104 protein-coding genes and 1 pseudogene (2 of these 105 running past the window's edge) are annotated in these 114,134 nt (G+C 66.5%); 71 read left to right on the plus strand and 34 right to left on the minus strand.

All coding sequences use genetic code 11. The features are described from left to right. Window positions 1-2,208, minus strand: partial view of a phosphoenolpyruvate synthase gene (gene ppsA, locus QXZ94_RS32080; RefSeq protein WP_315725194.1) — the 5' portion only. 228 nt of this gene lie to the left of the window's left edge; the window shows 2,208 of its 2,436 coding nt (coding positions 1-2,208); it begins with the start codon at window positions 2,206-2,208; its stop codon lies beyond the left edge, outside the window. Window positions 2,209-2,308: 100 nt separating this feature from the next. Between ppsA and QXZ94_RS32085 the strand changes: the two genes are divergently transcribed. Continuing rightward, entirely contained in the window at window positions 2,309-3,499 is a 1,191-nt protein-coding gene (locus QXZ94_RS32085) for an SbmA/BacA-like family transporter (RefSeq protein WP_315725196.1), read from the plus strand. Here QXZ94_RS32085 and QXZ94_RS32090 read toward each other — a convergent pair. Genes QXZ94_RS32090 through QXZ94_RS32100 form a run of 3 tightly spaced genes read right to left on the minus strand, consistent with a single transcriptional unit; the run spans window position 3,459 to window position 6,744 of the window. Next, complete coding sequence (locus tag QXZ94_RS32090; protein WP_315725198.1) at window positions 3,459-4,397, minus strand: 1-phosphofructokinase family hexose kinase; 939 nt, start codon at window positions 4,395-4,397, stop codon at window positions 3,459-3,461. The two genes, QXZ94_RS32085 and QXZ94_RS32090, sit on opposite strands and share 41 nt — an antisense overlap. 6 nt (window positions 4,398-4,403) lie before the next feature. Continuing rightward, on the minus strand, window positions 4,404-5,384 hold the full coding sequence (gene glk / locus QXZ94_RS32095; RefSeq protein ID WP_315725200.1) for a glucokinase: 981 nt from the start codon (window positions 5,382-5,384) through the stop codon (window positions 4,404-4,406). A gap of 4 nt (window positions 5,385-5,388) precedes the next feature. Then, a complete protein-coding gene (locus QXZ94_RS32100; protein ID WP_315725203.1) occupies window positions 5,389-6,744 on the minus strand; it encodes a GH1 family beta-glucosidase in 1,356 nt (451 codons plus the stop codon). Window positions 6,745-6,949: 205 nt separating this feature from the next. On the opposite strand from QXZ94_RS32100, the gene QXZ94_RS32105 reads away from it, so the two are divergent. From QXZ94_RS32105 to QXZ94_RS32125, 5 genes are read left to right on the plus strand one after another with little or no spacing between them, the layout of a single operon-like run. Then, window positions 6,950-7,900: an ABC transporter permease gene (locus QXZ94_RS32105; protein WP_315725205.1), complete on the plus strand. Its 951-nt coding sequence runs from the start codon at window positions 6,950-6,952 to the stop codon at window positions 7,898-7,900. An 8-nt stretch (window positions 7,901-7,908) separates the two neighbouring features. Continuing rightward, window positions 7,909-8,775, plus strand: coding sequence for an ABC transporter permease (locus tag QXZ94_RS32110; RefSeq protein WP_409998779.1), 867 nt, complete (start codon window positions 7,909-7,911; stop codon window positions 8,773-8,775). Then, window positions 8,772-9,782: an ABC transporter ATP-binding protein gene (locus QXZ94_RS32115; protein WP_315725207.1), complete on the plus strand. Its 1,011-nt coding sequence runs from the start codon at window positions 8,772-8,774 to the stop codon at window positions 9,780-9,782. The genes QXZ94_RS32110 and QXZ94_RS32115 overlap by 4 nt, the downstream gene beginning before the upstream one ends. Window positions 9,783-9,796: 14 nt before the next feature. Continuing rightward, entirely contained in the window at window positions 9,797-10,831 is a 1,035-nt protein-coding gene (locus tag QXZ94_RS32120) for an oligopeptide/dipeptide ABC transporter ATP-binding protein (protein ID WP_315726662.1), read from the plus strand. A gap of 35 nt (window positions 10,832-10,866) precedes the next feature. Continuing rightward, a complete protein-coding gene (locus QXZ94_RS32125; RefSeq protein ID WP_315725209.1) occupies window positions 10,867-12,354 on the plus strand; it encodes an ABC transporter substrate-binding protein in 1,488 nt (495 codons plus the stop codon). Between the two features lie 284 nt (window positions 12,355-12,638). Here the strand turns inward: QXZ94_RS32125 and QXZ94_RS32130 are convergent, their stop codons facing one another. Further along, window positions 12,639-12,800, minus strand: coding sequence for a hypothetical protein (locus tag QXZ94_RS32130; protein WP_009025659.1), 162 nt, complete (start codon window positions 12,798-12,800; stop codon window positions 12,639-12,641). 252 nt (window positions 12,801-13,052) lie between these two features. Between QXZ94_RS32130 and QXZ94_RS32135 the strand changes: the two are divergent. Beyond that, window positions 13,053-13,965: pseudogene (locus QXZ94_RS32135) on the plus strand (NAD(P)/FAD-dependent oxidoreductase). A gap of 260 nt (window positions 13,966-14,225) precedes the next feature. On the opposite strand, the gene QXZ94_RS32140 reads toward QXZ94_RS32135, so the two are convergent. Genes QXZ94_RS32140 through QXZ94_RS32165 form a run of 6 tightly spaced genes read right to left on the minus strand, consistent with a single transcriptional unit; the run spans window position 14,226 to window position 20,486 of the window. Next, window positions 14,226-15,068, minus strand: a complete 843-nt coding sequence (locus tag QXZ94_RS32140; RefSeq protein ID WP_409998523.1) for an ABC transporter permease — start codon at window positions 15,066-15,068, stop codon at window positions 14,226-14,228. 11 nt (window positions 15,069-15,079) lie between these two features. Further along, window positions 15,080-16,009 carry an ABC transporter permease gene (locus tag QXZ94_RS32145; protein WP_315725214.1) on the minus strand — a complete coding sequence of 310 codons (930 nt, stop codon included), beginning with the start codon at window positions 16,007-16,009 and terminating at the stop codon, window positions 15,080-15,082. Beyond that, entirely contained in the window at window positions 16,009-17,001 is a 993-nt protein-coding gene (locus QXZ94_RS32150) for an oligopeptide/dipeptide ABC transporter ATP-binding protein (protein WP_315725217.1), read from the minus strand. The genes QXZ94_RS32145 and QXZ94_RS32150 overlap by 1 nt, the downstream gene beginning before the upstream one ends. Beyond that, window positions 16,998-17,972 (minus strand): ABC transporter ATP-binding protein, encoded by a 975-nt coding sequence (locus tag QXZ94_RS32155; RefSeq protein WP_315725219.1) that lies wholly within the window; start codon window positions 17,970-17,972, stop codon window positions 16,998-17,000. The genes QXZ94_RS32150 and QXZ94_RS32155 overlap by 4 nt, the downstream gene beginning before the upstream one ends. A gap of 4 nt (window positions 17,973-17,976) precedes the next feature. Next, window positions 17,977-19,614: an ABC transporter substrate-binding protein gene (locus tag QXZ94_RS32160; RefSeq protein ID WP_315725222.1), complete on the minus strand. Its 1,638-nt coding sequence runs from the start codon at window positions 19,612-19,614 to the stop codon at window positions 17,977-17,979. Window positions 19,615-19,664: 50 nt separating this feature from the next. Next, window positions 19,665-20,486 carry a sugar phosphate isomerase/epimerase family protein gene (locus tag QXZ94_RS32165; protein ID WP_315725224.1) on the minus strand — a complete coding sequence of 274 codons (822 nt, stop codon included), beginning with the start codon at window positions 20,484-20,486 and terminating at the stop codon, window positions 19,665-19,667. A gap of 209 nt (window positions 20,487-20,695) precedes the next feature. On the opposite strand from QXZ94_RS32165, the gene QXZ94_RS32170 reads away from it, so the two are divergent. Beyond that, window positions 20,696-21,874: a hypothetical protein gene (locus QXZ94_RS32170; RefSeq protein ID WP_315725226.1), complete on the plus strand. Its 1,179-nt coding sequence runs from the start codon at window positions 20,696-20,698 to the stop codon at window positions 21,872-21,874. Window positions 21,875-21,919: 45 nt separating this feature from the next. On the opposite strand, the gene QXZ94_RS32175 is transcribed toward QXZ94_RS32170, so the two are convergent. After that, window positions 21,920-22,564, minus strand: coding sequence for a PQQ-binding-like beta-propeller repeat protein (locus tag QXZ94_RS32175; RefSeq protein ID WP_315725228.1), 645 nt, complete (start codon window positions 22,562-22,564; stop codon window positions 21,920-21,922). A 33-nt stretch (window positions 22,565-22,597) separates the two neighbouring features. Beyond that, on the minus strand, window positions 22,598-23,818 hold the full coding sequence (locus QXZ94_RS32180; protein WP_315725230.1) for a helix-turn-helix domain-containing protein: 1,221 nt from the start codon (window positions 23,816-23,818) through the stop codon (window positions 22,598-22,600). Window positions 23,819-23,905: 87 nt separating this feature from the next. On the opposite strand from QXZ94_RS32180, the gene QXZ94_RS32185 reads away from it, so the two are divergent. Together QXZ94_RS32185 and QXZ94_RS32190 are read left to right on the plus strand one after the other, a co-directional pair. Next, window positions 23,906-24,667 (plus strand): DUF899 domain-containing protein, encoded by a 762-nt coding sequence (locus QXZ94_RS32185; RefSeq protein ID WP_315725232.1) that lies wholly within the window; start codon window positions 23,906-23,908, stop codon window positions 24,665-24,667. 17 nt (window positions 24,668-24,684) lie between these two features. Further along, entirely contained in the window at window positions 24,685-24,972 is a 288-nt protein-coding gene (locus tag QXZ94_RS32190) for a hypothetical protein (RefSeq protein WP_315725234.1), read from the plus strand. Between the two features lie 302 nt (window positions 24,973-25,274). Here QXZ94_RS32190 and QXZ94_RS32195 read toward each other — a convergent pair whose 3' ends face one another. From QXZ94_RS32195 to QXZ94_RS32215, 5 genes are all read right to left on the minus strand, one after another. Beyond that, window positions 25,275-26,060 carry an ABC transporter ATP-binding protein gene (locus tag QXZ94_RS32195; RefSeq protein ID WP_315725236.1) on the minus strand — a complete coding sequence of 262 codons (786 nt, stop codon included), beginning with the start codon at window positions 26,058-26,060 and terminating at the stop codon, window positions 25,275-25,277. Next, on the minus strand, window positions 26,057-26,830 hold the full coding sequence (locus tag QXZ94_RS32200) for an ABC transporter permease (protein ID WP_315726664.1): 774 nt from the start codon (window positions 26,828-26,830) through the stop codon (window positions 26,057-26,059). The genes QXZ94_RS32195 and QXZ94_RS32200 overlap by 4 nt, the downstream gene beginning before the upstream one ends. 235 nt (window positions 26,831-27,065) lie before the next feature. Then, window positions 27,066-28,010: an ABC transporter substrate-binding protein gene (locus tag QXZ94_RS32205; protein ID WP_172114248.1), complete on the minus strand. Its 945-nt coding sequence runs from the start codon at window positions 28,008-28,010 to the stop codon at window positions 27,066-27,068. Between the two features lie 130 nt (window positions 28,011-28,140). Continuing rightward, window positions 28,141-28,890, minus strand: a complete 750-nt coding sequence (hutC, locus tag QXZ94_RS32210; protein WP_315725239.1) for a histidine utilization repressor — start codon at window positions 28,888-28,890, stop codon at window positions 28,141-28,143. Beyond that, on the minus strand, window positions 28,887-30,245 hold the full coding sequence (locus QXZ94_RS32215; protein WP_315725241.1) for a formimidoylglutamate deiminase: 1,359 nt from the start codon (window positions 30,243-30,245) through the stop codon (window positions 28,887-28,889). Before QXZ94_RS32215 ends, hutC begins: the two co-directional genes overlap by 4 nt. Window positions 30,246-30,333: 88 nt before the next feature. Between QXZ94_RS32215 and hutI the strand changes: the two genes are divergently transcribed. From hutI to QXZ94_RS32265, 10 genes are all read left to right on the plus strand, one after another. Next, window positions 30,334-31,548 carry an imidazolonepropionase gene (gene hutI / locus QXZ94_RS32220; protein WP_315725243.1) on the plus strand — a complete coding sequence of 405 codons (1,215 nt, stop codon included), beginning with the start codon at window positions 30,334-30,336 and terminating at the stop codon, window positions 31,546-31,548. Further along, the gene (hutH, locus tag QXZ94_RS32225; RefSeq protein ID WP_315725245.1) at window positions 31,545-33,092 is read left to right on the plus strand and encodes a histidine ammonia-lyase; all 1,548 of its coding nucleotides are present in this window, start codon (window positions 31,545-31,547) and stop codon (window positions 33,090-33,092) included. Before hutI ends, hutH begins: the two co-directional genes overlap by 4 nt. Before the next feature lie 9 nt (window positions 33,093-33,101). After that, on the plus strand, window positions 33,102-34,772 hold the full coding sequence (gene hutU, locus QXZ94_RS32230; protein ID WP_315725247.1) for a urocanate hydratase: 1,671 nt from the start codon (window positions 33,102-33,104) through the stop codon (window positions 34,770-34,772). A gap of 82 nt (window positions 34,773-34,854) precedes the next feature. After that, window positions 34,855-35,901, plus strand: coding sequence for a magnesium chelatase ATPase subunit I (gene bchI, locus QXZ94_RS32235; RefSeq protein ID WP_315725250.1), 1,047 nt, complete (start codon window positions 34,855-34,857; stop codon window positions 35,899-35,901). Next, window positions 35,898-37,637, plus strand: a complete 1,740-nt coding sequence (locus QXZ94_RS32240; protein ID WP_315725252.1) for a magnesium chelatase subunit D — start codon at window positions 35,898-35,900, stop codon at window positions 37,635-37,637. The genes bchI and QXZ94_RS32240 overlap by 4 nt, the downstream gene beginning before the upstream one ends. Before the next feature lie 140 nt (window positions 37,638-37,777). Further along, window positions 37,778-38,743, plus strand: a complete 966-nt coding sequence (locus QXZ94_RS32245; protein WP_315725254.1) for an alpha/beta hydrolase — start codon at window positions 37,778-37,780, stop codon at window positions 38,741-38,743. A 48-nt stretch (window positions 38,744-38,791) separates the two neighbouring features. Continuing rightward, window positions 38,792-39,697 (plus strand): alpha/beta fold hydrolase BchO, encoded by a 906-nt coding sequence (bchO, locus tag QXZ94_RS32250; RefSeq protein WP_315726666.1) that lies wholly within the window; start codon window positions 38,792-38,794, stop codon window positions 39,695-39,697. A 51-nt stretch (window positions 39,698-39,748) separates the two neighbouring features. Beyond that, entirely contained in the window at window positions 39,749-41,287 is a 1,539-nt protein-coding gene (locus QXZ94_RS32255) for a phytoene desaturase (protein WP_315725257.1), read from the plus strand. Next, window positions 41,284-42,324 (plus strand): phytoene/squalene synthase family protein, encoded by a 1,041-nt coding sequence (locus QXZ94_RS32260; protein WP_315725259.1) that lies wholly within the window; start codon window positions 41,284-41,286, stop codon window positions 42,322-42,324. Before QXZ94_RS32255 ends, QXZ94_RS32260 begins: the two co-directional genes overlap by 4 nt. 51 nt (window positions 42,325-42,375) lie before the next feature. Beyond that, complete coding sequence (locus tag QXZ94_RS32265) at window positions 42,376-42,519, plus strand: hypothetical protein (RefSeq protein ID WP_315725261.1); 144 nt, start codon at window positions 42,376-42,378, stop codon at window positions 42,517-42,519. A gap of 421 nt (window positions 42,520-42,940) precedes the next feature. Here QXZ94_RS32265 and QXZ94_RS32270 read toward each other — a convergent pair whose 3' ends face one another. Both QXZ94_RS32270 and crtD read right to left on the minus strand, forming a co-directional pair. Beyond that, window positions 42,941-43,645 (minus strand): hydratase, encoded by a 705-nt coding sequence (locus tag QXZ94_RS32270; protein WP_315725264.1) that lies wholly within the window; start codon window positions 43,643-43,645, stop codon window positions 42,941-42,943. Window positions 43,646-43,800: 155 nt separating this feature from the next. Beyond that, entirely contained in the window at window positions 43,801-45,405 is a 1,605-nt protein-coding gene (gene crtD / locus QXZ94_RS32275) for a 1-hydroxycarotenoid 3,4-desaturase CrtD (RefSeq protein WP_315726667.1), read from the minus strand. Between the two features lie 43 nt (window positions 45,406-45,448). Here crtD and QXZ94_RS32280 point away from each other — a divergent pair, with 43 nt between their 5' ends. The 12 genes from QXZ94_RS32280 (at window position 45,449) to QXZ94_RS32335 (ending at window position 56,608) form a co-directional block, all read left to right on the plus strand. Further along, a complete protein-coding gene (locus QXZ94_RS32280; RefSeq protein ID WP_315725266.1) occupies window positions 45,449-46,318 on the plus strand; it encodes a polyprenyl synthetase family protein in 870 nt (289 codons plus the stop codon). Window positions 46,319-46,884: 566 nt separating this feature from the next. Further along, window positions 46,885-48,030, plus strand: a complete 1,146-nt coding sequence (locus QXZ94_RS32285) for a methyltransferase (RefSeq protein ID WP_315725268.1) — start codon at window positions 46,885-46,887, stop codon at window positions 48,028-48,030. Between the two features lie 90 nt (window positions 48,031-48,120). Further along, a complete protein-coding gene (bchC, locus tag QXZ94_RS32290) occupies window positions 48,121-49,062 on the plus strand; it encodes a chlorophyll synthesis pathway protein BchC (RefSeq protein ID WP_315725270.1) in 942 nt (313 codons plus the stop codon). Further along, window positions 49,059-50,069 carry a chlorophyllide a reductase iron protein subunit X gene (locus QXZ94_RS32295; RefSeq protein WP_315725272.1) on the plus strand — a complete coding sequence of 337 codons (1,011 nt, stop codon included), beginning with the start codon at window positions 49,059-49,061 and terminating at the stop codon, window positions 50,067-50,069. The genes bchC and QXZ94_RS32295 overlap by 4 nt, the downstream gene beginning before the upstream one ends. A 30-nt stretch (window positions 50,070-50,099) precedes the next feature. Beyond that, window positions 50,100-51,647 (plus strand): chlorophyllide a reductase subunit Y, encoded by a 1,548-nt coding sequence (gene bchY, locus QXZ94_RS32300; protein WP_315725274.1) that lies wholly within the window; start codon window positions 50,100-50,102, stop codon window positions 51,645-51,647. Next, window positions 51,647-53,098 (plus strand): chlorophyllide a reductase subunit Z, encoded by a 1,452-nt coding sequence (gene bchZ, locus QXZ94_RS32305; protein WP_315725275.1) that lies wholly within the window; start codon window positions 51,647-51,649, stop codon window positions 53,096-53,098. Before bchY ends, bchZ begins: the two co-directional genes overlap by 1 nt. Window positions 53,099-53,127: 29 nt before the next feature. Next, a complete protein-coding gene (locus tag QXZ94_RS32310) occupies window positions 53,128-53,355 on the plus strand; it encodes a hypothetical protein (protein ID WP_315725277.1) in 228 nt (75 codons plus the stop codon). A 152-nt stretch (window positions 53,356-53,507) separates the two neighbouring features. Then, window positions 53,508-53,738, plus strand: a complete 231-nt coding sequence (pufB, locus tag QXZ94_RS32315) for a light-harvesting antenna LH1, beta subunit (protein WP_315725279.1) — start codon at window positions 53,508-53,510, stop codon at window positions 53,736-53,738. A 16-nt stretch (window positions 53,739-53,754) separates the two neighbouring features. Further along, window positions 53,755-53,943: a light-harvesting antenna LH1, alpha subunit gene (gene pufA, locus QXZ94_RS32320; protein WP_315725281.1), complete on the plus strand. Its 189-nt coding sequence runs from the start codon at window positions 53,755-53,757 to the stop codon at window positions 53,941-53,943. A gap of 163 nt (window positions 53,944-54,106) precedes the next feature. Further along, on the plus strand, window positions 54,107-54,949 hold the full coding sequence (gene pufL / locus QXZ94_RS32325) for a photosynthetic reaction center subunit L (protein WP_172114269.1): 843 nt from the start codon (window positions 54,107-54,109) through the stop codon (window positions 54,947-54,949). An 18-nt stretch (window positions 54,950-54,967) separates the two neighbouring features. After that, entirely contained in the window at window positions 54,968-55,894 is a 927-nt protein-coding gene (gene pufM, locus QXZ94_RS32330) for a photosynthetic reaction center subunit M (protein ID WP_172114270.1), read from the plus strand. An 18-nt stretch (window positions 55,895-55,912) separates the two neighbouring features. Continuing rightward, on the plus strand, window positions 55,913-56,608 hold the full coding sequence (locus QXZ94_RS32335) for a biliverdin-producing heme oxygenase (RefSeq protein WP_315725284.1): 696 nt from the start codon (window positions 55,913-55,915) through the stop codon (window positions 56,606-56,608). 321 nt (window positions 56,609-56,929) lie between these two features. On the opposite strand, the gene QXZ94_RS32340 is transcribed toward QXZ94_RS32335, so the two are convergent. After that, window positions 56,930-59,104 (minus strand): GAF domain-containing protein, encoded by a 2,175-nt coding sequence (locus tag QXZ94_RS32340; protein ID WP_315725286.1) that lies wholly within the window; start codon window positions 59,102-59,104, stop codon window positions 56,930-56,932. After that, window positions 59,105-60,475 (minus strand): transcriptional regulator PpsR, encoded by a 1,371-nt coding sequence (ppsR, locus tag QXZ94_RS32345; protein WP_315725288.1) that lies wholly within the window; start codon window positions 60,473-60,475, stop codon window positions 59,105-59,107. It lies immediately after the preceding gene. A gap of 328 nt (window positions 60,476-60,803) precedes the next feature. Between ppsR (QXZ94_RS32345) and QXZ94_RS32350 the strand changes: the two genes are divergently transcribed. Next, a complete protein-coding gene (locus QXZ94_RS32350; RefSeq protein WP_315725290.1) occupies window positions 60,804-61,238 on the plus strand; it encodes a c-type cytochrome in 435 nt (144 codons plus the stop codon). Window positions 61,239-61,492: 254 nt separating this feature from the next. Here QXZ94_RS32350 and QXZ94_RS32355 read toward each other — a convergent pair whose 3' ends face one another. The 6 genes from QXZ94_RS32355 to QXZ94_RS32380 all read right to left on the minus strand — a co-directional run bounded on the left by QXZ94_RS32355 (window position 61,493) and on the right by QXZ94_RS32380 (window position 67,663). Continuing rightward, complete coding sequence (locus QXZ94_RS32355) at window positions 61,493-61,756, minus strand: hypothetical protein (RefSeq protein ID WP_315725292.1); 264 nt, start codon at window positions 61,754-61,756, stop codon at window positions 61,493-61,495. A gap of 11 nt (window positions 61,757-61,767) precedes the next feature. Next, window positions 61,768-62,979 (minus strand): geranylgeranyl diphosphate reductase, encoded by a 1,212-nt coding sequence (locus QXZ94_RS32360; RefSeq protein WP_315725294.1) that lies wholly within the window; start codon window positions 62,977-62,979, stop codon window positions 61,768-61,770. Between the two features lie 4 nt (window positions 62,980-62,983). Beyond that, window positions 62,984-64,318, minus strand: coding sequence for a BCD family MFS transporter (locus QXZ94_RS32365; protein WP_315725296.1), 1,335 nt, complete (start codon window positions 64,316-64,318; stop codon window positions 62,984-62,986). Then, window positions 64,315-65,241 carry a chlorophyll synthase ChlG gene (gene chlG / locus QXZ94_RS32370; RefSeq protein WP_315725297.1) on the minus strand — a complete coding sequence of 309 codons (927 nt, stop codon included), beginning with the start codon at window positions 65,239-65,241 and terminating at the stop codon, window positions 64,315-64,317. The genes QXZ94_RS32365 and chlG overlap by 4 nt, the downstream gene beginning before the upstream one ends. Window positions 65,242-65,257: 16 nt before the next feature. Next, window positions 65,258-66,628: a transcriptional regulator PpsR gene (gene ppsR, locus QXZ94_RS32375; RefSeq protein ID WP_315725299.1), complete on the minus strand. Its 1,371-nt coding sequence runs from the start codon at window positions 66,626-66,628 to the stop codon at window positions 65,258-65,260. A 138-nt stretch (window positions 66,629-66,766) separates the two neighbouring features. Beyond that, window positions 66,767-67,663, minus strand: a complete 897-nt coding sequence (locus QXZ94_RS32380) for a B12-binding domain-containing protein (protein WP_315725301.1) — start codon at window positions 67,661-67,663, stop codon at window positions 66,767-66,769. Window positions 67,664-67,892: 229 nt separating this feature from the next. Between QXZ94_RS32380 and bchF the strand changes: the two genes are divergently transcribed. From bchF to bchJ, 16 genes are all read left to right on the plus strand, one after another. Beyond that, entirely contained in the window at window positions 67,893-68,483 is a 591-nt protein-coding gene (gene bchF / locus QXZ94_RS32385; RefSeq protein ID WP_315725303.1) for a 2-vinyl bacteriochlorophyllide hydratase, read from the plus strand. Then, window positions 68,480-69,766: a ferredoxin:protochlorophyllide reductase (ATP-dependent) subunit N gene (locus QXZ94_RS32390; protein WP_315725305.1), complete on the plus strand. Its 1,287-nt coding sequence runs from the start codon at window positions 68,480-68,482 to the stop codon at window positions 69,764-69,766. Before bchF ends, QXZ94_RS32390 begins: the two co-directional genes overlap by 4 nt. A 1-nt stretch (window position 69,767) precedes the next feature. Beyond that, window positions 69,768-71,324, plus strand: a complete 1,557-nt coding sequence (bchB, locus tag QXZ94_RS32395; protein WP_315725307.1) for a ferredoxin:protochlorophyllide reductase (ATP-dependent) subunit B — start codon at window positions 69,768-69,770, stop codon at window positions 71,322-71,324. Beyond that, entirely contained in the window at window positions 71,299-74,889 is a 3,591-nt protein-coding gene (locus tag QXZ94_RS32400) for a magnesium chelatase subunit H (protein WP_315725309.1), read from the plus strand. Before bchB ends, QXZ94_RS32400 begins: the two co-directional genes overlap by 26 nt. Next, window positions 74,886-75,791 (plus strand): ferredoxin:protochlorophyllide reductase (ATP-dependent) iron-sulfur ATP-binding protein, encoded by a 906-nt coding sequence (bchL, locus tag QXZ94_RS32405; protein WP_315725311.1) that lies wholly within the window; start codon window positions 74,886-74,888, stop codon window positions 75,789-75,791. The genes QXZ94_RS32400 and bchL overlap by 4 nt, the downstream gene beginning before the upstream one ends. Window positions 75,792-75,804: 13 nt before the next feature. After that, complete coding sequence (gene bchM, locus QXZ94_RS32410) at window positions 75,805-76,506, plus strand: magnesium protoporphyrin IX methyltransferase (protein WP_315725313.1); 702 nt, start codon at window positions 75,805-75,807, stop codon at window positions 76,504-76,506. Further along, complete coding sequence (locus QXZ94_RS32415) at window positions 76,503-77,933, plus strand: BCD family MFS transporter (RefSeq protein WP_315725315.1); 1,431 nt, start codon at window positions 76,503-76,505, stop codon at window positions 77,931-77,933. The genes bchM and QXZ94_RS32415 overlap by 4 nt, the downstream gene beginning before the upstream one ends. Before the next feature lie 19 nt (window positions 77,934-77,952). Next, window positions 77,953-78,732 carry a photosynthetic reaction center subunit H gene (gene puhA / locus QXZ94_RS32420; RefSeq protein WP_315725317.1) on the plus strand — a complete coding sequence of 260 codons (780 nt, stop codon included), beginning with the start codon at window positions 77,953-77,955 and terminating at the stop codon, window positions 78,730-78,732. Beyond that, window positions 78,729-79,379 (plus strand): photosynthetic complex putative assembly protein PuhB, encoded by a 651-nt coding sequence (gene puhB, locus QXZ94_RS32425; RefSeq protein WP_315725319.1) that lies wholly within the window; start codon window positions 78,729-78,731, stop codon window positions 79,377-79,379. Before puhA ends, puhB begins: the two co-directional genes overlap by 4 nt. Before the next feature lie 16 nt (window positions 79,380-79,395). Beyond that, a complete protein-coding gene (puhC, locus tag QXZ94_RS32430) occupies window positions 79,396-79,887 on the plus strand; it encodes a photosynthetic complex assembly protein PuhC (protein ID WP_315725321.1) in 492 nt (163 codons plus the stop codon). Next, window positions 79,884-80,189, plus strand: a complete 306-nt coding sequence (locus QXZ94_RS32435) for a hypothetical protein (protein WP_315725323.1) — start codon at window positions 79,884-79,886, stop codon at window positions 80,187-80,189. Before puhC ends, QXZ94_RS32435 begins: the two co-directional genes overlap by 4 nt. Next, window positions 80,186-81,247 carry a magnesium-protoporphyrin IX monomethyl ester (oxidative) cyclase gene (acsF, locus tag QXZ94_RS32440; RefSeq protein ID WP_315725325.1) on the plus strand — a complete coding sequence of 354 codons (1,062 nt, stop codon included), beginning with the start codon at window positions 80,186-80,188 and terminating at the stop codon, window positions 81,245-81,247. Before QXZ94_RS32435 ends, acsF begins: the two co-directional genes overlap by 4 nt. Before the next feature lie 13 nt (window positions 81,248-81,260). Next, the gene (gene puhE, locus QXZ94_RS32445; protein ID WP_315725327.1) at window positions 81,261-82,316 is read left to right on the plus strand and encodes a putative photosynthetic complex assembly protein PuhE; all 1,056 of its coding nucleotides are present in this window, start codon (window positions 81,261-81,263) and stop codon (window positions 82,314-82,316) included. Further along, the gene (gene hemA, locus QXZ94_RS32450) at window positions 82,313-83,524 is read left to right on the plus strand and encodes a 5-aminolevulinate synthase (protein ID WP_315725329.1); all 1,212 of its coding nucleotides are present in this window, start codon (window positions 82,313-82,315) and stop codon (window positions 83,522-83,524) included. Before puhE ends, hemA begins: the two co-directional genes overlap by 4 nt. Window positions 83,525-83,621: 97 nt before the next feature. Then, window positions 83,622-85,226: a magnesium-protoporphyrin IX monomethyl ester anaerobic oxidative cyclase gene (bchE, locus tag QXZ94_RS32455; RefSeq protein WP_315725331.1), complete on the plus strand. Its 1,605-nt coding sequence runs from the start codon at window positions 83,622-83,624 to the stop codon at window positions 85,224-85,226. A 156-nt stretch (window positions 85,227-85,382) separates the two neighbouring features. Next, the gene (gene bchJ, locus QXZ94_RS32460) at window positions 85,383-86,075 is read left to right on the plus strand and encodes a bacteriochlorophyll 4-vinyl reductase (protein ID WP_409998780.1); all 693 of its coding nucleotides are present in this window, start codon (window positions 85,383-85,385) and stop codon (window positions 86,073-86,075) included. Window positions 86,076-86,123: 48 nt separating this feature from the next. Here bchJ and QXZ94_RS32465 read toward each other — a convergent pair whose 3' ends face one another. Beyond that, entirely contained in the window at window positions 86,124-87,044 is a 921-nt protein-coding gene (locus QXZ94_RS32465) for a LysR family transcriptional regulator (RefSeq protein WP_172131558.1), read from the minus strand. A gap of 146 nt (window positions 87,045-87,190) precedes the next feature. Between QXZ94_RS32465 and QXZ94_RS32470 the strand changes: the two genes are divergently transcribed. From QXZ94_RS32470 to QXZ94_RS32510, 9 genes are all read left to right on the plus strand, one after another. Then, on the plus strand, window positions 87,191-88,243 hold the full coding sequence (locus QXZ94_RS32470; protein ID WP_315725334.1) for a class 1 fructose-bisphosphatase: 1,053 nt from the start codon (window positions 87,191-87,193) through the stop codon (window positions 88,241-88,243). A 36-nt stretch (window positions 88,244-88,279) separates the two neighbouring features. Further along, a complete protein-coding gene (locus QXZ94_RS32475; RefSeq protein WP_172131560.1) occupies window positions 88,280-89,155 on the plus strand; it encodes a phosphoribulokinase in 876 nt (291 codons plus the stop codon). After that, window positions 89,152-91,191, plus strand: coding sequence for a transketolase (gene tkt / locus QXZ94_RS32480; protein ID WP_315725337.1), 2,040 nt, complete (start codon window positions 89,152-89,154; stop codon window positions 91,189-91,191). Before QXZ94_RS32475 ends, tkt begins: the two co-directional genes overlap by 4 nt. A gap of 47 nt (window positions 91,192-91,238) precedes the next feature. Next, window positions 91,239-92,321, plus strand: a complete 1,083-nt coding sequence (gene fba / locus QXZ94_RS32485; protein ID WP_315725339.1) for a class II fructose-bisphosphate aldolase — start codon at window positions 91,239-91,241, stop codon at window positions 92,319-92,321. Window positions 92,322-92,356: 35 nt separating this feature from the next. Continuing rightward, entirely contained in the window at window positions 92,357-93,817 is a 1,461-nt protein-coding gene (locus QXZ94_RS32490) for a form I ribulose bisphosphate carboxylase large subunit (protein ID WP_315725340.1), read from the plus strand. Window positions 93,818-93,891: 74 nt separating this feature from the next. Beyond that, window positions 93,892-94,311 carry a ribulose bisphosphate carboxylase small subunit gene (locus tag QXZ94_RS32495; RefSeq protein WP_172131562.1) on the plus strand — a complete coding sequence of 140 codons (420 nt, stop codon included), beginning with the start codon at window positions 93,892-93,894 and terminating at the stop codon, window positions 94,309-94,311. A gap of 158 nt (window positions 94,312-94,469) precedes the next feature. Beyond that, complete coding sequence (gene cbbX, locus QXZ94_RS32500) at window positions 94,470-95,405, plus strand: CbbX protein (protein ID WP_315726671.1); 936 nt, start codon at window positions 94,470-94,472, stop codon at window positions 95,403-95,405. Between the two features lie 5 nt (window positions 95,406-95,410). Then, entirely contained in the window at window positions 95,411-96,133 is a 723-nt protein-coding gene (locus tag QXZ94_RS32505) for an HAD-IA family hydrolase (RefSeq protein WP_315725342.1), read from the plus strand. 150 nt (window positions 96,134-96,283) lie between these two features. Next, entirely contained in the window at window positions 96,284-96,979 is a 696-nt protein-coding gene (locus QXZ94_RS32510) for a TetR/AcrR family transcriptional regulator (RefSeq protein ID WP_315725344.1), read from the plus strand. Window positions 96,980-97,022: 43 nt separating this feature from the next. Here the strand turns inward: QXZ94_RS32510 and QXZ94_RS32515 are convergent, their stop codons facing one another. Both QXZ94_RS32515 and QXZ94_RS32520 read right to left on the minus strand, forming a co-directional pair. Continuing rightward, on the minus strand, window positions 97,023-97,613 hold the full coding sequence (locus tag QXZ94_RS32515; RefSeq protein WP_315725346.1) for a PepSY domain-containing protein: 591 nt from the start codon (window positions 97,611-97,613) through the stop codon (window positions 97,023-97,025). A gap of 162 nt (window positions 97,614-97,775) precedes the next feature. Continuing rightward, window positions 97,776-97,985 (minus strand): hypothetical protein, encoded by a 210-nt coding sequence (locus QXZ94_RS32520; protein WP_315725348.1) that lies wholly within the window; start codon window positions 97,983-97,985, stop codon window positions 97,776-97,778. A gap of 253 nt (window positions 97,986-98,238) precedes the next feature. Here QXZ94_RS32520 and QXZ94_RS32525 point away from each other — a divergent pair, with 253 nt between their 5' ends. The 3 genes from QXZ94_RS32525 to QXZ94_RS32535 all read left to right on the plus strand — a co-directional run bounded on the left by QXZ94_RS32525 (window position 98,239) and on the right by QXZ94_RS32535 (window position 101,196). Continuing rightward, window positions 98,239-99,054, plus strand: a complete 816-nt coding sequence (locus tag QXZ94_RS32525) for a lytic transglycosylase domain-containing protein (protein WP_409998518.1) — start codon at window positions 98,239-98,241, stop codon at window positions 99,052-99,054. A 154-nt stretch (window positions 99,055-99,208) separates the two neighbouring features. Beyond that, entirely contained in the window at window positions 99,209-100,135 is a 927-nt protein-coding gene (locus tag QXZ94_RS32530) for an aminoglycoside phosphotransferase family protein (RefSeq protein WP_315725350.1), read from the plus strand. Between the two features lie 8 nt (window positions 100,136-100,143). Then, window positions 100,144-101,196 carry a GNAT family N-acetyltransferase gene (locus QXZ94_RS32535; protein ID WP_315725352.1) on the plus strand — a complete coding sequence of 351 codons (1,053 nt, stop codon included), beginning with the start codon at window positions 100,144-100,146 and terminating at the stop codon, window positions 101,194-101,196. On the opposite strand, the gene QXZ94_RS32540 is transcribed toward QXZ94_RS32535, so the two are convergent. Continuing rightward, the gene (locus QXZ94_RS32540; protein WP_315725354.1) at window positions 101,167-101,793 is read right to left on the minus strand and encodes an HAD-IA family hydrolase; all 627 of its coding nucleotides are present in this window, start codon (window positions 101,791-101,793) and stop codon (window positions 101,167-101,169) included. The two genes, QXZ94_RS32535 and QXZ94_RS32540, sit on opposite strands and share 30 nt — an antisense overlap. Window positions 101,794-101,978: 185 nt before the next feature. On the opposite strand from QXZ94_RS32540, the gene QXZ94_RS32545 reads away from it, so the two are divergent. Genes QXZ94_RS32545 through QXZ94_RS32555 form a run of 3 tightly spaced genes read left to right on the plus strand, consistent with a single transcriptional unit; the run spans window position 101,979 to window position 105,408 of the window. Then, entirely contained in the window at window positions 101,979-103,256 is a 1,278-nt protein-coding gene (locus QXZ94_RS32545; protein ID WP_315725356.1) for a radical SAM protein, read from the plus strand. Further along, entirely contained in the window at window positions 103,253-104,314 is a 1,062-nt protein-coding gene (locus QXZ94_RS32550) for an arginase family protein (RefSeq protein ID WP_315725358.1), read from the plus strand. Before QXZ94_RS32545 ends, QXZ94_RS32550 begins: the two co-directional genes overlap by 4 nt. 53 nt (window positions 104,315-104,367) lie before the next feature. Beyond that, entirely contained in the window at window positions 104,368-105,408 is a 1,041-nt protein-coding gene (locus QXZ94_RS32555) for a hypothetical protein (RefSeq protein ID WP_315725360.1), read from the plus strand. A 21-nt stretch (window positions 105,409-105,429) separates the two neighbouring features. Here the strand turns inward: QXZ94_RS32555 and QXZ94_RS32560 are convergent, their stop codons facing one another. Continuing rightward, on the minus strand, window positions 105,430-106,827 hold the full coding sequence (locus QXZ94_RS32560; protein ID WP_315725362.1) for a C2 family cysteine protease: 1,398 nt from the start codon (window positions 106,825-106,827) through the stop codon (window positions 105,430-105,432). A 299-nt stretch (window positions 106,828-107,126) separates the two neighbouring features. After that, a complete protein-coding gene (gene katG, locus QXZ94_RS32565) occupies window positions 107,127-109,307 on the minus strand; it encodes a catalase/peroxidase HPI (RefSeq protein WP_315725364.1) in 2,181 nt (726 codons plus the stop codon). 228 nt (window positions 109,308-109,535) lie between these two features. On the opposite strand from katG, the gene QXZ94_RS32570 reads away from it, so the two are divergent. The 7 genes from QXZ94_RS32570 to pstS all read left to right on the plus strand — a co-directional run. Continuing rightward, window positions 109,536-110,465: a hydrogen peroxide-inducible genes activator gene (locus tag QXZ94_RS32570; protein ID WP_315725366.1), complete on the plus strand. Its 930-nt coding sequence runs from the start codon at window positions 109,536-109,538 to the stop codon at window positions 110,463-110,465. Between the two features lie 189 nt (window positions 110,466-110,654). Then, window positions 110,655-111,104 carry a hypothetical protein gene (locus QXZ94_RS32575; RefSeq protein WP_315725368.1) on the plus strand — a complete coding sequence of 150 codons (450 nt, stop codon included), beginning with the start codon at window positions 110,655-110,657 and terminating at the stop codon, window positions 111,102-111,104. A 177-nt stretch (window positions 111,105-111,281) separates the two neighbouring features. Then, on the plus strand, window positions 111,282-111,881 hold the full coding sequence (locus QXZ94_RS32580; protein ID WP_315725370.1) for a hypothetical protein: 600 nt from the start codon (window positions 111,282-111,284) through the stop codon (window positions 111,879-111,881). Beyond that, window positions 111,878-112,111, plus strand: a complete 234-nt coding sequence (locus tag QXZ94_RS32585) for a type II toxin-antitoxin system HicB family antitoxin (RefSeq protein WP_315725372.1) — start codon at window positions 111,878-111,880, stop codon at window positions 112,109-112,111. The genes QXZ94_RS32580 and QXZ94_RS32585 overlap by 4 nt, the downstream gene beginning before the upstream one ends. A 43-nt stretch (window positions 112,112-112,154) precedes the next feature. Beyond that, on the plus strand, window positions 112,155-112,349 hold the full coding sequence (locus QXZ94_RS32590) for a hypothetical protein (protein WP_172114313.1): 195 nt from the start codon (window positions 112,155-112,157) through the stop codon (window positions 112,347-112,349). A gap of 174 nt (window positions 112,350-112,523) precedes the next feature. Next, on the plus strand, window positions 112,524-112,844 hold the full coding sequence (locus QXZ94_RS32595) for a hypothetical protein (protein WP_315725375.1): 321 nt from the start codon (window positions 112,524-112,526) through the stop codon (window positions 112,842-112,844). Window positions 112,845-113,780: 936 nt separating this feature from the next. Next, window positions 113,781-114,134: the 5' end (the start) of a phosphate ABC transporter substrate-binding protein PstS gene (pstS, locus tag QXZ94_RS32600; protein WP_315725377.1), read on the plus strand. It continues 657 nt past the right edge of the window; only the first 354 of its 1,011 coding nucleotides appear in the window; the start codon lies at window positions 113,781-113,783; the stop codon falls past the right edge of the window.

Here is a 114,134-nt window from a genome sequence, read left to right on the forward strand (position 1 = left end):
GCCGGGATCGCGCTCGTCGAAGTCGAACGCGACGATGTCGGAATCGCGATCGACGCCGAGCGTGAGCTGGGTGAGATCGTTGGAGCCGATCGAGAAGCCGTCGAAATGCCTTGCGAACTCGTCGATCAGGATCACGTTGTTCGGGATCTCGCACATCATGTAGATCTCCAGTCCGTTCTCGCCGCGGACCAGGCCGTGTCCGGCCATCGCCGCGATCACCTTGCGCGCCTCCTCGACGCGGCGGCAGAACGGGATCATGATCTTCAGGTTGGACAGGCCCATCCCGTCGCGCACGCGCTTCAAGGCCGCGCATTCCAGCGCGAAGCCGGCGGCATAGGCCGGATGTGCGTAGCGCGAGGCGCCGCGGAAGCCGAGCATGGGGTTCTCTTCCTTGGGCTCGAAGTCGCGGCCACCGATCAGGCTGGCATATTCGTTGGTCTTGAAATCGGACAGGCGCACGATCACCGCACGCGGGTAGAACGCGGCGGCGATGGTGCCGACGCCCTCCGACAGCCGTTCGACGAAGAAGTCGGCGGGCTTCCTGTAGCGCGCGGTCAGGCGCTTGATGGTCGCGCGGTCCTTTGCCGAATTCACCTTGTCAGGCGCGGCCAGCGCCATCGGATGAATGCCGATCGACTGGTTGATGATGAACTCCATGCGCGCCAGACCGACGCCGTCGTTCGGCAGCAGCGCGGTCTTGAAGGCAAGCTCGGGATTGCCGAGATTGACCATGATCTCGGTCCGCGGCTTGTCGAGCTCGTCGATCGCGAGGCGCTCGACCTCGAACGGCAGGGCGCCGTCATAGACGTGGCCGACATCGCCTTCGGCGCAACAGACCGTGACGGTCGTTCCGGTCTTTGCGCGCTTGCTGAAGTCTTCGGTTCCGACCACCGCGGGAACGCCGAGCTCGCGGGCGATGATCGCGGCATGACAGGTGCGTCCGCCATGATCGGTGACGATCGCGGCGGCCGTCTTCATGACAGGCTCCCAGTCCGGGCTGGTCGAGGCCGCCACCAGCACCTCGCCGGGCCGGAAGGCGCTCAGATCCTTGGCCGTGCGGATCAGGCGGATCTTGCCGGCGGCGATCTTTTCGCCGACGGCGCGGCCGGTCGCCAGCACCTTGCCGGTCTTCTTCAGCGCGAAGGTCTCGATCGCCTCCGGCCGCCGCTGCGACGCCACCGTCTCGGGGCGCGCCTGGATGATGTAGAGCGCGCCGTCGCGGCCGTCCTTGGCCCATTCGATATCCATCGGGGTCGGCCGGCCCGCCTTCTGCGAGTAGTGCTGCTCGACCGTGATGGTGGCCTGCGCCAGCTCCAGCACGTCGGAATCACCGATGCAGAATTTGGCCCGGTCGGCCGGCGGCGTCGCCTCCGTGCGCGTCGGCGCGCCGCGCGCGCGCGCCTTGGCGTAGACCATGCGCTTGTCCTTGGCGCCGAGCCGGCGCGACAGCACGCTGCGAAAGCCCGCGGCGAAGGTCGGCTTGTGGACGTAGAACTCGTCCGGGTCGACCGTGCCCTGCACGATGGTCTCGCCGAGACCATAGACGCCGGTGATGAAGGCGACGTCGCGAAAGCCGCTCTCGGTGTCGAGCGAGAACATCACGCCGCTGGCCGCGAGATCCGAACGCACCATCTTCATGACCGCGACCGACAGCGCGACCTTGTCGTGCGCAAAGCCGTTGTCGATGCGGTAGGAGATCGCGCGATCCGTGTAGAGCGAGGCGAAGCAGCGGCGACAGGTCTCGAACAGATCCTTCGGCCCGCGGATGTTAAGGAAGCTCTCGTGCTGACCCGCGAAGCTGGCATTCGGCAGGTCCTCGGCCGTGGCCGAGCTGCGCACCGCGACGGCGACGCCGCGGCCATATTCCTGCTCCAGCTGCTTGTAGGCCTTGGTGACCTCGCGCCGCAGGTCGTCGCGGTCGGTCGCCGCGAACACGATCGCGCGGGCCTTCGCCGCGCGCCTGGCGAGATCGGCGATGCGGCGCTTGTCGAGGCCGTCGAGCAGCTTGCGCAGCTCGTCGTCGGCGCCGGTTGCGCGCAGCGCGTCGCGATAGCTCGCGGCCGTCAGCGCGAAGCCGTTGGGCACCCGCACGCCCTGCGGTGCCAGCGCCGAATAGAGCTCGCCGAGCGAGGCGGTCTTGCCGCCGACCTCCGGCACGTCCTCGATGCGAAGGTCCTTGAACCAGCGGATGTAGCCGGATGCCGTCATGACGTGTCTCCCGCACTGCAAAGCTCAGTTTGTCCTGCCGCGCGGCGCCGGCCTTGCGCAAGATCAAGCGGGATGGGGCCGCGGCTCCTTAGATGATTCCATGACAGAAGTTCCCCAGCGGCAACCGTTCGCTGCCGATGAACCCGACGATCTCCGACCCGCTGACATGGCCGACGACGAGAACGAGGACGGCGATCGGCAGTGGTCGCGCTTCTGGCTGACCGCGCGGAACTTCTGGCGCGGATGGGCGGCCTGGCGCGTGTGGCTGCTGTGCGCGGTGCTGGTCGGCATCGTCGTGCTGCAGCTCTATGTCCAGTTTCGCTTCAACTATTGGAACAGGGATTTCTTCGACGCGCTGGAGAGCCGCGATCCGGCGCGGCTGCGTCACCAGGCGATTCTGCTCGTCCCGTTATGTGCCGCGAGCGTCGTGCTGGCGGTCGCCTCGGTGTGGGGCCGCATGGCAATGCAGCGCAACTGGCGGCAATGGATGGCGGCCAAGGTGATCGACTATTGGGTCGAGAACGACCGCTACGCGCGGCTCGCCACGGTGCAGGGGGGGCAGAAGATTCCCGAATACCGGATCGCCGAGGACGTCCGCATCGCCACCGACGCGCCGGTCGATTTCGCCGTCAACCTGATCTCGTCGGTGCTGACCGCGATCATCTTCGTGCAGGTGCTGTGGCAGGTCGGCGGCCCCATCGGCTTTGCGGTCGCGGGAATCCAGCTGTGGATTCCCGGCTATCTGGTGGTCAGCGTCGCCGTCTATTCCGGGCTCGTCACCGGCGCGATGCTGTGGGTCGGCCGGCCCCTGACGCACGTCATCCAGGTCAAGAATCAGGCCGAGTCGGAGCTGATCACGGCGGCGCATCTGCTGCGCGACATCGGCGAGGGCGTCACGTCGAAGCGGGAGGAGCGCAGCGTCATCGCCGGGCTGTGGCTGGCGCTCGATCGCGCCATCCGGCAGTGGAAGCGGCTGTGCTGGCAGCTCATGCGCACGACCCTGGTCTCGCACACCAACAGCCTGCTCGCGCCGATCATCGGTCTCGTGCTGTGCGCGCCGAAATTCCTCGGCGGCGAGATGACGCTCGGCGAGCTGACGCAGGCTGCGGCCGCGTTCACGCTGGTGCAGGGCTCGTTCAACTGGCTGGTCGACAATTACAGCCGGGTCGCCGACTGGATGTCGTCGCTGGAGCGCGTCGGCGGCCTGCTGCTGTCGCTCGACCGGCTCAACGGGGATGTGGAGACGGAGGTCACGCCGTCTCGAGCCGCACGTCAGCCAGCAGACGGCTGACATCGGCGGGGTCGCACAGCGCCGTCCCAGTGCGCAGCAGCGCGGCGGCCCCGGCGGCGACGGCGAAGCGAAACGCGTCCTCGAGCGGCTCGCTCGCGGCAAGCTTCGCCACCAGCGCGCCGAGAAAGCTGTCGCCGGCGCCGACGGCATTGACCGGCACCATCGTCAGCGGCTGGGCACGCAGCACGCGCTCGGGCGTGACGAGCAGCGCGCCGAGATGACCCATGGTCAGGGCGATCATTCCGACCTTGCCGTTCATGATCAGGACGCGGGCGGCCTGTTCCCATGCGGTCGCGTCCGACGGCTCGCCGCCGACGAGGTCGCGCATCTCGTGCAGCGACGGCTTGATCAGGTCGACCCCGCCGGCAACGGCCGCGGCCAGCGCCGGGCCCGACGTATCCAGGATGAATTGCGCGCCGCGCGTTCGTGCGACCGCGGCCAAGCGGGCGTAGTAGTCGGTCGGCACGCCGCGCGGCAGGCTGCCGCTGCCGACCACGAAGCGCGGAAACGGATCGAGTCCGCCGAGCAGCGCGAGACCCGCCTGCCACTCGGGCTCGGTCAGCGCAGGCCCGGGCAGGATGAAGCGATAGGGCTGGCCGGTCGCGCGCTCCTGGACGAAGAAGTCCTCGCGCGTGTCCTCGGCCGTGGTCCAGGTCAGGCTGCTGACGCCTTCCGTGTCGACGAGCTGCCTCAGCAGCACGCCGGTCGGTCCGCCCACCGGATAGAGCGCGGCGACATCGCCGCCGAGACGGGTGATGACGCGGGCGACGTTGATGCCGCCGCCGCCGGGATCACGCCGCTGCGTCGTGCCGCGCAGCTTGGCCACCGGCACGATTCGCTCGACGGTCGTCGAGACGTCGACGGCCGGGTTCGGCGTGATCGTGACGATGTCGCTCATGGGATGTCAGTGCGCGGACGCGCCGCCGCTCGCGGTGATGCCGGACTCATGGAACGATTTGAGGCCGAGGAAGCTGATGTCGGGCTTGGTGACGAGATGCACGGGGATCGGCCGCAGATAGCTGTCATAGCGCCCCTTGCTCTCGAACTGCCTGCGGAAATCGGATTTTGCAAAATAATCCGGAAAACGCGGCGGGATGCCGCCGGCGATGTAGACGCCGCCACGGGCGCAGAAGGTCAGCGCGAGATTGCCGGCGACGGCACCGAGCCAGGCGCAGAACATGTCGAGCGTGGCGCGGCAGGTGGCGCAGCTGCCGTCGAGCGCGGCGTGGGTGATCGCGGCAGCATCGCGCGATGGCACCGTGACGCCGTCGGCGGCGGCGACCGCCCGGTAGACGTTCTCGAGCCCCATGCCGGACAAGGCGCGCTCGATCGAGACATGGCCGAAGCGCTCGCGCATCTTCGCCAGCACCAGAGCCTCGCGTTCCGTCGTCGCCGGCAGGGTCGCGTGGCCTGCCTCGGTGACGGCCACCGTGGGGCGGCCGTCGCCGGGCAGATAGCAGGCCGCACCAAAACCGGTGCCCGGGCCGATCACCAGCATCGGCGCGCCGTCGACAGCCGCGCTGCCGCCGAGCGGAAACAGATCGTCCGGATGCAGCGCGGGCAGGGACCAGCCCACCGCCTCGAAATCGTTGAGGAGCTTTGCCGAGCGCAGATTGAACCGGGCGGCCAGCTCGGCGCCGTCGATGACCCAGGTCGAGTTGGTCAGCATGCCGCGATTGCGCTCGATCGGGCCGGCGATGTCGAGCACGGCCGTGGACGGCGCGCCGCCGGCCGCGTTGCGCGCCAGGAAATCGGCGATCGCGTCGGTGATGGTCGGGAAGTCCGCGACCTTCAGGTGCGCGACGTCTCCGATCGTGCTGCCGTCGAGCAGCGCGAAGCGCGCATTGGTGCCGCCGATGTCTCCCAGAAGAACGCGATCGCTCATTCCTTTAGCCGCTTTCCGTCCATTTGTGCGGCTCGGCAGCGTGCGCCAGGGCCCGCCGAGCCGCAATCATCTCCGCATACCATCGCGCCGATGCCTTGGGAATGCGGCGCTGCGTGGCGTGGTCGACATAGACAATGCCGAAACGCTGCGAATAGCCTGCCCCCCATTCAAAATTATCCAAGAGCGACCACACGAAATAGCCGCGCACGTCGGCGCCCGCTCGGATCGCCTGTTCCATGGCCGCCGTATAGGCCTTGAGGTAGCTGGTCCGGTCGTCGTCCTGGATGTGGCCGGAGGCATCGATCACGTCGTTCGCCGCGGTGCCGTTCTCCAGCACGTAGATCGGCAGGTGGAACCGCTGGTGGATGTCCAGCAGCGTGTCGCGGAACGCCTCGGGCACGACCGGCCAGCCGATCGTGCTGCGCGGCACGGTCTCCGGCGCCGGGCCGAAGCTGGCGCCGATCAGGTTGGTGCCGTCCCTGACGTAATGCGGCGAGTAGTGATTGAGCCCGAACCAGTCGACCGGCCGGGCGATCTGCGCCATGTCGCCGGGCGCGATATAAGGCGAAATCGCGTCGAGCAGCTCCGGCGGGTAGCTGGCAAAGGCTTGCGGGACTGGAAAGGCGTCGTTCCAATAGGCCGCGAGCCGCAGGGCCGCCGCAGCGTCGGTGGGACTGCTCGTGCAGGGATAGCAGGGCTGGCGGTTGTGAATCGCGCCGATGGAGGCGCCGGCCACGTCTCTGCGCAGCACGTCGACGGCGCGGCCATGGCTGAGATTGACGTGGTGGATAGCCTTGTGCAGCGCCGCCTTGTCGGCGATCCCCGGCGCATGCCATCCGAGGCCGTAGCCGAACAGCGTGAACACGCAGGGTTCGTTGAAGGTTGCAAAGCGCTTGACACGGTCGCCATAGCGCCGCGCCACCAGCGCGGCGTAGTCGGCGAACCAGCCGGCGATGTCGCGGTTCTGCCAGCCGCCGAGCGCCTCGAGCGCCTGCGGCAGGTCCCAATGATAGAGGCAGAGCCACGGCTCTATCTCCGCGGCCAGCAGCGTGTCGATCAGGCGGTCGTAGAAGGCAAGACCGGCTTCGTTGGCAGCGCCTCGTCCCTGCGGCAGCAGCCGCGGCCAGGCGGTCGAAAACCGGTACGCGTTCAGGCCGAGGTCGCGCATCAGCGCAACGTCCTCAGCGAAGCGGTGGTAGTGATCGCAGGCGGTCTCCGCGGTGTCGTTGGTCTTGATCCGGCCGGGGACGTGCAAATAGACATCCCAGATGCTGTCGGCGCGACCGTCGAGATGGGCGGCGCCCTCGATCTGAAAGGCCGAGGTCGACGCGCCCCAGAGGAAGCTCGGACGGTTGGTCATGACGTGAGGCGTCCTGCTCGGTTGCGCTGGATCGCATGATGCAGGTTGCAGGCCGCCGGCCGTTGACCGGGATCAAGCCGGCGCTGCCATGGGCCGTCAGGGCGGTGCCCTGCGCCGGCGAGGGACGATCATGCAGGCAACGGGCTTGCATCAGAACCGAAAGCTGTGGAACGTGCGGCCGCCGAAAACGGGAGTCCCGGCGCGAATGAGCGTGTTTCTGCTGCGGCGATGCCTGACCTTGCTCGCGACCCTGGTCGGCGCGTCGTTGATCATTTTCCTGGTGCTCGACGCCCTGCCGGGCAACGCCGCCCAGATGCTGATGGGCGCGGATGCCTCGCCCGACGCGGTCAGGGCGCTCACGGTCAAGCTCGGGCTCGATCAGCCGCTGGCGCTGCGCTATCTGCACTGGCTGGGCGGCCTGGTGAGCGGCAATCTCGGCAACAGCTATGCCTATGGCACGCCGGTGGCCGAGCTGATCGGTGAGCGGCTGACGATGACCATTCCGCTCGCGATCCTGGCGATGGGGCTGACCACCGTGCTGGCGCTGGCGGCCGGCATCTACACCGCCGCCAATCACAACCGGGTCGGCGATGTCGGCGTGATGTCGCTGACCCAGATCGGCATCGCCTTGCCGAACTTCTGGTTCGCGATCCTGCTGATCCTGCTGTTCGCGGTGAAGCTGCAATGGCTGTCGGCCGGCGGCTTCCCCGGCTGGGAGGACGGCATCTGGCCCGGCTTGCGCTCGCTGTTGCTGCCGGCGGTGGCGCTCGCGGTGGTGCAGGCCGCGATCCTGGCGCGGGTGACGCGCTCGGCCGTGCTCGACGTGCTGCGCGAGGATTTCGTCCGCACCGCGCGCGCCAAGGGCCTGACGAAACGCGAGGTGCTGTGGCAGCACGTGCTGCGCAACGCGATGATCCCGGTGCTCACCGTGATGGGCCTGCAATTCGCCAATCTGCTGGCCGGCACCATCGTGATCGAGAACGTGTTCTATCTGCCGGGACTTGGGCGTCTCATCTTCCAGTCGATCGCCAATCGCGATCTCATCGTCGTCCGCAACTGCGTGATGCTGCTGGCGGCGATGGTCATCGTCGTCAACTTCGTGGTCGACGTGCTCTATGCGGTGATCGATCCGCGCATCAAGGTGCACGAGCTGTGAGGTCGTCGGTGATCGTGCAAGCGGGCGCTGCGGCTGCGCCGAACGCGTTCTGGCGGCGCGCGCTGCGCCATCGCAGCTTCGCCATGGGCAGTCTGCTCTGCCTACTGGTGCTCGGCGCCGCGCTGTTGTCGCTGGTGTGGACGCCGTGGTCGGCCTATGAGATCGACGTCGCATCGAAGCTGCGGCCGCCGTCGGCGGCGCATTGGCTCGGCACCGACGTGCTCGGCCGCGACATCGTCTCGCTGCTGCTGGTCGGCGCGCGCGCGACCATTCTCGTCGGCATCATCGCGGTCGGCATCGGCCTGACCTGCGGCGTCTGCCTTGGCCTGATCGCCGCCGCGCAGCGCGGCTGGACCGAGGAGGTGATCATGCGCTTCAGCGACTTCACCTTCGCCTTTCCCGCGGTGCTGTCGGCGATCATGCTGGCGGCGGTGATCGGGCCGGGCATGGTGACCTCGATCACCGCCATCGGCATCTTCCAGATCCCGGTGTTCGTGCGCGTCACCCGCGGCTCGGCCGGCGCGATCTGGGCGCGCGAGTTCATCCTGGCGGCACGCGCCGCCGGCAAGGGCCGCGTCCGCATCACCATCGAGCACGTGCTGCCGAACATCCTGTCGATCCTGATCGTGCAGGCGACGATCCAGTTCGCGCTCGCGATCCTGGCGGAAGCCGCGCTGTCCTATCTTGGCCTGGGCACGCAGCCGCCGCAGCCGTCCTGGGGGCGCATGCTGAACGACGCGCAGACCCTGCTGTTCCAGTCGCCGAGCCTTGCGGTGTATCCGGGCGCCGCGATTGCGCTGGCCGTGCTCGGCCTCAATCTGCTCGGCGACGGTCTGCGCGACCTGCTCGATCCCCGGCTGGCGAGGCAGCGATGATGGCCGGCGATGCGCCTCTGCTCGATGTCGCCGATCTCGGCATTCAGCTCACCACCAGTCGCGGCCCGGCCAAGGCGGTGCGCGAGGTCTCCTTCACGCTCCGGCGCGGCGAGACGCTCGGCATCGTCGGCGAATCCGGCTGCGGCAAGTCGATCACGGCGCTGGCGCTGCTGGGTTTGCTGCCCGACAGCGCCGTCGTCGGCGGCAGCATCAGGCTCGATGGCCGCGAGCTGGTCGGTCTTGCTGATGCCGACTATTGCAAGCTGCGCGGCAACCGTATCAGCATGATCTTCCAGGAGCCGATGACAGCGCTCAACCCGATGCACACGATCGGCCACCAGGTGGCGGAGCCGCTTTTGCGGCACACCGGCTGCTCGGCGACGGAGGCAAAGCGGCAGGCGATCGCGCTGCTCGACCGCGTCGGACTGCCCGATGCGGCCCGGCGCTACGACGCCTATCCGCATCAGTTCTCCGGCGGCCAGCGCCAGCGCGTCACCATCGCGATGGCGCTCGCCTGCAGCCCCGACGTGCTGATTGCCGACGAGCCGACCACCGCGCTCGATGTCACCATCCAGCGCCAGATCCTCGATCTCATCGCCGATCTCGTCGCCGAGCGCGGCATGGCGATGATCCTGATCTCGCACGATCTCGGCGTCATTGCCGAGAACGTCCAGCGCATGATCGTGATGTATGGCGGCACGGTGGTGGAGAGCGGCACGACCGATGCCGTGTTCTCGCGTATGGGGCATCCCTACACCCAGGGCCTGTTCCGGGCGCGGCCGCGGCTCGGCGCCCGCAGGGGCACGCGGCTCGCGACCATCGCGGGCACCGTGCCGGAACTCGCCGATCTGCCGGCCGGCTGTCCGTTCGCCGATCGCTGCACGCTGGTCGTCGATGCCTGCCGCGTGGCGCTGCCGTCGCTGAGCGAGATCGGCGCCGGGCACGGCGTCCGCTGCATCCGCACCGATGCCGCTCTCGCGCGTGACCCGGCAGGAGTGATCGCTTGAGCACCGCGGCGCAGATGTCGGCGGCGACGCCGCTGCTCGAGGTCAGGGATCTCGTGCAGCGCTACACGATGCCGCGCGAGAGTCTGCTGCGGTCGCCCGGCGAGGTGCTCGCGCTGAACGGCGTGTCGCTGTCGTTGATGGCGGGCCAGAGCCTCGGCATCGTCGGCGAGTCCGGCTCCGGCAAGTCGACCTTGGCGCGGCTGATCATGGCGCTGGAGACGCCGTCATCGGGATCGGTGCTGATGGCCGGACGCGATCTCCATCGTCTTTCGGCGGATGAGTTGCGCCGCGCCCGCCGCGACTTCCAGATGGTGTTCCAGGACCCGTATGGGTCGCTCGATCCGCGCCAGACCGTCGCCCGCATCGTCGCGGAGCCGCTGACAGCCCTGGAAAAGCCGGACCGCGAAACCTTGCGCGCGAGGGTCGCCAGCGTGCTGTGTCAGGTCGGGTTGCGCGACGCCGACATCGACAAATATCCGCACGAATTCTCCGGCGGCCAGCGCCAGCGCATCGCGATCGCGCGCGCGCTGATCACCCAGCCGAAACTGATCGTCGCAGACGAGCCGGTCAGCGCGCTCGACGTCTCGGTCCAGGCGCAGGTGCTCAACCTGATGCAGGATCTGCAGGAGCAGTTCGGCCTCAGCTACGTGCTGATCAGCCACGATCTCGCCGTCGTCGACTATCTCTGCGACGAGGTGGCCGTGATGTATCTCGGCCGCATCGTCGAGCGGGGGCGGCCGGAGGATCTGTTCGGGCAATGCGCGCATCCGTATACGCGCGCGCTGCTGGATGCGGTGCCCCGGGCGCAGGCGGGCGCGGTCAGGCGCCGACGCGAGAGCGTCGCGATTGCCTCGCAGTCCTTCGGCTCGGCGGGATGCGCCTATGCGCCGCGCTGTCCGCTCGCCGATGCGCATTGCCGGGAGCTCGCTCCCGCCCTGCGGGCGCTCACGGCACATCATTCTGCGGCCTGCCACAAGGCGGAGAGCGTGATGGCGCTGCCTCCGCTCGTTTCAGAACCGCACCAGCCCCTTGTCTCGAAGCCGCTTTGACGCGTATTTTGTTCCGCCCCGGGAGAAACAAAACAATGTTGAAAAGACTAACGATCATCGCTTTGGCCGCGCTCGTCGCGGCGGTTGCGCCCGCCTCGGCGCAGAGCAAGAAGGACAGCGTCGTCGTCGGCATGACGCTGGAGCCGCCGGGGCTGGATCCGACCAGCGCCGCCGCGGCGGCGATCGCCGAGGTCACGCTCTACAACGTCTACGAGACGCTGACCAAGATCAACGAGGACGGCTCGGTGTCACCGCTGCTGGCCTCGAGCTGGAAAGCGTCCTCCGACCTCAAGAGCTACACGTTCAAGCTCGTCAAGGGCGTGAAATTCCAGAACGGCGAGGCGTTCGATTCCGCCGCGGTGAAGTTTTCCTTCGAGCGCGCCGGCGCCGCCAACAGCACCAACAAGGACAAGGCGCTGTTCCAGGCGATGGAGCAGGTGGCGGCCCCCGATGCCGAGACGATCGAGATCAAGCTGAAACATTCCGAGCCCAATCTGCCGTTCCTGCTCGGACAGGCCACCGCATCGATCGTCGAGCCGAAGAGCGCGCCGACCAATGCGACGCAGCCGGTTGGCACTGGTCCCTATTCGCTGGGCGCCTGGGCCAAGGGCTCCTCGCTGACCCTGAACAAATGGCCCGACTATCGCAACGCTGCGGCCGTCAAGCTGTCCAAGGTCACCATCCGCTTCATCTCCGATCCGGCGGCGCAGGTCGCGGCCTTGCTGTCCGGCGACGTCGATGCGTTTCCCCGCGGCACCTCGGCCCGCACGCTCGCGCAGTTCAAGGCGGACCCGCGCTTCACGGTGCTGATCGGCGGCTCCAAAGCGAAGACCATCGTCACCATCAACAACAAGAAGAAGCCGCTCGACGACGTCCGCGTCCGCCGCGCCATCCTCGCCGCGATCGACCGCAAGGCGATGATCGAGGGCGCCGTCGACGGGCTGGGCACGCCGATCGGCAGCTTCTACGTGCCGGGCTCGCTCGGCTATGTCGACACCACCGACATCAATCCCTACGACCCGGAGAAGGCCAAGAAGCTGCTCGCCGAGGCCGGCGTGACCACGCCGCTGCAACTCTCGCTGCGGCTGCCCCCACCGGCCTATGCGCGGCAGGGCGGCGAGGTGCTTGCGGCGCAACTGGCCAAGGTCGGCATCGTCGCCAAGATCGAGAACCTCGAATGGGCGGCGTGGCTGTCGCAGGTCTTCAACGGCCCGCACGATTTCGACCTGACGATCGTCTCGCACGTCGAGCCGTTCGATCTCGTGAAGTTCACCGAGAAGAACTACTATTTCGGCTATCAGTCGGAGGCCTTCGACAAGCTCTATCAGTCGATCGTCGACACGCCTGACGAGGCCGGGCGCGCCAAGCTGCTCGGCGACGCGCAGCGCATGCTGGCGACCGATGCCGCGGCTGGCTTCCTGTTCCAGCCGCAATGGATCACGATCATCAACAAGAAGCTCAAGGGCGTCTGGAAGGACGTGCCTCAGTTCGAGAACGATTTTGCGAGCTGGAGTTGGGAGTGATCGGCGCTGCGCGTCCAATGGGGTCCGCACTGACCCTGCCCAATACAGCGCCCTCTCCCCTTGTGGGAGAGGGCAGCGCCGGCCTGTTCCCGAACGCGGTTGGGTGAGGGGTTTCTCTCCAAAAATGCGCTCGTTGTGAGAGACCCCTCACCCAACCGAGTTTGCCGAGCGGTCCTACATGCCCTCTCCCACAAGGGGAGAGGGCGCAATAACTAACACCGGCGTATCAGCGCGTTTCGAAGGCGTGCATCGATGTGATGCATGCTCCGGTTTAAATCATTCAGTTAATTCGGCCATTCGATCGGCGTGAAGCGCAATTGCCGGCGCCGCATCTCGGCCTGGAGCTCCTGGGCATATTGCTTGGCGCGCTCGCCAATCAGTCGATAGGGACCGCCGATCCGGCTATCGGCGGCGACCTGCTTGCGGACGCTTTCGTAGTACGCCATCAAGCTCTCGTCAGTCGAATTCACAAATCGCATCCACGCGCCCTCGCAGAAAATCCCCCTCGCTGCCAAGTTTGCACGGCTTTTCCGCCGCGGCAGCGACGTAAGTTAACGCCGGATCGCCATAAACGGTTCCATCTGCGTTCCGGGCTCGTGCGAGTTCCCGTAGCGGATCGACGCTCTGCAGGAACCCTTCCTGCTCGAAACCTTTTGCCGCGGGGACCCACGTCGGATCTGACAAACACGAGTGCGGCGATGCAGGCGGAGATTCTCATTGTCGGCGGGGGGGCCGGCCGGGTTGATGGCCGCGATCTATCTGGCACGGTTCCGGCGTCGTGCCGTCGTGGTGGATAGCGGCGCATCGCGCGCAGCGTTGATCCCGCGGAGTCATAACCTGCCGGGGTTCCCGAACGGCCTTCCTGGAGGCGAGCTGCTGAAACGGATGCAGCAGCAGGTGGAGCAGCTCGACGTGCCCATCATCAGGGGCACGGTCGACGTCATCGAGAAGCGCGACGGCGGCATCATCGCTGCGCATGAACGGGGAACAATCACGGCGCAGCGGGTGATCCTCGCGACCGGGATCGTCGACAGGCAGACGCCGCTGGCGGACTGGACCGCAGCCGTCCGTGCGGGCGAGCTGCGCTATTGCCCGGTCTGCGACGGGTTCGAAACGATCGGCCGCAAGATTGCGATCGTCGGCGAAATCGGCCACGCTGCCGGCAAGGCGCTGTTCATGCGCGTCTATAGTTCCGATGTCGCCTTGATCCCGGTCGGCGACGCGCGTGACGACGCCAAGAGACGAGAGCTGGCCGCAGCCGGCGTGCGCGTGACGCCGCCGCTTCATGCGCTGCAGCGCCGCGGCGGTGCGATCGAAGCGTCGTTCGTCGACGGCGGCAGCGAACGGTTCGAGATCGTCTACCCTGCAATGGGCGCCGATGTTCGCTCGGAACTCGCGATCGCGCTCGGCGCGCGTCACACCGCCGACGGGTTTCTGAAGGTCGATGCCAAGCAGCGCTGCGGTGTGGACGCGCTTTACGGGATCGGAGACGTCGTCACCGACCTGCACCAGATTGCGGTCGCGTTCGGTCACGCTGCGGTGGCTGCCTGTCACGCGCATCATTCATTGCCGATGCGCTATGCGGACGCGTCCGACGCCGGGCGGCGTTGATCACAACCTCAGGGCGCGTTATCCTGTGTTAGTGCCGGGGGCGTTGATCTGTCGGACGTTGGCGCATGGACAGGAAATCGGCATGTTTGGCGGCAGCGTCCAGCTGTCGCGAGGAAGCTGAGCGCGATCCGGCGCGCCGCCATCTCTGGCTGCAGGAAGCCTCGAAATGGGCCGCGCTCGCGTGCGAGCAGACCGGGCATACGCTGATCGTGTGCGAGCACGGCGCTCCTGCAAGCGACGATGTCCGCCACTGAAGGGCGCTATTGCAGCGTCGGATCCAGCCTGTCACGCAGCCAGTCGCCGATCACGGACACCGCGAGCGTCGTTACCACGATGGTGATCGCCGGCGCCAGCATGATCCACGGCGCGCGCGTGAGGTATTCGCGGCCATAGCCGACCATGTTGCCGAGGCTGGTCATCGGCGGCTGCACGCCGAGGCCGAGGAAGGAGAGGCCGGACTCCAGCAGGATGACCTCGGGAAACACCAGAGTCATCGATACGATCAGGGTCGAGGCGATGTTCGGCAGGATGTGCTTCAGATAGACGCGCCGCGGCGTCGCGCCGAGCTGGCGCACCGCGGCGGCATAGCCCTGCGCATTGGCCGAGATGGCGAGGCCCCGCGCGATGCGCGCATAGCGCTCCCAGCCGAATAGTCCCATCAGCCCGATCAACAGCGGCAGCGAGTTGCCGAAGAACGCGAGCACGGCGAGCGCCAGGATCAGGAACGGCATGCTGGCCTGGAAGTCGGCCAGCATCAGCACCGCCTGCTCGACCAGGCCGCGGAAATGCGCGGCGAGGAAGCCGAGCGTGGTGCCGGCGATTGCGGAGATCGCCGTCGCGCCGAACGCGATCAGCAGCGAGATCCGGATCGAGACGATCAGGCGCGACAGCACGTCGCGGCCGAGCTCGTCGGTGCCGAGCCAATGCGCCGGATTGCCCGGGAGGGACAGGCGATTGCGCAGGTCGAATTTGGTGAAGCCGTAGGGCGCCAGCTGATCGGCGAACGCCGCAAGCACGAGCATCGCTGCGATCCAGCCCGCGGCGATCACGACGGAGACGGGAACGTTCGGCCAGCGCAGCCGCCGCGCGGCCGGTGCCTTCATTGCGACGTCGGTCATGCCGCGGCCCCCTTGCTGCGCAGCCGCGGATCGAGCAGGCCGTAGAGAAAATCGACGATCAGGTTCGAGGTCACCATCGTCATTGCCACCAGCAGCAGGATGCATTGCACGACGGCGAGGTCGCGATTGGCGACGGCGACGACCAGCAGCCGGCCGACGCCGGGCCACGAGAACACGCTCTCGACCACGACGGCGCCGGCAATCAGGCTGCCGACCATGAAGCCGAGGATGGTGACCGTCGGGATGGCGGCGTTCGGCAGCGCGTGATCCGTGATGACACGGCGCCACGGCACGCCCTTGGCGGAGGCGGTGCGGATATAGGGCTGGCCCAGGATCTCCAGCATCGCGCTGCGCGTGAAGCGGGCGAGCACGGCGGCGCCGCCGAAGCCAAGGGTCACGATCGGCAGGATGGCATGGCGCCATGAATCCTGTCCGCCCGAGGGCAGCCAGCCGAGCTGGACTGCGAAGATCAGCACCAGCAGCAGCGCCAGCACGAAGCTCGGCACGGTGAAGCCGGCGACAGCGGTGATCATCACCGCGCGGTCGATCGCGGAGCCGCGATGCAGCGCTGCATAGATGCCGGCGGGAATGCCGAGCAGCACCTTCATCAGGAAGGCCGGGATGGTCAGCGCCAAGGTCGCCGGGATGCGCTCGATCACGAGCTGGATGGCCGGGCGGCCGTCGCGCATCGAGCGGCCGAGCTCGCCCTGGCCGATCGCCTTGAAGTAGTCGAGATACTGCACCCAGATCGGATGATCGAGGCCCCAGGCCTTGCGGAATGCGGCGATCACCTCGGGCGGCGCTTCCGGCCCCATGATCATCAGCGCCGGATCGCCCGACATCCGGAGCACGATGAAGGCGAAGGTGACGACGAGCGCGATCGTCAGCAACGCGCGCGACAGGCGGACGGCGAAATAGCGCAGCATCAGGCGGCATCCTGGGTCTTCGGCTGCGCGCCGGTCACGAGATGGCATGCCACCTGCCGCTGGTCGTCGAGCGCAGCGAGCTCGGGCACCTCGGCTGCGCAGCGGGCGGTTGCATGGCGGCAGCGCGGGTGGAAGGCGCAGCCGGAAGGGCGCGCGGCCGGATTGGGCGGATCGCCCGTCAGCACGATGCGGTTCGTGCTGCGGCGGCCGGGAGCCGGCGAGGCCGACACCAGCGCCTGCGTGTAAGGATGCTGCGGTCGCGCGAACAGGTCGTCCGCATCGCCATACTCGACGATCCGGCCGAGATACATCACCGCGACCTTGCGGCTGATCTGCCTGACGACGCGCAGATCGTGGCTGATGAACAGCATGGTCAGTCCGAGCCGCGCCTGCAGATCGATCAGCAGGTTGACGACCTGGGCCTGGATCGAGACGTCGAGCGCGGAGACCGGCTCGTCGCAGACGAGGAAGTCCGGCCTGGTCGCCAGCGCGCGCGCCAGCACGATGCGCTGGCGCTGGCCGCCGGACAATGCGCCGGGATAGCGGGCGCCATGGCTGTCGTTGAGATCGACCGATTGCAGCAGCTCGTGCACGCGCGCGTCGCGCTCGGCGGCGGTGCCGATCTTGTGGATGTCGAGCGGCTCGCGGATCTGATCTGCGACGGGCAGACGGCGATCTAGCGCGCCGAGCGGGTCTTGGAAGATCATCTGCATGCGCGCGCGCTGGGCGCGCCAGGCGGACGATCCCTGCGTTGCGATCGGCGCGCCATCGAAGCGCACGCTGCCCTGGTCCGGGGACTCCAGCCCGAGCACCATTCGCCCGGTGGTGGATTTGCCGGAGCCGGATTCGCCGACGATGCCGAGCGTTTCGCCTTTGGCGATGCCGAAGCTCAAGCCATCGACGGCGCGGACGGATGCGGCACGCCCGAACAGGCCCGACCGCATCCGGTAGGTGCGCGAGATCCCGAGGACCTGGACCAGCGGGGCGGTCATTCGGCGGCGAGCCCCACCGGCACGCGCTGTGGCCGCAGGCAGGCCACCGCGCGGTCCTGCTCGAACGGCGCCAGCGGCGGCACGCCGGCATGACAGCCGTCGCCGGCGAAGCTGCAGCGCGGCGCGAAGGCGCAGCCGCTCGGCAACGCGCGCGGATCCGGCACCGTGCCGGGAATCGCCTGCAGCCGCCGGCGCGCGCCGTCGAGCGGCGGCAGCGCGCCGATCAGGCCCTGCGCGTAAGGATGCCAGGGATCATCGAACAGAGGCGTGGCGGGGGCGCGCTCGACGATGCGGCCGGCATACATCACGCAGACGCGGTCGCAGTTCTCGGCGACGACGCCGAGATCATGGCTGATCAGCACCATCGCCATGTTGAACTCGCGCCGGATGGCCGACAACAGATCGAGGATCTGCGCCTGGATGGTGGCATCGAGCGCGGTGGTCGGCTCGTCCGCGATCAGGAGGTCCGGTTGGCCAGCGAGCGCCATCGCGATCATGATGCGCTGGACCTGGCCGCCGGAGAATTCGTGCGGATAGGCCGACAGTCGCCTGGGCGCGTCGGGAATGCCGACCAGATCGAGCAGACGCAGCGCCTCGATGCGTGCCGCGTCGCCGCGCAGTCCGCGATGCAATGCGAGGCATTCACACAGCTGGCGACGGATGGTCAGCACCGGGTTGAGCGCGCTGGCGGGATCCTGGAAGATCATCGCGACGCGCCGGCCGCGCACGGAATCGAGCACCGCCCCGGACGCGCCGAGCAGCTCGCGGCCTTCGAGCTGCACCGAGCCCGCCACCTTCGCTTTCGCGGGCAACAGGCCGAGCGCCGCGAGCCAGGTCACCGACTTGCCGGATCCGGACTCGCCGACGAGGCCGACGGCCTCGCCTTTGCTGATGTCGAGATCGATGCCGTGCAGCACGTGCGTGCCGTCGAAGGTGACCTTGAGGTCGGAGATGCTGACCAGCGGCGTCACGGCATCACGCTCCGTAGTTGCCGGTGCGGAAGTCCATCGCGAAGGCCGGCGCAGCCTTCCACTTGATCGACTTCGGCTTGGCCGTGAAGGTCGCGTTCTGATGCAGCACCGTGTAGGCCGGGTCCTCGCGCTCGGCGATCTCCAGCATGCGGCCGAACGCCTTCTTGCGCGCGGCGCGATCGGTCGAGGTCTCCAGGAACTCCGACAGCTTGTTCAGCTCGGCGTTGGTCCATTCGCCGATCTGCTGCTGCTGTCCGTTCGGGCCGTGCTGGGCGACGAGCGAGGAGACCGGATCGTTGAAGGCGGCCGAGTTGGACCAGTCGCGCACCGCGCGGGTCGGGCTGCGCTCCATGATCTGCGACCAGTTCTCCTTGGTCTCGATCTGCACGTTGAGCCCGACCGCCTGCCACATCTCGACCAGCACCTGCGCGGTCGCGACCTGGTTGGTGTAGTAGTTGTTGAGCAGGCGGTAGGGGATCGGATCGCCCTTGTAGCCGGCCTGCTTCAAGAGGTCCTGCGCCAGCTTCGGATCGAACGCCGGCACGCTCCAGTCGGCGATGAACATGTCGTCGTAGAACTCCCACTGCAGGCCCTTCGGCACGCGGGTGCGGCCGGCCCACAGGCTGTCGACGATCGCCTGGCGGTCGATCGCGTGGGTGAAGGCGCGGCGCACCAGGGGATTGGCGAGCTGCGGATGGTTCTTGTCGAACACGGTCAGGCGATGGTTGAGGATGGTGCCACCCTGGACCTCGAACGCCGTGTTCTTCTCGATGCCCGCGATCTGGTCCGGCGGGATGTCGCAGGCGAACTGATACTCGCCCGACAGCAGCCCGTTGATGCGGCTCGCGACCTCCGGCACTTCCAGGAAGCGGATGCGCTTCAGCGGCGGACGGCCGCCCCAATATTCGTCGTGGGCTTCCAGGGTCAGCGATACGTCGGGCTTGAACTCGACGATCTTGTAGGGGCCGGTGGTGATCGGCTTGCGTGCCCAGTCGAGATAGCTCGCAGCCTCCTCCCAGCCGCGCCGGCTCATGATGTCGGAGCCGTAGCGCATCAGGCGGCCTTCGATGGTGACGTCCGGCGTCGCGTTGACGAAGCGCACGGTGTATTTGTCCACCGCGTCGACGCGGACGAGGTCGGGCCAGATGCGGCGGGCGACGCCGATCACGTCCGGCGGCAGCTCCTTGCCCGGGCGCGGCGCCGGAATCTTCTCGAACGCCTTGATGGTGCTGCGGCTCTTTGCCTCGCTGTCACCGAACATGCGCTCGCGGCTGAACGAGAACACGACGTCCTCGGCCGTCATCTCGTCGCCATTGTGGAACTTGACGCCCTGGCGCAGCTTCAGCTCGACGGTCTGGTCGTCGATCCGCTTCCATTCGGTGGCGAGGCCGGGGACGGCTTCGAGATTGCCGCGGAAGTTCTTGGAGATCAGGCCTTCCCACAGCGACGAGTAGAATACGCGCTCGCCGACATTGGACTGCTCGCGCAGCACGTCGAGCACGTTGGAGTTGGTCACCTTCTGCACGGCGATGGTGACGGAGGGACGGCTGTCGGCTTGCGCGATCGAGACGCGCGGCAGGATGAAGCTGCCGCCAATGGCGGCGCCGGCGCCGAGCAGGCCGCGGCGGGTGAGCTTGGTCATGGCAATCTCTCTATGGTGCGAGGTTGTCAGAAATGAATGAGGTCGTGGGCTTATTGCGCGAGGTCGAGCGAGGTGAGATACGCCGCGCCGGCCCTGACGTGATCGTGGTTGCGCAGTTCGAGGATCAGGCGCGGATTGGAGTTGAGTTTCGCCAGCGCGCGGAATACGGCGATCCAGCGGATGTTGCCTTCGCCCGGCGCCCAGTGGCGGTCGGCATAGCCGTCGGTGTCCTGCAGATGGACGTGGGTCAGCATGTCACCGGCGGCATCGACATAGTAGTCGACCGGCGGCGCGCCGGTGGAATGATGCGCGTAGTTGGCATGGCCGGTGTCGAGCGACACCCGCACCTTGCTGCTGCCGAGCGCCTTGGCGAGGCCGACGCGATCCAGCGGATTCTTGTCCTCGATGTTCTCGATCACCAGCTCGCAATTGGCCTGCTCGGCGGAGGCGATGACATCCGACAGCGTCGCGCGAACGCGCTCGATCAGTGCCTCGCGATTGTCGGGCAGCATGTCGATGTTGTTGTAGTCCCATGTCGTATAGGGCGAGTGGATCACCATCTGCGTGGCGCCGAGAAATTCCGCGACTTCCAGGCCCTGCAACAGCCGCTTGGTGACGGCGCGGCGGATCATCGGGTCGTGGCTGGCGATGGTGAAGCCCCAGAACGGGCCGTGGATGCCGAGCCGGCCGGTATGGCCCGACAGCATCGACTTGATTTCCTTGGCGGTGCTGCGCCAGTCGCTATCGAGCAGATCGGCGCGGAAGAAGTCCTGGATCTCGAGATCGCGCTGGCGCTCCAGCAGCCAGTCGGTATGGGCCGGAATCGATTTGACGGAGAGGGCGGCGCCCAGGATGGGCAGCGTGGTGGTCATGGCGAGATCCCTTGGCTTGAAGACCTCGTGAGCGCTAGCGGAGTTCGATGACGACGCCATGAAGGGCTGTGGACGGCTGCCGCGACATGTCGTGTGCCTCGGTTGTCGTCGACGCCATCCGTCGTATCCCTGAGGTCGCCGGTCGTCGCTGAGTTCTACTTGACGTAGCCGCGGGAATTGCAACAATGCGGCGAAAAAGGGGAATTGGGATGACGGTGCGGCGTGCGATGCTTGGCAGGATGTTGTCGGTTCCGATGTTGTCGATCCCGAAGTTGTTGATCTCTGTGTTCGCGATCTCTGCGCTGAGCCTGCTCCTGCAGAATGCTTCCGCGCAGGCGAAAGGACCATTCGGGACCGTCTCCGTCGCGGGCTGGTCCGGCGGCGCCTACACCGACGACAGCACCGGCAAGTTCTCGAGCTGCATCGCATCGGCGAGCTACAAGAGCGGCATCAATTTCGGCGTTCTCGCGCTGCCGACCTACCACTGGGCTCTCGCCTTCATTCATCCGACGTGGTCGCTCTCGAAGGGAGAGAAATTTCCGATCGTCCTGAGCTTCGACGGCCGCAATTCCTACAATGTCGAGGGCTCGGTCTGGTCGGCCAACATGGTCGTCGTGCCGATGCCGAACGACTCCAGGCTGATCAAGTCGTTCCGGGCGGCGCGGGCGATGTCGGCGTTCGCGCAGGGCAACCTGTTCCAGTTCGATCTGAACGGCACGTCCGTGCTGCTGCCGTCGCTCGCCAATTGCGTGCGCATGATCAATGCCGGCGGCCTGGCGGCGGCGACGAATTTCACGGTGCAGCCGGGCGCCGCCTCGGCGCAGCGCTCGGCGGTCCCGGCGGCGACGGCCCCGGCCTCGACCGCCAGCGTGCAGCCTTCGCGCGCGTCGGAGGACTCGCCCGAGCTGCAGCTGGAAGCGATGCAGATCGCCTCCAATTTCATTCTCAAGGCCGCGCTGTCGCACCCCTCGATCCTGGGCGGCGGCGAGCGGCCGGTGTGGCTGACAGCGGGTGGGGTCGCCTGGAAGGCGGACGGTGCCACGGGCTTCGTACGGATCGTGCCGCCGCAGCGCAATCTCGACGGGCTGGAGGTCGCGGCCACCATCGTCGGCAACGACGCGCGCGACTGCAAGGGCAAGTTCATCTCGGCGCGCAACAGCGAGCTGGTCGACAGTGCGGTCGTGTTCCGCGGCATGTCCTCCTGCGAGGACAGCGAGAAGTCGGATATCTCCGAGTACTTCATCTTCCCGCGCAAGGCCGGCGGCTTCGTCCTGTTCTCGGTGATCACGCCGACCAAGCCCGTCGGTGGCGGTGGCCAGCAATTGCAGACGCGCGAGGAGGCCAACGCCAACTTCCGCAAGGCCGCCTATACGTCGCTCAGCAAGTAGGCGTCGGCGCGCAGGCGCGGGCTCTCCACGGCATGAGCCTGCGCGCTAACCGCTCGCCCGCTTCGGGCGCCTGACGGCGCGCAACTTGCCGCTGCCACCGCCGCCGCAATACAGCGTGTCGCCGCCATCGGACTCCATGCCGGAGACGCCGGTGCCTGCGGGCATGTCGAGCTGATCGAGCACCTCGCCCGTCGCGGGATCGATGCGCCTGATGTCGCTGACGTCGTCCTCCCAGGTGCCGTGCCAGAGCTCGCCGTCGACCCAGGTGACGCCGGTGACGAAGCGCGTACAGGGAATGCTGCGCAGGATCTGTCCCGTCGCCGGATCGATCTGGTGGATCTTGCGATCCTGATAGGCGCCGACCCAGAGCGATCCTTCCGCCCAGGCCAACCCGGAATCGCCACCGCCTGACGGCGCAGGAATCGTCGCCAGCACGCGCCCGCTGCCGGGATCGACCTTGTGGATGCGATCCTCGGCGATCTGATAGAGGTGCCGGCCGTCGAAGGCGGTGCCGGCATGCGAGGGCATGTCGAGTGATTTGCGCACGGTGCCATCGGTGGGATCGATCGCCTTGATGCTGAGGCCGGTCGCGATCCAGACCTGCTCGCCGTCATAGCTGACGCCATTGACGCGCTCGACATCCTCGAACGGTCCGTACTCGCGGATGATCTCTGCTACTGCTCGTGTCATGCTGGTCTTCCAATCGGTTGTGACGGGAGCACGCTAGTCGAGTGAGGACCATGCCGGGAGTAACAACGCGGTCGCGAATTCGGTCACGACCGTGCACGTCCAGCGTTGCGCGCGGCCGCGCCCGAACGACTGGACCTTGCCCGACGAGGCCAGCGACTCCAGCGCGCGCTGCACCGTGCGCTGGCTTTCACCCAGCGCAACGGCGAGGCCCGAACTCGACCACGCCTCGCCGTCGGCGAGGCAGGCGAGAACCGGCGCGTTCTCGTCCTCGACCGGTGGCGCCAGCACCACGACGTCCCGATTTTCCCCGGGCCGCAGCGCAAAGCCGTCCTTGGTCGCATTGACCTCGGCCAGTCCCCGAAGCAGGTGGCGCAAGCGCCCGATCTCGACGCGCAGGCGCGCGCGGTGCGACTCGTCGGCATCCTTGCCGCGGAACGCATGCGCAATCAGCTCCGTGCGCGGCACGCCATCAGGCGACTTCTCGACCAGTCTGCGAGCCAGTGCAAACAGCACCGGTCGTCGCGCCAGCGGCACGATCTGGCTGCCCTGCCGGATCGACAGCCGGCATGCGTCGAGGATCAGCATGTCCGATCGAAACAGCGCCTCGACCTCGTCGAGCTGCAACAGATGGTCCTCGCCATCCCGGGTCAGGCGCGCAGCCGGCGCCGACAACGTCGTCGCGGCGCGCTCGATCTCGGCGTGCAGCTCAGGGCTGCGCGTGCGATGCGCCGTGCGCGACGCGCGTTCCAGGGCCGATCGCGCGGCCTTCGTCTGCAGACGGCGCAAGGCCAATCCTGCGACGATCAGCTCGTAGATCGTACGCGCCGCCGGATGCAGCGGCGAGGGATCGAGATCGGCCAGTCCGCGCTCGGCCTCGTCGAGGTGGCCGACGAGGACCATGCGCCGGATCTCGAGGCTGCGCGCGTAGGCGGCATTGGCGCGGTCGCCGTGCTGCTCCAGCGTCGTGCGTGCCTCGGCCAGCGCCTTTGTCGGCCACGACAGATCACGCGCCGCGAGCGCGATCTCGGCCTCGGCGACGGCGCAGCGGGCGCGCGCCATGGCCGCCTTGGGGCCGAAGCCTCGCGCCGCCCGCCGCAGCAGCGCCTTCGCCCTGATGACATCGCCGAGCCGCGCCATGGCGATGCCGCGCAGCGCCAGGGCGGGAGGATCATCGCGCAGCGCGACGCGGTTCAGCGCGCCGAGCGGATCACCGGCGGCAAGCGCCTGCGCTGCCGCTGAGATCAGCGAGTCCATGCAAATCCCGCCACACTTGTCACTCCCGGTGTCTCCCGCCCCGATCCTAGTCTGTCTCGCGGTCAACACGCAAAAGGGAACACGGACATGACCAAGCATCTCACCGGAACTCGCGAAGACTGGCTCAAGGCTCGGCTCGACCTGCTTGCCGCCGAGAAGGACTTCACCCGCCGCGGCGACGAGCTGGCGCAGCGGCGCCAGGCGTTGCCCTGGGTGCGCGTCGACAAGGCCTATCGTTTCGATACGGAGGACGGCCCCGTCACGCTGCCCGATCTGTTCAAGGGCCGCTCGCAACTCCTCGTCTATCACTTCATGTTCGGGCCGGACTTCCAGGCCGGGTGTCCGTCCTGCTCCATGATCGCCGACGGCTTCAACGGCTTCCAGGTTCATCTCGCCAACCACGACGTGATGCTGTGGGCGGTGTCGCGCGCGCCGCTGGCCAAGCTGAAGGCGTACAAGAGCCGCATGGGCTGGAGCTTTCCCTGGGCGTCCTCGGCCAGCAGCGACTTCAATTTCGACTTCAACGTCGCCATCACCGAGCAGCAGCAGCGCCAGGGCGGCACCGAATACAACTACCGCACCAGTCCGCCGCTCGGCGCCGGCGATGTGCCGCCGATGGTCTCTGAGATCGCCGCGGCCGCCGGCACGGATGGTGCGACGTTCATGCGCGACCGCCCCGGCATGAGCGCGTTCATCATCGAGGACGGTGTCGTCTATCACACCTATTCGGCTTACGCGCGCGGCCTCGACGGCCTGTGGGGCGCCTATCAATGGCTCGACCGCGCGCCGAAGGGTCGCAACGAGCAGGGCGTGTGGTGGCGGCGGCGCGACGAATACGCGGCGCGCTGAGAGCACGGAGTGAAGCCATGGCGTTCTTCCTGTCCAAGCGGCGAGTCATGCCGGACCTCGCCGACGCCCTGCGCCTCGCCGCGGCGCCGACCTTCGCGCTGATGGCCGTGCTGAACGCCATGGCCCGCGACGGGCGCTCAGACGTCATCTGCTCCGCCATGCCGGCGGGAGCCCCGCTCGGCGACATGACGGTGATGTATCTGCTGATGAGTGTGTTTCACCTGACGCCGTGGGTGAGACGGATGCGGCGGGGGACAACGGAGGCGCACTCGGAGAATGTTCGCGTGCAGCAGCCCGGAAGTTAGTTGGCGAGCAGCGTTGCTCGCGGAGAGAGACCCCTCACCCGAGCCAGCCGCGGATCGGCCGGCGATGCCCTCTCCCACAAGGGGCGAGGGCGCTGCATTTGGCAGCCCCGTGGCTGCGGTCGTTGCAAAGCAAAGCTCTCGGTTTGAGCCACCTCGGTGCCCGTGACTGCGCCCTCGCCCCTTGTGGGAGAGGGCATGTAGGGCAGATCGGCAAGTTCGGTAGGGTGAGGGGTCTCTCTCCGCATCCACTGCTGCAAGTGACCGCGCTCATCTGAGATGTCGCGCAGCCACCTGCGCCAGCCTCACGCCTCCGCAGCCACCTTCAGCGCCTCGGCACGGATCTCCTCCACCAGCCGCTCCTTCAGTGCGACGAATTCCGGCGAAGTCTTGATCTTGTACGACCGCGGGTGCGGCAAATCGATCTTGATATCCGCCTTGATGCGGCCGGGGCGGGCGCTCATCACCAGCACGCGGCTGCCGAGGAAGATCGCCTCCTCGATGTCATGGGTGACGAACAGCACCGTCTTCTGGTCGCGCTCCCAGATGCCGAGCAGCATCTCCTGCATCAGCACCCGGGTCTGGTTGTCGAGCGCGCCGAACGGCTCGTCGAGCAGCAGGATCTTCGGATCATTGGCGAGCGCGCGCGCGATGGCGCAGCGCTGCTGCATGCCGCCCGAGAGCTGCTTCGGCCAGTGGTTCTCGAACCCCTGCAAGCCGATCTGCTGGATGAAGCGGTCGGCGATGGCATTGCGCTTGTCCTCCGGCACCCCGCGCTCGCGCAGGCCAAAGGCGATGTTCTCGCGCACGGTCAGCCAGGGAAACAGCGTGTAGGATTGGAACACCATGCCGCGATCGGCGCCGGGGCCTTTGACCTCGCTTCCGTCGAGCAGCACCTTGCCGCTGGTCGGATGGTCGAGCCCGGCGACGATGCGCAGCAGGGTGGACTTGCCGCAGCCGGAGGGGCCGAGGATGGTGACGAAGTCGTTGTTGCCGATGGTGAGCGCGACCGGCTCCAGCGCGCGCGTCGGCGCGTGGCCCTGGCGGGCCGGGAAGGTGCGCGTGACCTGATCGATGACGAGCGTGGTCATGCGAGCTTCCATGGGAACAGCCAGGCGTTGAACGCCTTGAACAGGAAATCGGAGATCAGCCCGATCAGGCCGATGATGATGATGCCGAAGATGATCTGCCCGGTGTTGAGCAGCGCCTGGCTGTCGGTGATCATGTGGCCGATGCCGGAGGAGGAGCCGATCAACTCCGCGACGATGACGTAGGTCCAGGCCCAGCCGAGCACGAGCCGCAGGACCTCGGCGATATCAGGCGCGGCCGAGGGCAGCAGCACGCGGGCGATGATGCCGCGATCGCTGGCGCCGAGCGTATAGGCGGCCTCGACCAGGTCGCGCCTTGTGTTGCCGACGGTGACGGTGATCATCAGGATGATCTGGAACACCGAGCCGATGAAGATGATCAGCAGCTTTTGCAACTCGCCGATGCCGGCCCACAGGATCAGCAGCGGAATGAAGGCGGACGCCGGCAGGTAGCGCGCGAAGGAGACGAACGGCTCGAGGAACGCCTCGATCGGCTTGTAGGCGCCCATCAAGAGGCCGAGCGGCACGGCGATGACGGCTGCGAGCACGAACCCGCCGACGACGCGCCAGACGGTCATGCCGATGTCGTAGAGGAAGCCGAACTTGACGAGGAGGTCCCAGCCCTCGCGCAGCATGGTCAGGGGATCGGCCAGGAACGTCCTCGGCACATAGCCGCCGAACGTCGCCAGCGACCACGCGGCGACGAACACGACGAAGAAGGCGAGGCCGAGCGCTGTTCTTGATCGGGCGCTGACGGGATCGAGAGGACGGATCACGGAGGAGGCTTTCGTGGCTCGTGCGGTTCGTTCATAGAAGTTGAATTCAGAGTAGGCAGACGCAGTTTTGAGCAGGATGCATCAACACCGTCATTGCGAGGAGCCAACGGGTCCGCGCAAAGCGCGGCCCGATGACAGGCTCCTCGACGAAGCAATCCAGAGTCGCACCCTGAGCCCCTGGATTGCTTCGCTGCGCTCGCAATGACGACTCTACATCGAGCGAGTTTCTCGGCTACTTGATGAAGCTCGCATCGTACAGATCCTCGACCTTCGGGATCTGCTTGATGATGCCGACCTCGAGCAGCAGCTCAGCGGCCTCCTTGTTGAAGGTCTTGAACTCGGTCTCGAAGAACTTCTGGCTCGCGGCCTTGTCCTGCCAGCGCAGATACTTCGCCGAGTTGCCGAACTGCTCGCCGCTCTGTTTCACGTCGGCGCCCATGATCTCGTAGGCCTTGGCCTGGTCCTTGGCGATCATGTCGAGCGCCTCGTAATAGCTGTCGGCGAGCGCCTTGGCGGCCTTCGGGTTCTCGGTCAGGAATTTCGGCGTACAGCCAAACGTGTCCATCACCATCGGATAGTCCAGCGTGGTGGCGATGATCTTGCCCTTGTCGGGCGCGGCGCGCACGGTCGAGAGATACGGCTCGTAGGTCATCGCCGCGTCGTTCTGGCCGGCGACGAAAGCCTGCGCTGCCGGGCCAGGCTCCATGTTGACGACGGTGACGTCCTTCACCGTCAGCCCGTTCTTCTTCAGCATCCAGGCCAGCCCGAAATAGGGCGAGGTGCCCGGTGCGGACGCGGCGACCGTCTTGCCCTTCAGGTCCTTGATCGAGGCGATGTCGTTGCGCACGGCCATGCCGTCGGCGCCGTAGCTCTTGTCGAGCTGGAAGATCTGCTTGGTGGCGACGCCGTTGGCGTTCCAGGAGATCCAGGTCTCGACCGTGGTCGCCGCGCACTGCACGTCGCCGGCGGCGATCGCGAGGTGACGGTCCTTCTGCGGGATCTTCTTGATGGTGACGTCGAGGCCGTTCTTCTTGAAGATGCCGGCTTCCTTCGCCAGCGTCAGCGGCGCGAAGCCCGTCCAGCCGGAAATGCCGATGCCGACCTTGACGTCGTCGGCAAGAGCGGCGGTGGAGGCCAGGAGCGCGGCCGTTACTGCAAGTAGTCCAAGTTTGCGCATCGTCGTCATCCTTTGCTGTTGAAAGAAGGTGTTGGAGCGGTCCGCGGTCGCCCGCGGTGACCGCATGTCTCTGCAAGAGCTGTCCGCTGGCTTGCAAATCTCGTGCTCAGATCCAGCGCGATTGCCATGCTCATTCGCTGCCTCTGAAGCGCGCGACCAGCCGATGCTGTTCGCCGGGATAGACCAGCCTGACAGCGGTAAGTGGCTGGCCCTGGCGCCAGGTGTGGCGCTCGATGACGAGGCAGGGCGCGCCGACGGCGATGTCGAGGCCAGCTGCGATCGCATCGTCGGCAATGATGGCGCTGATCGCATGCTCCGCCTCGGTCCAGGGCACGTGATGCAGCAGCCACGAGCCTGGCGGATCGATCTTGAAATTGGCCTTCGCCGCGTCGGGAACGGCATCGAGATCGATCAGGCGGTCCTCGATCGCGAACGGCAGGCCATCGGCGCTGTGACGGCAGCGGATCGCGATCACCTTGCACGGCGTCTTGACACCGAGGCGCTCGCGATCGGCGCTGTTGGCGGTCCGGCGCGCCGACGAGATCAACTCATAACCATAGGCGCGGCCGAGCGCCCCGATCTCGGCACGGATGTCCGGGATCTTCAGCACCGCCGACAGGAATTGCGGTCGCCGCACGAACGTGCCGGCACGACGACGCCGCTCGATCAGATCGGCCTGCGCGAGTTCCGACAGCGCCTTGTTCACGGTCATGCGCGAGCAGCCATAGTGCTCCATGATCTCGTGCTCGAACGGGATGCGGTGGCCCGGCGGCCATTCGCCGGTGAGGATACGGCGCTCGATGTCCTGGCGGATCGTCTTGTAGAGCGTGCCGGCTCCCGGCTTGGTGCGGTCCTTGGCGCGATCCTCGGCGAGGCTCATGCGAGCAGCCTCCGCACGGCCCGATTGAAGCCGCGCCGGGCCGCCTCGCGCAACCGATGATGGCCGCCCTGGACGACCTTGGCGCCGCCGGCCCAGACGCAGTCGATGGCCTCGGACGAGGTCGCGAAGATCCAGCCGTCGAGCAACACATCCTGTGTCCGCCCCGCGAGCGACGGATGCGACAGATCGAGCGTGACGATATCGGCCCGGGCGCCGACCTGCAGGCCGGCGAATGATTGCGCCAGCGCCTGCGCGCCGCCGGCGAGAGCCGCATCGAACAGCGTGCGGCCCGTCGACGCCTCGGGACCTGACGTCAGCACGTTGCGCTCGCGATGTGCCAGCCGCTGGCCATATTCGAGCTGGCGCAACTCGTCGCTGACGCCGACCAGCACGTTGGAGTCGGTGCCGATGCCGATGCGGCCACGCGCGCGCAAGAACTCGCGCGCCGGGAAGATGCCGTCGCCGAGGCTGGCTTCGGTGACCGGGCAGAGGCCGGCCGCCGCGCCGCTGTTCGCGAGCGCCGCCGTTTCGTCCGCCGTCATATGCGTCGCATGGATCAGGCACCAACGGGCATCGACGGCGTGATGATCGAGCAGCCATTGCACGGGACGCCGGCCTGACCAGGCGAGGCAGTCCTCGACCTCCTTGACCTGCTCGGCGGCGTGAATGTGGACCGGGCCGCCGTCGGCGAGCGGCAGCACGGCTGTCAACTCGTCCGGCGCCACCGCCCGCAGGCTGTGCGGCGCGATGCCGAGATTGGAGCCGGGAAGCGAGCTGATTGCCTTGCGGCAGGCCGCCAGCAGCTTGGCGAACCGATCGACATCGCAGATGAAGCGCCGCTGGCCGTCATGCGGCGCCGCGCCGCCGAAGCCGCCATGCGCGTAGAAGCTCGGCAGCAGGGTCAGGCCGATGCCGGAGGACTGGGCCGCAGCGGCAATGCGCACGGCCATCTCGGCGATATCGGCGTAAGGCGTGCCGTCGCGATCGTGATGCAGATAATGGAATTCGCCGACGCGCGTGAAGCCGCGCTCCAGCATCTCGACATAGAGCAAGATCGCGACAGCCTCGACGTCCTCCGGGCGCATCGACAACGCGAAGCGATACATCGTCTCGCGCCAGGTCCAGAACGTGTCGGTGGAATGGCCGCTGGTCTCGGCAAGCCCAGCCATGCCGCGCTGGAAGGCGTGGCTGTGCAGGCTGGCGATGCCGGGGATCGCGACCTCATGCTGCTCATCGTCGGAGGTCGGAGGCACACCCGCGGAGACCTGGGTGATCGCGCCGTTGTTGATGACGACCTGCACGTCCTCGGCCCAACCTGCGGGCAGAAGCGCGGATGCGAAGTGCAGTGACGCCATGATCGATCAACCCGCTGGACAGGACGACGGAAGCGAGTTTATGTATAGACATATCGCCCGTCAAGCTTTCGTGAAGGTGGGAGGCAGCATGGCCCAGCGTTTCGACCGGATCTGGCACAATGCGCGGCTCGCAACCTTGCGCGAAGGGCAGCCGGGCCTCGGCGTGGTCGAGCAGGGCGTGGTCGCGGCGCGGGGCGGGCGCATCGCCTTTGCCGGACCGCAGTACGATTTCCCTGCGGATGCCGATGCGCCGGAGCGCATCGATTGCGGGGGACGCTGGATCACGCCGGGCCTCGTCGATTGTCACACCCATCTCGTCTATGGCGGCGACCGCGCTCATGAGTTCGAGCTGCGCCTGGCTGGTGCGAGCTACGAGGAAATCGCGCGCGCCGGCGGCGGCATCGTGTCCACCGTGGCGGCCACGCGTGCCGCCAGCGAACAGGACCTGATCGCCAGCGCGCTGCCGCGGCTCGATGCGCTGCTCGCGGAAGGCGTGACCACGATCGAGATCAAGTCCGGCTATGGCCTGGAAACCGCGACGGAGCTGCGGCAATTGTCCGCAGCCCGCGCTCTCGGCAGCAAGCGACAGGTCGGCGTGCGCACCAGCTTCCTCGGCGCTCACGCGCTGCCGGTGGAGGCGGGCGGGGACAAGGATCGCTACATTGATCTCGTCTGCAACGAGATGCTGCCGGCGGTCGCGGAATCAGGTCTCGCGGATGCGGTCGACGCTTTCATGGAAAACATTGCCTTCTCAGCGGAGCAGACCTCGCGTGTATTTGCTGCAGCCAAGGCGTTGGGGCTGAGGGTCAAGCTGCATGCCGACCAGCTCTCCAACCTCGGCGGTGCGGCGCTCGCGGCTGAGTTCGGCGCGCTGTCGGCCGATCATCTCGAACACACCGACGATGCTGGCGCTGCCGCGATGGCACGGAGCGGCACGGTCGCCGTCCTGCTGCCCGGCGCGTACTACTTCATCCGCGAGACGCAGAAGCCGCCGGTCGAGCTGTTCCGCAGACACGGCGTCAAGCTCGCGCTGGCGACGGACTGCAATCCCGGTTCATCGCCGCTGACCTCGCTGCTTCTCACGATGAACATGGCCGCGACCTTGTTCCGGATGACCGTCGATGAATGCATCGCCGGCGTCACGCGCGAAGGCGCGCGCGCCTTGGGCTTGTTGGCCGAGACCGGCACGCTCGAAGCCGGCAAATGGTGCGATCTCGCGATCTGGGACATCGGCCGCCCCGCCGAGCTGGTCTATCGCATGGGCTTCAATCCGCTGCATCAGCGTGTCTGGAGAGGGCAATGAGCACGATCATCGCCGAGCCGGGCCGCGTCAGCTTCGATGATCTCGCGCGCGTCTACACCGGCGCATCGCTCACGCTCGATCCGGCGTATTGGCCGCGCGTCGAAGCCGCTGCGGCAATCGTGGCCAAGGCGGCGCAGGGCGCCGAGCCGGTCTATGGCATCAACACCGGCTTCGGCAAGCTGGCGTCCAAGCGCATCCCGCCGGACCAGACGGCGCAGCTGCAGCGCAACCTGATTCTCTCGCATTGCTGCGGAGTCGGTCCCGCGACGCCGGAGCCCGTCGTCCGCCTGATGATCGCGCTGAAGATCATCTCGCTCGGCCGCGGCGCCTCCGGCGTGCGCCGTGAGATCATCGCGCAGTTGCAGGCGATGCTGGCGCACGGCGTCTGTCCGTTCGTGCCGCAGCAGGGCTCGGTCGGCGCGTCCGGCGACCTCGCGCCGCTCGCGCATATGACCGCGGTGATGATTGGAGAGGGGCAGGCCTTTGTCGATGGCCGGCTGGCGCCGGGCCGCGAGGCGCTGGCGCGCGCGGGTCTCAGCCCGGTCACGCTCGGGCCGAAGGAAGGGCTGGCGCTCATCAACGGCACGCAGTTCTCGACGGCCTACGCACTCGCCGGCCTGTTACGCGCGCATGATCTGCTCAACGCCGCGCTGGTGACCGGCGCGCTGTCGGTCGACGCCGCGATGGCCTCGACGGCGCCGTTCCGGCCGGAGATCCAGGCGCTGCGCGGGCATCCGGGGCAGATCGAGGCCGGCCGCGTGCTCACCGAGCTGCTCGACGGCAGCGCCATCCGCCTGTCGCATCTCGAAGGCGACGAGCGCGTGCAGGATCCGTATTGCCTGCGCTGCCAGCCGCAGGTCGCGGGCGCCGCGCTCGATCTGCTGAGCCAGGCGGCGCGCACGCTCGTCACCGAAGCCAATGCCGTCACCGACAATCCGCTGGTGCTGGTCGAGACCGGCGAGATCATCTCTGGCGGCAATTTCCACGCCGAGCCGGTGGCCTTCGCCGCGGATCAGATCGCGCTGGCGCTGTCCGAACTTGGTGCGATCAGCGAGCGTCGCATCGCGACGCTGGTCGATCCCGCGCTGAACTTCGGCCTGCCGCCGTTTCTCACCCCGGAGCCCGGCCTGAACTCCGGCTTCATGATCGCCGAGGTCACGGCCGCGGCGCTGTTCGCCGAGAACAAGCAGCGCGCGCTGCCGTGCTCGATCGACTCCACGCCCACCAGCGCCAATCAGGAAGACCACGTCTCGATGGCCGCGCACGCCGCGCGGCGACTGCACGACATGGCGGACAATCTCGCTCACATCATCGGCATCGAGCTGCTGGTCGCTGCGCAAGGCATCGAGCTGCGCGTGCCGCACGGCACCAGCGCCGCGCTCTCGGCCGTGATCGGTGCCTTGCGCCTGCACGTTCCGGCGCTGGCGAGCGACCGCTACATGGCCGACGATCTCGCCAAGGCCGCCGCGCTCGTCGCTGCCGGCGCCTTGGCCCGCGCTGCCGCCGATGCACTCGGGCGCGACCCGTTTCCTAGGCTTCGATGAGAGGGACCCATGAACCGACGTCTCGACAATGAACGGGTGATCCGCGCCCCCCATGGCAGCGACATCAGCGCCAAGAGCTGGCTCACGGAAGCGCCCTTGCGGATGCTGATGAACAATCTCGATCCCGATGTCGCGGAGAAGCCGAGCGAGCTGATCGTCTATGGCGGCATCGGCCGCGCGGCGCGCGACTGGGACAGTTTTGACCGCATCGTCGCGTCGTTGCGCAAACTCGAGGCGGATCAGACGCTGGTCGTGCAGTCCGGCAAGCCGGTCGGTATCTTCCGGACGCATCCCGACGCGCCGCGGGTGTTGATCGCCAACTCCAATATCGTGCCGCATTGGGCGACGCTCGATCACTTCAATGCGCTCGATAAAATGGGCCTGATGATGTACGGCCAGATGACGGCCGGCTCCTGGATCTACATCGGCAGCCAGGGCATCGTGCAGGGCACCTACGAGACTTTTGTGGAGGTCGGTCGCCGCCATTACAATGGCGATCTCGCCGGCAAATGGATTCTCACCGCAGGCCTCGGTGGCATGGGCGGCGCGCAGCCGCTGGCCGCGACCATGGCCGGCGCCTCGATGCTCGCCGTCGAATGCCAGCCGAGCCGCATCGAGATGCGGCTGCGCACCGGCTATCTTGATCGGCAGGCCGCCACGCTGGATGAAGCGCTGGCGTTGATGGAGGAGGCGGCCAAGAGCAAGACGGCGGTGTCGGTCGGCCTGCTCGGCAATGCTGCCGAAATCTTTCCGGAACTGGTGCGACGCGGCGTCCGTCCCGACATCGTCACCGACCAGACCAGCGCGCATGATCCGATCAACGGCTATCTGCCGAAAGGCTGGACGCTCGCCGAATGGGAAGCCAAGCGCGCGTCCGATCCGAAGGCCGTGGAGCAGGCCTCGAAGACCTCTATGGTCGGCCACGTCCAGGCGATGCTGGATTTCCACGCCATGGGTATCCCGACGCTCGACTACGGCAACAACATCCGCCAGATGGCCAAGGACATGGGCCTCGCCAACGCGTTCGATTTCCCCGGCTTCGTGCCCGCCTATATCCGTCCGCTGTTCTGCCGCGGCATCGGTCCGTTCCGCTGGGCGGCGTTGTCCGGCGATCCCGAGGACATCTACAAGACCGATGCCAAGGTGAAGGAGCTGCTGCCGGACAACAAGCATCTCCACAACTGGCTCGACATGGCCCGGCAGCGCATCAAGTTCCAGGGCCTGCCGGCACGGATCTGCTGGGTCGGTCTCGGCGACCGCCATCGCCTTGGTCTCGCCTTCAACGAGATGGTGGCGCGCGGCGAGTTGAAGGCGCCGATCGTGATCGGCCGCGACCATCTCGATTCCGGCTCGGTGGCGAGTCCGAACCGCGAGACCGAGGCGATGAAGGACGGCTCCGATGCGGTTTCGGACTGGCCGCTGCTCAATGCGCTGCTGAATTGCGCGAGTGGCGCGACCTGGGTGTCGCTGCATCATGGCGGCGGCGTCGGCATCGGCTATTCGCAGCATGCGGGCATGGTGATCGTCGCCGACGGCACCGCGGATGCGGCGCGGCGGCTGGAGCGCGTGCTGTGGAATGATCCGGCGACCGGCGTGATGCGCCACGCCGACGCCGGCTACGATGAGGCCATCGCCTGCGCCGAGGCCAACGGGCTGGATCTGCCGAGCCTCGCGCGTTAACCGCTGATGGGTTGAAGAGCGGCCCCTGATTGTGGTCTCATGCCGCCAACGCGGCCGAGACGCCGCGATGCAGGGGACGCTCATGGGAATAGCCTTTCCGTTCTCGGCCATTGTCGGCCAGGACGAGATGAAGCTGGCGCTGATGATCGCCGCCGTCGATCCAAAGGTCGGCGGCGTGCTGGCCTTCGGTGATCGCGGCGCCGGCAAATCCACCGCGGTGCGCGCGCTCGCCGCGCTGCTGCCGCCGATGAGCGCGGTGGTCGGCTGTCCCTATCAATGCGATCCCGCCGATGCCGCCGCGCAATGCGCCGACTGCCGCGCGCGCTCCAAGCCGGGCGGCAAGGGCAAGAAGCCGGCCGCGTTGAAGGCGCATGAGGTGCCGGTGCCGGTGATCGACCTTCCGCTTGGCGCCACCGAGGATCGCGTCGTCGGCGCGCTCGATCTCGAGCGCGCGCTGGCCCATGGCGAGAAGTCGTTCGAGCCCGGGCTGCTCGCGCGCGCCAACAGAGGCTTTCTCTACATCGACGAGGTCAACCTGCTGGAGGATCACCTCGTCGATCTCCTGCTCGACGTCGCGGCGTCCGGCGAGAACGTCGTCGAGCGCGACGGTCTCAGCATCCGCCATCCCGCGCGCGTGGTGCTGGTCGGCACCGGCAATCCGGAGGAGGGCGAGCTGCGGCCGCAGCTCCTGGATCGGTTCGGGCTCTCGGTCGAGGTCAAGACTCCCAGCGATCTGCCGACGCGCATCGAGGTCATCAAGCGCCGCGATGCGTTCGAGACGGATCCTGTTGCTTTCGTCGCGCAGTGGGAAAAAGAGGAGGCGAAGCAGCGCAAGCGCATCCTGGCGGGCCGCGCGCACATCGGCTCAGTGAAAGTCTCCGATCGCGAGCTGGAGCAGGCGGCGCGTCTGTGCATGTCGCTCGGCACCGACGGCCTGCGCGGCGAGCTCACCTTGATGCGCGCGGCACGCGCGGCAGCGGCGCTCGACGGCGCCAAGGCGGTCGATGACGGCCATCTCAAGACGGTCGCGCCGATGGCGCTGCGGCACAGACTCCGGCGCAATCCGCTCGACGATTCCGGCTCGTCGGTGCGGGTCGAGCGCGCGCTCAACGAGCTGTTCGCATCGTGAGCGACGGCGCCGCGATCTGGGCCGATGCGATGATCGCGGCCGCGCTGGCTGCGATCGATCCGGGGGCTGCGTCTGTGCTGTTGCGTGCAGGCGCCGGCCCGGTGCGCGAGCAATGGCTCGATCTGTTGCGCGAACTGATGCCGAGCACGACGGCCGTTCGCAAGCTGCCGCCGTCGATCTCCGATGATCGCCTGCTCGGTGGCCTCGATCTGGCCGCGACCCTGCAGGCGGGACGCCCCGTGATGCAGCGCGGGCTGCTTGCCGAGGCCGATGGCGGCATATTGATCGCGGTGATGGCCGAGCGCATCGCGCCGTCGACGATTGCTCATCTCACCGCCGCGCTCGACACCGGCTCGATCAGTATCGAGCGGGACGGCCTCTCGTTGCGCGCGCCGGCGCGGTTCGGCCTGATCGCGCTCGACGAGGGCATCGATGACGAACGCGTGTCGCCGGCGCTCGCCGATCGTCTTGCCTGTCATCTCGACTTCGGCGCGGTCGCGCGCGCCGATCTCGGCGAGAGCCTGTTCAAATCGACGGACATCGCGGCCGCGCGCGAATTGCTGCCGCAGGTTCGTCTGTCCGACGACGCGATCGCTGCGCTGACGACGACGGCCGTCGTGCTCGGCATCGACTCGTTACGGGCGCCGCTGCTGGCGTGTCGCGTGGCGCGCATCGCGGCGGCCCTTGATGGCGGGAGTGATGTCGCCGAGTCCCACATCGCCTGCGCTGCGCGGCTGGTGCTGGCGCCGCGCGCCACGCGGCTGCCGGCGACGGAGGATGACGCTGACAGCAACGACGCGCCGGAGCCGCGGGACGATCAGCCTGAGAGTGAGGAGGATCACAGCAACGACGGCCCGCTCGAAGACCGTGTGCTCGAGGCGGCACAGGCCGCTATTCCTGCCGATCTGTTGAAGCGCTTGCAGGACGAGCGCGCGGCGCGGACGCGGGCGAGCAGCGCAGGCCGGCAGGGCACCGCGCAGAAGGCGCCGCAGCGGGGCCGCCCGATCGGCGCGCGCCGTGGCGAGTGGCGGGCGGGCGCGCGGCTCAATGTGTTGGAGACGTTGCGCGCGGCGGCGCCATGGCAGCCGCTGCGGCGGCGGACACGACCCGCCGGCAAGAGCAGCCGGCTGATCGTGCACAAGGACGACATTCGCATCACCCGCTTCAAGCAGCGCTCGGGCACCACCACGATCTTCGTCGTCGATGCCTCCGGCTCCTCGGCGCTGCAGCGGCTCGCCGAGGTGAAGGGCGCCGTCGAGCTGCTGCTCGCAGAGTGCTATGTCCGTCGCGATGAGGTGGCGCTGATCGCGTTCCGCGGCAGGAGCGCGGAGCTGCTGCTGCCGCCGACGCGCTCGTTGACCCGCGCCAAGCGCAGCCTTGCGGGCTTGCCCGGCGGCGGCGGCACGCCGCTGTCGGCCGCGATCTTCGCCGCGACCGAGCTTGCGCTCGCGGTGAAAGCCAAGGGGCAGGCGCCGACGATCGTGCTGATGACCGACGGCCGCGCCAATGTTGCGCGCAACGGCGGCGGCCGCAGCGAGGCCGAGGCGGAGGCGCTGGTGGCAGCGAAGCAGCTCGCGCTCACCGGCATTCCCGTCGTGCTGGTCGATTCCTCGCCACGGCCCCAGGACAAGGCTTCGCAGCTCGCAGGCGCCATGCAGGCCCGCTACGTCGCACTGCCTCACGCCGATGCGACACGGTTGTCGCGGGCCGTGATGGCTGAAGCGGGCCGCGGCTAGCGAGGGGGGGAACCCCTGGCGTCAAGCGGCGTTCCCAACGGCGACTGACAAGAGCGCCGGTCATCGCTATGCTCGATCCCCGTCGGATGCCAGCAGACGGCCGCGCCTTTCGACATCCAATCGTCACACAGGAGCACGCCATGCAGGTGGCCTCGACCACACAGAGTGATCACGCGGCCGTCGCGCGCGCCGTGACGATGCCGCCGCCCCTGGCGGCGCCACGCTTCGAGCTCGCCGATGCCCGCACCGGCCGCATCACCTGCTATGCCGATGGTCCCGCAGGCTCCACCGAGCGCCCGCTGCTGCTGATCCACAGCGTCAACGCCGCGGCGGCCGCCTACGAGATGAAGCCGCTGTTCGAGCATTATCGCAACGTCCGTCCGGTCTATGCGCTCGATCTGCCCGGCTTCGGCCTGTCGGACCGCACCGACCGCATCTACACGCCGCGCATCATGACCGATGCGGTCCTGCTCGCTGCCGACGAGGTTCGTCGCCGTCATGGCGATGTCGCAATCGATGCGATCGCGCTGTCGCTCGGCTGCGAGTTCGCGGCGCGTGCCGGCACCGAGGCGCCGAACCTGTTTCGCACCTTGGCGCTGCTCAGCCCGACCGGCTTCGACCGCCGCGCCGAGGCCGCAGCAAAGACGACCGGCAACAGGGACTCGACGCGCGCCATGCCGTGGGTGCGCAACATCCTCAACGTGCCCCTGTGGAAGCACGGCTTCTTCACCCTGCTGACCTCGCGCGCCAGCATCCGCTTCTTCCTGCAGAAGACCTTTGGCCGCAAGGACATCGACGAGGGTCTGCTGGAGTATGACTATATCACCACGCATCAGCCGGGCGCCGAGAACGCACCGTATTCCTTCGTCTCCGGCTACCTGTTCAGCACCAATGCCCTGAAGCTCTACCAGGCGCTGGCGATGCCGGTCTGGATGGTGCACGGCGTCCGTGGCGATTTCGTCGATTACCAGGGCAAGCACGCCGTCGAAGGGCTGCCGAACTGGCGGATCGATGTCATGCAGACCGGGGCGATGCCGCATTTCGAGCAGCTTGATAAAGTCATCGCAGGCTACGATGATTTCCTGGCGCGCGCCGCCGGCGCGTGAGCCGCTCCGGCGCGGGCTGAGGCGCCGCCTGCAATGGTCGTCGTCGGCATGAGCGACAAGCCGAGCTGGAGCATCGACGGGCGCACCTGGCCCAATCGCGAGGCGAGCCGTTTCGTCGACGCCGGCGGGATCCGCTGGCACGTCCAGGTCATGGGCGAGGGGCCGGTCGCGCTACTGGCCCATGGCACGGGAGCAGCAACCCATTCCTGGCGCGATCTCGCGCCGCTGCTCGCCAGGCATGTCACGGTCGTGGCGCCGGATCTCTCCGGCCACGGCTTCACCTCCACGCCGAATTGGCAGCGGCTGTCGCTCCCGGGCATGTCGCGTGATCTCGCCACGCTGTGCGAGCAGCTCGCGATCACGCCCGCGATCGCCATCGGCCATTCCGCGGGCGCGGCGATCCTCACGCGGATGACGCTCGACGGCTTGATCGCGCCGAAACTGATCGTCAGCCTCAATGGCGCCTATCTGCCGTTCGGCGGCGTTGCAGCGCAGTTCCTGTCGCCGCTCGCCAAGATGATGGCGCTGAATCCGCTGGTGCCACGGCTGTTCGCCTGGCGCGGCCGCGATCCGGCAGCGGTGCATCGGCTGCTCAAGGCGACGGGATCGACGCTCGATGCCAATGGCGAGCGGCTGTATCGCCGCCTCGTCGGCAGTCCCGGTCATGTCGGTGCCGCGCTGGAGATGATGGCAAATTGGGACCTCAACCCTCTGGTGCGCGACCTGCCGCGACTGAGCACCGCGCTGCTGCTCATCGCCGCGACCCACGACCACGCCATCACCCCCGACGTCGCCCGGCGCGTGCGCCAATTGGTGCCGCAGGCACAGCTCGAACTGCTTGATGGGCTTGGCCATTTGGCTCACGAGGAGCAGCCGGCGCGGATCGCGGAGCTGATCGTCGCGGCCGCCGAGCGGCTCGGCGTCCTTGCAGTGCAGCAGGAAATGTCAAACTAGGTTGACATTTTTGACTGGCGAAAGCGTCAATTTCAATTTACGCTTTTCGCCATGCTCGACGTCTCCACCATCAAGGCCGCTATTCCGGCTGCGCTCGGAGACCGGCCGCATGCGGTCGTGATCGGCTCCGGCTTCGGCGGCCTCGCCGCGGCGGTCCGGCTCGGCGCGCGCGGCTATCGCGTCACCGTGTTCGAGCAGCTCGATGCGCCCGGCGGCCGCGCCTATGTGCATCGCCAGGACGGCTTCACCTTCGACGCCGGCCCGACCATCGTCACGGCACCGTTCCTGTTCGAGGAGCTGTGGCAGCTGTGCGGGCGGAAGATGTCCGACGACGTCACGCTCAAGCCGATCTCGCCGTTCTATCGGATCCGGTTCGACGACGGCACCGCGTTCGACTGCTCGGCGGATCCGGTGGCGATGCGCGCCGAAGTCGCGCGAATTTCACCCGGCGATGTCGACGGCTACGAGCGCTTCATGAAGGCGAGCGAGGCGATCTTCAGAAAGGGCTTCGAGGAGCTCGGCGATGTGCCGTTCCTGTCGCTGCTCGACATGGCGAAGATCGCGCCGGCGATGATCAAGCTGCAGAGCTTTCGCTCGGTCTATGGTCTCGTCTCGCAGCATGTGCGCGACGAGCGGCTGCGCGTCGTCCTGAGCTTCCATCCGCTGCTGATCGGCGGCAATCCGTTCACGACCACGTCGATCTATTGCCTGATCGCCTATCTCGAGCGCCGCTGGGGCGTGCATTTTGCGATGGGCGGCACCGGCGCACTGGTCACCGGTCTCGTCAGCTTGATCGAAGGGCAGGGCGGCCAGGTGCGCTGCTCGGCGCCCGTCGCCGAGATCACCACGAAGAATGGCGTTGCCACCGGCGTGCGTCTGGCCTCCGGCGAGACCGTCGCCGCCGACGTCGTCGTGTCCAATGGCTGCGCCGCCTGGACCTACAAGCACCTGCTGCCATCCGTGCCGCGCCGGCGCTGGACAGATGCCCGCATCGATCGCGCGCGCTACTCGATGAGCCTGTTCGTCTGGTACTTCGGCACGAAGCGCCGCTACGACGACGTCGAGCATCACACCATCCTGCTCGGCCCGCGCTATCGCGGGCTGCTCGACGACATCTTCCGCCGCAAGGTGCTGGCGGATGATTTCAGCCTGTACCTGCACCGGCCGACCGCGACCGATCCGTCGCTGGCGCCCGAGGGTTGCGATGCGTTCTACGTGCTGTCGCCGGTGCCGCATCAGCAGAGCGGCATCGACTGGGCAGCCACCGCCGAGCCGTTCCGCAGGCGGATCGAGCGGGCGCTGAGCGAATCGCTGTTGCCGGATCTCGCGAGGCAGATCGCCACGTCGCGGCTGCTGACGCCGGACGATTTCGAGCATCGCCTGTCCTCCTATCGCGGCGCGGCGTTCGGGCTTGAGCCGGTGCTGATGCAGAGCGCTTGGTTCAGGCCGCACAACAAGAGCGAAGAGGTCGACCGGCTGTATCTGGTCGGGGCCGGAACGCATCCCGGAGCCGGACTGCCGGGCGTGTTGTCGTCAGCGCGCGTGCTCGATGAGCTCGTGCCCGCGCCGCATGAGCTGGAGCGCCGATGAGCCGGGACGAGGACATCGCGATCTGTCGTCGGCTGTTGCGGGGCGGATCGAAGACGTTCTTCGCCGCCTCGAAGGTTCTGCCGCGGGCGGTCGGCGATCCCGCCATTGCGCTCTATGCGTTCTGCCGCGAGGCAGATGACGCGATCGATGGTCCCGGTCGCCGCGTCGACGCCATCGAGGTGCTGCATGAGCGGCTCGACCGGATCTACGCCGATCGGCCCGAGGATCGTCCCGTCGATCGCGCCCTCGCCGGCGTGGTCGCGCAGTTCGCGATTCCACGCGCGCTGCCGGAGGCGCTGCTCGAAGGCCTTGCCTGGGACGCCCAGGGCCGCCGCTACGAGACGCTGAGCGACGTGCTCGCCTATGCCGTGCGCGTCGCCGGCACCGTCGGCGTGATGATGTCGCTGTTGATGCACCGGCGCGCTCCGGAGACCATCGGGCGCGCCTGCGATCTCGGCATCGCCATGCAGCTCACCAACATTGCCCGCGACGTCGGCGAGGACGCGCGTGCCGGCCGGCTCTATCTGCCGCGGCAATGGCTGCGCGAGGCGGGACTCGACGTCGACACCTGGCTGGTCGCGCCCTATTTCGACGACCGCGTCGGCCGCGTCACCGCGCGGCTGCTCGCAATGGCCGACGTGTTCTACGCACGCGCCGCGGCCGGCATCGCCGATCTGCCCCTGACCTGCCGTCCGGGCATCAACGCTGCGCGGCTGATCTATGCCGAAATCGGGCGCGAGGTCGCGCGGGCAGAGTTCGATTCGCTGTCGCAGCGCGCCTTCGTCTCGATGCCGCGCAAGCTGCAGCTGCTCGGCAAGGCCGCGGTGGTGTCGCTCGCTCCGGTGCAGCCATCGTTGGCGCCGCTGCGGCCCGAGGCGCGCATCCTGATCGAAGCCGTGATCGCTGCGGATGCACAGCGCCCGCATGCGATCGCTCGGCCGCGCCGTACGCTGCAGGACCGCGCGCTGTGGGTGATCGATCTGTTCGAGCGGCTGGAGCGACGCGACCAGCTGTCGCGCTCGGGACGGGCGTCGTAGCGAAGCGCGATGAGCGAGACGTCACGAGTGAGACGTGATGAGTGAGACGCCATGAGCGAGATGGGCGGCCTGCTCGAATTCGTCGTCGTTGCGATGTGCGTGCTCGGCTGGCTCGTGCTCGAATGGCAAGGCCGCCGCCTCGACCGCCGGCGCGCCGAGCGTGAGGCCCGGGAGCGCGCGGAGGAGGAGCGGTAGCAGTAGGGCGGCCAAAGGCGCGCCTACGTCGTCGCGACGAGCAAAGATGACCGTGCTCGCCGTGCCCACCGCCCCGCGTGCGGGATGCGGATGGTGGGCCCGCGGCGTCCCGCCGCGTTCGCGCCTTTGCCCACCCTACGGCAGCGCGTTCGGAATTGTCGATTGGATCGCAAACGCATCGACAAACACCGCTGTCGTCCCGGCCTTGAGGCGGGACCCATACCCCCAGGGAGCGGTTTGAGGTAGACAGGCGATTGGCATTTTGCCCGTCATGTCCGCCGCGGCGTGGGTGCCGGATCGGCGCGCCGCCGCGCTCGCGCGCGTCGTGGCTTGTCCGGGACGACACCGTATGCTGTCGCGCGGCCGCTGCAAATCCGCGCGTTCGCCTGCGACTGTGGCTAACGTCGCGCCTATCGATCCCTCACCACCGCGGCATCCGGAACGGCAGCATGGCCTGCACGATCGGCATCTGGAAACGGTCGAGCGACAGGCTCTCGTGCATGACGGCGGCGTCCTCGCCACGGATGCGCGCGGCGAGGTGGCTGCGGGCATAGAAGGGAGCGTCCTCCAGTGTGCTCACGACGCGCACGGATGTATCAGCGTCGGCCCGGGCGCTGCGGTCGACGCGCCACAGCGTCTTGCGCAACGGTGATTCGACGAGTGGGGCGATCCGCTCCAGCTTGCCGTCGGGATCGACGTGCAGCGCGATCGTCTTGTCCATGCCGGCGCGCGCGACGGTGTCGTAGGAGACCACGGTGCCGGTGCGCGTCGCGGCGCGCGACCATTGCCAGCTCCGGAAGTCGCGCTCCAGCGGCGCATCGCCATGGTTGATGTCGAAATAGCCGTCGCCGCGCCAGTGCAGGTCGGGATGATCGAAGTCGACCGACACGCGGCAGCACGGCGCGATCGGCTGCCAGCGATGGCGTCCTTCGGCATCGAGCCTGAACGCGATCTCGTTCAGCGCGGTCGGCACCACCCTCACCTTGCCGCGCAGCGGCAGCGGCCAGGGCACGGTGACCTCGTCGACGTCGATCGTGAGCTCGCGACCGGTCCAGGCCAGGCTGCTCGGCCCCACGGCAAAATGCTGCTCGTCGCGGGCGATCGCGCCGCGTCCACGCTCGGTCATGGCCCAGCGGCGCGCGCGCGCGCCATACAGCGCGACGTTGAGCGCGCAATGATTTTCGGGATCGGCGGGTCCGCGCCGTCTGGCCCATGCGTAGTACGGCGAGAACACGCTGCCGACGAAGGCAATGAGCGTGATGCCGAAGCGGCCGTCGTCACTCAGCGCGTCGACATACCACCACGCATAGCCGTCCTTCGGGACGGCGCGGTCGAAGCGAGGTCCGCAATCGCCCTGTTGGCTGCCATCCGCCCCGACAGCGCCGCCATCGGCACGCCCGGTCCCGGATGCGCGCTGCCTCCGGCCACGTAAAGTCCCGGCAGCTTCGTCTGCGCGCCCGGCCGCTGGAACGAGGCCATCCAGCCGTGCGAGCTGCGGCCGTAGAGCGCGCCCCCCGCGCCCGGAAACATCCGGTTGAAATCCGTCGGCGTCGTCACGCGGGTCAGTTCCGGCGTCGTCGCGATGCTGAGGCCGCAGCGCTGCAGCAGGTCGAAGGTCTGGCGGGCACATTGGCTGATCTCCGAGGGAGCGAAGCTGTGGCGGTCGCCGGTGGCGGGCGCGTTGATCAGCACGAACAGCGGCTCGTTGGTGCCGGCATCGCGCGGCCGGTCGTCGCGGTCCTGCGCGCAGACATAGACGGTCGGCTCCTGCGGCATCGCGCGGCGGTCGATCAACTGATTGAACTCGGCGCCGTAGTCGCGCGAGAAGAACACGTTGTGGCGCACGAGCGGAAAGCCGTCGGCGCGCGCCAGGCAGCTCCAGGTCATCGCCGACAGCGAGCGCGCGGACTCCGGGATCGACGGCAGCGCACGCGCCGCTTCCGCACCGAACAGTCCCTGCGCAAGGGCCCCGACATCGGCAGTCGCAACGATGGCATCGGCTGCGATCTGCTCGCCATCGGCGAGCCGCACGCCCGTGGCGCGGCCGGCCTGGCTGACGACGGCGGCGACCTCGGCGCCATAGCGGATGGTGACGCCATGGCGCCGCGCCAGCGCGGCGAGGCACGCGGCGAGCTCATGCATGCCGCCGTCGATCAGCCAGACGCCGGCCTGCTCGACATGGGCGACCAGCATCAGTGTGGCCGGCGCATGGAACGGCGAGGAGCCGCAATAGGTGGCGTAGCGGCCGAACAGCTGCTGCAGGCGGGCGTCGCGAAAATAGCCGCCGAGTGCCTTCCACAGCGTCTGGAACGGGCGGATCGCGGTGAGATCGCGGAAGCCGGCGCTGCGCAACAGATGTGTCATGCTCGGCGTCGGCGTGCGGATGAAGGGATCGCGCAGCACCTCGAAGATGCGCCGCGCATCGCGGCAGAACGCGCGATAGCCCTCGGCCTCGCTGCGTCCGGCGAACTGACCGATCGCGTCGGCCGACCTGTCCTCGTCGGCGAACAGGTCGAGCGTGCGGCGATCGGTCCAGGCGTGGCGGGCGAGGACGTCGAGCGGGGTGAGGGTGAGGTGATCGTCGAGCGATGCGCCGATCTCGGCGAACAACTCGTCGAACACCCAGCGCATCGTAAACACGGTCGGACCGGAATCGATGCGGGCAGGGCCGATCGTGATCTGACGCATCTTGCCGCCGGGCGCCGGCGCGCGCTCGATCACCGTTACGGCGGCGCCGCGCGCGGCGAGGGTGAGCGCCGCGCTGAGGCCGGCGATGCCGGCGCCAACCACGATCACGCGGTCCTCGGCCATTTCGTGCACTCCCGTCCATCGGACCTGACGTGTGAAATGTCTAGCATGATTTACAGTATGGGTGTAAGTTGAAATTTACATGAGCGGGCCCGCAGGCCTCGCGACAAGGGAGGCTGGCATGGACGTGATGGCCCGGATCGAGAAATCCCTCGTCACAGCGGTCGCTCTGGCCGACCGTCCCGGATGCCCGCCGCGCCTCTCGGCCGCCATGCAGGCTGCGGTCTTTCCCAAGGGCGCGCGCGTTCGTCCCCGTCTTTGTCATGCAGTAGCCAGCGCTTGCGGCGACGACGAGCCGGCCGCGACCGACGCGGCGGGATCGGCGATCGAGCTGCTGCATTGCGCCTCGCTGGTGCATGACGATCTGCCGTGCTTCGACAATGCCAAGCTGCGGCGTGGCCGACCCTCCGTGCATGCCGCGTTCGGTGAGCCGCTCGCCGTCCTCGCCGGCGATGCGCTGATCGTGCTCGCGTTCCAGACGCTGGCCAAGTCCAGATGCTCGCCGCTGCGGCTGGCGCAGCTGATCGCGACCATCGGCGACGCCGTCGGTGTGCCGCATGGCATCGCAGCCGGGCAGGCCTGGGAGTGCGAGCCGCAGATCGATCTGTCGCGCTATCACCGCTCCAAGACCGGCGCGCTGTTTGCGGCTGCCACTGTCTCGGGAGCTGCTGCGGCGGGGCATGAGAATCCTGAGGCCTGGCGCACGCTCGGCGAGACCATCGGCGAGGCCTATCAGGTTGCCGACGATATCCGCGACGCGGCCAGTGATGAGGAGGAAGCGGGTAAGCCGGTCGGGCAGGATGCTGCGCTTGGCCGGCCCAACGCCGTGCTGATCTATGGCCTCACCGGAGCGGTCAGCTATCTGCACGACCTCGTCGCCGACGGCATCCGCACCATGCCGCCCTGCGCCCATGCGCACGAGCTGCGCATGCTGATGGAACAGGAAGCCAAGCGTCTGGTCCCGCGCCGTCTCGCCGCGTCGGCGGCGTGATGGTTCGGCCGCATTGAATGGCAACCCCTGCGCCGCGCGCACCGTGCCCACCCTCCCCTGGAGGGGGAGGGTCGCCGCGCCTGCGCGCAGCGGCAGGCGCGGCGGGGTGGGGTGACAGACTGTCGGCGGGTGTGGTGCGGATGGTCCGTGAAAGGCCGATGCAGCGGAACTTGATCTCGCCTCGACCCATCCGCACCTCTTTCCGAGCCCACCCCACCCCACCGCCCGCCTTGCGCGCGGTGACCCTCCCCCTCCAGGGCAGGGCAATCGCATGTGGAAATTCCGGGCTGTCGCGACGAACGATCCTGCAAGTTAGTGACTCCGTCATGCCCGGGCTTGTCCAGCCTGCGCGGCCGAAGCCGCTTCGGCGCGGCGAAGGCCCGGGCATCCACGTCGTTCTCAGCATGCCGGCCGACGTGGATGGCCGGGACAAGCCCGGCCATGACGACGTGGAGAGAGACGAGCCCAAAACGGCGATCGCCACACGCGATTGCCCTGCCCTCCAGGGGAGGGTGGGCAGTGGTGTGCGTCGATGCGCTATTGCCCGCCGACTGGAGCATTGATCCGTGTCGACCGCCATTCGCCGCGACGCGCCGCCCCCAATCAGCTTCGGTGATCGCTGGCGCGGCTGGCGCGACTATTTGCTGGCGAGTGCTTCATTTCAGCGCTGGGCGGCGGCGTTTCCATTGACGCGGCCGATTGCGCGCCAGCGGGCGGCGGAGCTGTTCGATCTGTGCGCCGGCTTCGTCTACTCGCAGACCCTTGCGGCCTGCGTGCAGCTCGATGTGTTCGAGGCCCTGCGCGCCGGGCCCTGCGAGGTTGCGGCGCTGGCATCGCATGCGGCAATGCCGCCTGATGCGATGCTCAGCCTGTGCGAAGCGGCGTCCGCGCTGCAACTGCTCGAGCGCCGCGGCGGCGCGCGCTATGGGCTCGGGCCGCTCGGCGCGGCGCTGCTCGGCAATCCCGGCATCGCCGCGATGGTCCGCCATCACGCCGCGCTGTATGCCGATCTCGGCGATCCCGTGGCGCTGCTGCGCGGCCAGGGCCGCGAGCGCCGCCTTGCACATTACTGGCCCTATGCGCTCGACAAGAGCGGCGCGACGCTGACGCGCGACAGCGTCGCGTCCTACACGGCGTTGATGGCGGCGTCGCAGCCGATGATCGCCGATATCGTGCTTGCGGCCTATCCCTTGAGCGGCCATCGCCGCCTGCTCGATGTCGGCGGCGGCGATGGCAGCTTCCTCGCGGCCGCCGCGCGGCAGGCGCCGCAGCTTGCGCTCGGGCTGTTCGATCTGCCCGAGGTCGCCGCGATAGCGCGAGAGCGACTCGCCAAGGCCGGGCTCGCCGATCGCGTCACGATTACCCCCGGAAGTTTCTACACCGATCCGCTGCCGACCGGGGCTGACGTGATCTCGCTGATTCGAGTCGTGCACGATCACGACGACGACGCGGTGACGCAACTGCTGGCAAAGGTGCGCACGGCGCTGCCCGAGAACGGCGTGCTGTTGCTCGGCGAGCCGATGCGCGACACGGCGAAAGGTGCCCACGGGGTCAGCGCCTATTTCGAGATCTATTTGCGCGCGATGGGGCAGGGCCGGCCGCGCAGCGCGCAACGGCTGCGCGAGCTGCTCAATCTGGCAGGTTTTTCACAGGTGCGAGTGCTTCGCACGCGCATCCCGTTGATCGCGGGCGTGATTGTCGCGAAAAGCTGACACTCGGACTGTAAATAAATATTGACACTCTCCGCAGTCGGACTAACCTGACACCCGTAACTAAGCGGGCGTCGCCGGGGAGTTTGGGCTATGGACGCGATCGCCGTGGTGCTGGGGAGGCCGAGGGAGTTGTCGCTGCAGCACCTGCTGCTGGCGGATGCCCCGGACTGCCTGACCGTCGACATCGAATGGAGCGCGATCAGCACCGGCACCGAGCGGCTGCTGTACGAAGGCCGCATGCCGCAGTTTCCCGGCATGGGCTATCCACTCGTGCCCGGCTACGAGGCGGTCGGCCGTGTCGCGCACGCGGCGCCGCATTCTGGTTTTCGTAAGGGCGAGCGCGTCTTCGTGCCGGGTGCGGCGCGCTGCTTCGGCGAGGTCAAGAGCCTGTTTGGGGCCGCCGCCTCGCGGCTCAGCGTGCCCCCTCAACGCGTCGTCGCAATCGACGAGGCCAACGGCGAGCGCGGCGTGCTGCTGGCGCTGGCCGCTACCGCCTATCATGCTCTGTCGATCGGCGGTGATGGCCAGGCCGAGTGCGTGGTCGGTCATGGCGTGCTCGGCCGTCTGCTGGCGCGGTTGATCATGGCGATGGGCGGAGATCCGCCGGTCGTCTGGGAGAGCAATCCCGAACGCGCGGCTGGCGCAATGGGCTATCGCGTCGTCGATCCAGCTCACGACGATCGGCGCGACTACCGCCTGATCTTCGATGCCAGCGGCGATGCCGGGCTGCTCGACAGTTTGATCGCGCGCCTGGCGCCGCGCGGCGAAATCATCCTCGCCGGCTTCTACAGCGCGCCGCTGACCTTCTCCTATCCGCCGGCCTTCATGCGCGAGGCAGCAATCCGCGTCGCCGCCGAATGGAAGCACGAGGATCTGCTCGCGGTGCGTAACCTGATCGATACCGGCCGGCTGTCGCTGGACGGGCTGATCACGCATCACGCCGACGCGACATCGGCAGAGAGCGCCTACCGGATCGCGTTCGACGATCCGTCATGTCTCAAGATGGTCCTGGACTGGAGAGCTGCACGATGAATGCCCCGACCAAGATCAGTGCCAACTTGGCTGCAATGACGGATGCCCTGCGTGCCGAGGCCGCGATCGAGCCGGATGCGCCGGTGACGGCTGCGCCTAAGAAGACGACGCAGATCATAGCCATCTACGGCAAGGGCGGCATCGGCAAGAGTTTCACGCTCGCCAATCTGTCCTACATGATGGCGCAGCAGGGCAAGAAGGTGCTCTTGATCGGCTGCGATCCGAAGAGCGACACCACCTCGCTGCTGTTCGGCGGCCGCGCCTGCCCGACCATCCTGGAGACCTCGTCGAAGAAGAAGCTTGCCGGCGACGAGGTCAAGATCGGCGACGTCTGCTTCAAGCGCGACGGCGTGTTCGCGATGGAGCTCGGCGGTCCCGAAGTCGGCCGCGGCTGCGGTGGACGCGGCATCATCCATGGCTTCGAGCTGATCGAGAAGCTCGGTTTTCACGACTGGGGCTTCGACTACGTGCTGCTCGACTTCCTCGGCGACGTCGTCTGCGGCGGCTTCGGCCTGCCGATCGCGCGCGACATGTGCCAGAAGGTGATCATCGTCGGCTCCAACGATTTGCAGTCGCTGTACGTCGCCAACAATGTCTGCTCGGCGGTGGAGTATTTCCGCAAGCTCGGCGGCAATGTCGGTGTTGCCGGTATCGTCATCAACAAGGACGACGGCACCGGCGAGGCGCAGGCCTTTGCGGATGCGGTCGGCATCCCGGTGCTGGCCTCGATCCCGGCCGACGACGACATTCGGCGGAAGAGCGCGAGCTATCAGATCATCGGCAGGCCCGGCACGGCCTGGGCACCGTTGTTCGAGCTGCTGGCGACCAATGTCGCCGAGGCGCCGCCACAACATCCGCATCCTCTGACGCAGGACGGCCTGCTCGGCCTGTTCAAGGCGTCGGAGGTCGGTCGCGACGTGGTGCTGGAGCAGGCGACGCTCGAGGACATGTGCGGCAGCACGGCGGTAGCTAAGCCGTCGCTCGAAGTGATCTACGACAATGTGTGATCGGCGTGCTGAGCAGCGGAATCTAGTGCAATGAGCGATGCGGTGGTCCATCAGGCAGTGAGCGCGGAGAGTCGCGCGGCGGCAGGCATGCCCGTGCAGCCGGAGGCGCTCGGCTGCCACGCCGGCAAGGCCGAACTCAGGAAGGCGGCCGATGCCGCCGGCAAGAGCGAGCTTCTGGCGCGCTACGCGGCCGACTATCCGGCCGGGCCGCACGACCAGCCGCAGAGCATGTGCCCGGCGTTCGGCTCGCTGCGCGTCGGCCTGCGCATGCGGCGCACCGCGACCGTGCTGTCGGGCTCGGCGTGCTGCGTCTATGGCCTGACCTTCACCTCGCATTTCTACGGCGCGCGGCGCAGTGTCGGCTATGTCCCGTTCAACTCGGAGACGCTGGTCACCGGAAAGCTGTTCGAGGACATCCGCGAGGCCGTGTTCAAGCTCGCGGACCCCGCGAACTACGACTGCGTCGTCATCATCAATCTCTGCGTTCCCACCGCCTCGGGCGTGCCGCTGCAGATTCTCCCGAAGGAGATCAACGGCGTCCGCATCATCGGCATCGACGTGCCCGGCTTCGGCGTGCCCACCCATGCCGAGGCCAAGGACGTGCTTGCCGGCGCGATGCTGAACTATGCGCGGCGCGAGGCGGAGCAGGGTCCGGTGCAGGCGCCCCGCGCGCCGCGCGGCGACAGGCCGACGATCACCTTGCTCGGCGAAATGTTCCCGGCCGATCCAGTCGGGATCGGCATGCTGCTGGCACCGCTCGGATTGGCGGCAGGACCCACCGTGCCGACGCGCGAATGGCGCGAGCTGTATGGCGCCCTCGACTGCGCGGCGGTCGCGGCGATCCATCCGTTCTATACGGCCTCGATCCGCGAGTTCGAGGCGGCAGGCCGGCCGATCATCGGCTCGGCGCCGGTCGGCTGCGACGGCACTGCCGATTGGCTCGAGGCCGTCGGCACGACCTGCGGCGTCGGCCGCGCGCAGATCGATGCGGCGAAGAATGCCGTGCTGCCGGCGATCCGCGGCGCGCTTGCGGCGGCGCCGATCCGCGGCCGCATCACGCTGTCGGGCTATGAAGGCTCGGAGCTGTTAGTTGGGCGTCTCCTGGTCGAGAGCGGCGCGGATCTACGCTATGTCGGCACCGCGTGCCCGCGCACGCGCTGGTCGGAGGCCGATTGCGCCTGGCTGGAGAGCCGCGGCGTGCGCGTACAGTACCGCGCCTCGCTGGAGCAGGATCTCGCGGCCGTCGATGAGTTTGCGCCCGATCTCGCCATCGGTACCACGCCGGTGGTCCAGAAGGCCAAGGCGCGCGCGATCCCGTCTTTGTACTTCACCAATCTCATTTCGGCGCGGCCGCTGTTCGGCGTCTCCGGTGCCGGCTCGCTGGCGCAGGTCGTCAACGCGGCTATCGGTGGCAAGGCCCGCTTCGACGAGATGCGCGACTTCTTCGAAGGTGTCGGTGAGGGCGACACCGCGGGCGTGTGGCAGGGCACCCCTGTCGCGCGTCCCGACTTCCGCGACAAGTACCGCAAGGCGGTCGCGGCACAGGCCAAGAAGCGCAAGTCCGAGGAGATGGTGTGATGCTGATCCTCGACCACGACCGCGCCGGCGGCTATTGGGGGGCAGTTTACGCGTTCACCGCGATCAAGGGCCTGCAGGTCATCATCGACGGCCCGGTCGGCTGCGAGAATCTGCCCGTCACCTCGGTGCTGCACTACACCGACGGCCTGCCCCCGCACGAACTGCCGATCGTCGTCACCGGCCTCGGCGAGGACGAACTCGGCCAGAAGGGCACCGAGCAGGCGATGAAGCGCGCCCGCGCCGCGCTCGATCCGGATCTGCCCGCCGTGGTCGTCACCGGCTCGATCGCCGAGATGATCGGCGGCGGCGTGACGCCCGAAGGCTCCAACATCAAGCGCTTCCTGCCGCGCACCATCGACGAGGACCAGTGGCAGAGCGCCAACCGCGCCTTGAGCTGGCTGTGGAGCGAATACGGCCTGCGCAAGATCCCCGAGCGCAAGCCGCGCGCCGAGGGCGAGAAGCCGCGCGTCAACATCATCGGACCGATCTACGGCACCTTCAACATGCCGTCGGATCTCACGGAGATCAGGCGCCTGGTCGAGGGCATCGGCGCCGAGATCAACATGGTGTTTCCGCTCGGCAGCCACGTCGCCGACGTGCCGAAGCTGGTCAATGCCGACCTCAACATCTGCATGTACCGCGAGTTCGGCCGTCTGCTGTGCGAGACGCTGGAGCGGCCCTATCTGCAGGCGCCGATCGGGCTGCATTCGACCACGAAATTCCTGCGCATGCTGGGCGAGATGCTCGGGCTCGATCCCGAACCGTTCATCATCGGCGAGAAGCACACCACGATCAAGCCGGTGTGGGATCTCTGGCGCTCGGTGACGCAGGACTTCTTCGGCACCGCGAGCTTCGGCATCGTCGCCTCCGAGACCTATGCGCGAGGCCTGCGCAATTTCATGGAGACCGAGCTCGGTCTGCCCTGCCACTTCGCGATCTCACGCTGCGCCGGCGCCAAGACCGACAATGACGCCATCCGCAAGCTGATCCACGAGCGGCCGCCGCTGGTGCTGTTCGGCAGCTACAACGAGCGTATGTATGCGGCGGAAGCCGGCAACCGCGCGATCTACATCCCGGCAAGCTTCCCGGGCACGGTGATCCGCCGCCATACCGGCACGCCGTTCATGGGTTATGCGGGGGCGACCTACGTCGTGCAGGAGGTCTGCAACGCGCTGTTCGATGCGCTGTTCAACATCCTGCCGCTCGCGACGCAACTCGACCAGATCGCGGCGACGCCGGCGCGGCTCGAGCGCGAGCTGCCATGGGACGACGGCGCCAAGCTGGCGCTGGACCAGATCATCGAGACGCAGCCGGTGCTGGTGCGGATTTCCGCAGCCAAGCGGCTGCGTGATGCGGCGGAGCGCGGTGCGCGCCAGGCCGGGCTCGACAAGGTGACGGAGGACGTTCTCGCGCATGCGCGGTCGCAGCTCGCAACGGGCCAGGCCGCGTAGACACGGGGATAGCGGAGAGGGAGAGGACGATGTCGTTATACGAACGCATGGATCGTGACGTCGCGCCGAGATCGCGCGAGCGGATCGAATATCTCCTGGTCTACGCGGTGTGCTTCGTCGTGCTGATGGTCGAGGGCGTGCTGCGCCGGATCGGCTCCGTCGTCACCGGCCACAGGCCCGCGCCGCTCGGCGCGATCTTCGGCGAGGCGAGGATCAAGGCCGCGAACTGCGCGACCTCGTCTTTCATGGGATTGTGAGTTTCAGGGCTGTGAGTTGCAGCCCCGTGAGTTCTTAGGGAATTCGTGCGGTTCGCCGCATGGATGTCATCCCGGCAACGGGATGGCGCTTCGACGCCGCTCATCTCGGTGAGCGGCTTCCGGCCGAAAGGCCAACACCAGGAGGTACTACTATGGTGGAACCAAACAAGGGAGGCTCTCTGTCGGGGCTGACCGAATCGGAGGCGAGGGAATTCCATAGCATCTTCATGACGAGCTTTGTGGTCTTCACGGCGGTCGCGATCGTCGCCCACATTCTCGCATGGATGTGGCGTCCCTGGCTGCCCGGGCCGACTGGCTACAAGGCGGCGGCGCTGGATGGGGCAACCCACTACGCCACTCTCGTGCTCTCCTACCTGACCTGATCGAAAGGAGAAAACTATGTGGCGCTTGTGGTTGTTGTTCGATCCGCGCAGAGTTCTCGTGGCTCTCGGGGTTTTCCTGTTCGGACTGGCATTGGTGATTCACTTCATCCTGCTCAGCACGAACCGGTTCAACTGGCTGGAGGGACCTCGTGCGGCGAAGACGTCGTCGATCTCCGATCCGGCAACGCCGGTGAAGCTCACCTAGAGCTTCGGCATCATCAATGGGAGGCGGGCGATCGCTCGGCGGCAGACCTTGTCCGCCCGCTTCCCAAATCTCTCGGGCGCCGGGATTCCTGGCGGTCACGACACGACCCACCGTACGACACGACACCTAGCATATCGAGCGACGGGCAGCGGAGGCAGGACCGATGGCAATGCTCAGCTTTGAACGAAAATACCGCGTCCGCGGCGGCACGTTGATCGGCGGCGATCTCTTCGATTTCTGGATCGGACCGTTCTACGTCGGCTTCTTCGGCGTGACGACGATCTTCTTCACCTTCGTCGGCGTGGCGCTGATCCTCTACGCAACGGCGCTCGGACCGACGTGGAATCTCTGGCAGATCAGCATCAATCCGCCGGACGCCAAATACGGACTCTCCTTCGCACCACTAACGGAGGGCGGCTTCTGGCAGCTCATCACGGTGTGCGCGCATGGCGCGTTCGTCTCCTGGGCGCTGCGCGAGGTCGAGATCTGCCGCAAGCTCGCGATCGGCTACCACGTGCCGGTGGCCTTCGGCTTTGCGATCTTCGCCTATTTCACGCTGGAGGTGATCCGTCCGGTGCTGATGGGGTCGTGGAGCTACGCCTTCCCCTACGGCATCATCACCCATCTCGATTGGGTGTCGAACACCGGCTATCAGTTCGGCAACTTCCACTACAATCCCGCGCACATGATCGCGATCACGTTCTTCTTCACGACGTGTCTCGCGCTCGCGCTGCACGGCTCGCTGATCCTGTCGGCCGCCAATCCCGGCCGCGGCCAGGAGATGAAGTCGCCGGAGCATGAGAACACCATGTTCCGCGACCTCCTGGGCTACTCCATCGGCACGCTCGGCATCCACCGACTCGGCCTGTTTCTGGCGCTGTCGGCCGTGTTCTTCAGCGCCGTCTGCATCGTCATCTCCGGCCCCGCCTGGCTGCTGCCGGAAGGCAACGCCTGGTCGGATTGGTGGGAATGGTGGCGCAGGGTCCCGATCTGGTCGCCGCAATGAGTTGAAGGAGAGGTCGTCATGGCCCAATACCAGAACATCTTCACGCAGATCCAAGTCCGTAGTGCGATCTATCCGGGCATTCCGATCGAGCCCGGCGTCTGGGAGCGGCTCGGCAAGGGCAGCTTCAACTACTGGTTCGGCAAGCTCGGCGACGCGCAGGTCGGCCCGGTCTATCTCGGCTTCCTCGGCTTGGCCTCGCTGATGTCGGGCTTCGTTGCGATCGAGATCATCGGTCTCAACATGCTGGCCTCGGTGAACTGGAGTCCGCTGGAGTTCATTCGCCAGTTCTTCTGGCTGTCCTTGCAGCCGCCGGCGCCGGAATACGGCCTGCAGATCTTCCCGCCGCTGCAGGAGGGCGGCTGGTGGCTGATGGCCGGCTTCTTCCTGACGACGTCGATCCTGCTGTGGTGGGCGCGCACCTATCGCCGCGCCCGGGCGCTCGGCCTCGGCACACACGTGTCGTGGGCGTTCGCCTCGGCGATCTGGCTGTATCTGGTGCTCGGCTTCATCCGGCCGATCTTCATGGGCAGCTGGAGCGAGGCCGTGCCGTTCGGCATCTTCCCGCACCTCGACTGGACCAACAACTTCTCCATCACCCACGGCAACCTGTTCTACAACCCGTTCCACATGCTCTCGATCGCCTTCCTGTATGGGTCGGCGCTGCTGTTCGCGATGCATGGCGCGACGGTGCTGGCGATCAGCCGCTACGGCGGCGAGCGCGAGCTGGAGCAGATCGTCGATCGCGGCACGGCGTTCGAACGTGGTGCGCTGTTCTGGCGCTGGACGATGGGCTTCAATGCGACGGCCGAGTCGATCCATCGCTGGGCCTGGTGGTTCGCCGTGCTTTGCACCTTGACCGGCGGCATCGGTATCCTACTGTCGGGCACCGTCGTCGACAATTGGTTCGAGTGGGGCGTGAAACACGGGCTGGCGCCGGCGCGCTGAAGTCCCGCAGGTTGAGAGATGTTGGACCGAGTTGAAACTGATCACGTCGAGATGGCCGGGCGCAGCACGCGCCCGGCCTCTCTCTTGGAGGCGATGCGCGACCGTACCAAGGCGCTCCACGTCACCGCCGAGCGGACCGGCCTCGTCGCCGAGCTGCTGCGCGGTCGCGGCACGGTGCAGGCCTACGCGCTGCTGCTGCGCAATCTGCTGCCGGTCTATGAGACGCTCGAAGCGGAGCTCATCCGTCATCAGGCATCTGCCGTAGTCGGCCACATCGTGCGGTCCGAGCTGCATCGCAGTGCTGCGATCAGAGCTGATCTTGCCCAGCTCGATGCAACCGATCTGACCGTGTTGCCCGAAGCGATCGCCTATGTGCGTGCCATCCGGGAGGCGGGATCAGGCTCCGGCCATCCGCTGCTGGCGCACGCCTATACGCGTTATCTCGGCGACCTCAGCGGCGGCCAGATCATCAAGAAGATTCTCGCGCGTTCGCTCGGTTTGCAACCGCAGGCGCTGTCGTTCTACGAATTTTCGGCGATCGGCGACATCCCGCTGTTCAAGGACGAGTACCGCGGCGCGCTGGAGCAGGCCGGCGCGGCCATGGCCGAGCACGAGGCGGTGGTCGAGGAGGCCGCCACGGCGTTCCAGCTGAACATCGCACTGTCGCAAGCGCTGCAGGAGGCGTCCGGGCTCGGCGCGTGCAAGCGGGAGTGAGGTCAGGGCTCGATCGCTGAGAGTTGTGGGCAGAGTGCTCGCGGGTGCAGGCTCTCCCCGTGCGGTCATTCCCGGACATTCGCGCGCAAAATGGCGCGGCCATTTCGAAGCAGTGCGAATGAGCCCGGAATCCATAACCACAGGACCACATTCGTCTGAAGATGAGCGCCGCGTGCGTCTCGGGTCCTCATGACCGATGTGGCTATGGATTCCGGGCTCGCGCTTCGCGCACTCCGGAATGAGGCGTGGAGAGATCGATAACCCGCGCGAACAGCCCGTCTGCACTAAGCCGGACCGCGTGGGAGATCTGAGCTCCCGCCGTCACTCCTCACCCTGCGAGCGATACCATACGAGGTGCTCGAGGATGCCCAGTGTGCGCGCCGTCGAGCTGCGGATGCTCTCCAGCATCTCCGGCATGCTGCCGGCCTGGGCGCCGTGCGTCACCTCGAGTGCTGCGAGTTGCGCATTCTCGACCGTGGATGCTGCGAGCTCCTTGTAGATCAGGCTGGCGCTCTGATCGAGCCGCAGGCTCGGCCGTCGCGCGCCGTCGATCTCCTCCTGGAAGCGTGCGCGTGCCTCCTCGGCGGTCTTGCGCTCGGTCAGGTCGGAGAAGATCAGCACGAAGCCGAGCACGCGGTCGTAAGGCGCGATCACCGGATCGGCGCGCACCATCAAGGGCCGCTGCGGCGACGTGCCGCCGGTCAGCGTCAGCTCGCCGCGCCAGCTGCGCTTGTTGCGCATGAGGTCGTCGAGATTGGCGCGGAATTCGGCCGGCGCCGTGCAATAGGCGCCGAGGTCGCGCAGATACGGGATGTGTGGATGCGAGGCGCGCAGCTGCTGCTCGAACGCTTCGTTCATGAGCAGGATGCGACCCTCGACGTCGGCGATGATGACCGGCTGCTCGGAGCGCAGCACCTGGGCGCTGATCGTGGCGAGCTGGTCCTGCGCGATCACCATGCGCACCGAGCGCAGCTGCAGCGCCACGTCGGCGACGGTCTCGCTGACCGCCCGGGCCGAGGCAAGCTCGGCCGTCGACCAGGGCTCTGACTTGCCTTCGACGAGCTGGTGCCATTGCGCAAAGGAGCGGCGCGGCGACAGATCCGATGGGTCATCGCCGATGATGACGGCCTTCAGCGGATCGCCGCCCCAGGTCACGGTCCGGACCTGCTCCGGCCTGAACCACAGCAGATACTCGCCTTCGCTCGCCGACAGCGGAGCCGCGATCAGGCCGCTGGCGATCGGGCGGATGTCGGCAAAGGTCGGCTCGTCGAGGGTCAGCGACGCGGTCACCGTCAGCCCTGGTGCCATTGCGCCCGCCGCCGTGCGCCGGCGGTCGAGCCATGCGGCGAGATCGCGGATGCGCTGCGTCGACGGCACGTCGCCGGCGGTCATGACCTGGCCTTCGAACAGCAGCGCCGCGCCGCTGGCGCCCAGCGGCTGCAACAGGGATTGCGAGCCGTCGAACAGCGCAGCCTGCCAATCGCCATCCCGCGACACCGCCTCGACCAGCCGTTGCTCCAATCGGCGAACGACCAGCTCGGACTGGCTCTGGGCAAAGCTCTCCAGTGCTGCGATCCGGATCGCGCAGGTCTCGGCCAACGCCTCCCCCGCGGCGCGGATGTCGAACGGCACGAAGCGCGGCTCATAATGGTGGCAGGCGATCAGTCCCCACAGCCGGCCGCTGACCATCAGCGAGCAGACCAAGGTTGCGCCGACCCCCATGTTCTGCAGATATTTCTGATGGATCGGCGACATGCTGCGCAGGCAGCTCAAGGACATGTCGAGGTCGCGGCCGTTGAGCGGCGAGATGCGCGGCTGCAGCGGCACCGGCATGTAGTTGACGTCGACCAGCAGACGCACGCGGTTGCGCTCGTACAGCCGGCGCGCGATTTGCGGAATGTCGGAGGCCGGGTAGCGGTTGCCGAGAAACGCCTCGAGATCCGGCCGCCGCCGCTCGGAGAGCACCTCGCCATGACCTTCTTCGTCAAATCGGTAGACCATCACGCGGTCGTAGCCGGTAATCTCCCGGAAGATCGTGGCCGTCTCGTCGCAAAGGCCGAGCAGGGAGGAAGCCGACGTGATGCGGTGAAAGGCGCCGTCCAGGGCCGGTGCGATGTTGGTGATCTTCGTCGCCGGCTCGAGCTCGATGATCAGGCCGCCATTCGACGGGCGATGCACCGTGCAGTCGACGCGGCGCGGCGGCGAGCCGGCGGTGCAGCGCAGGGTCATCGGTGACAGGTGCAGCGGTCCGCTCAGATGCGGCAAGATCTGCAGCGCCACGTTGCCGCCGAGATCGCGCAACGGACGTCCGACCACGGAGCTGGTGTTGAGGAAGGCCGCGGCATTGGTGCTGGCCTGGATGACGATGTTGTCGGGCTCCTTGATCGCCAGCAGAACGCCATGCGGCTGGATCGAGCCTGCGAGATGAATTTGTTCACGCTCGCAATCCGCAAGAGTAGCGTGGCCGAAGGCCGGCGTTGTCAGCGGAACGGGCAACTATCTCCCCTTTTCGGTTTCCTCGTCGCTTTCTTCTAGTTGGCTCAGATTATACCGATCGAGCTTGGCGTAAAGACTTTGCCGGCTGAGGCCGAGAATTTCGGCGGCCGACGTTCGGTTCCCATTGGCGAGCTCGAGCGCGGCGCGGACGTAATGCTGCTCGACGACTTCGACCGTGCTCCTCACGAGGTCGCGCAGCGGTGTCTTGCCGACCGATTCGTTGAGGCCTGCGAGCGCCGCCCGCAGATTGTCATGCTCCGCGGCCGGGGACAACCGCCGGGCGATGTTCCGCAGCACGAGGCCGATCCGGCGCTGGCCGTCGTGGCCATGCGCTGCAGCCGAGATCTCGACCTCCGTCTCGGTTCCGAGTTCGCCCTGGATGGTGGTGGACAGCAGCCGGACGGCCCCATGGCGCTCGACGTTCGAAATCAGCACCGAAAGGTCGGCACCAGGGCGGGTCAACCAGCGGCTGAGCTTCTCGCCGATCAGGGCCTCCTTCGAGCCGATCTCGACCAGTTCCAGGAACGCCCGGTTGGCGCGTTTGATGGCGCCTGTGCCGTCGATGCTGATGACCGCATCGGGAAGATTGTCGATCAGCCCTTCGGCATCATCCGACGCCAAGCCCGGCTGCGCGGCCTTGCCGATCGGCGCCATCTGCAGAAGGAACATCGGCGCGGTCTCGCTGGTCATCAGCGATCCCCGCAGCATCCATGGCGCAGCGTCCTCGCCAAGATGGATCACGATGCCAGGCGCCTTGCCCTGATCGCGGACCCGCCTCAGCATCAGTTCCACCGGCTCGCGGTCCTTTTGCGGAATCTCCTGCAGGAACTCGCGCCCCACCAGATTGTCCCGACGCCGGCTGGACACGCCGAGCGCCGCTGCCGCGGTCCGGTTGGCTTCCACGATGCGCAGGTCCGACACCTTCGTCAGCAGCACGGCCTCGTTCGAATCCTCGATCACCAGCCGGTAGCGCGTTTCAATCTCGCGCAGCTTCCAATAGTCGCGCTCGATGGTCTGCTGCGCCGAGATCAGCCGCGCCTGCAGCTCCGCCACCGCTTGCAGGTTCTTGCCGATCGCCAGCATGCCGGCGCGGCCGCCGAGCAGGACGGTGGTGAATTCCATCGGCAACTCGAGGCCGCTGGGAAATCGCTGGGTGAGCTGGCGGAAGGCGGAAATGCCGGTCCGCTTGGTGTCCTGCATGATGCGTTCGACCTTCTCGGTCGCATCATCGACGATTTCGGACCAGAGACGGCCGAGCCATACGTCGACATTCTCCGCAGACATGTTGGGAGACAGCGTTGCCTCACGGATCACGCCGTCCATGTCGAGCAGCAATGTCACGTCGGGTCGTGGACCGTGAAACTCGGCCATGGTCTTGGCACCCGTTATCTTGGCACCCTCTTGAGACGCTCGGGGGATCGCGGCCAGTTCATTTGGCGCGCATCTTGAAGGTGTTGCGCCGCATCCCGCTAACGTATTGAGAGTCTTGAGAATGTTGTTAGTCCACGCAGCGCCTTCGGTGTCAAGGCTTATTTACGAGCATCCAACTTTCGTTGGTATTCCTGCGCCGGATGCATGTTCGAACTGCGACTTATTCGCTCACTTTTGCCTGACAGGGGCATGACAAGACAGCATGACATTGTTACCTGTAAGGTGCCAATCACATGGGCTAACGAAACGACGTACCGGGAGGTCGCATATGGTGAGATCTGGTTTGGTTGCAGCGGTCATGATTGCAATGTCGGCAGGCGCCGCATTTGCGTTGGACGGTGGGGACGCTGCCAAGGGCGAGCAGGTCTTCAAACAATGCATGACCTGCCACCGCATTGGTCCCGAGGCGAAGAATGCAGTCGGGCCGGTGCTGACGGGGGTGGTCGGCCGTGCCACCGGGACCTATCCGGGCTTTTCCTATTCCGAGCTGAACAAGCATGCCGGCGAGGCCGGGCTGGTATGGACCGACGACAACATCTTCGAATACCTCGCCGACCCCAGCGCGTTCCTCAAGAAATACCTCACCGGGAAGGGCAAGGCGGACCAAGCCACCGGCTCGACCAAGATGGTGTTCAAGCTCGCCAACGAGCAGCAACGCAAGGACGTCATCGCCTATCTGAAGACGTTCTCGGAGAAGAAGTGAGGGGAGGTGGATCGGCGCTCAGGTCTTGAGTGCCGATCACCGCAGCATACACGCACCAATGTCGTCCCGGCGAACGCCGGGACCCATACCGCGTGATGCGTGTTGGCGGAAAAGGTCTGAGTAACCGGTCTTGCCCACGACAGGCGGCGGTGGTTATGGATCCCGGCGTTCGCCGGGATGACGCCGTTGGTGTGGTCAGCCGCCGGGTACCCACGAGCCGCAAACTGAGAGCCCGCCGGCTGCTCCGGAGAGATCTATCGCCACCGCTGCTTGAGATCCGCCGCGTTGGCGACGCCGGACGCGGCGAGGCAGCCGGCCAGCCAGAACCAGGGCGCATCGGCGAGTGCGCAGCGTAACGCGAGCAGCAGGAAGACGCCGGCGAGCAGATTGGTCAGCAGCGCCCGCGGTTTGATGCCGCGGTGCGTGCGCCGCCAGATCCAGGCGATGACCGCGAACTCCAATGCGACGATCGCGAGGATCGCGTCGACGAGATGCGGGCTGCGGTAGAGCTCATCCATCGCGTGAGCTGCTAGGCCGCCTTGGCGAGCCCGGTGAGGTGGGCGATGTTCTTGAAGAAGATGCGCACATGCGACAGCGGCTTGGCGCGCACCAGCTCCTTGTTCATGTAGGCGTCCCAGGTCAATTGCTGGACGTCCTTGTCACGGCAGATCGCGACGAAGCGCTCGCGGCGGGCGTCGTTCGTGTACCAGTAGCGCTGCATCATGCCGAGGATGAAGAACACGGCACCGTGCTTGCGCATGAAGGACTTGCGGGCGGTGGCGAGCGCCGCGGCGTCTCCGGTCTTCAGGAACAGGGCGACGGCATCAGCCGCGGCCCGGCCGCCCGCCATCGCATAGTAGATGCCTTCGCCGGAGGCCGGGGCCACCACGCCAGATGCATCGCCGGCGAGCACGACGTCGCGGCCATTGTCCCAGCGCGACAGCGGCTTCAACGGAATCGGCGCGCCCTCGCGGCGGATCGTTTCGAGGTCATCGAGCGCGGCCACTTTGCGGAATTCGGCGACCGAGCCGCGCAGCGAAAAGCCCTTGTGCGCGCTGCCCGTGCCGATGCTGGTGGTCGGGCCGTGCGGAAACACCCAGCTGTAGAAGTCCGGCGACAGCTGGCCGCGGTAGACGACGTCGCAGCGGGTGGCGTCGAACAGCGGATGGCCGCGGTCCGGCGAGCGGATGATCTCGTGATAGGCGAAGACGTAGCGGATCTCGCTGGCTTGAGGGATGCATTGCCGCGCGACCGCGGAGACCGCACCATCGGCGCCGATCACGGCCCGAGCTCGCACGCTGTGGTCTCGCATGCTGCCGTCGTCCATGCGCCTGCTGTAGTGAACAATGGCCGTGCCGTCGCGATCACGTGTGATCCGGCTGAACGTTCCGGTGCGCCGGATCGCGCCGCCGTCCGCGGCACGCGTCCGCAGCCATTCGTCGTAATGCTCACGGTCGACCATGCCGACGAAGCCGCCATCGATCGGCATGTCGACATCGCGGTTGCTCGGCGACACCATGCGGGCCGACGAGATCCGCGCCACCAGCAGATGGTCGGGGATCTCGAACTCGCTGATCAGTCGCGGCGGGATGGCGCCGCCGCACGGCTTGATGCGGCCGGCGCGGTCGAGCAGCAGCACCTGGTGGCCCTGGCGAGCGAGGTCGTTGGCAGCGGTGGCGCCGGCGGGGCCGCCGCCGACGACCACGACATCGAACGTCTCGGAGGAGGTCGAGGTGCTCATCGCACTAGGCTCCCTGGTTGGCCGGTTGCACCTGCAGTGTCGAGGCCTGTTCCCGCGGGCGCTTGATCCAGATCGCGAGCCAGGCGGAGAGAACGAACAACGCGGCCTCCGCGGCGAACACCGCCGCATAGGCCGAGGCGGTCGACGGCATGAAAGCTCGCGCGGCGTCGGCCGCCGCGGTGCCGACGAAGCCGCCGATGCCGAACGAGATCGCCTGCGAGGCGCCCCACAGGCCCATCCGCGTGCCCTCGCGATTGTCGCGGCCTTCGCTGACCATGTTCATCATCGCGCCGATCGCGGCGATGGCGTAGACGCCGTTGGTGATGCCGAGCAGCAGCACCGAGGCGCGCAGCGGCCAGGCCGGGCCGACCGTGGCGGCGGCGACGAGGCTGAGCAGCGCCAGCGCCGAGGCGAGGCAGCCGCCGATGATCCAGGGCTGCGGCCGTGTCCGCCAGTCGGCATGCAGGCTCGCCATCGCCGGCATCAGGATCATGCCGATCAGCGCGCCCATGTGCTGGACCGAGGACAGCTGCGTGGTCTGGCCCGGTGTCATGCCGAACACGCCGCCGGCGAACGGCTCCAGGATCAGGTCCTGGGCGCTGTAGGCCAGCATCGAGACGAAGATGAATATCGCAAAGCGCCGCGCCTGCGGCTCCCGGCAGATCTCGCGGAAATCCTCCATGAAGCCGCCGCGCTCGGCTTTCGCCGAGACGCCCTCCGAGGGAACCTCCGGCTGCTCGATGCCCCAGACGCCGAGCAGGGTCAGCACCATCGCGATCGCCGAGACCGTGCCGGACACCAGCATCAGCCGCTCACCGGAGAACGGATCGAGCGCCTTGCCGGCGACCGCGGTCGTGACGATGAAGCCGGCGATCATCATGATCCAGGCGATCGAAGCCGCGGCGCTGCGCCGCCCCGGCGCGGTGCGCTTGGCGAGCAGCACCAAGAGCGAGGTGCCGGCAGCGCCGACGCCGATGCCGATCATGATGAAGGCGATCACGGCGATGGCGAGGCCCACAACGAGATGACTTGCCATCAGCGCAGTGGCGGCTGCGGCGAGCAGGCCGCCGGCGGCGAGCACGGCCATGCCGCCGACGATCCAGGCGAAACGACGTCCTCCGACATCGGAGCCATGGCCGAGCCAGGGTCTGAGCACCTGCATCGCGTAGTGGATTGCGACCAGCAGGCCGGGGATCATGGCAGGCAAAGCGAGCTCGATCACCATCACGCGGTTCAAGGTCGACGTGGTCAGCACCACGACCGCGCCGAGCGCGGTCTGCACCAGGCCCAGCCTGACGATGCCGAACCAGGACAGGGGAGCAGGCGCAGCGTTACTCATGCCGACATCCCCGCCAGCGCGAAGGCTGTCACCAGCATGCCCAGCACATAGAGCAGCACGCCCGTGCCGTTGTACCAGGGCGCGAGCTCGCGCGGATTCGTCATCAAGCGTCGCATCAGCACCAGCTGGGCCGCGATCAGCGCAGCGACGATCGAGGCATGGGCCGGCCGGCTCCAGACGACCAGCAGCGCCAGCACGGCGACCTGCGCCAGCGCCATCGTGATGCAGGCAAGGCGGGCGGCGCGCTCGGGTCCGAGCAGCACCGGCAGCGAGTTGACGCCGCTGACGCGATCGCCGTTGATCGACTTGAAGTCGTTCAGGGTCATGATGCCGTGTGCGCCCGCGCTATAGAGCAGCGCGATCGACAGCACCGGCCAGGACGGCGCCTGCGCGCTCATGATCGCCGCCGCCGTGATCCAGGGCAGCCCTTCATAGCAGAGGCCGACGGCGCTGTTGCCCAGCCAGCCGTTCTGCTTCAGCCGGATCGGCGGTGCGCTGTAGGCCCAGGCCAGCGCGAGGCCGAGCGCGGCGGCGGCAAAGCCCCAGGTGCCGAGCAGGGTGGCGACGGCGAGCGACAGCACGGTCCAGATCAGCGCGATGGTGAGACCCCATCGGCCGGGAATGCGGCCCGACGGAATCGGCCGGTCCGGCTCGTTGATCGCGTCGACATGGCGGTCGAACCAGTCGTTGACCGCCTGGCTGGTGGCGCACACCATCGGCCCGGCGAGCACGAGACCCGCGACCACGACCGGCCAGCGCGGCGCCAGCGGTGCGCCCGACGACACCACGCCGCAGCCGAACGCCCAGATCGGCGGAAACCAAGTGATCGGCTTCAACAGCTCGAGAACGGCCGAGGGCTGAAGCCTTGAAGGAAGCCTCGAACGAAGCTTTGGGGCAAGCGGGACGGGCGCGATCTCGGTCATTGCAGAACTCTTCCCACTATTCCAACTGACTGTCTTCTTCGGTCGGCTCGGCCATGCCGTAGCGCCTGAGCTTGACGTAGAGGCTCTGACGGCTGAGGCCGAGCATCTCGGCGGCGGTGGCGCGATTGTCGCCGGTGAGCTTGAGCGCGGTCTCGATGCACATGCGCTCGATCACGTCGGTGGTCTCGCGCACCAGCTCCTTGAGCGGCACGCGGCCGATCAGCTCGGCGAGCTGCTCGCGCGAACGCGGAATCAGCGCGTGATCGCTGCCATCGCCCGAGATGCGCGGGCCGACGTTGCGGATGGTGAAGCCGAGCCGCGCCTGGCCGGGGGCGCCGACGGTCGTGGCCGAGATCTCGACATCGACCGGCGAGCCGTGCTCGCCGCGGACGACGCTGGAGAACAGCTTCAAGGTGCCATGCTGGCGCAGATTGGTCAGCATCACCGAGAAGTCGATCGCCGACTTGCCGATCCAGCGGTCGATGGTCTCGCCGAGGATCTGATGCATGTTCTCGATCTGGGCGAGCTGCAGGAAGGTCGCGTTGGCGTGCAGCAGCCGGCCGTCCATGTCGGTGATGACGAAACCGTCGGGCGCCGATTCGACGAACTGAACCAGCTGGGTGTTGACATCGGAGGATTTCGCGATCGCGGGCTGCGAGGAGGACTGCGGCGAGAACCGCAGCAGGAACAGCGACGAGGTGTCCTGCCGGAAGAAGGTGCCGTCGAGCAGATAGTCGCGGCCGCCGTCGAGCCTGATCTTGGTGCGTTCGATCTTGCCTTGGGAGCGAATCGCCAGCGACAGCGATTGCGACGTCGACAGGTCGTCCAGCAGCAGCGCGTCCGGAAACAGCTTGCCGATCAGATTGGTGGCGCCGTGGTCGAGCAGATCGGCAGCAGCCGGATTGGCCTCGACGATGCGGTGGCTCACGGCGTCGATGATCAGCACCGGTTCGGAGGTGATCTGGAACAGGATCCGGTAGCGCGATTCGGCGTTGCGCATGCGCGAATAATCGCGCTCGATCGTGACCTGGGCCTCGATCAGCTTCTGCTGGAGCGCCGCCGTGGCGCGGACGTCGCGGCCGACCGCGATGAAGCGCGCCGCGCCCTTGATCGCGACCACCGCGAACAGAATCGGGATGTCGGGCCCCCGCGCGGCCGGATAGCGCACCTCGCGCCAGCGCGACACCTTGCGCTCGGATGCTTCGGCGAGCAGCAGCTCTGGCTTGGTCTGGCTTTCCTCGGACACTGTTGCTTGCCAGGATCGGCCGATCCACTCGTCTGTGTTTCTCAATTCAAGCGGCAGTCCGGCTTGTTGAAAAGCCAAGTCCTGAATGTTGCCGTCGGCGTCGAGCGCGAGCGCAATGTCGGAGGCTGCGGCCACCAGCATGGCCGCAACATCCGCATTGAGATCGCCAAGCGACTCTTTCGGAGCTCTGAACGCCCTCACCAACGCCGTTGTCCTCCCAATCAAGGAGCCTTCGCGCGGCAAGTCTCGTTCCAGCATTCATCTTCACTGCACCCTCAGCTATCGCCGTTCGGTCAGAAGACTGACGACGTGCCGGGCTTGCGAAGCCTCTCTGCTCGGATCGGAGACGACACCGTCGCCGCCGACCAGAAGAACGAGTTCAGGCCGTTCAATAAACGCAGGACCGCAGACCAGCACGCCGATGTCCTGGTTGGAGGACTCGCGCCGGACCATCCTTATGTTTGAGGCGAGATCGTCAAGCTTCTTGTCGCTGTTGGCGAAGAACTCGACGACGTTGAACCATTGGGTGCGCAGCGCATCGACGAAACCGCGGTCCGCAGTGTCGGGCTCGATCCAGGTCTCGAAGCCGTCGCGGCGGAAGAACTCGCCTGCCAGCACGAGTCCGAACATCATGTGGCCCATCTCGCGCCGATCACCCGGTGCGGTGGTCAAGAGCACGCGCAGGCCGCTCGGTGCAACCGCGACCTCGGCGCAGAATGCCGGGCTGAAATGGCGCAGCAGCTGCTGGAGCCGCCACAGCGCGAGCGTGACATCGGCAAAGTCGCGCTCGTCGTCGGCCCAGAGATGGCGCAGATGGTTTGCGGTCGGCACCAGCAGATCGAGATAGATCCGCTCCAGCGTCTCGCCGTGATCGCGATGCGCCTGGATGCAGGCCACGGCGCGATCATCGTCCGCCTCCAGCACCAGCTCGGCGAAGTCGGCAGCTTCCTGCGCCGAGGCCGTGATGATCGCGGGCATGCGTTCGAGGGTGGAGGCATGCGCCATCACCAGTCGCGGAATGATCTCGGCCTCGATCGCTCCGTTGAGCTGGGGATGGCGGGTGCTGTGCAAGGGCACGTTGACGCGTGGCGATGCCGGCGGATGAAAGCCGGACCGTCCACGCTTCGTCCGAAAGCGTGCTCGCGGAAATCGGGCTGTCTCATTGAGCTCGGTCATCAGCGCCTCCCCTCCATATGAGCGCACGTCGCTCGCTGCGTCAATATTATTTGACGTCAATTTTGATTGACACTCTTCCTGCCCAGGTCTAGCGTTTCCCCATCGGGCTCGCACTCGGGGATTTGCGATGCGCCACCGGCGAACTCTACAACGTAGTGTTGACCAAACCGAGTGCGGTGCACCACAAATCCCCCTGTGGTTGTCGTCATCGCACCACTGGGCACCGGTGTTGTCAAATCATCTTTACACATCGTGTGATGCGCAGTTCACATCCGCTACGGATCCGTCGCTGTGGAGTCTGCTCTGCTTCACCCCCGAGAAGGCGCCGCGTGCAAAGCGGCAAGCGCTTTACACGCCTGAGGAAAAGCGCAGGCGCGACGCCACGCCGTGGACGCTGGTGCAGGCCATCCTGGCGCCGCTGCAATTTCTCGTCTTCCTGATCAGCCTCGGCCTTGTGGCGCGCTATCTCGCGACCGGCGAGGGGCTCTGGCTCGCTACCGCCTCGGTCGTGCTGAAGACGGCGCTGCTCTACACCATCATGATCACCGGCTCGATCTGGGAACGGGTCGTGTTCGGACGTTATTTGTTCGCCGCGGCCTTCTTCTGGGAGGACGTGTTCTCGATGCTGGTGATCGCGCTGCATACGGCTTATCTGGCCGCGATCGTCGGCCACATCGGCAGCGCTCAGCAGCAGATGCTGCTCGTGCTCGCCGCCTACACCGCCTACGCGATCAACGCCGCGCAATTCCTGCTGAAGCTGCGCGCGGCGCGGCTGCAGGACGAGGCGATGGCCGCAGCTACGACGGAGCGCGCGTCATGAGCCTGTCCGCGCAAGCCTGTGCCGTGACATCAGCCGCTTCGCCGGACGGCGTGCTGCGCGAGCGCGGGCAGCGCGAGGTGTTCTGTGGCCTCACCGGCATCGTCTGGCTGCACAGGAAAATTCAGGACGCGTTCTTCCTCGTGGTCGGCTCGCGCACCTGCGCGCATCTGATTCAGTCGGCCGCCGGCGTGATGATCTTCGCCGAGCCGCGTTTCGCCACCGCGATCATGGAAGAGCGCGATCTTGCCGGCCTGGTCGACGCCAATGACGAGCTCGACCGCATCGTCGCGCAGCTGCTCGCGCGACGGCCGGACATCAAGCTCTTGTTCCTGGTCGGCTCGTGCCCGTCCGAGGTGATCAAGCTCGACCTGTCACGCGCTGCCTTGCGGCTGTCGCAGCGCTTCTCGCCCGGCGTCCGCGTGCTTAACTACTCCGGCAGCGGCATCGAGACGACGTTCACGCAAGGCGAAGATGCCTGCCTCGCGTCGCTGGTGCCGGTGTTGCCGCAGGCCGATCGGACCGCGCGGCCGTCGCTGCTCGTGGTTGGCGCCCTCGCTGATGTCGTCGAGGACCAGTTCAAGCGGACCTTCGCAGCGCTCGGCATCGACAATGTCGCCTTCCTGCCGCCACGGCGCTCGTCGGAGTTGCCGGCGATCGGGCCGGAGACGCGCGTGCTGCTGGCGCAGCCGTTCCTGGGTGACACCGCGCGCGCATTGGAAGAGCGCGGCTGCCGCAGGATCGCAGCGCCTTTCCCGTTGGGCGGGGAAGGCACCGCGCTGTGGCTCGCCGCCGCCGCCGAAGCGTTCGGCGTGTCGCGTGCTCACGTCGAGCGCACCCTGGCGCCGTTGAAGGCGCGGGCCGAAAAGGCGCTGGCGCGTTACCGTGCGCAGCTCGCCGGCAAGCGCGTCTTCCTGTTTCCGGATTCGCAGATCGAGATTCCCCTGGCGCGTTTTCTGTCGCGCGAGATCGGCATGGAGCTGGTCGAAGTCGGTACGCCCTATCTGCACCGCGATCATCTCGTCGCCGAGCTTGCGATGCTGCCCGCCGGCACGCAGCTCAGCGAAGGCCAGGACGTCGAGCGCCAGCTCGATCGCTGCCGTCAAGCGCGGCCCGATCTCGTCGTCTGCGGTCTCGGCCTCGCCAATCCGCTGGAGGCCGAGGGCCTCACCACCAAATGGTCGATCGAGCTGATCTTCACGCCCATCCAGGGCTTCGAGCAGGCCGGCGATCTCGCCGAGTTGTTCGCGCGGCCCTTGCTGCGGCAAACGCGACTGGCGGTGTGAGATGCAGCTCTCGGTCTGGACATATGAAGGCCCCCCACACATCGGCGCGATGCGCATCGCGACCGCCATGCGCGACGTGCACTACGTGCTGCACGCCCCTCAGGGCGACACCTACGCCGATCTGCTGTTCACGATGATCGAGCGCCGCGACCGAAGGCCGCCGGTCACCTACACCACCTTCCAGGCGCGCGATCTCGGCGGCGACACTGCCGATCTGCTACAGAGCGCGGCGCGCGCAGCCTACGAGCGCTTCCAGCCGCAGGCGATGCTGGTCGGCGCGTCCTGCACCGCCGAGTTGATCCAGGACGATCCCGGCGGGCTGGCGCTGGCCTTGAGGCTTCCGATTCCGGTGATCCCGCTCGAGCTGCCGGCCTATCAGCGCAAGGAGAATTGGGGCGCCTCGGAAACGTTCTACCGGATTGTACGGGCGTTGGCTGCGTCTTCCGCTGATGGCTCCCCCCGCCGTGAGAAGGAGACAGGCGCTCGTCCAGTCTGCAACCTGCTTGGTCCGACGGCTCTCGGCTTCCGTCACCGCGACGACCTCGCGGAAGTGACCAGGCAGGTTGTGGAGCTCGGCATCGAGATCAATGTGGTGGCGCCGTGGAACGCGACGCCGGCTGATCTCGCCCGCCTGCCGGAGGCCGATTTCAACATCGTGCTGTATCCGGAAATCGCGCTGACGGCGGCACAATGGCTGAATCGACAGTTCGGCCAGCCCTATACGAAGACGATCCCGATCGGCGTCGGCGCGACGCGCGACTTCATCAAGGAGGTCGCAGGCCTTGCCGGCGTCGATGCGGAGCCCGTACTGTCACGCGCCGAGAGCCGGCTGCCCTGGTATTCGCGCTCGGTCGACTCGACCTATCTCACCGGCAAGCGCGTCTTCATCTTCGGCGATGCCACACACGCGGTTGCCGCGGCGCGGGTCGCGACCCAGGAGCTCGGCTTCGAGGTCGTCGGCCTCGGCACCTATGCCCGCGAATTCGCCCGCGAGATCCGCGAGGCCGCCGCGCTCTACGGCGTCGAGCCACTGATCACGGACGACTATCTCGAAGTCGAAGCCCGCGTCAGCGAGCTGAGGCCGGAGTTGGTGCTCGGCACGCAGATGGAGCGCCACATCGCCAAGCGCCTCGGCATTCCTTGCGCCGTGATCTCGGCGCCGACCCATGTGCAGGATTTCCCGGCGCGCTACTCGCCGCAGATGGGGTTCGAAGGCGCCAACGTGCTGTTCGACACCTGGGTGCATCCGCTGATGATGGGCCTGGAGGAGCATCTGCTCGGCATGTTCCGCGAGGATCACGAGTTCGCCGATCACGCACCGTCACATCTCGGCGCAGCTCCGGCCGCGCCGCCGCAGCAGCCGCAGCTCCGCGTCGTCGAAACCAGTGTCACCACCGAGCTCGCCTGGGCCTCCGACGCCGAACGCGAGCTGACCAAGATTCCGTTCTTCGTGCGCGGCAAGGCACGCCGCAACACCGAACGCTTCGCGCGCGAGCGCAACGTCAACCTGATCACGCTCGAGACCTTGTACGATGCCAAAGCGCATTTCGGTCGCTGACGTCACACCCATCCGGGTGGTGATCGTGACGATGGACAGCCATCTCGCCTCGGCAGCCGTGCGCGCGCGCACGACCTTGCAGGCAGAGCTGCCCGGTCTCGATCTCAAGGTGCATGCGGCCGACGAGTGGGGCTGCAATCCGGACGCGCTGGCGCATTGCCTCGCCGACATCGCGACCGGCGACATCGTCGTCGCCACCATGCTGTTCATGGAGGACCACATTCAGCCGGTGCTGCCCGCGCTGCAGGCTCGCCGCGACCAGTGCGACGCGATGATCGGCTGCCTGTCGGCCGGCGAAGTCGTGCGGCTGACACGGCTCGGCAAGCTGACGATGTCAGGCTCGGCGACCGGCGTGCTCGGCCTGTTGAAGCGGCTGCGCGGCAGCAACCGCTCCGGCAATTCCAGCGGCCAGAGCCAGATGAAGATGCTGCAGCGGATGCCGCGCCTGCTGCGCTACATCCCCGGCACCGCGCAGGACCTGCGCGCCTATTTCCTGACGCTGCAATATTGGCTCGCCGGCTCCGAGCAGAACTTTGCGAACATGGTGCGCTTCCTGGTCGGCCGCTATGCCGACGGACCGCGCGCCGCGCTGCGCGGCAAGCTCACTGCCGCCGAGCCGATGACCTATCCGGATGTCGGGCTTTATCATCCGCGGCTTCCGCAACGGATCGTCGAACGCGCCGATCAGTTGCCGGTCCTGGCGAAGCCGGTCGGCCGCGTCGGCGTCATCCTGATGCGCTCCTATTTGCTCGCCGCCAACACCGCGCATTATGATGGAGTGATCGCGGCACTGGAGGCGCGCGGTCTCGCTGTCGTTCCGGTGTTCGCCTGCGGACTGGACTCGCGCCCGGCGATCGAGCGCTATTTCCAGAAGGACGGCGTCTCGACAGTCGATGCGGTTGTTTCGCTCACCGGCTTCTCGCTCGTCGGCGGCCCCGCCTACAATGACGCGCGCGCCGCCGAGGAGGTCATGGCTGGCCTCGACGTGCCCTTGATCGCGGCGCATCCGCTGGAATTCCAGACCGTCGAGCAGTGGCATGACGATGCGCGCGGCCTCACGCCGGTTGAAGCGACGATGATGGTCGCCATCCCCGAGCTCGACGGCGCCGTCGGCCCGACCGTGTTCGGCGGCCGCTCGGCGATGGCCGACGCGGGGCGCGACATGGCCTCGTTGCCCGAGCGCGCCGCGCAACTCGCCGCACGTGTTGCCAGGCTTGTCGAACTGCGCCGCTCGGCCCGCGCCGAGCGCAAGATCGCCGCGGTGCTGTTCAACTTCCCGCCGAATGGCGGTAGCGCCGGCACCGCGGCCTATCTCTCGGTGTTCGAGTCGCTGCACAATGTGATGGCCTCGCTGCGCGCGGCCGGCTACACCATCGACGTTCCCGCCACGGTCGATGAGCTGCGTGCGCGTGTGCTCAAGGGCAATGCCGAGCGCTTCGGCACCGCGGCCAATGTCGCGGTGCGCATTCCGGTCGACCAGCATGTCCGCCGCGAGCGGCATCTCGCCGAAATCGAGAAGCAATGGGGCCCGGCGCCCGGCCGTCACCAGACCGACGGGTCCAGCCTGATGGTGCTGGGCGAGCAATTCGGCAATTTGTTCGTCGGCCTGCAGCCCGCCTTCGGCTACGAGGGCGACCCGATGCGGCTGCTGTTCGAGCACAGCTTCGCGCCGACCCATGCCTTCGCCGCGTTCTATCGCTGGCTGCGCGAGGAGTATCGCGCCCATGCCGTGCTGCATTTCGGCACCCACGGCGCGCTCGAATTCATGCCGGGCAAGCAGGCCGGTCTCTCGGCCGAGTGCTGGCCGGAGCGGCTGATCGGCGATCTCCCGAACTTCTACATCTATGCCTCCAATAATCCCTCTGAGGGCGCGCTCGCCAAGCGCCGCGGCGGCGCTACCTTGATCAGCTATCTCACGCCGTCGATCACGAGTGCCGGTCTCTACAAGGGCCTCGCCGAGCTGAAATCGTCGCTCGATGCCTGGCGTAGTCTGTCGCCGGACGCGACGGAGCAGGTGAGGGGCGACAGCGCGGCGCTGATCCAGGCGCAGGCGGCAGCGGTCGATCTCGCCGTGGCCGAGCCGCTCTGGGGCGATGAGCGCGACACGCGGATCACAACGCTCTCGGCCAGCGTGTTGGAGCTGGAGTATTCGCTGATCCCGCACGGCCTGCACGTGGTCGGCGCTCCGCCGCCGCAAGAGCAGCGCGCCGAGCTGCTCGACCTCGCAGGGATCACCGACGCCGCCAAGCGCACTGAGCTCGACAGACTGCTAGCGACCGACAGCGAGACGCCGGCGATCCTGCATGCACTCGACGGCGGCTACATCCGCCCCGTGCCCGGCGGCGACCTGCTGCGCAACACCGACGTGCTGCCGACGGGGCGCAACCTGCACGGCTTCGATCCGTTCCGCATTCCCAGCGCCTTTGCGCTCAAGGATGCCGAGCGCCAGGTCGCCCGGCTGCTCGCCCGCCATGCCGCCGAGGGCCACACTCTGCCGGAGACGATCGCGCTGGTGCTGTGGGGCACCGACAATCTCAAGACCGAGGGCGGCCCGATCGCGCAGGCGCTGTGGCTGATGGGCGCCGCGCCGCGCCATGACAGCTATGGCCGGCTCTGCGGCGCCAAGCTGATCCCGCTGGAGCAGTTGGGACGCCCGCGCATCGACGTCGTGATCACGCTGTCCGGCATCTTCCGCGATCTGATGCCATTGCAGACCAAGCTGCTCGCCGAAGCCGCGCTACTCGCCGCGTCGGCGGATGAGTCCGAGGAATTCAACTATGTGCGCAAGCACGCGCTGGCCTTCCAGGCCGCGCATGGCGGTGAGATCGACGATGCCGCGCTCCGCGTGTTCGGCAATGCCGAGGGCGCCTATGGCGCCAACGTCAACCATCTGATCGATTGCGGCGCCTGGACCGACGAGGACGAGCTCGCCGACGTCTATACCCGCCGCAAGGGCTTTGCCTACGGCACCGACGGCCGGCCCGTCCGCCGCGACGTGCTGCTCGGCCATGTGCTCGCCGGCGTCGACGCCGCCTATCAGAACGTCGACTCCGTCGAGCTCGGCGTCACCACGATCGATCATTATTTCGATACGCTCGGCGGCATCAGCCGCGCGGTGAAGCGCGCCAAGGGCGAGGCGGCACCGGTCTATATCGGCGACCAGACCCGGGGCGAGGGCACCGTGCGGACGCTGTCGGAGCAGGTCGCGCTGGAGACCCGCACCCGCACGCTCAATCCGAAATGGTACGAGGCGCTGCTCGCCCATGGCTACGAGGGCGTCCGCCAGATCGAGTCGCATGTGACCAACACGGTTGGCTGGTCGGCGACCACGGGGCAGGTAGCCCCCTGGGTGTACCAGCAGATCACCACGACCTTCGTGCTCGACCCCGCGATGCGCGAGCGGCTCGCCTCGCTCAATCCGGCCGCGTCCGCGAAGATCGCCAACCGTCTGATCGAAGCGCATGAGCGCAATTACTGGACCCCGGATGCCGAGATGCTCGATGTCCTGCGCAAGGCCGGGGAAGAACTCGAAGATCGCCTCGAAGGCGTGGGAGTTGCCGCATGAATGTGACCTTGAGACCGCCGCTGACGACGGCCCCGCGCCGCCCTGACGGGGCCGGTAGCGTTCAGGTGCAGCTCGATCCGAACGTGGTGATCGGCACTGCAAAAGTGTTCTCGGTCTATGGCAAGGGCGGCATCGGCAAGAGCACGACCTCGTCGAACCTCTCGGTGGCGCTGTCGAAGCTCGGCAAGCGAGTGCTGCAGATCGGCTGCGATCCCAAGCATGACTCGACCTTCACGCTGACCAAGCGGCTGGTCCCGACGGTCATCGACATCCTCGAGCAGGTGAACTTCCACTCCGAGGAGCTGCGCCCCGAGGATTTCGTCTACCAGGGCTACAATGGCGTGATGTGCGTCGAGGCCGGCGGGCCGCCGGCCGGTACCGGCTGCGGCGGCTATGTCGTCGGCCAGACGGTGAAGCTGCTCAAGGAGCATCATCTGCTCGAGGACACCGACGTCGTGATCTTCGACGTGCTCGGCGACGTCGTCTGCGGCGGCTTTGCGTCGCCGCTGCAGCACGCCGATCGCGCGCTGATCGTCGCTGCCAACGACTTCGACTCGATCTTCGCCATGAACCGCATCGTCGCGGCGATCCAGGCGAAGTCGCGGAACTATCCGGTGCGGCTCGGTGGCGTGATCGCCAATCGCAGCGCGGCGACTGATCAGATCGACAAGTTCAACGAGCGCATCGGCATGAAGACGCTGGCGCACTTCCCGGATCTCGACGTCATCCGCAAGAGCCGGCTGAAGAAGTGCACCTTGTTCGAGATGGAGCCGTCGCCCGATGTCGAGCGCGCCCAGAACGAATATCTGCGCCTGGCCGCCTCGCTCCTCGCCGGCGTCGAGCCGATCCATGCGGTGCCGCTCAAGGACCGCGATATTTTTGATCTCCTTGGCTTCGATTGAGTGAGGCTCAACGATGACGACAGCGGAATATCTCGCCCGCCGCAGTGAAGTGGAGACCTATTTCGACCGCACCGCGGTGGCCGCCTGGACGCGGCTGACCTCGGACGCGCCGGTGGGCCGCATCCGCGCCACAGTGCGCGCCGGCCGCGACGAGATGCGGCGGACGCTGCTGTCATGGCTGCCGCTCGACCTGCGCGGTGCACGCATTCTCGATGCCGGCTGCGGCACCGGCAGCTTCTCGATCGAGGCGGCGCGCCGTGGCGCCGATGTGGTCGCCGTCGACATCTCGCCGACGCTGATCGAGATCGCGCAGCGCCGTCTGCCCGACGACATCAGCCGCAGTGCGATCCAGTTCGTCGCCGGCGACATGCTCGATCCCCGGCATGGCGGCTTCAACTTCGTCGTCGCCATGGACTCGTTCATTCACTACCGCGCCGAGGATGCCGTGCGTATCGTCGCCGGCCTCGCCAATCGCACCTCCGATGCGATCCTGATGACCTACGCGCCGCGCACGCCGCTGCTGGCGGTCATGCATGCCGTCGGTGGCCTGTTCCCGCGCGGCAATCGCGCGCCGTCGATCGAGCCGGTCGCCGAGCAGAAGCTGTCCCGCCTGATCGCCGATCAGCCTGACCTCGCCGACTGGCGGTGCGCGCGTAGCAGCCGCATCGCCAACGGCTTCTACATCTCGCAAGCGCTGGAGCTCCGCCCGTCATGAGCGCGCGCGCACCATCGGTCCTGCAACTGTGGACGCGGCTGTCGTCGCGCTATCTGCCGTTTGCGGACGCCGCCTCGACCGAGCTGCCGCTGTCGCGCCTGATGCGGCTGTCGCTGTTCCAGGTGTCGATCGGCATGTCGGTGGTGCTGCTGAACGGTACGCTCAACCGCGTGATGATCGTCGAACTCGGCGTTCCCTCATGGCTCGTCGCCACCATGGTGGCACTGCCGCTGATATTCGCGCCCCTGCGCGTGCTGATCGGCTTCAAGTCCGACCATCACCGGTCGGTGCTCGGCTGGCGCCGCGTGCCCTACATCTGGATGGGCACTCTGCTGCAGTTCGGCGGCCTCGCCATCATGCCGTTCGCGCTGCTCCTGCTGTCCGCGGGCGATGCGCCGGGCCAGGTCATCGCTGGCCGTGTCGGCGCCGCGTTGGCATTCCTGCTGGTCGGCGCCGGGCTGCACACCACGCAGACCGCCGGCCTGTCGCTCGCGACCGACATCGCGCCCGAGCACTCGCGCCCGCGCGTCGTCGCCTTCCTCTATGTGATGCTGATGTTCGGCATGATGGCGAGCGCGCTGACCTTCGGCGGGCTGCTCGCCGATTTCAGCGAGATGCGGCTGATTCAGGTCATCCAGGGCGCCGCGCTGACCGAGATGGTGCTCAACGTCATCGCGCTGTGGAAGCAGGAGGCGCGCGATCCCTCGCGCACGTCGGCTGCCCGGGAGCGCCCGCGCTTCGGCGACTCCTGGCGGCACTTCCGCGAGGCCGGCGGCTCGATGCGCGTGCTGGTCGCGGTCGGCCTCGGCACCGCCGGCTTCACCATGCAGGACATTCTGCTCGAGCCGTATGGCGCGGAGATCCTGCATCTGACCGTCGGCGAGACCACGGCGCTCACGGCCCTGTTCGCGGCGGGCACGCTCGCAGGCTTCGGCCTGTCCGCGCGGCGCCTCGCGAAGGGTTCCGATCCCTATCGCGTGGCGGCGCTCGGCGGCTGCATCGGACTGTTTGCGTTCGTCGCGGTGATTTTCTCGGCGCCGCTCGCCTCGCCGTTGCTGTTCCGGATCGGCACGACGCTGATCGGATTCGGCGGCGGCCTGTTCGCGGTCGGCACGCTGACGGCAGCGATGGCGCTGGTGCAGAACGGCGAGAGCGGGCTCGCGCTCGGCGCCTGGGGCGCGGTGCAGGCGACGTCAGCGGGGATAGCGATCGCCGGCGGCGGCGCCATTCGCGATGTGATGTCGCAGCTGGCGCTGGACGGACGCCTCGGCGTGGCGTTGGCGGGGCCGGCGACCGGCTACAGCATCGTCTACCACGTCGAGATCGCGCTGCTGTTTGCGACGTTGGCCGTCATCGGACCCCTGGTCCGGCGGCGGGCTGAGCCGTCGCAACAGCTACAATTCGGAATAGCGGAATTTCCAGGTTAGCCCAGTCGGGGAGGAAGCCATGACGTCATTCACGAGCTACATCGATGTCGCCCAGGTCGTGCTTTACGGCTTCTGGGTGTTCTTCGCAGGCCTGATCTTCTACCTGCGCACCGAGGACAAGCGCGAAGGCTATCCGTTGCAGTTCGAAGGCCGGATCGGCCGGCAGGTCCCTTCGAGCGGCAACGGCTTCCCGACGCCGCCGAGCCGCAAGACCTATCACATGCATGGCGGCCGCACCGCGTCCCTGCCGAATTGGGACAACGACCGCGCCGATGCGCCGGTCACGCCGATGTATCCCTGGCCGGGCACGCCCTATCTGCCGACCGGCAATCCGATGCTCGACGGCGTCGGCCCGGGCTCCTACGCCGCGCGCAAGGACGAGCCGGAGCTGACGATGGACAACATCCCGGCGATCGTGCCGCTGCGCGTCGACGGCAGCATCTTCATCGCCTCGGAGGATCCGGATCCGCGCGGCATGCCGGTGTTCGGCTGCGACGGCAAGCTCGGCGGCAAAATTCGTGAAGTGTGGGTTGACCGCGCCGAGATGCTGATCCGCTATCTCGAAGTCGAGGTCGACGGCATCGTCGGTCGCCACGTTCTGCTGCCGATGACGATGTGCGTGGTCGACAAGTCGCGCAAGGCGGTGCTGGTCGACGCCATCCTCGGCTCGCAATTCGCCAACGTGCCCGGCCTCGCCAAGCCCGACCAGGTCACCAAGCTCGAGGAGGACAAGATCGTCGGCTACTATGGCGGCGGCCATCTCTATGCGACCGCTGCGCGCCAGGAGCCGCTGCTGTGAGCACGCGTCGCGACCAGGATCAGCTGATGCTGCCGGCAGGCGAGCGCCTGCTGTGGCAGGGACAGCCCACGGTGAAGGCGCTGCTGCTGCGCGTCTTCCACCTGCGCCTGGTGCTCGCCTACTTCGCGGCGCTGTTCGGCGCCCGCGTGGTGACGGGCACGCTGGATCACCAGCCGCTCGCCGCGTCGCTGGCCAGCGCGTCGTCGCTGGTCATTCCAGTGGCGATCGCGACGGTGCTGCTCATCGGGCTCGCGGTGCTCTACAGCCGGACCACGCGCTACACGATCACCTCCAGGCGCGTGCTGCTGCAGTTCGGCGCCGTGTTGCCGATGACCTTGAACGTGCCGTTCAAGCAGGTCTCGCGCGCCGACGTGAAGCTGTTCTCGGACGGCTCCGGCGATCTGCCGCTCGGCGTCACCGCCCAGCAGCGGTTGTCCTATCTGCTGCTGTGGCCGCATGCCCGTCCGTGGCGGCTGAACGAGGTCGAGCCGATGTTGCGCGGGGTGGCAAACGCAAGAGAGGTGGCCGAGATCCTCGCCAAGGCGCTGGTCGCGGCATCGGATGGCGCGGTCGCTACGCAGCCGATCGCGGCCGTCAATGGTCAACCGCAGGGCACGCCTGCGGGCGCGGTCGCCAGCGCGGCGTGATGAGGAGGAGGGTGTCATGAGCCAAGCCGAGGGCCATGCCGGACATTATGTCGAGCATCACGCCGAACCCGAGATCGTCATTCCCAAGGGCGCGCTGCGCGCGGCCTTCGCCCTTGTCATTTTCTCCCTGGTCGCGGCCGGCGTCGGCCGCTGGACGGGGGTAGGCATCGTCCACACCGATCACGCCGCCGCCGTACAGACGGTGGCGCTGCGGTTCGAGGACCGTCCCGATGGCGGCATCTCCGTCGTGTCGCCCGACAGCGGCAAGGTCGTCGGCATCGTCGAGGCCGGCGGCGACGGCTTCTTGCGCACGGTCCTGCGCAGCATGGCATTCGACCGCCAGCGTCACGCGATTGGCTCGGGGCCGGCCTTCACGATCAACCGCTGGGCCGACGGCCGCATGAGCCTGGACGATCCGGCGACGGGGCGGCGCGTCGATCTCGGGCCGTTCGGTGACAACAACAAGCGCCGGTTCACGGAGCTGATGAGCATGGGAGAAACGCGATGAGAGCAATATGGGCCAATGAGCCCCGCCGCTTCGACATCGGCTGCAGCATCGAGGTCGAGCAGACCTCCGAGACGCTGCACGCCCATGTCACGCTCGACCGCGACGTCAACATCCGACCGGGCGACGAGGTCGTCATTCATGGTGATCCGATCACGGTCAAGTTCGGCGAGCAGCTCAACCTGCGCCGGACCGCGACCGTGGTGCGGGCCGGCCCGTTGAAGCGCATGATGATGCATGTCGCGGGCTATCTCGAACTCACGGAATTGTACGACGTCAGCTTTTCGGATGGGAGGGTCAGATGATCGCAATGGAAGGCGGTTCCGGCAACATCTCCACCAAGATGGCGCTGGAGGACACGATCCTCACGCCACGCTTCTACACCACCGATTTCGCGGCCATGGACCGGCTCAACGTCGATCTCGTCCGCCGTGAATGGGATGCCGTCATGGCCGAGCTGCGCGCAGACCACAACCGCAAGCACTTCGTGCGTACGCCGGAGTTCGACAAGGATCTCAACGAGCTGCCCGAGGCGCTTCGCGCCGAGTTCAAGGACTTCCTGGTGTCGTCGCTGACGGCCGAGTTCTCCGGCTGCGTGCTCTATGCCGAGATCAAGAAGCGGATCACCAATCCCGACATCCGCGAGCTGTTCCAGTTCATGAGCCGTGACGAGGCGCGCCATGCCGGCTTCATCAACGAGATCCTCAAGGATCACGGCATCGGGGTCGATCTCAGCTTCCTCACCAAGACCAAGAAGTACACCTACTTCAAGCCGAAGTTCATCTTCTACGCGACCTATTTGTCGGAGAAGATCGGCTATGCCCGCTACATCACCATCTATCGCCAGATGGAGCGCAATCCGGAGCGCCAGTTCCACCCGATCTTCAAGTGGTTCGAGAAGTGGTGCAATGACGAGTTCCGGCACGGCGAGGCGTTCGCGCTGCTGATGCGCGCCGATCCGAAGCTCTTGAGCGGGTACAACAAGCTCTGGATCAAGTTCTTCCTGCTCGCGGTGTTCGCCACCATGCACGTCCGCGACCACATGCGGCCGGCCTTCTATGAAGCGCTTGGCATGCCGGTGGACGAGTACGACATGCGCGTGTTCCGGATCACCTCGGAGATCTCGCGGCAGGTCTTCCCCGTCATGCTCGACATCGACAATCCGCGCTTCTGGGAGGGTCTCAAGCGCCTTCGCGAGATTTCGGAGGCGATCGCCGACGCCAAGGCGCAAGGCGGCATCATGGGCACGTTGAAGCGCGCGGTGCTGCCGCTCAAGGCGGCGCTGACCTTCGGCCGGCTGTACATGCTGCCGGCCAAGAGCAACGAGTTGCCACGGGAGATCAGGCTGCAACCCGCCTGGTGACAAGGAGCCGGCCATGGGCGCGACCGCGATTGCCATTCCCTATGTCGTGTTCGTCTGGTGGTTCTCGACCGGCGCCGTGCTGGCGCTGGTCGGGCTCGCCGCCCGCCATCCGGCTGCGTTCAAATGGGGCACGGCCGCGGCCTTCGTCGCGGCCCTGTCGGGCGTGGCGGTGTCGAGCCAGGCCGCCGAGGATGCCAACGCCTATTGCGCCTTCACCTGCGCGATCCTGCTGTGGGGTACGGTGGAGATGTCGCTGCTCGCCGGCTGGATCACGGGGCCGCGGCCCGAGCCGTGCCCTGGTGATTGCACGCCGGCCTCGCGCGTCGGCTTCGCGCTGCAGGCGATCGCCTATCATGAGCTGGCGCTGATCGCGACGGCGGGACTCGTGTTCGCGGTGACATCCGGCGCGCCGAACCGGCTGAGCTGGTGGACCTTCGCGGCGCTGCTGGTGCTCAGGCAGAGCGCCAAGATCAACCTGTTTCTGGGCGTGCGCACCCTGAACGACGAGCTGCTGCCGCAGCAGGTCCGCTTCATGCGCAGCTATTTCGCCAAGAAGTCGATCAACCTGCTGTTTCCGTTCTCGATCGCCGCTGCGACCACCGCGACCGTGCTCGTCGCCGCTGCCGCGCTCGGCGCGAAATCAACCTTCGATGGCGTGGCGCTGTCGCTGCTGGCATCGCTGATTGCGCTTGGCCTGCTCGAGCACGGCTTTATGGCGCTGCCGATGCCGGTCATCAATCTCTGGCGCTGGAGCGCGCCGGCGGAGCCGGTCATGGCGGCCGTCGCCGCCCTCCCGGCATCCCTGCCGGTCACGCCGATGGCGCGGCCGGTGCTCGCCGTCGTGCCGGCCACGCCCGAGGCGGAGCGTCCCATGCCCGCGCCCAAGACGTCGATGTCGGCGCAGAAGACGGCCGCCGCGCTGGCGCGGCAGCGGCTCGAGGAGCAGTTCCGCCAGGCCTATCGCCAAGCCCGCGCCGATGCGCAGGCGCAAACCATCACCGGACTGGCCGCGGTGTCGGTCACGCCGCCGGTCGATCCGAACACGACAGCACAGGGGGGAGTACCATGAACTACGAAGACTATTTCCGCCGCCAGCTCGACGGCCTCCGGCGCGAAGGACGCTATCGCGTGTTCGCCGATCTCGAGCGCAAGGCCGGCGCCTTCCCGCGTGCGACCTATCGCGGCCCGCATGGCGAGCGCGAGGTCTCGGTGTGGTGCTCCAACGACTATCTCGGCATGGGCCAGCATCCCAAGGTGCTCGAGGTCATGCATGAGGCGCTCGACCGCTGCGGCGCCGGCGCCGGCGGCACCCGCAACATCAGCGGCACCAACCACTATCACATCCTGCTCGAGGACGAGCTTGCCGATCTCCACGGCAAGCAGGCGGCGCTCTTGTTCAACTCCGGCTACGTCTCGAACTGGACGTCGCTGTCGACGCTCGCGGGACGCATGCCCGGCTGCGTGATCCTGTCGGACGAGCTCAATCACGCCTCTATGATCGAGGGCATCCGCCACAGCCGCTGCGAGACCCGGATCTGGCGCCACAACGACGTCGCCGATCTCCGCGACAAGCTGTCGGATCTCGACCCGAAGGTGCCGAAGCTGATTGCGTTCGAGAGCGTCTATTCGATGGACGGCGACATCTCGCCGATCTCCGACATCTGCGACGTCGCCGACGAGTTCAACGCGATGACCTATCTCGACGAGGTCCATGCCGTCGGCCTGTACGGCCCGCGCGGCGGCGGCATCTCCGAGCGCGACGGTGTCGCTGATCGCCTGACGGTGATCGAAGGGACGTTGGCCAAGGCGTTCGGCGTGATCGGCGGCTACATCACGGCCTCCAACACCGTCTGCGACTTCGTCCGCAGCTTCGCCTCCGGCTTCATCTTCTCCAGCTCGCTGCCGCCGGCAGTGGCGGCCGGTGCGCTGACCAGCATCCGGCATCTGAAGGCCAGCAATCATGAGCGCGCCCGGCATCAGGATCGCGTCGCGCGCCTGCGTCGCCGCCTCGATGAAGCCGGCGTCAGCCATCTCGATAATCCCAGTCACATCGTGCCGGTGATGGTGCGTGATCCCGTGCTGTGCAAGCGGATCAGCGACATCCTGCTCGACCGCTACGGCATCTATGTGCAACCGATCAACTACCCCACCGTGCCGCGCGGCACCGAGCGGCTGCGCATCACGCCGTCGCCGTATCACTCCGACGAGGACATCGAGCATCTGGTGTCGGCGTTGTCGGAGATCTGGGCCGAGATGGGACTCGCGCAGGCGGCTTGAACGGCGTGCGATCCGCGCGGCGTTTGCGCCAGATCAATTTGTCAATCTAACTTGACGTTAGGATGTAGTGACAAATTGATAACCGGGGGAGAACGCCGTGCGGATCTTGTTGCTGCATCCCAACTATCACTCCGGCGGCGCGGAGATCGCCGGCAATTGGCCGCCCGCATGGGCGGCCTACATCTCCGGCGCGCTCAAGGCGGCCGGCTTCACCGATCTCCGCTTCATCGATGCGATGACCAACGACCTCTCCGAGGAGCAGGTCCGCGCCATCCTCCGCAGTGAGAAGCCCGATGTCATCGGCTGCACCGCGATCACGCCCTCGATCTACAAGGCCGAGCGTCTTCTGGAGATCGCCAAGGAGGAGCATCCGGACGCGCTGACCGTGCTCGGCGGCATCCACGCCACCTTTATGTATCAGCAGGTGCTGACGGAAGCGCCGTGGATCGACGCGATCGTGCGCGGCGAGGGCGAGGAGATCATCGTCGATTTGATGCGCGCCCGCGAGGACGGCCGCTGGGAGAGCGACCGCCGCAGCATCAAGGGCATCGCCTATCGCGATGGCACCGAGGTGGTTGCCACAGTCGCGGCGCCGACCGTGAAGAATCTCGACGCGATCACGCCCGACTGGAGCGTGCTCGAATGGAGCAAGTACATCTACATCCCGATGAACAAGCGCGTCGCCATCCCCAACATGGCGCGCGGCTGTCCCTTCACCTGCAGCTTCTGCTCGCAGTGGAAATTCTGGCGCGACTATCGCATCCGCGACCCGAAGAAGGTGGTCGACGAGATCGAGACCCTGATGCGCGAGCATGATGTCGGCTTCTTCATCCTCGCCGACGAGGAGCCGACCATCAACAAGAAGAAGTTCGTCGCCTTCTGCGAGGAGCTGATCCGCCGCGACCTCAAGATCCTCTGGGGCATCAACACCCGCGTCACCGACATCCTGCGCGACGAGGCGCTATTGCCACTCTATCGCAAGGCCGGCCTGATCCACGTCTCGCTGGGCACCGAGGCCGCGGCGCAGATGAAGCTCGACCGCTTCAACAAGGAGACCACGGTCGCGCAGAACAAGAAGGCGATCCAGCTTTTGCGCGACGCCGGCATCGTCGTCGAGGCTCAGTTCATCGTCGGCCTCGAGAACGAGACGCGCGAGACGCTGGAAGAGACCTACCAGATGGCGCGCGACTGGAAGCCTGATCTCGCCAACTGGGCGATGTACACGCCGTGGCCGTTCTCCGACCTGTTCCGCGATCTCGGCGACAAGGTCGAAATCTTCGACTACGAGAAGTACAATTTCGTCACCCCGATCATGAAGCCCGACGCGATGGATCGCGGCGAGCTGCTCGACGGCGTCATGAACAACTATCGCCGCTTCTACATGCACAAGGCGCTGTTCTCATATCCCTGGGCCGGCTCCGGCGAGCGCCGCCGCTATCTGCTCGGCTGCCTCAAGGCGTTCCTGAAGTCCGGCTTCGAGCGCAAATTCTACGATCTCGGCCGCGTCAATTATTGGGGGCCGCAATCCAAGGGCAAGGTCGATTTCGGCTTCGACACCTCGCGCAAGCGCGCCGAGCCGGGCAGGGTCGAATGGAAGACGAGCCACAATCGCAAGCTGACCGGACCACAGCAGGCGCAGGTGATGGCCTGCGGCGGCGGCACCGAGCAGATGAGCGAAGAGGCTGAGACGAGAGTGCACTGAGATGCGCGGTGCGCGCGCCCAGCACCTCGAGCTGCCGCGCGCTGCCGCCGCCTCGGATCGCGCCGCTGAAAGCGTCCATGGATGCAGCACCATTCGGGGCCTCATGGTTCGAGACGCGCCGCAACCGGCGCTCCTCACCATGAGGGGAGCAGTCCCATGAGCGCTGTGGACCGCGCCTCACATTCAGACCTCGTCCTGAGGAGCCCGCCGGAGGCGGGCGTCTCGAAGGACGGTGGCAGGCACACGGCCAGCTTCAACCATCAGTCAGAGAGGGGCCGCATCGGCCCCAATGCGATCATCCAGACCGCGGAGGCCTTGCGGCTGCTGCGCGGCGGGCGGGACGCGCGCCGTGTCTTCGCGGCCGCGCGGCTTGAGCCATATCTCGCGTCGCCGCCTGCCGACATGGTGGATGAGACGGAAGTCATCCGTCTGCATCGCGCGCTCAGGGCCACGTTGGACGACGATGCCGCCCGTGTGGTCAGCGCAAAGGCGGGGCAGTTGACCGCGCTCTATCTGCTCACGCACCGCATTCCCAAACCCGCCCAGCGCGTGCTTCGCCTGCTGCCGGCGCGCCTCGCCAGCCATGCGCTGTCGCGCGCGATCTCGGCCCATGCCTGGACCTTCGCCGGCACCGGCATCTTCACCTCCCGTCCGGGGCGGCCGACGGTGTACGAGATCAGACATTGCCCGTTGTGCCGCGGGCAGGGGACCGATCACTCGATTTGCGACTTCTACGCAGCGACCTTCGAGACGCTGTTTGCAAGGCTGGTGCATCGGAACGCCCGCGCGCGCGAGATCAGCTGCGAAGCGGCGGGCGCATCCGCCTGCCGTTTCGTGATCGACTGGTGAGATCGGCCCATGCGCGAGGCGACACCGTCACGGCTTCGGGTGTCGCGCTCAGCTCGGCAGAAACCGAGCGCCCTCCTTGCCGAGGAAATCCAGCATCGCCTGCGCCGGCGGCAGCAGCAGCTTGTCGGCGCGCCGGACCGCGTGCCACTGCCGGATGATCGGAAGGCCTGCAACCTTCAACGTCACCAGCCGGCCCTCGCCGAGCTCATGGGCCACCGTGTGCTGCGAGATGAAGGCGATGCCGAGGCCGGCGATGACGGCCTGCTTGATGGTCTCGTTGCTGTCCATCTCCATGCTGGTCTTCGGCTTCAGACCATGCTTCTCGAAGAAGGTCTCCATCAGCAGCCGGGTGCCCGATCCCGGCTCTCGGGTGATGAACACCTCGCCGGCGAGATCCTCGGCCGCGATCCGCTTGCGACGGGCCAGCCGATGATTGGCTGGCGCGATGATGATGTGCGGGTGCTTGCCGAACGGCCGCATGTCGACCGGTACGTCGGCGGGCGGCCGGCCCATGATGGCGATATCGAGATCATAGCCGCGCAGCGCCTCGCGCAGGCTGTCGCGGTTGCCAATTCGCAGCGTCACGTCGATCTTCGGGAACCGCCGCGAGAACTCCGCAATCGCAAACGGCACGAAATATTTCGCGGTGCTGACCGCGCCGATCGCGACGCGTCCGCCGCTGCGTCCGGCGAGAATGTCCAGCGCCTGCTCGCAATCCTGCAAGGCGGCCTCGACGCGCTCGGCGAGCGCCAGCACGCTGCGGCCTGCTTCCGTCAGGATCATGCCGTCCGTGGTGCGCTGGATCAGCGGCAGCCCGGCCAGTTCCTGGAGATTGCGAATCTGCAGGGTGACCGCAGGCTGGGTGAGGTTCAGGCGGCTGGCCGCGGAGGTCACCGATCCGGAATTCTGCACAGCCACCAGCGCGCGAAGCTGGCGGATGGTGAGGTCACGAGAGAAGTGCCGGCTCATGGAACCCTCGATGAGATCGTTCGCATAAGGAAAACTTTGGTCAGTCCAAAGATATCGAAATTTCCCTAATCACGCAAATCGAGTGTTGATAGCGGCGCGGCACGACGCTTTCGTGCAGCTTCATCAAGTTCCCGACAGAGGAGCTGATGGCGAGGGAGTGGCCCATGACTCAGCCGGATCATCATCAGACATTGCAGGCTCATCTTGCATCGCAAGGCGCCGACGCCGACTGCGCCGCGGTCATCGAGGCCCTTGCCGACGCTGCACGCGAGCTTGCCCGCCAGATCGCCATCGCCCCGCTGTCGGGCGTCGACGAAGGCGCCGCCACGGTCAACACCGACGGCGACATCCAGAAGGCGCTCGACATCGTCGCCGACAATCTCATGCGCGACGCGCTGCGTCGGGCCCCCGTCGCCGGCATCCTGTCCGAGGAGGGCGATCGTCCGGAAACGGTCAATGAGGCTGCCCCACTTTGCGTCGCGATCGATCCGCTCGACGGCTCGTCGAACCTGCAGAACAACATCTCGGTCGGCACCATCTTCTCGATCCGCCCGCGCGGCCGGGACGTGCTCTCCAGCTTCTTCGAGCCCGGCACCGCGCAGCTCGCCGCCGGCTTCTTCGTCTACGGACCGCAGACCTGTCTCGTGCTCGCGATCGACCGCCGCGTCGACCTCTATGTGCTGCATCCGACGCTGCACGAATTCATCCTCGCCAAGTCGGGGATCCGCATCCCGCAGGATACGCCAGAGTTCGCGATCAACGCCTCGAACCGTCGGCACTGGAGCGGCACGGTGCGCAACTATGTCGACGAGTGCCTGTCCGGCGCCGCGGGCCCACGCGGCCGCGACTTCAACATGCGCTGGATCGCCTCGCTCGTCGCCGAGGCCTATCGCATCCTGATGCGCGGCGGCGTGTTCCTCTACCCGGCTGATTCCCGTCCAGGCTATCGCGAGGGCCGGCTGCGGCTGGTGTACGAAGCGCACCCGATGGCGCTGATCATGGAATGGGCCGGCGGCTCGGCATCGAGCGGCCGCGCCCGCATCCTCGAATTGTCGGCGCGCTCGCCGCATCAGCGTGCGCCCCTCATCATGGGGGACGTCCGGCTCGTCCGCGATGTCGACCAGCTGCATGAGGGCGTCGAGCCGCTGTTCGAAACCAGCGATGCGCCGCTGTTCGCGCGGCGCGGTCTGTTTCGCTGAGCCAGCGCTGCTCAGCGCGCCTTCCGGAGAAAAGTCATGTCACGTCGTCATCCCATCATCTCGATCACGGGCTCGTCGGGCGCCGGCACCACGTCGGTCAAGAAGACCTTCGAGAACATCTTCCGCCGCGAGAACGTCAAGGCGGCCTATATCGAGGGCGATGCGTTCCATCGCTACAACCGCGAGGAGATGCGCCGCAAGATGGTCGAGGAGGCCGAGCGCGGCAACAAGCATTTCAGCCATTTCAGCCCCGAGACGAATCTGTTCGAAGAGCTCGAGAAGACGTTTCGAGACTATTCCGAAACCGGCACCGGGACCACGCGCCACTACGTTCACGACGAGGAGGAGGCGCGGCTCTACGATACGAGGCCCGGCAATTTCACCGAATGGAGCCGGCTGCCGGAAGACTCCGACCTGCTGTTCTACGAAGGCCTGCATGGCGCCGTCGTCACCGAGAAGGTCAACATCGCGCAGCATGCCGACCTGAAGATTGGTGTCGTGCCGGTGATGAATCTCGAATGGATCCAGAAGCTGCACCGCGACCGCGCCTCGCGCGGCTACACCACCGAGGCGGTCACCGACACCATCCTGCGGCGCATGCCCGACTATGTGAACTACATCATCCCGCAATTCTCGGAGACCGACATCAACTTCCAGCGCGTGCCGACGGTCGACACGTCGAACCCGTTCATTGCGCGGTGGATCCCGACACCCGACGAATCGATGGTCGTGATCCGCCTGAAGAACCCCCGCGGGATCGACTTCCCCTATCTGCTCTCGATGATCCAGGGCAGCTTCATGTCGCGCGCCAACTCGATCGTGATCCATGGCTCGAAGCTCGATCTCGCCATGCAGCTCATCCTCACCCCCATGATCATGCAACTGATGGACCGAAAGAGGCGCACGCTATGACCGCCACCGCCGTGCAGACGCTGGCCCCCAAGACCGATCTCAAGGCCGATCCCAGCCATGCCGAGATGGCGAACGCCATCCGCTTCCTCGCGATCGACGCCGTCGAAAAGGCGAAGTCGGGTCACCCCGGCATGCCGATGGGCATGGCCGACGTCGCGACCGTGCTGTTTTCCCGCTTCATGAAGTTCGATCCCACCGATCCGGCCTGGCCCGATCGCGACCGCTTCGTGCTGTCGGCCGGCCACGGCTCGATGCTGCTCTATGCGCTGTTGCATCTCACCGGCTACGAGTCCGTCACGCTCGACGAGCTGAAGAAGTTCCGGCAGTGGGGCGCCAAGACGCCGGGGCATCCGGAGTATGGCCACACGCCGGGAGTCGAGACCACGACCGGGCCGCTGGGGCAGGGCATCGCGACCGCTGTCGGCATGGCGCTGGCCGAGCGCCTGATGAACGCGCGCTATGGCGACGACCTCGTCGACCACTACACCTATGTGATCGCCGGCGACGGCTGCCTGATGGAGGGCATCAGCCACGAGGCGATCTCGCTCGCCGGGCATCTCAGGCTCAATCGGCTGATCGTACTGTTCGATGACAACGGCATTTCTATCGACGGCTCGACCGGGCTTGCCTGCTCCGACGATCAGCTCGCGCGCTTCGCGGCTTCGGGCTGGGCGACCAGCCGCATCGACGGCCACGATCCCCAGGCGATCGAAATGGCCATCGCGGCGGCGCGGCAGAGCGATCGCCCGACCATGATCGCGTGCCGTACGACCATCGGCTTTGGTTCGCCCGGACGCCAGGGGTCGGAGAAGGCGCACGGCGCGCCGCTCGGGCCGGAGGAGGTCGAGAAGACCCGCGCCGCGCTGCATTGGCCGCACCGGCCGTTCGAGGTTCCCGCCGACGTGCTGGTGAGCTGGCGCGAGATCGGCGCGCGTGGCAGCAGCGTGCGGCAGGCCTGGAAGGAACGCGCGAGAAAACTCTGCAGCGCCGATCGCTCACCCTGTCATGATGCGCTCAACAAGAAGCTGCCAGCGGCCTACACCGAGCGCATGGCGCAATTCATTGCGCAGCTCACGGCCGAGAAGCCGAAGATCGCCACGCGCCAGGCGTCGCAGAACGTCATCGACGTGATCGCGACCGTGCTGCCGAACCTGCTCGGCGGCTCCGCGGACCTGACTCACTCCAACCTGACCAAGGCGAAGACGCACAAATCCGTCACGCCATCGACCATGGACGGCAACTACATTCACTATGGCGTGCGTGAGCACGCGATGGCCGCGGCCATGAACGGCGTTGCGCTGCATGGCGGCTTCATTCCCTATGGCGGCACTTTCCTCGCGTTCGCCGACTACAACCGTCCGGCGATCCGCCTCGCGGCGCTGATGGGCATCCGTGTCATCCATGTGATGACCCACGACTCCATCGGCCTCGGCGAGGACGGCCCGACGCACCAGCCTGTCGAGCATGTCCCGAGCCTGCGCGCCATTCCCAATCTTCTCGTGTTCCGTCCGGCCGACGCGGTCGAGACGGCGGAAGCCTGGGACTGCGCGCTGCGCGCCGAGACCTCGCCTTCGGTGCTCTGCCTGTCACGACAGGCGCTGCCGGCCTTCCGCACCGAGACGTCCGACCACAACAAGGTGGCGCTCGGCGCTTACGTGGTGGTCGAGCCCGAAGCCGGCCGCGACGTCACCTTGATTGCGACCGGCTCGGAGGTGGCGATTGCGCTGGAGGCGGCCAAGCTGCTGGCCGCGGAGGGCGTGCAGGCGGCGGTCGTGTCGGCACCGTGCTTCGAATTGTTCCGCAAGCAGACCGCGGAGTATCGCGCCGAGGTGCTCGGCAACGGTCCGCGCATCGGGGTCGAAGCCGCGATCGAGGGCGAGTGGGCGCGCTGGCTCGGCGATGCCGGCGAGTTCGTCGGCATGCACGGCTTCGGCGCGTCGGCGCCGGCCGATGTGCTCTACCGCGAATTCGGCATCACGCCGGCGGCCGTGGCCGATGCCGCCATGCGCAACATCATCCGGGCGCGCGCCAACTGACGGCGCACGACACGACAGAACATCGAAACAAGGGACGGAGACCCACCATGGCGCGGATCACGCTCAGACAATTGCTGGACCATGCCGCCGAGCGCGGCTACGGCGTGCCGGCGTTCAACATCAACAACATGGAGCAGGGGCTCGCGATCATGGAGGCGGCCGCCGCCGTCGATGCCCCCGTCATCATCCAGGCCTCACGCGGCGCGCGCTCCTATGCCGGCGACATCATGCTGTCGAAGATGATCGACGCGCTGGAGGAAATGTATCCGCAGATCCCGCTGTGCCTGCATCAGGACCACGGCAATGACGAGGCGACCTGCGCCACCGCGATCAAATACGGCTTTACGTCCGTGATGATGGACGGCTCGCTCAAGGCCGACGCCAAGACCGCCGCGGACTATGAGTACAACGTCGACATCACCCGCCGCGTCACCGACATGGCGCATTGGGTCGGCGCCTCCGTCGAGGGCGAGCTCGGCGTGCTCGGCTCGCTCGAACATGGTGGCGGCGAGCAGGAGGACGGCCACGGCCTCGAAGGCAAGGTCAGCCGCGACCAGCTGCTGACCGATCCCGACCAGGCGGTCGATTTCGTCCGCGCCACCAAGGTCGATGCGCTGGCGATCGCGATGGGCACCTCGCACGGCGCCTACAAGTTCTCGCGCCAGCCGGACGGCGAGATCCTCGCGATGAACGTGATCGAGGAGATCCATCGCCGGCTGCCCAACACGCATCTGGTGATGCATGGCTCGTCGTCGGTGCCGCAGAGCCTGCAGGACATGTTCAACCAGTTCGGCGGCGAGATGCCGCAGACCTGGGGCGTCCCGGTCGAGGAGATCGTGCGCGGCATCCGCCACGGGGTGCGCAAGGTCAACATCGACACCGACTGCCGGCTGGCGATGACCGCGATCTTCCGCAAGGTCGGCGCACAGTCGAAGGTCGAGTTCGATCCGCGCAAGTTCCTGAAGCCGGCAATGGATTCGATGCGCGAGTTGTGCCGCGAGCGCTTCGAGCAGTTCGGCGCCGCCGGCAACGCATCCAGGATCAAGGTCATTCCGCTGGCGGAGATGGCCAGGCGCTACCGCTCCGGTGCGCTCGATCCACGAGTTGGGGGAATGACTGAAGCTGCCTGACGTCCACGGCCACAACGAACATTCAGGAGGAACACATGAACGACCAGTCGATCACCGTCCGCGGCAAGGATCGCTACAAGTCCGGCGTGATGGAATACAAGAAGATGGGCTATTGGGAGCCGTCCTATCAGCCCAAGGACACCGACGTCATCGCGCTGTTCCGCGTGACGCCGCAGGACGGCGTCGATCCGACCGAGGCGTGCGCCGCGGTGGCCGGCGAGTCCTCGACCGCGACCTGGACCGTGGTGTGGACGGATCGCCTGACCGCTGCCGAGAAGTACCGCGCCAAGTGCTACCGGGTCGAGCCGGTGCCGGGCTCGCCGGGCAGCTACTTCGCCTACATCGCCTATGACCTCGATCTGTTCGAGCCGGGCTCGATCTCCAACCTGACGGCGTCCATCATCGGCAACGTGTTCGGCTTCAAGCCGCTGAAAGCGCTGCGGCTCGAAGACATGCGGCTGCCGGTCGCCTATGTGAAGACGTTCCAGGGCCCCGCGACCGGCATCGTCGTCGAGCGCGAGCGGCTCGACAAGTTCGGCCGTCCCTTGCTCGGGGCCACCGTCAAGCCGAAGCTCGGCCTGTCCGGCCGCAACTACGGCCGCGTCGTCTATGAGGCGTTGAAGGGCGGCCTCGACTTCACCAAGGACGACGAAAACATCAATTCGCAGCCGTTCATGCACTGGCGCGAGCGCTTCCTGTACTGCATGGAGGCCGTCAACAAGGCGCAGGCTGCCACCGGCGAGATCAAGGGCACCTATCTCAACGTCACCGCCGCGACGATGGAGGACATGTACGAGCGTGCCGAGTTCGCCAAGGAGCTCGGCTCCAACATCGTCATGATCGACCTCGTCATCGGTTACACCGCGATCCAGTCCATGGCCAAGTGGGCGCGCCGGAACGACATGATCCTGCATCTGCATCGCGCCGGACATTCGACCTACACGCGGCAGCGCTCGCATGGCGTCTCGTTCCGCGTCATCGCCAAATGGATGCGGCTCGCCGGCGTCGACCACATCCATGCCGGCACCGTGGTCGGCAAGCTCGAAGGCGATCCGAACACCACGCGCGGCTATTACGACATCTGCCGCGAGGACTTCAATCCGATGCGGCTCGAGCATGGCGTGTTCTTCGACCAGAACTGGGCGAGCCTCAACAAGCTGATGCCGGTGGCCTCGGGCGGCATCCATGCCGGCCAGATGCACCAGCTGCTGGATCTGCTCGGCGAGGACGTCGTGCTGCAGTTCGGCGGCGGCACCATCGGTCATCCTCGCGGCATCGCCGCCGGTGCGACCGCCAATCGCGTCGCGCTGGAGGCGATGATCCTCGCCCGCAACGAGGGCCGCGACTACGTGCATGAGGGCCCGGAAATCCTGGCCAAGGCGGCGCAGACCTGCACGCCGCTGCGCGAGGCGCTGGAGATCTGGAAGGACGTCACCTTCAACTACGAATCGACGGATACGCCGGACTTCGTGCCGACCGTCACCCCCGCCGCTTAACCTCGTTCGATGCGTCGCCGCGCTGCGGGCCGGACACCGGCCCGCCCGGCCGCAAAACATCAGGAGCTCTCAACATGCGCGTGACTCAAGGCTGCTTTTCCTTCCTGCCCGATCTGACCGACGAGCAGATCACGGCCCAGATCCAGTACTGCCTCGAGAAGGGCTGGGCGGTGAACATCGAGTTCACCGACGATCCGCATCCCCGCAACACCTATTGGGAGATGTGGGGCCTGCCGATGTTCGACCTGCGCGACGCCGCGGGCATCATGCGGGAGCTTTCCGAATGCCGGAAGATCTATGGCGACCGCTACATCCGCATCTCGGCATTCGATTCCTCCCATGGCTGGGAATCGATCCGGCTGTCCTTCATCGTCAACCGGCCGCAGAACGAGCCCGGCTTCCGGCTCGATCGCCAGGAAACAGTCGGACGCAATCAGCGGTATTCGACGCGGTCCTACGCCGCCGAGCGCCCCGAAGGCGAGCGCTACTCATGAGAGCGGCTGCGCTGGAGTCCCGGTCCTGGCGGGACTTCAGCGCCGGCCCTGCCGCATTGATCAAGTCCGATTCGACGGTGTCCCCCGCTTGCCGGAGTTCGCGGGAGGACCTGCCGCCAGCGCGTGCGAACTTCGGCCAAGCGGAGCACCAGCCCATGATGCAGGCCACGCAGGCGGATGCCGACAAGGCCACGCCGGTCGAAGCGATCGATCTGCGCCGCGAGTTCGAGAGCGTCGACATCGCGTCGGTGCTGGAGCAGCTCGACCGCGAACTGGTCGGCCTCACCCCGGTGAAGACACGAATCCGCGAGATCGCCTCCTTGCTGCTGATGGAGCGCATCCGTCAGAAAATGGGTCTGACGACCACGTTCCCGACCCTGCACATGTCGTTCACCGGCAATCCCGGCACCGGCAAGACCACGGTCGCGCTGCGCATGGCGGGCATCCTGCACCGGCTCGGCTTCGTCCGGCGCGGCCACGTCATCAGCGTCACCCGTGACGATCTCGTCGGCCAGTACATCGGCCACACCGCACCGAAGACCAAGGAGGTGCTGAAGAAGGCGATGGGTGGTGTCCTCTTCATCGACGAGGCCTATTATCTCTACCGGCCCGAGAACGAGCGCGACTATGGCCAGGAGTCGATCGAGATCCTGCTGCAGATCATGGAGTCGCAGCGCGAGGACCTCGTCGTCATTCTTGCCGGCTATGCCGACCGCATGGAGAAGTTCTTCCAGAGCAATCCCGGTTTCCGCTCGCGCATCGCCCATCACATCGATTTCCCGGACTACTCCGAAGGGGAGCTCTTGACGATCTCCGAGAGGATGCTGGAGGGGCAGAACTATCGCTTCACGCCGGAGGCGCGTGCAGCGTTCGAGAAGTACATCACGGTCCGGCGCACCCAGCCATTGTTCTCGAACGCGCGCTCGATCCGCAATGCGCTGGATCGGATCCGTCTGCGGCAAGCCAACCGGCTGGTGTCGCGGCTCGACCGCGTGCTGACATCCGACGACGTGATGTCGATCGAGGCCAGCGACGTGCTGGCGAGCCGCGTGTTTGCCAAGGGTGACAGCAAGGGCGATGTAAAGGCGGAGTAGACGTGATGAGCCTCGCATTGGTGAAGAATTCACCTCTTGAAGATCTCAGACGCCGCATTGCCGACGCCGGCGCATTGATCCTCGATGTCGACGGGACGCTCGCGGAAACCGAGGAGATCCATCGCGAGGCCTTCAACGAGGCCTTCGTTGCGGGCGGCATCGACTGGCATTGGGGCCGCCGGATCTACAAGGAGCTGCTGCGCGTCGCCGGCGGCAAGGAGCGCATCCGCGCCTTCGACCAGATGCGGCGCTCCGGCCCACCCCTCAGCGATGCGGTGATCGCCAAGCTGCATCGGATCAAGACGGAGCGGTTTGCCGCCATCATGTCGGAGAAGGGCTGTCCGTTGCGCCCCGGAATCAGGGCGCTGCTCGACGCCGCCTGGGCGCGCGAGCAACGGATCGCCATTGCGACGACCACGACGCGGGTCAACATCGATGCGCTGCTGGCACCCGTGCTCGGCAAGGAGTGGGAGGCCAGATTTGCCGCGGTCGTCGCGGCCGATGACGTCGCGCGCAAGAAGCCCGCACCCGACGTCTACCTGGAGGTGTTGTCGCAGCTGGATCTGCCCGCCGCCAGCTGCATCGCCGTCGAGGATTCCGGTAACGGGCTGATGGCGGCGACGCGCGCCGGCGTTCCCGTGCTCATCACCCGCAGTCTCTATTTTCACGATGATGTATTTGACGGTGCATTAGCGGTGCTCGATGATCTCAGCGAGCTTGCTCCCTGAGGTGTTTTGATGGTCGAGCAAGTTCTGCACGGCTAATTATGTACACCAGGATGCGCATAGCTGCCTCGCAACAGCCGTTCTATTGCCGTTCAGCCGAGAACGTGTAATCCCTTGACGACATGCTGACATGTCGAGTCGAGGTCGTAGAGTATGGCCCGCACGCAGGCCAAGGTGAAACGGAGTGACACCGCGCGCACGGTCGCGCTGCGCGGGCGGGTCGGGCGGCCGCCGAAGGCGTTGGCCGGTAATATCGAAGAGCGGATCCTGGACGCGGCGCGTGAGGTGTTTCTCGAGCGCGGATTCGACGGCACCAGCATCGATGAGATCGCCGAGCGCGCGCCGGCCAGCAAGCCGACCATCTATGCGCGCTACGCCGGCAAGCCGGCCTTGTTTGCCGCCATCGTCGAGCGCTCGATCGGCGAGCTGGTGAGTTTGCGCTCGTCCTATACGCCCCCGGTCGGCACCGTTCAGGAGCAGCTGGTGGGACTCGCGATGGCGATCGTCGACCGCGCCTTCAAGGAGTCGATCGGATTGTTGCGGGTCACGATCGGCGAAGCCTATCGCTTTCCCGATCTCAGCTGCCAATTTCACGAGGTCTCGCGCAAGCGGACGGTCCAGGTGGTGGCGGTGCTGCTTGCCGACACGCTCGGCTCGGCCGGTCTGCCCGCCAGGCGCGGGCCGTCGAAGGCGTCGGAGGCGTACGCGGAGATCTTCATCGACCTGATCGTGCTGCCGCTGCTGATGCGCGCGCTGATGGGAATGAAGGAAAGGACCATTCGCAAGGAGATGCCCGGCTTCGTCCGCGAGCGGGTCAAGATCTTCCTCGCCCTGCACGCCAAGGCATGAGGCCGCAGCTCCGGGGTTCCTGAGGCCGCGATGTGGCCGCGCTTCAGCGCCGCCGCATCGATGTCGGCTCGAGCGTGACCTGCTTCAGGTCCTTGCCGCTGACCACGACGACGATGAAGGCGAGCTTGCCGTCCTTGCTGATGAGGCCGCCGCTGATCGCCTTGCCGGCCGCGGAGCGTTCCGCGATCCGGATCGCATCCGACATTCTCAGTGACACGGTGGTGAGCGCAGCCAGGCTCGAGCGGTCGCTTTCGCTGAGGCCCTGCACGGTCGAGAACAGGACGGTGTTCAAGACCTTGGCGGTCGAGCCGTCGATATCGGATTCCCAGATCTGGCCACTCTGCAGGGTGCGGACCTTGTAGACGGGCGCGTCGAGCCCGCCCTCGAAGCTGATGTCGGCGGTCCTGGAGCCCGGATGAATCTTCTCCGCGATCCGCAGCGCCTGGTGCAGCGACACCTCCGTCCGGCGGAACCGCTCGAGCTCGCGGTCGATCGCGACCTGGCTGAGGGCCGGATCGCTGGGGGCTTGCGAGCTGCCGGCCTCCGGCGTGTCGGTCGCCGAGGCGCCGGCCACGGCGTGCGCCAGCGGGGTCGATGACAACAGGATGAGGGTGAGGAGGATGATGCGTCTCATGGGCGTCCTGGTGCCTCAGATTCGAGCCGTACTTCTAGAGCATTCCTGATTAAAAGGTCGTAAAAAACGAAACTGTATCGTTCTATAATCGCGCCGGCGGTGGCCGTCAAGCCTCGGGGAACGGGAAGTGTCTGGACCCGGAAGCGACCGGAGCGGGCGATGTCATGGCCGCCGGCGTCGAGCGCGTGCCTGTCGTCGGTGCTGAAGCCCCACCTCCTGGCCTTCCGGAACGGACGGGCCGATCGCCATCATGTTGAACGCCAGCCTGTTGTGCCTGGCAAACTGGTAGGTCGCCGAAAGATGCCTCTGGATCGCGCGCTTGCTCTTCATGCCCTCGATCGGCTTGCCATCGGAGGCGGCTGCGATGAGCAAGGCGGCAGATGATCACGATTGCGGGAGCCGTGGCGTAGGAACCCGTGGCGCATGTCGCGGGCGGTGCGATCAGCGCAAGCGGACAGGGGCGGTCATTCCTGCCGGCCGGCGCGACCGGCTATGATTTTTTCTCATTTCCGATAGGTTGGCGACGTTTCAACCATAGCGGCCAATATTGCCGCGCCGAGCGTCCCATCTCACGCCAGTGCAGCCGAGCAAGCCGCAGGCGCGGGACGCGATCAAAGGAGTATCGATGACCAAGCGCCGGGCCATGACTACCTTCACCTTCACCGTGGCTGCGTTGTTCGCAGCCTTCGGCAGCGGTGCGCAGGCGGCGCAGTGCGGCAGCTCCCCCGCGGGCTTCGAGACCTGGAAGCGCGAGTTCAGCGAGGAGGCGCGGGCCAAGGGCGTCGGCGGCACCGCGATCGCGGCGCTGATGCAGACCAACTACGCGTCCGCCACCATCGCGGCCGATCGCGGCCAGCGCAGTTTCCAGCTGTCGCTCGATCAGTTCCTGGCCAAGCGCGGGGCGCCTGCGATCGTCGCGCGCGGCCGGCAGTTGAAGCAGTCGCAGGCGGCAATGTTCGCTTCGATCGAGCAGCGCTATGGCGTGCCGCCCGGGCCGCTGATCGCGATCTGGGGCATGGAGAGCGCGTTCGGCAGCCAGCGCGGCAACCAGCACATGCTGTCGTCGATCGCGACGCTCGCCTATGACTGCCGCCGGCCGGAGTTCTTCACCGACCAGCTCTATGCGGCGTTGAAGCTGATCGATCGCGGCGTGCTCTCGGGCAACACCCGCGGCTCGATGCATGGCGAGGTCGGACAGACGCAGTTCATGCCGAAGAACATCCTGGCCTATGGCGTCGGCAATCTCGACGTCGCAGCCAACGCGCTGGCCTCGACCGCCAACTTCCTGCGCGCCAATGGCTGGAAGGCGGGCGCCGGCTATCAGCCGGGCGAGCCGAACTTTGTTGCGATCGAAGCCTGGAACGCCGCCGGTGTCTATCAGAAGGCAATCGCGCTGATGGGCCGCCAGATCGACGGCGGCGGCTCGGCCGCGGCGCGCTGAGGCGGGCAGGGCCGGTGAAGAGCGTTCGTCCGCCCAAGCACGGACGGCGCTTTCCATGGAGCCGCCAGCGCATCATGGCTCAGGTAACCTTAGGTTGAGGTGGCGGTGAAGATGTGCAACTGTCGCGCACGCCAGGATTGGGGCTCTTCGGCCCATGACACCGTCGTTGTCACATATGAAATGGTCTCTCGATGACGTGCTGCGGGAAGTTCGTGCCGCGAATCTCGATCTTGCCGTCGAGAGCACCGAAGTGCTGGGTGGCGGCATCGAATTTCAGGTGTTCCTGGCCCGCCTGAAAGGGCGCGAACCGGTCGTCCTGAAGTTTCCCGGTGAGCGGTGGATCTTCAACGACAACGACCAGGGGCTCGACAGCTTCCAATTGCTCGATCAGGAGCATGCATTGCTCGGCCGGTCACGCCAGCATGGCATTCCCGCGCCGCATGTCGTCGCATATCTTCGTCCAGTTCGCGGACCTCACGTGCTGATCCTCGAGTTCATCGACACGGATGCCGTCCCGGTCGATCCGTTTGAACTCGGACGGATCGTAAGACGGCTGCACGAACTGCCTTCGCACGGCCTGAGCCCGATCGCGCAACGGGGTCAACCGGCTGCGATCACCGTGGCCCAACTCACTGCGGCCCGGCTCGGAGTGGTCGCGAGGTCGGCAGGGCTACCGGAGCCGCTTCCAAGCGAGGAGTTTCTCTCCCGCCGGCTGCGCCCCATCGACCAATCCGCGTGCTTGCTGCACATGGACCTTCGGCCGGCAAACTATCTCTCCCGACAGGGGCATCTGCTGGGCCTCATCGACTGGTCCAACGCCCTCGTCGCTCATCCCTTGCTGGAGCTCGCACGGTTGGAGGAATATGGCGAACTGACGGAGCGCTTTGCCGAAGGTTACGATTCGCCGATGCTGCTGGCGGAGCTGCAAAGTCCGCTCGGGCTTTGCTGCCGTCTCTATACGGCCGCGATGCTGGCCGTCGTGTTCCTGTCGGAGGCCCCAGATCCAGACCTCGCTGCGATGAAGGTCGCAAGGCTGCGGGATTTGTTGGCGCAGTTGCGGAACGTCAGCGACGATGGATGAGCGGTCCGGTGGACGAGTCCGACGCCCTTGAAGGCTGGGAGGCTCTCTGCCGGGAGGTCGGCTCGCCATTCCATACGGCCGCATTCTGTTCGGTCATACAACGGCATTGGCCGGGGGCAGACCAGGCGCGCCATGTCGTCGTCAACAATGGCGGCATTTGCCAGGCGGTGGTACCCGGCTTCCTCTACGGCGCCTGTCCGCGTCTCGACTATTATCGCGCCAACGTCGTGCCCGCTCTGGCGGGAGAGATCATCGGCTCTCACGCCCTGGTCGGCTGGCTGGGAGGGCCCATTGCACGTCATGGGGCGGCGTTGATCGAAGCCCTCGAAATTCATCTCGATCTTTGCCGTGACAACAATGCGATGTCGTTTCTCTTCGGGATCGATGGACGCGCCCATCATCTGCTCCAAGAACTGGCCGGCATCGGCTACCGTCTCGGCCGTCTGCAGACCAACATGGTCCTGGACATCCATCCCGACCATGCGATCGATCCGGTCACGCGGCTCAAGAGAAAGGAACGTGCGGAACGCAGGCGGGTCATGCGTCGTGCCGACGAGGCCGGCCTGAGGCTCAGAATCGTGACACCGTCACAAGCGGTTCCGCTTGCCGAACTCATCAGATCCGGCGTGTCCCCGTCGAACGATCAACGGGACATCTTGCCGGCCACGTTCCTTCGCGGTGTGCTCCAGGCCGATCTTCCCGGTATGGAGGTCCTGCTTGCCGTCACGCCGAACGACGAGGTCGCAGCCATCGCGTTGAACTTCCGGTGGCGCGAGACCTACTATCTCTGGCTCTCCGGAAATCGGAAAGATCTGGCCAAGCCGTTCTATCCGTCCGACTTTCTCTATCAGCATGCGATCAGGCGAGCCGCAAATCTCGGAATCACCGAAATCCAGGGCGGGCGGTCTCCTTACCCGATCAAGCTGGCCTATGGGTTTCGGGGCGTCCCGATCATGTGTGCGATTCATCCTCTCGCCGCGATCAGCCAGACTGCGGTCGACGGCTGGATTGCGGCTCAGACCGCAAGGCATCTAGCGACCTACCCAGAGATAGGCCTCTAGACCCGCCTCGCATGCCGAACGGACATTCGCCGCATCGTCGTCGAGCAGCGCAATCGCTCCGGGCGGCACCGCCAAAGTACGGATGAGATAGTCCCAGATCGCTTGATCGGGCTTGCGAAGGCCAAGTTCGGCCGAGATGTAGAGGCCGTCGAATGTCGCCATCGGCACCTTGTGGCCGATCACCTCGCGCCCGTTGGACCAGTAGTTGCTCAGGACGAAGAGCCGCGTGTGCCGGCGCGTGCGGCTCAGTACATCGAGAAGGGGCTGATCGGCGACGTTCGCCGCAAGAAAGGCGTCCCAGATCTCGCGCATCGCCCGTTCGGAAATGCCGAGGCTTCTGCCGATCTCGTCCAGAACCTGATCTGCAGTGATCCGCCCGAGAAGCCCGGCGTAGGAGGCCACGTTCTCGAAGAGCAGCGAGGTCAGGCTGGCTTGAACGTCGAGACGGTGTCGCCGCATCAAGGCGCGGATCTCCGGCGTTTCCTCGAAATTGCAGAGCACGCCGCCAAAATCGACCAGCAGGACCTCGACCGGTCGCGCCAATGTTCGCTCGAGGTTATTGCACTGCAAGCATCTGAGGTCGGTGTTCATGGCCATGGCGATGCGACCTGAGGTCTCGATGGAAGTTGTCTCGCACGTGCAAGACTTCGCTTGCAACAGGTTGTATTCCAACCTAAGATTGTATAACTGTACGGCAAGTTTTTTCATTGCTCGGAACGCGGGCCAATTTTCAGAGGCAACGTCGCGCGACGATGGCGAACGATACTCCGGAAATGAAATGTGTGATCGTCCAGCTGCCATTTCCGTCGCAGTCGGATCCTGAGCCGGTCCTCGATCGATACTACCGGTCCTATTCCGCTTATCTTGCATCGATCGAGCCGCGCTTCTGTCTGCATTCCGGAGACCTTTGGGAAGCGCCGCTCTGGGTCGCCCATCTCGACGCTGCAGTTGGGCGAGACGATACGGAGTTCGAAGATCTCAGTCTGATGCATGCCGACGGTGAATGTCTGGCCGAGCATCTCGTGCGGCACGCGAAACAGCCGCTCCTTTTTCTGTTCTCGCCTCTGGCGCAGAACCTCGACCTCGCGATGGATGTTTCGATGCGGCTCATGCGCAAGGGACATCGGACGGCGATGGGCGGCAACATGGTCGGCCTGGAACGTCCTCAATCGTTCTCCAGCGTCTATGCTGGGCATGCGCAACACGGTGTCCTGCGCAAGCTGTTGAACGGCGATACGGCGGACGACATCCGGCTTGGCCGGCAGGTTGCGGACTTCGGCTATCGACCGAACTATCGCCATCTCGCGCGCTTCGCCAATCGTGTTCCGCTCGTACGCGTCAATGCGAGCCATGGCTGCCTCTATGACTGCTCGTTCTGCGGCGATGCGTGGAGTCGGCAGCTTCATGTCGTGCCGCTCCCATGTCTCATCGCCGAATTCGAGGATATTGCACGTTATTTCCCCGACGTCCGGCTCGTCTATGTCGGCGACAAGACGTTCGGCCAATCGAAGGAGGCGGTACAGAACCTCATCGCCGCGCGGTCCCCCAGATATCGCTTCGTCATTCAGACGCACGTACAGGCGATGTCGGAGTGGCTGATCGATCGCATGGAAGAGCTCGGCGTTCTCGTCGTGGAGATGGGGTTCGAAACTGCGGATCCAGAGGTGCTTCGCAGCGTCAGAAAAAGAAACGATCCCGATCGCTATCTTGCGTGGATCGAAAAGTTGAGTGCGCGCGGAATTCACGTCGTTCTCAATCTGCTGGGCGGCTTACCTCATGCGACGGCCGCCGCACATCAGCAGACGCTGTCCTTTCTCAAGAGCGCTGCGCACCACGCCAAGCTGTACAATCTGTACAATTTCGTCCCTTACCCGAAGACACCGATCTTCTCGTCGTTGCGACCAAGAATCGTCGACTGGAACTTCGCCAACTGGCGGGAGGACCGGCCAGTGGTGTTCGCTCCATTTCATCAGACGGCCGACGAACTCTGGGCTCAGTTCATCGATCTCGTGCGCCATTGCGACGATCTCGTGAGCAGCCGGCTCGAAGCCAGGGCATGAAAGGTTCGCCGGCGATCATGGCGCGGAATTGGCTCGATGAATTGAACCGGGATAGCTGGCGCGCTTGGCAGGCCTATTCGCTTCCGCCATGGTGTGCCGGAGGTCCGGGGTTATTCGGCGCCAAGACGCTCGCGCTGGTCGACGAGTCCGAGACATGCGATGTCGCCGTCTGTTCGGTGGGGTTCGATGGCACCGCATCGACCCACATCGGTGCGCGGGATGGACCGCTGTCGATACGGAAAGAGAGCCTCGGCTTCAGCAGCCAAATGAACTCACGCAGGCTCAGCGAGGTCACAAATCTGCGGACGGGATTATCGGGCGTGGCCAGGGCGCCGGACATCGCGGATTTTGGCGATCTTCATGTCTTTCCGAGCAACCCCGCGCGCCAGGTCGAGGCGACGGCCGCAGAAGCGTACGAACTGGCGCATCGATGCGACCTTCTCGTCGTTCTCGGCGGCGAGCACACGATCAGCTACCCGTGCTTTGCCGGCGTGAGGGAAGCGATGCGGGCGGCAGGCAGGACCCTGGGCTACGTCCAGATCGACCATCATTTCGATTTTGGCGAGCACTCCAGCCTGCATGGCGCCTTTTATCACGGCTCCAACGCACGACGCATCTCCGAGCTTCCCGGGCTGCGGCTCGACCAGATCGGCTTCGTCGGCCAGGGCGACATCACCGGTTCGCAGCAGCTCGCCGCGCTTACGAGCGGCGGATGCACGATCCGCCATCGTCGTGACATTCGTCGGATCGGCTTCGCCGCCGCGCTCCGTGAAACCTTGGATGCGGTATCGGCGGCTACGCCCGACGGCCTCTACGTGTCCATCGATATTGACGTGTGCGAGAATTCTGCTGCGCCGGGCACGGGCCATGTCACCGTCGGCGGAATCTCGGCGGAAGAACTCCTGTTGATTGGCGCGATCCTACAGGATTATCCCGTCCGCGCGATCGACGTCGTCGAGGTCAACCCGAATCGCGACGTGTCTGGTCGTACGAGTGCGATCGTCGCGCGGCTTCTCTACGAGTTCCTCTTCGTCGATTGGCAGAAGGACGCGGCATGAAGGCAGACCGCAAGGGGTGAGGCGTGGGCGTACGACTTGCCGAAAATGTCAGAATGCCGCTCTCGCGCGCACTCCTCGAGGCGCTTGTCGCGGGACGATCCGACGACGGATGTGCCGCGTGGGCAGATGGCGTCACGTCCGCGATCGACGGCGCGGCTCACGGTGTCATCATCCCGCTCGGAGAGCTGTGCCGAGATCAGGCCACGGCGATGCTTGCCGCGCGCGCAGTCGCGGAGCATCTCGTCGCGTCTTGGCGGAGAAGGTGGTCGCTCGATGATCTGACGCCGGAGATAGGCGCCGACCAGGTGACCGAAGTGGCGCCGGGCAAGCGAACGCGCAGCCTGCTTCCTCATCACGACGGCGGCAACAGCTCGTACCTGACGCCGAGTTGCGCCGACGTCGCGACCTGGGCGGCCGAGCTCAGAAGAACCGCGCCCCGCCAGATTTCGACCACGCGTGCCCACAAGCTCTATCAGGGCTTCGTGGTGCTGCAGACCGGAGAGGGCGACAGCATCACGCCCTATTACGATCTGGTGACGATGCTGATGCTCGCGTATCGCCATCAGAACGGTGTCGAGTGGCCATCCCTGCCGGAGCTGCAAGAGAAGTGCGCGCGAGACCTCCGTCGCAGCATCGGACTGATCCAGGCCCAGGGAGGCGGGTACATTCAGCTCGGAGCGTTGTTGGGGGCGAGCGACCCCAAACATATTCTGGTGAATCTGCACAATACGGACGCTCCCTTCAATGACGCCGAGCTTGCCGCGTTTCCCGAGATCCGGAACGGCTCGCCAAGTCCGGTGCAGTCATTGTTCGAGGAGATGATCGTCGAGACGACGGGGCTGCCCTGGCCGGCGGTGTGCGAGCTGACCGAGCAGGGCCTGCGGACGGAGCAGTTCGACTTCGTCTTGGGACACAACGTCATCCTGATGCATGGCGGACTCAACGGCGGCCCGAGCCGGCTGCTGCATCCCATCTGTGCCGTCTTGCAGGAGGCGGCCGGCCGGACCTACGAGCATTGGCTGTCGGCCAATTGGGTCACGGCGTACGGCCGCGCGACGTCCGTTCTCGCCCGGCAGGCGGGGAGCCCGTCATAGGCCGCCGCGAACGTCCAAGCTTCATCGCCGGTCCGAGACCGAGCTCCAATTCGCGAACCAGCGCATGGCATCGTCCCACGGCATCGTGAAGACGCCCTGGCCCTGATCGACGTAGCCCGTCGGCGTCACCTCACCCCAGGGATTGCGGACACGGATGGTGCGTTCGCCGCGCTTTGTTTCCGAGAGGCCGAGCACCGCATAGCAATGGTCGGGCATGATTCTCGTGTAGCGGTACAGCCGGGCGGACCTTGCCGAAAACGTGCTGAGCACCACCGGACGTCTTCCCCTGAGGTGCAGCACGGTCTCCTGCCACAGCCGGTCGGGATCGCAGGCGGGAACCTCGCGATGGTGCGGTGGCTGGCCGAGCAGCATCGACAATGCATGATACGGCGTGCCGCCGGCCACGAAATGACCGTAGCCGTTCTTGAGACGTGCCACGGCCTTTTCAAGCAATGGCCACCAGAGCGAGGCCCGCGTCCGGCCGGCGGTGAGCGGCGCCGGAGAGCCAAAGAGCAGGCTGCCGGAGGGTCTCATGTAGAATTCGTTGGCGACGATGATGCGTTTGCGAACGAACCGCCGGAGGGACTGGTCGTAACAATACAGCGAAACCGCGTAGTGCTGCCTGTCGATCTGGCGAAACAGCTTCGCGAGTCGGTCGCCGCAGGTTGCGGCCACCGCGGTCGCGGCGCCAGCCAGATGACAGTTGGGGACCTCGCCCTGCACCACGTCGCTCGCTTTCGGCTGGCCGTGAAACAGGCTGCCTGCGAGTGGACCCACGTCGAACACGGTTGCGGCATGCCCGGAGACTGCCCGCGAGAGACGCTTTCGAGCGGGTGTCGTACCTCCGCGCTCCGGAACAACGAGCACGCCGAGCGGATGCTCCGGTCGGTCCGCGAGGGTCACGGCGATTCTGTCGAGAGGCTGAGCCGTGACATAGGTCGCGCGGGCGAAGCCGCCGTTCTTGCTTATGGCGATCCGCTGCACCATGCCGGTTCGCTCGTTGCGGAGATCGAGCAGGACGCCAGGCTCGGAGATCGGGCGCGGTCGACCAATGTTGACCAGTTGGTACCGCCGATGTTGTCCGACGGCGCGGAAGCCGATCCGGAATAGCGCGACGTCGGGACGTCGCGAACCGCCGCCGGGGAGGCGCAAGGCCCGCCAGGGTCCGATGCGGCTGCCATGCCCGCGAACGCGCAGGCGGATGAGATCTCCGGGGTGTCCGACGATCCGGCCCTCGAACGAGCCGTCGTCCCCGACGTTCGACAGGAGCTCGGTGTCCATCAAGGTGAGGCGGCTCGATGTCAGGCGCGAGACGTTGATCGCTTCGATCATCGTATGCGGTCTGGCGCGGCCAGCGATGCGGCCGTCGGCGTCCGCCGAGCAGACCTGAAGGCGCAAGGTCGAAGACGTCCGACGCATTCCGTACTCGCGGGGACCGAGATCGTTATGTCCTGCGAGGGTATGTGTCGCGTCCCGATGATTCAATCTGAACTAGAACATTTCGCCATTTTCCGCTCCTGCGGGACGTGGCGGCCTCGATCCGAGGCGTGGTCGGGACGCAGACCACGAGCCGGCGACGCTGCCAGCGGGCAGTGTTGCGGCAACCCTGGTTCAGGCTGTGCGAAATTTCACCGACGGTCGCGGCGGGCCAAAAATGAAGGCGGCGTTTCGGTGAAACGCCGCCTTCGCTGCTGTTCAGATCGGACGAACCGACCGCCTCAGGCCTTCAGCTCGAACCGGTCCAGGTTCATCACCTTGGTCCAGGCGGCAACGAAGTCCTTGACGAACTTCTGCTTGGCGTCCGAGCTGGCATAGACCTCGGCGAGCGCGCGCAGCTGCGAGTGCGAGCCGAAGATGAGGTCGGCGCGGGTGGCCGTCCACTTGATCGCGCCGGTCTTGCGGTCGCGACCCTCGAAGGTGTGCTCGCCCTGATCGACCGGACGCCAAGCCACGCCCATGTCGAGCAGGTTGGCGAAGAAGTCGTTGGTGAGCGTCTCCGGCTGCGCCGTGAACACGCCATGCTTGGAGCCGCCCGCATTGGCACCGAGCACGCGCAGGCCGCCGACCAGCACGGTCATCTCCGGCGCGGTCAGGGTGAGCAGCTGGGCCTTGTCGACCAGCAGCTCCTCGCCCGACAGCCACTGCTTGCCGGCGAGGTAGTTGCGGAAGCCGTCATAGGTCGGCTCGAGCACGGAGAACGACTCGACGTCGGTCTGCTCCTGCGAGGCGTCGGTGCGGCCCGGCGCGAACGGCACGGTCACCTCGACGCCGGCCTTCTTGGCGGCAGCCTCGACACCGGCATTGCCGGCCAGCACGATCAGGTCGGCGAGCGAGACTTTCTTGCCGCCGGCAGCCGATGCGTTGAACTCCTTCTGGATGCCCTCGAGCTTTGAGAGCACCTTCGAAAGCTCGGCCGGGTTGTTGACCGCCCAGTCCTTCTGCGGAGCCAGGCGAATGCGCGCACCATTGGCGCCGCCGCGCTTGTCCGAGCCGCGGAAGGTCGAGGCCGAGGCCCAGGCGGTCGAGACCAGCTGCGACACCGACAGGCCCGAAGCGAGGATCTTCGCCTTGAGATCGACGACGTCCTTGTCGTCGACGACGGGATGATCGAGCGCCGGCACCGGATCCTGCCAGATCAGGTCCTCCTTCGGCACCAGCGGGCCGAGATAGCGCACCTTCGGGCCCATGTCGCGGTGGGTCAGCTTGAACCAGGCGCGGGCGAAGGCGTCGGCGAACTGATCCGGGTTCTCCAGGAAGCGGCGCGAGATCTTCTCGTATTCCGGATCGAAGCGCAGCGCGAGGTCGGTGGTCAGCATCGACGGCGCGTGGCGCTTGGACTTGTCATGCGCGTCCGGCACGGTGTTGGCGCCAGCGCCGCCCTTCGGCGTCCACTGATGCGCGCCGGCCGGGCTCTTGGTCAGCTCCCATTCGTAGCCGAACAGGTTCCAGAAGAAGTTGTTGCTCCATTTGGTCGGCGATGACGTCCAGATCACCTCGAGGCCGGAGGTGATGGTGTCGCCGCCCTTGCCCGAGCCGTACTTGCTGGCCCAGCCGAGGCCCTGCTGCGCGATGTCGGCGCCTTCCGGCTCCGGGCCGACCAGCGACGCGTCACCCGCGCCATGGGTCTTGCCGAAGGTGTGACCGCCGGCGATCAGCGCCACCGTCTCCTCGTCGTTCATCGCCATGCGGGCGAAGGTCTCGCGGATGTCGCGTGCCGCGGCGACCGGGTCGGGGTTGCCGTTCGGGCCTTCCGGGTTGACGTAGATGAGGCCCATCTGCACGGCGGCCAGGGAGCCTGCGAGCTCGCGATCGCCGCTGTAGCGCTCGTCGGCGAGCCACTTGCCTTCAGGACCCCAATAGATGTCCTGCTCCGGCTCCCAGGTGTCGGCGCGACCGCCGCCGAAGCCGAAGGTCTTGAAGCCCATCGATTCCAGCGCGACGTTGCCGGTCAGTACGAACAGGTCGGCCCAGGAGATCTTCTGGCCGTACTTCTGCTTGATCGGCCACAACAGGCGGCGGGCCTTGTCGAGGTTGGCATTGTCGGGCCAGCTGTTCAGCGGCGCGAAGCGTTGCTGACCGGTGCCGGCGCCGCCGCGGCCGTCGCCGATGCGATAGGTGCCGGCGGCATGCCAGGCCATGCGGATGAACAGCGGGCCGTAGTGACCGAAATCGGCCGGCCACCAATCCTGCGAATCGGTCATCAGCGCGGTCAGGTCCTTGACCAGCGCGTCGAGATCGAGGCTCTTGAATTCCTTGGAGTAATCGAACGCCTCACCGAGCGGGTCGGACAGGTTCGAGTGCTGGTGCAGGACGGAGAGGTTGAGCTGGTTCGGCCACCAATCCTTGTTCGAAAATCCCTTCAAGCCGCCCGAAAACGGGCACTTGCTGACGTCATCCATGTTTCTCTCCTGACGTGATCGTCATGGTTCCCCCTGGGGTGGGTGGCGGGACCCTACGCGGGTCCTCCGATCAGGGGAAATTGAGATTGATGATCATAACGATAAGATTATCTGATGAATGTCGTGTGACATCGCGCAAACGCAGAGCGATGCCAGCCTTGATCGATTCATCCGAAGATTGTGGTCAGTGAAAATTGACTTCGAGATCATGAACGATAAGATAATCTGATGATACATTTGACGATGCGGCAGCTTCGCTATTTCGATGCGCTGGCGCGTCTCGGTCATTTCGGCCGCGCCGCGGAGGCGTGCGCGATCTCGCAGCCGGCGCTGTCGATGCAGATCAAGGAAATGGAGGAGGCGCTCGGCGGCGTGCTGCTGGAGCGCAATGCGCGCCAGGTGGTGCTGACGCGGTTCGGCGAGCAGCTCGCCGAGCGCGTGCGGGAGATCCTGCGCTCCGTCGACGAGCTCGGCGATTTCGCCCGCGCCTCGCGCGACAAGCTCACCGGCCGGCTGCGGCTGGGAATGATCCCGACGATCGCGCCGTATCTGCTGCCCAAAGTCATTGGGAACCTGACGCGCAAGCACCCCGAGATCGACATTCATGTCCGCGAGTCCAAGACGCCGACCCTGATCGAGGAGCTGGTCGAGGGCCGGCTGGATGCCGCGATCGTCGCGCTGCCGGTGTCGGAGCCGTCGCTGACCGAGGTCGCGTTGTTCTCGGAGAGCTTCCTGCTGGTGCGCCCGCCCGAATATGAAGGTGCCGACGTGCCGAGCAGCGAGATGCTGCGCGAGATGCGATTGCTGCTGCTCGAGGAGGGGCACTGCTTCCGCGACCAGGCGCTGTCGTTCTGCAACATGCAGGCGCCGCGCGAGATGCTCGATGCCTCCTCGCTGTCGACCCTGGTGCAGATGGTCGGCGCCGGCATGGGCGTGACCTTGATCCCCGAGATGGCGGTCGGCGTCGAGACGCGCTCGGCCGCAGTGTCGCTGGCGCGTTTCGCCGAGCCGCAGCCCCAGCGCAGCATCGGCATGGTCTGGCGCAAGACCAGCCCGCTCGCCAAGCAGCTTCTGGAGATTTCCGAGGTCGTGGCCGGCGCGGCCGAAGGCCTGCGCAAGCAGGCCGCAGCAGCGCAGGGCCGCAAGCGGCGCGGCTGATCTTTCCAGAACGTCCCGTTCGAGGTTCTTCTCCGCCGATCGCGCTCTTGCAATGGAACGCTCGTGCCGACAGGCGGTTCGTAGCGTCGAGCAACTTGTTTGCTCGTCGTCGCGATCGCGGCGGAAGACTGCGCCGGATGACCTTCGTGGGCAGTCATGCGTGATGACCTTGGTCGAGGAGTCCTTGTGATGCGAAGCTTGAGCTATGTGGGAGCGCTGGCCCTGTCCGGCGCACTGCTGGCCGGAGCGAGCGTTCCGGCATTGTCTGCACCCGTCACTGCGCTGTCGGCCGCAGCGCAGGCCGACGTGGCGCCGCTCGGCACGGTGCAGGTCCGCTACGGCGGCTGGCACGGCGGGTCGCATGGTGGTGGTTGGCGTGGTCGCGGTTGGCGCGGTGGCGGCTGGGGCTGGGGCGGCGGCGCGCTCGCGGCCGGCGCGCTGCTCGGTGCGGGCATCGCGGCGGCGGCAACGCCTTATTATTACGACGACGACCCCTATTATTACGGCGGCGGACCCTACGGCTATGTCGGCGTCGGCTACGCTCCGTATTACGGCCGTCCCTATTACGGCCGACCCTACTGGCGTCATCGTTACTATGGTGGCTGGGGTGGCGGCCCGTGGGGCGGTCCCCTGTGGTGAGCCGCGTCTGATCGATCACGCAAATCCGTCCGCGCGAGCCATCGCGCGGGCGGGCTGGCATGGTCAGCAGCGACACTCCGCCGAGATCCCGGCACAGCGACGTCCGGCGATGGCACGGGTCTTGTATCGATCTCCTCCAGCGGCGGCGCGTCCAAGACGCGCGCCCGGAGAGCGGTCATGTCCGAGGCTGTCAACACCGAGGCGTTCTGGGTCGGAACGATCGTCGACTGGCTGGTCGAGAATGCCAGCCTGCGCAAGGAGCGCATCGACCTCAAGCGCAGGTTCACGCAGGAGCCTTATAATCTCAGTGCCGTCAGGGTTCTGACGATGATGGACGAGCTCGTCGCGCTGCACAATGCACGCAGCGGCGCCAAGCGGGTGTTGTCGCAGAACTGGCGGCTCGCGCATCGCAACGACACGGTCGGCGACTTCATCGCGGCGTTTGTCAGCCTGCTGTGTCCGGACGATCGCGGAGCCGCAACGGACAATGGCGCGTCGCCAGCCAGCCCAGTGTTGCAAAGCCGACAGGGCAGGACACACAACCAGCGCGTCGAAGCGCTGCGGGCCGATCCCGGAGGCGATTGGAAACCCGTCGATCTCGAGATCATCGCCTCGCAATATGCGATGAAGTTTCGCAAGATCACCGGCACGCACGAGGTCTTCCTGCATCCGTCCGTCCCGCATTGCGTGACCATTCCGCTCAAGGCGAAGATCAGGCCGCCGCATGTCCGGGCCTTCGTGGCGATGATCGACGAGATGGACGAGGCCGCGCGATGAGTGACGTCGCCGCCTATCTCTATGACGTGACGGAACTGGGCGCCGAGGATGGCGGCGGCTTTCTCGTCACCTTTCCAGATCTCCCCGGCGTCATCGGCATCGCCGAGACGGCGCGGCAGGCCATCGCCGACGGACAGCAGGCGCTGTTCGCAGCTCTCGATGCGCTCAAGGCCGTCGATCGCGACCCGCCGGTCCCCGGCGCGACGCGCGCCGCCGCACAGCCGGCGTGAGTCGACGCGACGCCGGTGAGTTCAGCAAGGAGGAGGGGTGAGCATGCCACTGACTGAGGACGCCATCCAGGTCGGCAAGTGCTACAAGACCAGGATCGCCGAGAGCTACAAGGTGCTGTCGATCACCCGCGGCATCGTCACCTATCAGACGCTGACCTCGCCCCTGCGCATCAACACCGGCATCAAGGCCTTCGCGGATGCCGTCTACAAGGAGATCAAGTGCCCCGGGCAGGGATAGCGGCGCGATCCGCAAGGGTACCCAATCAAATCGGGACAGTTCTGATGTCACCTCGACCGTCATTGCGAGGAGCGAAGCGACGAAGCAATCCAGAGTCCCGTGGGAGCCCTGGATTGCTTCGCTGCGCCCGCAATGACGGGGAGAGAGGTCGTCGCCTCACGCGAGGTGGCGCGGATGAGAGTTGAGGAGCGTGACGACGGTGTCCTGGCGTTCATCGACGCCGATGGCCGCGTCTGGGCACAATGCGCGCGGCCCTCGCAGCTTGCCGCCGATACCGACTTCGTGATCGAAGGCCCGTTGAGTGGCTTCATCTATGAGGAGGGTACGTTTACGCCGGACAGCGAGCAGGCCTTTCGCGCCTGGCTCGACGACCGCCTGATCAGTGACGAGATATTCCACGTCAGGGACCGGGAGACTGCGCTCTCTCTGGGCCAGCGCATCGCGGGGGCCGCGCGCGACATTCTGAAGCATCGATCGGCCTCGTCCAATCCCTGATGCCAGATCGGTTCTTTTTCTTCTGATAAGAATAAATCGCTTGCGATATTTCGGAATTAATGGTTATCTCCCCGCAACCCGCCTCGAGCAGAGGGACGTACGCGTCGTCACGAACGTTGAGGTGGGCGGCGATGGACGTGACGGCCGTGCCAGACGAGCGCGAGCCGTTGCGGACGGCGAAGTCGTGTGGTCCTGGCCTCTCGACGCTGAGGTCAAGCTCGCGGTCGTTGCTGTGACGGCACGCGCGGGTGATGGGGGCAAGAGAGCCGATCCCCAGGGAGAGCACGAAGGACACCGTAAAACCGTCGCGCGGGGAAGGCCGGATCTGTCCGGCTGTACCTGTGGTACCTGCCGCCTGCATTCTTTTGAGCAGGCGGGCCACGGGCCTCAGCCGAGGTCCGGCCTTCTCCGCGCCCTCTCGTTGAAGAGGGACATGACGGATGCATCACCTGGGCACGATGTGCCGCGGGGGCGCGATGACTTGTCTCGATGGCTTGTCCCAAGGCAGCAGTGTGATGAAAGGCGTCGGCCAAAACTCAGCTGTCGTCCCGGCCTTGAGCCGGGACCCATAACCCCAGGGAGATGTTTGAGGCACGCGGGTTGACGATTGTCGCCAAACACATCCGCCGGTGGCTATGGGTCCCGGCTCAAGGCCGGGACGACACCGAAGGTGGGGCGGGCGACACGGGCAAAGGCGTTCTCATTCTTGGTTGAGCGACGCTCGCAAAAGGCAGGGGCGGTGGCCTTCATCAAGGGCGGCCTAGGCACCGTAGAAATTCGGGACGAAATCTGAATATCAATAAATATCAACGGCTTGTGACTGTCATCCAGCTGTCATCGAACCTTTATAAAAGCGGCACCGAGGCCCCTTAAAGCGGCCGGGGAAGCGCAATCGGGTGCGTCATGCGCTTCGCTTCCCAAGCATGGAGACCAGCTATGAATTTCGTCAAAGCTATTGTCGCTGCCGGCTTGGTCGCCGCATCGACGTCGGCCTTTGCTGCCGACATCACCGGCGCGGGCGCGACGTTCCCGTTCCCGATCTATTCCAAGTGGGCCGACGCCTACAAGAAGGAGACGGGCAACGGTCTGAACTACCAGTCGATCGGCTCCGGCGGCGGCATCAAGCAGATCCAGGCCAAGACCGTGACCTTCGGTGCCACCGACGCGCCGCTCAAGGCCGAGCAGCTCGACAAGGACGGCCTGGTGCAGTGGCCGATGGTGATGGGCGGCATCGTGCCGGTCGTCAACCTCGAGGGCGTCAAGCCGGGCGAGATGGTGCTGGACGGCGAG

This window comes from Bradyrhizobium sp. SZCCHNS2022 (assembly GCF_032377575.1).
In the GTDB taxonomy this organism is placed as follows: domain Bacteria; phylum Pseudomonadota; class Alphaproteobacteria; order Rhizobiales; family Xanthobacteraceae; genus Bradyrhizobium; species Bradyrhizobium aeschynomenes.

Coding starts and splice junctions, on each gene's coding strand:
- puhA (WP_315725317.1), top strand. CDS start 77,953: ATGACGTCATTCACGAGCTACATCGATGTCGCCCAGGTCGTGCTTTAC.
- chlG (WP_315725297.1), bottom strand. CDS start 65,241: ATGACCGAGATCGCGCCCGTCCCGCTTGCCCCAAAGCTTCGTTCGAGG.
- QXZ94_RS32175 (WP_315725228.1), bottom strand. CDS start 22,564: ATGACACGAGCAGTAGCAGAGATCATCCGCGAGTACGGACCGTTCGAG.
- bchC (WP_315725270.1), top strand. CDS start 48,121: ATGGACGCGATCGCCGTGGTGCTGGGGAGGCCGAGGGAGTTGTCGCTG.
- pufL (WP_172114269.1), top strand. CDS start 54,107: ATGGCAATGCTCAGCTTTGAACGAAAATACCGCGTCCGCGGCGGCACG.
- QXZ94_RS32390 (WP_315725305.1), top strand. CDS start 68,480: ATGAGCCTGTCCGCGCAAGCCTGTGCCGTGACATCAGCCGCTTCGCCG.
- QXZ94_RS32215 (WP_315725241.1), bottom strand. CDS start 30,245: ATGGCGTCACTGCACTTCGCATCCGCGCTTCTGCCCGCAGGTTGGGCC.
- QXZ94_RS32140 (WP_409998523.1), bottom strand. CDS start 15,068: ATGAAGGCACCGGCCGCGCGGCGGCTGCGCTGGCCGAACGTTCCCGTC.
- QXZ94_RS32100 (WP_315725203.1), bottom strand. CDS start 6,744: ATGACCAACCGTCCGAGCTTCCTCTGGGGCGCGTCGACCTCGGCCTTT.
- QXZ94_RS32490 (WP_315725340.1), top strand. CDS start 92,357: ATGAACGACCAGTCGATCACCGTCCGCGGCAAGGATCGCTACAAGTCC.
- QXZ94_RS32350 (WP_315725290.1), top strand. CDS start 60,804: ATGGTGAGATCTGGTTTGGTTGCAGCGGTCATGATTGCAATGTCGGCA.
- QXZ94_RS32115 (WP_315725207.1), top strand. CDS start 8,772: ATGATGGCCGGCGATGCGCCTCTGCTCGATGTCGCCGATCTCGGCATT.
- bchZ (WP_315725275.1), top strand. CDS start 51,647: ATGCTGATCCTCGACCACGACCGCGCCGGCGGCTATTGGGGGGCAGTT.
- QXZ94_RS32170 (WP_315725226.1), top strand. CDS start 20,696: ATGACGGTGCGGCGTGCGATGCTTGGCAGGATGTTGTCGGTTCCGATG.
- QXZ94_RS32380 (WP_315725301.1), bottom strand. CDS start 67,663: ATGACCGAGCTCAATGAGACAGCCCGATTTCCGCGAGCACGCTTTCGG.
- QXZ94_RS32295 (WP_315725272.1), top strand. CDS start 49,059: ATGAATGCCCCGACCAAGATCAGTGCCAACTTGGCTGCAATGACGGAT.
- QXZ94_RS32145 (WP_315725214.1), bottom strand. CDS start 16,009: ATGCTGCGCTATTTCGCCGTCCGCCTGTCGCGCGCGTTGCTGACGATC.
- QXZ94_RS32195 (WP_315725236.1), bottom strand. CDS start 26,060: ATGACCACGCTCGTCATCGATCAGGTCACGCGCACCTTCCCGGCCCGC.
- QXZ94_RS32505 (WP_315725342.1), top strand. CDS start 95,411: ATGAGCCTCGCATTGGTGAAGAATTCACCTCTTGAAGATCTCAGACGC.
- fba (WP_315725339.1), top strand. CDS start 91,239: ATGGCGCGGATCACGCTCAGACAATTGCTGGACCATGCCGCCGAGCGC.
- glk (WP_315725200.1), bottom strand. CDS start 5,384: ATGAGCGATCGCGTTCTTCTGGGAGACATCGGCGGCACCAATGCGCGC.
- acsF (WP_315725325.1), top strand. CDS start 80,186: ATGATCGCAATGGAAGGCGGTTCCGGCAACATCTCCACCAAGATGGCG.
- QXZ94_RS32575 (WP_315725368.1), top strand. CDS start 110,655: ATGCGAAGCTTGAGCTATGTGGGAGCGCTGGCCCTGTCCGGCGCACTG.
- hutI (WP_315725243.1), top strand. CDS start 30,334: ATGGCCCAGCGTTTCGACCGGATCTGGCACAATGCGCGGCTCGCAACC.
- QXZ94_RS32555 (WP_315725360.1), top strand. CDS start 104,368: ATGCCGCTCTCGCGCGCACTCCTCGAGGCGCTTGTCGCGGGACGATCC.
- QXZ94_RS32105 (WP_315725205.1), top strand. CDS start 6,950: ATGAGCGTGTTTCTGCTGCGGCGATGCCTGACCTTGCTCGCGACCCTG.
- QXZ94_RS32435 (WP_315725323.1), top strand. CDS start 79,884: ATGAGAGCAATATGGGCCAATGAGCCCCGCCGCTTCGACATCGGCTGC.
- QXZ94_RS32475 (WP_172131560.1), top strand. CDS start 88,280: ATGTCACGTCGTCATCCCATCATCTCGATCACGGGCTCGTCGGGCGCC.
- puhC (WP_315725321.1), top strand. CDS start 79,396: ATGAGCCAAGCCGAGGGCCATGCCGGACATTATGTCGAGCATCACGCC.
- QXZ94_RS32560 (WP_315725362.1), bottom strand. CDS start 106,827: ATGCGTCGGACGTCTTCGACCTTGCGCCTTCAGGTCTGCTCGGCGGAC.
- QXZ94_RS32470 (WP_315725334.1), top strand. CDS start 87,191: ATGGCGAGGGAGTGGCCCATGACTCAGCCGGATCATCATCAGACATTG.
- QXZ94_RS32245 (WP_315725254.1), top strand. CDS start 37,778: ATGCAGGTGGCCTCGACCACACAGAGTGATCACGCGGCCGTCGCGCGC.
- pufM (WP_172114270.1), top strand. CDS start 54,968: ATGGCCCAATACCAGAACATCTTCACGCAGATCCAAGTCCGTAGTGCG.
- QXZ94_RS32595 (WP_315725375.1), top strand. CDS start 112,524: ATGAGAGTTGAGGAGCGTGACGACGGTGTCCTGGCGTTCATCGACGCC.
- puhE (WP_315725327.1), top strand. CDS start 81,261: ATGGGCGCGACCGCGATTGCCATTCCCTATGTCGTGTTCGTCTGGTGG.
- QXZ94_RS32090 (WP_315725198.1), bottom strand. CDS start 4,397: ATGAGCGACATCGTCACGATCACGCCGAACCCGGCCGTCGACGTCTCG.
- QXZ94_RS32120 (WP_315726662.1), top strand. CDS start 9,797: ATGTCGGCGGCGACGCCGCTGCTCGAGGTCAGGGATCTCGTGCAGCGC.
- QXZ94_RS32465 (WP_172131558.1), bottom strand. CDS start 87,044: ATGAGCCGGCACTTCTCTCGTGACCTCACCATCCGCCAGCTTCGCGCG.
- QXZ94_RS32150 (WP_315725217.1), bottom strand. CDS start 17,001: ATGACCGCCCCGCTGGTCCAGGTCCTCGGGATCTCGCGCACCTACCGG.
- QXZ94_RS32530 (WP_315725350.1), top strand. CDS start 99,209: ATGACACCGTCGTTGTCACATATGAAATGGTCTCTCGATGACGTGCTG.
- QXZ94_RS32130 (WP_009025659.1), bottom strand. CDS start 12,800: ATGGCGTACTACGAAAGCGTCCGCAAGCAGGTCGCCGCCGATAGCCGG.
- ppsR (WP_315725299.1), bottom strand. CDS start 66,628: ATGCTGGTGGCCGCAGCCTCCGACATTGCGCTCGCGCTCGACGCCGAC.
- QXZ94_RS32310 (WP_315725277.1), top strand. CDS start 53,128: ATGTCGTTATACGAACGCATGGATCGTGACGTCGCGCCGAGATCGCGC.
- hutC (WP_315725239.1), bottom strand. CDS start 28,890: ATGAGCCTCGCCGAGGATCGCGCCAAGGACCGCACCAAGCCGGGAGCC.
- QXZ94_RS32400 (WP_315725309.1), top strand. CDS start 71,299: ATGCCAAAGCGCATTTCGGTCGCTGACGTCACACCCATCCGGGTGGTG.
- QXZ94_RS32415 (WP_315725315.1), top strand. CDS start 76,503: ATGAGCGCGCGCGCACCATCGGTCCTGCAACTGTGGACGCGGCTGTCG.
- hemA (WP_315725329.1), top strand. CDS start 82,313: ATGAACTACGAAGACTATTTCCGCCGCCAGCTCGACGGCCTCCGGCGC.
- QXZ94_RS32580 (WP_315725370.1), top strand. CDS start 111,282: ATGTCCGAGGCTGTCAACACCGAGGCGTTCTGGGTCGGAACGATCGTC.
- cbbX (WP_315726671.1), top strand. CDS start 94,470: ATGCAGGCCACGCAGGCGGATGCCGACAAGGCCACGCCGGTCGAAGCG.
- QXZ94_RS32590 (WP_172114313.1), top strand. CDS start 112,155: ATGCCACTGACTGAGGACGCCATCCAGGTCGGCAAGTGCTACAAGACC.
- QXZ94_RS32280 (WP_315725266.1), top strand. CDS start 45,449: ATGGACGTGATGGCCCGGATCGAGAAATCCCTCGTCACAGCGGTCGCT.
- QXZ94_RS32495 (WP_172131562.1), top strand. CDS start 93,892: ATGCGCGTGACTCAAGGCTGCTTTTCCTTCCTGCCCGATCTGACCGAC.
- QXZ94_RS32355 (WP_315725292.1), bottom strand. CDS start 61,756: ATGGATGAGCTCTACCGCAGCCCGCATCTCGTCGACGCGATCCTCGCG.
- QXZ94_RS32270 (WP_315725264.1), bottom strand. CDS start 43,645: ATGACCGAGCGTGGACGCGGCGCGATCGCCCGCGACGAGCAGCATTTT.
- bchY (WP_315725274.1), top strand. CDS start 50,100: ATGAGCGATGCGGTGGTCCATCAGGCAGTGAGCGCGGAGAGTCGCGCG.
- QXZ94_RS32510 (WP_315725344.1), top strand. CDS start 96,284: ATGGCCCGCACGCAGGCCAAGGTGAAACGGAGTGACACCGCGCGCACG.
- ppsR (WP_315725288.1), bottom strand. CDS start 60,475: ATGGCCGAGTTTCACGGTCCACGACCCGACGTGACATTGCTGCTCGAC.
- bchM (WP_315725313.1), top strand. CDS start 75,805: ATGACGACAGCGGAATATCTCGCCCGCCGCAGTGAAGTGGAGACCTAT.
- pufA (WP_315725281.1), top strand. CDS start 53,755: ATGTGGCGCTTGTGGTTGTTGTTCGATCCGCGCAGAGTTCTCGTGGCT.
- katG (WP_315725364.1), bottom strand. CDS start 109,307: ATGGATGACGTCAGCAAGTGCCCGTTTTCGGGCGGCTTGAAGGGATTT.
- hutH (WP_315725245.1), top strand. CDS start 31,545: ATGAGCACGATCATCGCCGAGCCGGGCCGCGTCAGCTTCGATGATCTC.
- QXZ94_RS32255 (WP_315725257.1), top strand. CDS start 39,749: ATGCTCGACGTCTCCACCATCAAGGCCGCTATTCCGGCTGCGCTCGGA.
- QXZ94_RS32365 (WP_315725296.1), bottom strand. CDS start 64,318: ATGAGTAACGCTGCGCCTGCTCCCCTGTCCTGGTTCGGCATCGTCAGG.
- QXZ94_RS32540 (WP_315725354.1), bottom strand. CDS start 101,793: ATGGCCATGAACACCGACCTCAGATGCTTGCAGTGCAATAACCTCGAG.
- QXZ94_RS32515 (WP_315725346.1), bottom strand. CDS start 97,613: ATGAGACGCATCATCCTCCTCACCCTCATCCTGTTGTCATCGACCCCG.
- QXZ94_RS32190 (WP_315725234.1), top strand. CDS start 24,685: ATGGCGTTCTTCCTGTCCAAGCGGCGAGTCATGCCGGACCTCGCCGAC.
- QXZ94_RS32360 (WP_315725294.1), bottom strand. CDS start 62,979: ATGAGCACCTCGACCTCCTCCGAGACGTTCGATGTCGTGGTCGTCGGC.
- tkt (WP_315725337.1), top strand. CDS start 89,152: ATGACCGCCACCGCCGTGCAGACGCTGGCCCCCAAGACCGATCTCAAG.
- QXZ94_RS32260 (WP_315725259.1), top strand. CDS start 41,284: ATGAGCCGGGACGAGGACATCGCGATCTGTCGTCGGCTGTTGCGGGGC.
- QXZ94_RS32160 (WP_315725222.1), bottom strand. CDS start 19,614: ATGACCAAGCTCACCCGCCGCGGCCTGCTCGGCGCCGGCGCCGCCATT.
- bchO (WP_315726666.1), top strand. CDS start 38,792: ATGAGCGACAAGCCGAGCTGGAGCATCGACGGGCGCACCTGGCCCAAT.
- QXZ94_RS32165 (WP_315725224.1), bottom strand. CDS start 20,486: ATGACCACCACGCTGCCCATCCTGGGCGCCGCCCTCTCCGTCAAATCG.
- bchB (WP_315725307.1), top strand. CDS start 69,768: ATGCAGCTCTCGGTCTGGACATATGAAGGCCCCCCACACATCGGCGCG.
- QXZ94_RS32205 (WP_172114248.1), bottom strand. CDS start 28,010: ATGCGCAAACTTGGACTACTTGCAGTAACGGCCGCGCTCCTGGCCTCC.
- hutU (WP_315725247.1), top strand. CDS start 33,102: ATGAACCGACGTCTCGACAATGAACGGGTGATCCGCGCCCCCCATGGC.
- QXZ94_RS32335 (WP_315725284.1), top strand. CDS start 55,913: ATGTTGGACCGAGTTGAAACTGATCACGTCGAGATGGCCGGGCGCAGC.
- bchL (WP_315725311.1), top strand. CDS start 74,886: ATGAATGTGACCTTGAGACCGCCGCTGACGACGGCCCCGCGCCGCCCT.
- QXZ94_RS32550 (WP_315725358.1), top strand. CDS start 103,253: ATGAAAGGTTCGCCGGCGATCATGGCGCGGAATTGGCTCGATGAATTG.
- QXZ94_RS32525 (WP_409998518.1), top strand. CDS start 98,239: ATGACCAAGCGCCGGGCCATGACTACCTTCACCTTCACCGTGGCTGCG.
- bchJ (WP_409998780.1), top strand. CDS start 85,383: ATGAGCGCTGTGGACCGCGCCTCACATTCAGACCTCGTCCTGAGGAGC.
- QXZ94_RS32570 (WP_315725366.1), top strand. CDS start 109,536: ATGATACATTTGACGATGCGGCAGCTTCGCTATTTCGATGCGCTGGCG.
- QXZ94_RS32085 (WP_315725196.1), top strand. CDS start 2,309: ATGACAGAAGTTCCCCAGCGGCAACCGTTCGCTGCCGATGAACCCGAC.
- pufB (WP_315725279.1), top strand. CDS start 53,508: ATGGTGGAACCAAACAAGGGAGGCTCTCTGTCGGGGCTGACCGAATCG.
- bchI (WP_315725250.1), top strand. CDS start 34,855: ATGGGAATAGCCTTTCCGTTCTCGGCCATTGTCGGCCAGGACGAGATG.
- QXZ94_RS32180 (WP_315725230.1), bottom strand. CDS start 23,818: ATGGACTCGCTGATCTCAGCGGCAGCGCAGGCGCTTGCCGCCGGTGAT.
- QXZ94_RS32265 (WP_315725261.1), top strand. CDS start 42,376: ATGAGCGAGATGGGCGGCCTGCTCGAATTCGTCGTCGTTGCGATGTGC.
- QXZ94_RS32585 (WP_315725372.1), top strand. CDS start 111,878: ATGAGTGACGTCGCCGCCTATCTCTATGACGTGACGGAACTGGGCGCC.
- QXZ94_RS32125 (WP_315725209.1), top strand. CDS start 10,867: ATGTTGAAAAGACTAACGATCATCGCTTTGGCCGCGCTCGTCGCGGCG.
- QXZ94_RS32185 (WP_315725232.1), top strand. CDS start 23,906: ATGACCAAGCATCTCACCGGAACTCGCGAAGACTGGCTCAAGGCTCGG.